Annotated in this window: 86 protein-coding genes, 1 pseudogene and 1 riboswitch; of the genes and pseudogenes, 48 read left to right on the forward strand and 39 right to left on the reverse strand. The window is 74.7% G+C overall.

The features are described 5' to 3' along the window. The 3 genes from IF06_RS0121580 to IF06_RS0121590 all read left to right on the forward strand — a co-directional run. Positions 1 to 858 (forward strand): pentapeptide repeat-containing protein (locus IF06_RS0121580; protein WP_036311283.1); only part of this gene is annotated, 858 nt, incomplete at its 5' end. Positions 859 to 1,086: 228 nt separating this feature from the next. Then, positions 1,087 to 1,341, forward strand: a complete 255-nt coding sequence (locus IF06_RS0121585) for a hypothetical protein (RefSeq protein WP_030273161.1) — start codon at positions 1,087 to 1,089, stop codon at positions 1,339 to 1,341. A gap of 36 nt (positions 1,342 to 1,377) precedes the next feature. Next, positions 1,378 to 1,638 carry a hypothetical protein gene (locus tag IF06_RS0121590; protein WP_013286433.1) on the forward strand — a complete coding sequence of 87 codons (261 nt, stop codon included), beginning with the start codon at positions 1,378 to 1,380 and terminating at the stop codon, positions 1,636 to 1,638. Here IF06_RS0121590 and rnhA read toward each other — a convergent pair. Next, a complete protein-coding gene (rnhA, locus tag IF06_RS0121595; RefSeq protein ID WP_013286434.1) occupies positions 1,557 to 2,120 on the reverse strand; it encodes a ribonuclease HI in 564 nt (187 codons plus the stop codon). The genes IF06_RS0121590 and rnhA overlap by 82 nt on opposite strands. 70 nt (positions 2,121 to 2,190) lie before the next feature. Between rnhA and IF06_RS0121600 the strand changes: the two genes are divergently transcribed. Together IF06_RS0121600 and IF06_RS0121605 are read left to right on the forward strand one after the other, a co-directional pair. After that, positions 2,191 to 2,979, forward strand: a complete 789-nt coding sequence (locus IF06_RS0121600) for a tyrosine-protein phosphatase (protein WP_030273164.1) — start codon at positions 2,191 to 2,193, stop codon at positions 2,977 to 2,979. A 75-nt stretch (positions 2,980 to 3,054) separates the two neighbouring features. After that, positions 3,055 to 4,173 (forward strand): serine hydrolase domain-containing protein, encoded by a 1,119-nt coding sequence (locus IF06_RS0121605; protein WP_030273166.1) that lies wholly within the window; start codon positions 3,055 to 3,057, stop codon positions 4,171 to 4,173. On the opposite strand, the gene IF06_RS0121610 is transcribed toward IF06_RS0121605, so the two are convergent. The 5 genes and pseudogenes from IF06_RS0121610 to IF06_RS0121630 all read right to left on the reverse strand — a co-directional run bounded on the left by IF06_RS0121610 (position 4,170) and on the right by IF06_RS0121630 (position 8,870). Then, a complete protein-coding gene (locus IF06_RS0121610) occupies positions 4,170 to 5,354 on the reverse strand; it encodes a lycopene cyclase family protein (protein WP_030273168.1) in 1,185 nt (394 codons plus the stop codon). The genes IF06_RS0121605 and IF06_RS0121610 overlap by 4 nt on opposite strands. 48 nt (positions 5,355 to 5,402) lie before the next feature. Further along, positions 5,403 to 6,650, reverse strand: coding sequence for an MFS transporter (locus tag IF06_RS0121615; RefSeq protein WP_013286438.1), 1,248 nt, complete (start codon positions 6,648 to 6,650; stop codon positions 5,403 to 5,405). A 42-nt stretch (positions 6,651 to 6,692) separates the two neighbouring features. After that, positions 6,693 to 7,838 (reverse strand): annotated as a pseudogene (locus tag IF06_RS32270) (RNA polymerase sigma factor). Between the two features lie 8 nt (positions 7,839 to 7,846). Continuing rightward, positions 7,847 to 8,284, reverse strand: coding sequence for a YciI family protein (locus IF06_RS0121625; RefSeq protein ID WP_047893363.1), 438 nt, complete (start codon positions 8,282 to 8,284; stop codon positions 7,847 to 7,849). 169 nt (positions 8,285 to 8,453) lie between these two features. Then, a complete protein-coding gene (locus tag IF06_RS0121630) occupies positions 8,454 to 8,870 on the reverse strand; it encodes a DUF6069 family protein (RefSeq protein WP_013476710.1) in 417 nt (138 codons plus the stop codon). A 168-nt stretch (positions 8,871 to 9,038) separates the two neighbouring features. On the opposite strand from IF06_RS0121630, the gene IF06_RS0121635 reads away from it, so the two are divergent. The 4 genes from IF06_RS0121635 to IF06_RS0121650 all read left to right on the forward strand — a co-directional run bounded on the left by IF06_RS0121635 (position 9,039) and on the right by IF06_RS0121650 (position 12,253). Further along, positions 9,039 to 10,142: a sensor histidine kinase gene (locus IF06_RS0121635; RefSeq protein ID WP_030273170.1), complete on the forward strand. Its 1,104-nt coding sequence runs from the start codon at positions 9,039 to 9,041 to the stop codon at positions 10,140 to 10,142. Then, positions 10,139 to 10,807, forward strand: coding sequence for a response regulator (locus IF06_RS0121640; protein WP_013286443.1), 669 nt, complete (start codon positions 10,139 to 10,141; stop codon positions 10,805 to 10,807). Before IF06_RS0121635 ends, IF06_RS0121640 begins: the two co-directional genes overlap by 4 nt. 242 nt (positions 10,808 to 11,049) lie before the next feature. Further along, positions 11,050 to 11,532: a hypothetical protein gene (locus tag IF06_RS0121645; protein ID WP_013286444.1), complete on the forward strand. Its 483-nt coding sequence runs from the start codon at positions 11,050 to 11,052 to the stop codon at positions 11,530 to 11,532. Between the two features lie 73 nt (positions 11,533 to 11,605). Next, positions 11,606 to 12,253 carry a class F sortase gene (locus tag IF06_RS0121650; RefSeq protein ID WP_013286445.1) on the forward strand — a complete coding sequence of 216 codons (648 nt, stop codon included), beginning with the start codon at positions 11,606 to 11,608 and terminating at the stop codon, positions 12,251 to 12,253. 8 nt (positions 12,254 to 12,261) lie between these two features. Here IF06_RS0121650 and IF06_RS0121655 read toward each other — a convergent pair whose 3' ends face one another. Both IF06_RS0121655 and IF06_RS0121660 read right to left on the reverse strand, forming a co-directional pair. Beyond that, positions 12,262 to 13,263 carry a phosphotransferase family protein gene (locus IF06_RS0121655; protein ID WP_030273173.1) on the reverse strand — a complete coding sequence of 334 codons (1,002 nt, stop codon included), beginning with the start codon at positions 13,261 to 13,263 and terminating at the stop codon, positions 12,262 to 12,264. 84 nt (positions 13,264 to 13,347) lie between these two features. Beyond that, positions 13,348 to 14,028: a tyrosine-protein phosphatase gene (locus tag IF06_RS0121660; RefSeq protein ID WP_030273174.1), complete on the reverse strand. Its 681-nt coding sequence runs from the start codon at positions 14,026 to 14,028 to the stop codon at positions 13,348 to 13,350. Between the two features lie 175 nt (positions 14,029 to 14,203). Here IF06_RS0121660 and IF06_RS0121665 point away from each other — a divergent pair, with 175 nt between their 5' ends. Beyond that, a complete protein-coding gene (locus IF06_RS0121665; RefSeq protein WP_030273177.1) occupies positions 14,204 to 14,620 on the forward strand; it encodes a YchJ family protein in 417 nt (138 codons plus the stop codon). Positions 14,621 to 14,718: 98 nt separating this feature from the next. Here IF06_RS0121665 and IF06_RS0121670 read toward each other — a convergent pair whose 3' ends face one another. The 9 genes from IF06_RS0121670 to IF06_RS0121725 all read right to left on the reverse strand — a co-directional run bounded on the left by IF06_RS0121670 (position 14,719) and on the right by IF06_RS0121725 (position 25,749). Further along, positions 14,719 to 15,108, reverse strand: a complete 390-nt coding sequence (locus IF06_RS0121670) for a DUF2267 domain-containing protein (RefSeq protein ID WP_030273179.1) — start codon at positions 15,106 to 15,108, stop codon at positions 14,719 to 14,721. Positions 15,109 to 15,195: 87 nt separating this feature from the next. Next, positions 15,196 to 17,058, reverse strand: coding sequence for a transketolase (locus tag IF06_RS0121675; protein ID WP_052166204.1), 1,863 nt, complete (start codon positions 17,056 to 17,058; stop codon positions 15,196 to 15,198). A gap of 80 nt (positions 17,059 to 17,138) precedes the next feature. After that, positions 17,139 to 18,335: an MFS transporter gene (locus tag IF06_RS0121680; RefSeq protein ID WP_036311294.1), complete on the reverse strand. Its 1,197-nt coding sequence runs from the start codon at positions 18,333 to 18,335 to the stop codon at positions 17,139 to 17,141. A gap of 205 nt (positions 18,336 to 18,540) precedes the next feature. After that, positions 18,541 to 19,566, reverse strand: coding sequence for a mechanosensitive ion channel family protein (locus IF06_RS0121685; RefSeq protein WP_030273185.1), 1,026 nt, complete (start codon positions 19,564 to 19,566; stop codon positions 18,541 to 18,543). Positions 19,567 to 19,639: 73 nt separating this feature from the next. Beyond that, complete coding sequence (locus IF06_RS0121690; RefSeq protein WP_030273187.1) at positions 19,640 to 20,914, reverse strand: hypothetical protein; 1,275 nt, start codon at positions 20,912 to 20,914, stop codon at positions 19,640 to 19,642. A gap of 54 nt (positions 20,915 to 20,968) precedes the next feature. Then, positions 20,969 to 22,603 (reverse strand): serine/threonine-protein kinase, encoded by a 1,635-nt coding sequence (locus IF06_RS0121695; RefSeq protein ID WP_030273191.1) that lies wholly within the window; start codon positions 22,601 to 22,603, stop codon positions 20,969 to 20,971. 314 nt (positions 22,604 to 22,917) lie between these two features. Continuing rightward, the gene (locus tag IF06_RS0121710; protein ID WP_030273193.1) at positions 22,918 to 24,705 is read right to left on the reverse strand and encodes a hypothetical protein; all 1,788 of its coding nucleotides are present in this window, start codon (positions 24,703 to 24,705) and stop codon (positions 22,918 to 22,920) included. A 41-nt stretch (positions 24,706 to 24,746) separates the two neighbouring features. Beyond that, complete coding sequence (locus IF06_RS0121715; protein ID WP_013476696.1) at positions 24,747 to 25,187, reverse strand: DUF4395 domain-containing protein; 441 nt, start codon at positions 25,185 to 25,187, stop codon at positions 24,747 to 24,749. 115 nt (positions 25,188 to 25,302) lie between these two features. After that, positions 25,303 to 25,749 (reverse strand): TlpA family protein disulfide reductase, encoded by a 447-nt coding sequence (locus IF06_RS0121725; RefSeq protein WP_232236745.1) that lies wholly within the window; start codon positions 25,747 to 25,749, stop codon positions 25,303 to 25,305. A 223-nt stretch (positions 25,750 to 25,972) separates the two neighbouring features. On the opposite strand from IF06_RS0121725, the gene IF06_RS0121730 reads away from it, so the two are divergent. The 6 genes from IF06_RS0121730 to IF06_RS0121755 all read left to right on the forward strand — a co-directional run bounded on the left by IF06_RS0121730 (position 25,973) and on the right by IF06_RS0121755 (position 34,828). Then, positions 25,973 to 27,106: an N-acetylmuramoyl-L-alanine amidase gene (locus IF06_RS0121730; protein ID WP_030273199.1), complete on the forward strand. Its 1,134-nt coding sequence runs from the start codon at positions 25,973 to 25,975 to the stop codon at positions 27,104 to 27,106. Between the two features lie 259 nt (positions 27,107 to 27,365). Next, a complete protein-coding gene (locus IF06_RS0121735) occupies positions 27,366 to 30,551 on the forward strand; it encodes a penicillin acylase family protein (RefSeq protein ID WP_030273201.1) in 3,186 nt (1,061 codons plus the stop codon). Between the two features lie 96 nt (positions 30,552 to 30,647). Continuing rightward, positions 30,648 to 31,835: a DNA polymerase IV gene (dinB, locus tag IF06_RS0121740; protein ID WP_013286460.1), complete on the forward strand. Its 1,188-nt coding sequence runs from the start codon at positions 30,648 to 30,650 to the stop codon at positions 31,833 to 31,835. A gap of 105 nt (positions 31,836 to 31,940) precedes the next feature. Next, a complete protein-coding gene (locus IF06_RS0121745; RefSeq protein WP_013286461.1) occupies positions 31,941 to 32,873 on the forward strand; it encodes a hypothetical protein in 933 nt (310 codons plus the stop codon). 114 nt (positions 32,874 to 32,987) lie between these two features. Next, the gene (locus IF06_RS0121750) at positions 32,988 to 34,205 is read left to right on the forward strand and encodes a sensor histidine kinase (RefSeq protein ID WP_013286462.1); all 1,218 of its coding nucleotides are present in this window, start codon (positions 32,988 to 32,990) and stop codon (positions 34,203 to 34,205) included. Then, positions 34,202 to 34,828, forward strand: a complete 627-nt coding sequence (locus tag IF06_RS0121755) for a response regulator (RefSeq protein WP_030273203.1) — start codon at positions 34,202 to 34,204, stop codon at positions 34,826 to 34,828. The genes IF06_RS0121750 and IF06_RS0121755 overlap by 4 nt, the downstream gene beginning before the upstream one ends. Positions 34,829 to 34,833: 5 nt before the next feature. On the opposite strand, the gene IF06_RS0121760 is transcribed toward IF06_RS0121755, so the two are convergent. The 3 genes from IF06_RS0121760 to IF06_RS0121770 form a co-directional block, all read right to left on the reverse strand. Continuing rightward, on the reverse strand, positions 34,834 to 35,547 hold the full coding sequence (locus tag IF06_RS0121760; RefSeq protein WP_030273205.1) for an RraA family protein: 714 nt from the start codon (positions 35,545 to 35,547) through the stop codon (positions 34,834 to 34,836). A 9-nt stretch (positions 35,548 to 35,556) separates the two neighbouring features. Further along, a complete protein-coding gene (locus IF06_RS0121765) occupies positions 35,557 to 36,855 on the reverse strand; it encodes an FUSC family protein (protein ID WP_013286465.1) in 1,299 nt (432 codons plus the stop codon). A gap of 67 nt (positions 36,856 to 36,922) precedes the next feature. Further along, entirely contained in the window at positions 36,923 to 37,675 is a 753-nt protein-coding gene (locus tag IF06_RS0121770) for a dienelactone hydrolase family protein (RefSeq protein WP_013286466.1), read from the reverse strand. 112 nt (positions 37,676 to 37,787) lie between these two features. Here IF06_RS0121770 and IF06_RS0121775 point away from each other — a divergent pair, with 112 nt between their 5' ends. Next, positions 37,788 to 38,186, forward strand: coding sequence for a DUF2267 domain-containing protein (locus IF06_RS0121775; protein ID WP_013286467.1), 399 nt, complete (start codon positions 37,788 to 37,790; stop codon positions 38,184 to 38,186). A 10-nt stretch (positions 38,187 to 38,196) separates the two neighbouring features. Next, positions 38,197 to 38,457, forward strand: a complete 261-nt coding sequence (locus IF06_RS0121780) for a hypothetical protein (RefSeq protein ID WP_030273208.1) — start codon at positions 38,197 to 38,199, stop codon at positions 38,455 to 38,457. Between the two features lie 3 nt (positions 38,458 to 38,460). Here IF06_RS0121780 and IF06_RS0121785 read toward each other — a convergent pair whose 3' ends face one another. After that, positions 38,461 to 39,390, reverse strand: coding sequence for a diacylglycerol/lipid kinase family protein (locus IF06_RS0121785; protein ID WP_030273210.1), 930 nt, complete (start codon positions 39,388 to 39,390; stop codon positions 38,461 to 38,463). A 107-nt stretch (positions 39,391 to 39,497) separates the two neighbouring features. Between IF06_RS0121785 and IF06_RS0121790 the strand changes: the two genes are divergently transcribed. The 5 genes from IF06_RS0121790 to IF06_RS0121810 are packed head-to-tail and all read left to right on the forward strand — an operon-like array spanning position 39,498 to position 46,580. Continuing rightward, a complete protein-coding gene (locus IF06_RS0121790) occupies positions 39,498 to 41,201 on the forward strand; it encodes a sugar ABC transporter permease (protein ID WP_030273212.1) in 1,704 nt (567 codons plus the stop codon). A gap of 47 nt (positions 41,202 to 41,248) precedes the next feature. Then, entirely contained in the window at positions 41,249 to 41,800 is a 552-nt protein-coding gene (locus tag IF06_RS0121795; RefSeq protein ID WP_013286471.1) for a hypothetical protein, read from the forward strand. Positions 41,801 to 41,811: 11 nt separating this feature from the next. Then, positions 41,812 to 42,354 (forward strand): hypothetical protein, encoded by a 543-nt coding sequence (locus IF06_RS0121800; RefSeq protein WP_030273215.1) that lies wholly within the window; start codon positions 41,812 to 41,814, stop codon positions 42,352 to 42,354. Between the two features lie 8 nt (positions 42,355 to 42,362). Then, complete coding sequence (locus IF06_RS0121805) at positions 42,363 to 43,790, forward strand: hypothetical protein (RefSeq protein WP_030273217.1); 1,428 nt, start codon at positions 42,363 to 42,365, stop codon at positions 43,788 to 43,790. Between the two features lie 48 nt (positions 43,791 to 43,838). Next, a complete protein-coding gene (locus IF06_RS0121810; protein ID WP_013286474.1) occupies positions 43,839 to 46,580 on the forward strand; it encodes an AAA family ATPase in 2,742 nt (913 codons plus the stop codon). A gap of 3 nt (positions 46,581 to 46,583) precedes the next feature. Here IF06_RS0121810 and IF06_RS0121815 read toward each other — a convergent pair whose 3' ends face one another. Beyond that, a complete protein-coding gene (locus IF06_RS0121815) occupies positions 46,584 to 47,162 on the reverse strand; it encodes a TetR/AcrR family transcriptional regulator (RefSeq protein WP_013286475.1) in 579 nt (192 codons plus the stop codon). 70 nt (positions 47,163 to 47,232) lie between these two features. Between IF06_RS0121815 and IF06_RS0121820 the strand changes: the two genes are divergently transcribed. Continuing rightward, positions 47,233 to 47,778: a hypothetical protein gene (locus IF06_RS0121820; protein WP_013286476.1), complete on the forward strand. Its 546-nt coding sequence runs from the start codon at positions 47,233 to 47,235 to the stop codon at positions 47,776 to 47,778. 29 nt (positions 47,779 to 47,807) lie between these two features. Here IF06_RS0121820 and IF06_RS0121825 read toward each other — a convergent pair whose 3' ends face one another. The 4 genes from IF06_RS0121825 to IF06_RS0121840 form a co-directional block, all read right to left on the reverse strand. Next, positions 47,808 to 49,034, reverse strand: a complete 1,227-nt coding sequence (locus tag IF06_RS0121825; RefSeq protein WP_013286477.1) for a low temperature requirement protein A — start codon at positions 49,032 to 49,034, stop codon at positions 47,808 to 47,810. 169 nt (positions 49,035 to 49,203) lie between these two features. Further along, positions 49,204 to 50,160, reverse strand: a complete 957-nt coding sequence (locus tag IF06_RS0121830) for an SIR2 family NAD-dependent protein deacylase (protein ID WP_030273219.1) — start codon at positions 50,158 to 50,160, stop codon at positions 49,204 to 49,206. Then, entirely contained in the window at positions 50,157 to 50,444 is a 288-nt protein-coding gene (locus IF06_RS0121835) for a DUF1905 domain-containing protein (RefSeq protein WP_013476678.1), read from the reverse strand. Before IF06_RS0121835 ends, IF06_RS0121830 begins: the two co-directional genes overlap by 4 nt. A gap of 4 nt (positions 50,445 to 50,448) precedes the next feature. Then, the gene (locus tag IF06_RS0121840) at positions 50,449 to 51,090 is read right to left on the reverse strand and encodes a DUF998 domain-containing protein (RefSeq protein ID WP_030273222.1); all 642 of its coding nucleotides are present in this window, start codon (positions 51,088 to 51,090) and stop codon (positions 50,449 to 50,451) included. Positions 51,091 to 51,222: 132 nt separating this feature from the next. Between IF06_RS0121840 and IF06_RS0121845 the strand changes: the two genes are divergently transcribed. Next, entirely contained in the window at positions 51,223 to 52,506 is a 1,284-nt protein-coding gene (locus IF06_RS0121845; protein ID WP_013286481.1) for a sensor histidine kinase, read from the forward strand. Further along, positions 52,494 to 53,153, forward strand: a complete 660-nt coding sequence (locus IF06_RS0121850) for a response regulator transcription factor (protein ID WP_013286482.1) — start codon at positions 52,494 to 52,496, stop codon at positions 53,151 to 53,153. Before IF06_RS0121845 ends, IF06_RS0121850 begins: the two co-directional genes overlap by 13 nt. 7 nt (positions 53,154 to 53,160) lie before the next feature. Here the strand turns inward: IF06_RS0121850 and IF06_RS0121855 are convergent, their stop codons facing one another. Continuing rightward, a complete protein-coding gene (locus tag IF06_RS0121855; RefSeq protein WP_013286483.1) occupies positions 53,161 to 53,583 on the reverse strand; it encodes an acyl-CoA thioesterase in 423 nt (140 codons plus the stop codon). Positions 53,584 to 53,655: 72 nt separating this feature from the next. On the opposite strand from IF06_RS0121855, the gene IF06_RS0121860 reads away from it, so the two are divergent. Next, positions 53,656 to 54,399: a hypothetical protein gene (locus IF06_RS0121860; protein WP_030273223.1), complete on the forward strand. Its 744-nt coding sequence runs from the start codon at positions 53,656 to 53,658 to the stop codon at positions 54,397 to 54,399. A gap of 13 nt (positions 54,400 to 54,412) precedes the next feature. Here the strand turns inward: IF06_RS0121860 and IF06_RS0121865 are convergent, their stop codons facing one another. Further along, entirely contained in the window at positions 54,413 to 54,718 is a 306-nt protein-coding gene (locus IF06_RS0121865) for a DUF1330 domain-containing protein (protein WP_013286485.1), read from the reverse strand. A 165-nt stretch (positions 54,719 to 54,883) separates the two neighbouring features. Between IF06_RS0121865 and IF06_RS0121870 the strand changes: the two genes are divergently transcribed. Continuing rightward, the gene (locus IF06_RS0121870; protein WP_013286486.1) at positions 54,884 to 55,846 is read left to right on the forward strand and encodes a hypothetical protein; all 963 of its coding nucleotides are present in this window, start codon (positions 54,884 to 54,886) and stop codon (positions 55,844 to 55,846) included. Between the two features lie 40 nt (positions 55,847 to 55,886). Continuing rightward, positions 55,887 to 56,219, forward strand: a complete 333-nt coding sequence (locus tag IF06_RS0121875) for a putative quinol monooxygenase (RefSeq protein ID WP_013286487.1) — start codon at positions 55,887 to 55,889, stop codon at positions 56,217 to 56,219. Between the two features lie 50 nt (positions 56,220 to 56,269). On the opposite strand, the gene IF06_RS0121880 is transcribed toward IF06_RS0121875, so the two are convergent. Continuing rightward, positions 56,270 to 57,115: a S1 family peptidase gene (locus tag IF06_RS0121880; RefSeq protein WP_013286488.1), complete on the reverse strand. Its 846-nt coding sequence runs from the start codon at positions 57,113 to 57,115 to the stop codon at positions 56,270 to 56,272. 382 nt (positions 57,116 to 57,497) lie between these two features. Here IF06_RS0121880 and IF06_RS0121885 point away from each other — a divergent pair, with 382 nt between their 5' ends. Together IF06_RS0121885 and IF06_RS0121890 are read left to right on the forward strand one after the other, a co-directional pair. Next, positions 57,498 to 58,943 carry an endo-1,4-beta-xylanase gene (locus tag IF06_RS0121885; protein ID WP_013286489.1) on the forward strand — a complete coding sequence of 482 codons (1,446 nt, stop codon included), beginning with the start codon at positions 57,498 to 57,500 and terminating at the stop codon, positions 58,941 to 58,943. Between the two features lie 115 nt (positions 58,944 to 59,058). Continuing rightward, positions 59,059 to 59,991, forward strand: coding sequence for a hypothetical protein (locus IF06_RS0121890; protein WP_030273224.1), 933 nt, complete (start codon positions 59,059 to 59,061; stop codon positions 59,989 to 59,991). Positions 59,992 to 60,035: 44 nt separating this feature from the next. Here IF06_RS0121890 and IF06_RS0121895 read toward each other — a convergent pair whose 3' ends face one another. Both IF06_RS0121895 and IF06_RS0121900 read right to left on the reverse strand, forming a co-directional pair. After that, positions 60,036 to 61,610, reverse strand: a complete 1,575-nt coding sequence (locus tag IF06_RS0121895; protein WP_030273226.1) for a Na+/H+ antiporter — start codon at positions 61,608 to 61,610, stop codon at positions 60,036 to 60,038. 76 nt (positions 61,611 to 61,686) lie between these two features. Further along, positions 61,687 to 62,307 carry an L-threonylcarbamoyladenylate synthase gene (locus IF06_RS0121900; protein WP_013286492.1) on the reverse strand — a complete coding sequence of 207 codons (621 nt, stop codon included), beginning with the start codon at positions 62,305 to 62,307 and terminating at the stop codon, positions 61,687 to 61,689. A gap of 96 nt (positions 62,308 to 62,403) precedes the next feature. Here IF06_RS0121900 and IF06_RS0121905 point away from each other — a divergent pair, with 96 nt between their 5' ends. Further along, positions 62,404 to 62,781 (forward strand): hypothetical protein, encoded by a 378-nt coding sequence (locus IF06_RS0121905; RefSeq protein WP_030273228.1) that lies wholly within the window; start codon positions 62,404 to 62,406, stop codon positions 62,779 to 62,781. 261 nt (positions 62,782 to 63,042) lie between these two features. After that, a complete protein-coding gene (locus IF06_RS0121910; RefSeq protein ID WP_030273230.1) occupies positions 63,043 to 66,057 on the forward strand; it encodes a glycosyl hydrolase in 3,015 nt (1,004 codons plus the stop codon). A gap of 57 nt (positions 66,058 to 66,114) precedes the next feature. Here IF06_RS0121910 and IF06_RS0121915 read toward each other — a convergent pair whose 3' ends face one another. The 5 genes from IF06_RS0121915 to IF06_RS0121935 form a co-directional block, all read right to left on the reverse strand. Beyond that, positions 66,115 to 66,495, reverse strand: a complete 381-nt coding sequence (locus IF06_RS0121915; RefSeq protein WP_013476665.1) for a VOC family protein — start codon at positions 66,493 to 66,495, stop codon at positions 66,115 to 66,117. Positions 66,496 to 66,540: 45 nt separating this feature from the next. Next, positions 66,541 to 67,404, reverse strand: coding sequence for an SDR family NAD(P)-dependent oxidoreductase (locus tag IF06_RS0121920; protein WP_013286496.1), 864 nt, complete (start codon positions 67,402 to 67,404; stop codon positions 66,541 to 66,543). Between the two features lie 524 nt (positions 67,405 to 67,928). Further along, entirely contained in the window at positions 67,929 to 70,724 is a 2,796-nt protein-coding gene (locus IF06_RS0121925) for an FAD-binding and (Fe-S)-binding domain-containing protein (RefSeq protein ID WP_030273232.1), read from the reverse strand. A gap of 46 nt (positions 70,725 to 70,770) precedes the next feature. Next, positions 70,771 to 71,541: a hypothetical protein gene (locus IF06_RS0121930; protein WP_030273236.1), complete on the reverse strand. Its 771-nt coding sequence runs from the start codon at positions 71,539 to 71,541 to the stop codon at positions 70,771 to 70,773. A gap of 29 nt (positions 71,542 to 71,570) precedes the next feature. After that, complete coding sequence (locus tag IF06_RS0121935) at positions 71,571 to 72,512, reverse strand: diacylglycerol/lipid kinase family protein (protein WP_030273238.1); 942 nt, start codon at positions 72,510 to 72,512, stop codon at positions 71,571 to 71,573. A 153-nt stretch (positions 72,513 to 72,665) separates the two neighbouring features. On the opposite strand from IF06_RS0121935, the gene IF06_RS32275 reads away from it, so the two are divergent. The 4 genes from IF06_RS32275 (at position 72,666) to IF06_RS0121955 (ending at position 79,612) form a co-directional block, all read left to right on the forward strand. Further along, on the forward strand, positions 72,666 to 73,874 hold the full coding sequence (locus IF06_RS32275; protein WP_232236746.1) for a hypothetical protein: 1,209 nt from the start codon (positions 72,666 to 72,668) through the stop codon (positions 73,872 to 73,874). Between the two features lie 137 nt (positions 73,875 to 74,011). Next, positions 74,012 to 74,674, forward strand: coding sequence for a hypothetical protein (locus IF06_RS0121945; RefSeq protein WP_013476660.1), 663 nt, complete (start codon positions 74,012 to 74,014; stop codon positions 74,672 to 74,674). 146 nt (positions 74,675 to 74,820) lie between these two features. Continuing rightward, positions 74,821 to 77,136 carry a transglycosylase domain-containing protein gene (locus IF06_RS0121950; protein ID WP_030273240.1) on the forward strand — a complete coding sequence of 772 codons (2,316 nt, stop codon included), beginning with the start codon at positions 74,821 to 74,823 and terminating at the stop codon, positions 77,134 to 77,136. Positions 77,137 to 77,548: 412 nt separating this feature from the next. Then, positions 77,549 to 79,612, forward strand: a complete 2,064-nt coding sequence (locus IF06_RS0121955) for a M4 family metallopeptidase (RefSeq protein WP_030273242.1) — start codon at positions 77,549 to 77,551, stop codon at positions 79,610 to 79,612. Positions 79,613 to 79,709: 97 nt separating this feature from the next. Here IF06_RS0121955 and IF06_RS0121960 read toward each other — a convergent pair whose 3' ends face one another. Next, positions 79,710 to 80,159 carry a YbaB/EbfC family nucleoid-associated protein gene (locus tag IF06_RS0121960; protein WP_030273244.1) on the reverse strand — a complete coding sequence of 150 codons (450 nt, stop codon included), beginning with the start codon at positions 80,157 to 80,159 and terminating at the stop codon, positions 79,710 to 79,712. 188 nt (positions 80,160 to 80,347) lie between these two features. Then, a complete protein-coding gene (locus tag IF06_RS0121965) occupies positions 80,348 to 81,007 on the reverse strand; it encodes a transglycosylase family protein (RefSeq protein ID WP_030273245.1) in 660 nt (219 codons plus the stop codon). After that, positions 81,006 to 81,177, reverse strand: a riboswitch (cyclic di-AMP (ydaO/yuaA leader). (Overlaps the previous gene by 2 nt.) Positions 81,178 to 81,322: 145 nt before the next feature. Between IF06_RS0121965 and IF06_RS0121970 the strand changes: the two genes are divergently transcribed. From IF06_RS0121970 to IF06_RS0121980, 3 genes are read left to right on the forward strand one after another with little or no spacing between them, the layout of a single operon-like run. After that, positions 81,323 to 82,885 (forward strand): LLM class flavin-dependent oxidoreductase, encoded by a 1,563-nt coding sequence (locus tag IF06_RS0121970; RefSeq protein ID WP_030273248.1) that lies wholly within the window; start codon positions 81,323 to 81,325, stop codon positions 82,883 to 82,885. Positions 82,886 to 82,931: 46 nt separating this feature from the next. Beyond that, entirely contained in the window at positions 82,932 to 83,408 is a 477-nt protein-coding gene (locus tag IF06_RS0121975; protein ID WP_013286507.1) for a winged helix-turn-helix transcriptional regulator, read from the forward strand. A gap of 31 nt (positions 83,409 to 83,439) precedes the next feature. Next, positions 83,440 to 84,138: an SDR family oxidoreductase gene (locus tag IF06_RS0121980; protein WP_030273250.1), complete on the forward strand. Its 699-nt coding sequence runs from the start codon at positions 83,440 to 83,442 to the stop codon at positions 84,136 to 84,138. A gap of 575 nt (positions 84,139 to 84,713) precedes the next feature. Here IF06_RS0121980 and htpG read toward each other — a convergent pair. After that, complete coding sequence (gene htpG / locus IF06_RS0121985; protein WP_030273252.1) at positions 84,714 to 86,606, reverse strand: molecular chaperone HtpG; 1,893 nt, start codon at positions 86,604 to 86,606, stop codon at positions 84,714 to 84,716. 137 nt (positions 86,607 to 86,743) lie between these two features. Here htpG and IF06_RS0121990 point away from each other — a divergent pair, with 137 nt between their 5' ends. The 8 genes from IF06_RS0121990 (at position 86,744) to IF06_RS0122025 (ending at position 93,269) form a co-directional block, all read left to right on the forward strand. After that, on the forward strand, positions 86,744 to 87,472 hold the full coding sequence (locus tag IF06_RS0121990; RefSeq protein ID WP_013286510.1) for a FadR/GntR family transcriptional regulator: 729 nt from the start codon (positions 86,744 to 86,746) through the stop codon (positions 87,470 to 87,472). After that, on the forward strand, positions 87,469 to 88,296 hold the full coding sequence (locus tag IF06_RS0121995) for a sterol desaturase family protein (RefSeq protein WP_030273254.1): 828 nt from the start codon (positions 87,469 to 87,471) through the stop codon (positions 88,294 to 88,296). The genes IF06_RS0121990 and IF06_RS0121995 overlap by 4 nt, the downstream gene beginning before the upstream one ends. Continuing rightward, complete coding sequence (locus tag IF06_RS0122000) at positions 88,293 to 88,964, forward strand: lysoplasmalogenase (protein ID WP_030273256.1); 672 nt, start codon at positions 88,293 to 88,295, stop codon at positions 88,962 to 88,964. Before IF06_RS0121995 ends, IF06_RS0122000 begins: the two co-directional genes overlap by 4 nt. Continuing rightward, positions 88,937 to 89,428, forward strand: coding sequence for an SsrA-binding protein SmpB (smpB, locus tag IF06_RS0122005; RefSeq protein ID WP_013286513.1), 492 nt, complete (start codon positions 88,937 to 88,939; stop codon positions 89,426 to 89,428). The genes IF06_RS0122000 and smpB overlap by 28 nt, the downstream gene beginning before the upstream one ends. A 42-nt stretch (positions 89,429 to 89,470) precedes the next feature. Continuing rightward, positions 89,471 to 90,019 (forward strand): DinB family protein, encoded by a 549-nt coding sequence (locus IF06_RS0122010; RefSeq protein WP_013286514.1) that lies wholly within the window; start codon positions 89,471 to 89,473, stop codon positions 90,017 to 90,019. A 47-nt stretch (positions 90,020 to 90,066) separates the two neighbouring features. Beyond that, positions 90,067 to 90,642: a helix-turn-helix domain-containing protein gene (locus tag IF06_RS0122015; protein WP_013286515.1), complete on the forward strand. Its 576-nt coding sequence runs from the start codon at positions 90,067 to 90,069 to the stop codon at positions 90,640 to 90,642. Next, a complete protein-coding gene (locus IF06_RS0122020; protein ID WP_013476650.1) occupies positions 90,639 to 91,919 on the forward strand; it encodes an MFS transporter in 1,281 nt (426 codons plus the stop codon). The genes IF06_RS0122015 and IF06_RS0122020 overlap by 4 nt, the downstream gene beginning before the upstream one ends. A gap of 114 nt (positions 91,920 to 92,033) precedes the next feature. Then, entirely contained in the window at positions 92,034 to 93,269 is a 1,236-nt protein-coding gene (locus tag IF06_RS0122025) for a glycoside hydrolase family 16 protein (RefSeq protein WP_013286517.1), read from the forward strand. Positions 93,270 to 93,334: the final 65 nt, after the last annotated feature.

The following is a 93,334-nucleotide window of genomic DNA, read 5'->3' on the forward strand; positions in this document are numbered from 1 at the left end:
GGCGGGGGCGGCGGGCGGGAGTTGCGGGCGGACTGCTCGCGCTGCGCCGGGGTGTGCTGCGTCGCTCCCGCGTTCACCGCGTCGGCCGACTTCGCCATCGACAAGCCCGCCGGGCGGCCCTGCCCGAACCTGGGCGCCGACTTCCGCTGCGGCATCCACACCGAGCTGCGGCAACGCGGCTTCCCCGGCTGCACCGTGTTCGACTGCTTCGGCGCCGGTCAGCACCTCACCCAGCACACGTTTGCCGGCCGCGACTGGCGGGCCGACCCGGCCACCGCCCAGCGGATGTTCGACAGCTTCGCCGTACTTCGGCCGCTGCACGAGCTGCTGTGGTACCTGACCGAGGCGGTACGCCTGACCCCGCCCGGCCCGCTGCGCGACGACCTGACCGCCGCGCTCGACGAGACCGGCCGGCTCACCGACGGCACCCCCGACGACCTGCTCGCCCTCGACGTCGACGCGCACCGGGACCGCGCCAACCGGCTGCTGTCCCGCGCCGCCGAACAGGCCCGCGCCGGGCGGGCCGGCCCGGACCGCCGGGGCGCGATGCTGATCGGGGTGGACCTGCGCCGTACCCCGCTGACCGGGGCGAACCTGCGCGGCGCCTGCCTGATCGGGGCCGACCTGCGGGGCGTACGCCTCGGCGCCGCCGACCTGACCGGCGCGGACCTGCGCGGGGCCGACCTGCGCGGCGCGGACCTGGGCGAGTGCCTGTTCACGCACCAGTCTCAGCTCGACGCCGCACGCGGCGACCACCGCACGGTGCTGCCGCCGGGCCTACGCCGCCCATCCCACTGGTCCCTGACGCTGACCCCGACTCGCCCCCAGCCGCGCCAGCGCCGCCCCCGACCCCGCTGACGCCTCCCCGCTCACGCCGTCGACCCCGCTCACGCTGAACCCGGCCCGCCCACGCATCAGCGCCCGCGCCCGCACCCGCACCGCGGTGATCAAGGAGTTTGTGTCCGGTTCGGGGCCGGATCGGGACACGAACTCCTTGATCACCGCGAGACGGGCCGGGGCCGCGTTTGGTGGGGGTGGGGTGGGGTAGGCGGCGCGGACGACTGTTGACCGACGGGAGGGCCACCGGTGGGGTGTCGGGCACGCGACGGTGAGGAGCCGGTCGACCCGGCGCACGCCGAGGACGAGGCCGGGCAGGTGCCGCTGGTGCAGACGGCCGCGGACACCGACGTGCCGGCCCCCGCTCCCGGTGCGCCGAAACCGGACGAGGTGACCGAGGACGACGGATCCGGCATGGCGGGCGGCGCCTCCGGCAGCAGCTCGGGCGGCTCCTCGATGCCGACCCACCCGGACGCGGCCCGCGGACGGGACGCCGCCCGCTGAACGTTTGCCGTCACCCGCTGCGGGCAGGAGTGCGACATGACCAGTGAAGAGTCCTTCGGCCGCGCGGCCGGCGACGAACCCGACGGCGCGACCGCGTACGAGGCGTCCCTGCGCCCGCCGGGCGAATCCCTGCACACCACCGACGACACCGGTGACGACTTCGCCGACCTGCCCGCCGAGGACCGGCGCTCGGCACGGGAGGTCAGCCGCGCCGGTTACGACGTCGATGCGGTCTCCGGCACCGGCGACCCGTCCGAGGAGCCGGAGGAGATCGAGGAGGGCCGGCCGCTGCGCTGAGCCGTACGCGGGGCGGCCGCCGCGCCGCTCCGCGCCTCGGTCATGCCCCGGTTCGCCAGCGCGTCGGCGCGCTCGTTCTCCGGGTGCCCGTTGTGGCCCTTCACCCACAGCCACGTCACGTCGTGCCTGGCGCACGCCGCCTCCAGCGCCTGCCACAGGTCGGCGTTCTTGACCGGCTGCTTCGCCGCGGTCAGCCAGCCGTTGCGCTTCCACGCGTTCAGCCAGCCGGTGATGCCGTTGCGCACGTACGTGCTGTCGGTGTGCAGCCGTACCGTCACCGGTCGGGTGAGGCTCTCCAGCGCCCGGATCGCGGCGGTCAGCTCCATCCGGTTGTTGGTGGTCGGGGTGGCCTCGCCGCCGCACAGCTCCCGCTCGTGCCCGCCCCAGCGCAGCACCGCACCCCACCCGCCGGGCCCGGGATTGCCGCTGCACGCGCCGTCGGTCCAGATCTCCACGACCCGGCCGGTCTCCGCCTCCGCCATGCCCGGCAACCTACCGGGTACGCGAGCACGCGGGACCACCCGACCCGCCGCGCCCGGCTAGCGTGCCGGTGTGACCACTCCCCCGGACTTCGCCACGCTCTGCAACTTCCGTGACCTCGGTGGCTGGCGGACCGGCGACGGCCGCACCGTCGCCCGGGGCCGCCTCTACCGCTCCGACTCGCTGGCCAAGCTCGCCGGTGAGGATCTGGAACGGTTCGCGGCGCTCGGCGTCCGCACCGTGATCGACCTGCGGTACCCGTGGGAGATCGCCGACCGCGGCCGGGCCCCGGAGAGCCTCGGCGTCACCTGGCACAACCTGAGCATCGAACACCGGCCGTACGTGCAGGCCGACATCGACCCCGACGTGGACCCGTGGCGCTACCTGGCCGACCGGTACGCCGAGGTGGCCGAGGACGGCGTGGCCGAGCTGCGCCAGGCGATCGAGGTGATCGCGGACGGCGAGCACCCGCTGGTGTTCCACTGCGCGTCCGGCAAGGACCGCACCGGACTGCTCGCCGCGCTGGTGCTGTCCCTGCTCGGCGTCGACGAGGACCAGATCGCAGCGGACTTCGCGCTCACCGAGCAGGCCACCGACCGCCTGGTCGCCGAGTGGCGGGACCGCAACGGCGGCGCCACGCCGGGCTGGCCCGCGTACGGGCGGGCGCCGGCCGAGATCATCCGGCTGGTGCTGGCCGAGCTGCGGGCCGCCCACGGTTCGGTGCACGGGTACGTGACCGGCCGGCTCGGCGTCGGCCAGGAGACGATCGACGCGCTACGCGCCCGGCTGCTGACCGGCGACTCCATCCCGCTGCCCACCCAGGGCACCACCGGCAGTACGCCGACGCCGGCCGGCCGGTAGAGCACCGCCGGCCGCCGTCGCCGTCCCCCGAAATGCGGACGACGTCGATGCCATGGTCTGGCACGCTGCGGGATCGTGGACACGCGGTGGGATGGCCTGCGGGCCGAGGTACGGGCGACGATCGGCGAGCTGGTCTCCTCCGGGCGGGAGGCCGGTGTGCAGGTGGCCGCCTACCTGGACGGGGTCGCGATCGTCGCCGAACAGGCCGGGCTCGCCGACACCACCACCGGCCGGCCGATGACGGCCGACACGCCCGTGCACGCGGTCTCCACCGGCAAGGGCCTCACCGCCACAGTGGTGCACGTGCTGGCCGAGCGGGGACGGCTCGACTACGACCTGCCGCTGGCGCGGGTGTGGCCGGAGTTCGCCCGGCACGGCAAGGACGGCATCACGCTGCGGCACGTGCTCACCCACACCGCCGGTCTGCCCGCGCTGCCGGCCGACGTCACGCCGGAGGACTTCACCGACTGGACGCGCATGTGCGAGCTGCTCGCCGACGCGCGGCCGCTGTGGGCACCGGGCGAGCGGCTCGCGTACCACGCCTGGACGTGGGGCTGGCTGCTCGGCGAGGTGATCAGGCGGGTCACCGGCGCCCCGGTGTCGCAGGTGCTCGCCGAGGAGGTGGCCGGGCCGCTCGGCGTGGACCGGGAACTGTTCCTCGGCGTACCGGAGGCGGACCTGCCCCGCCTGGCCCGGCTGGAGGACGCCGGCCTGTCCGCGCTGATGACCTGGGCCGGGGTCAACCTGCCGCACTTCGACGCGGTCGCCCCGCCCGCGGTGCGCCCGGACACCGTCATCGGCTCCCGCCCCGACGTGCTGCGCGCCGACGTGCCGTCGGTCGGCACGATGAGCGCCCGCGCGGTGGCCCGGATGTACGCGGCGCTGCTCGGTCCGGTCGACGGGGTACGGCTGATCTCCGCCGAGCGGATGCGGGAGGTGTCCGCCCCGGCGGTACGCGCGCAGGAGTGGGTGTTCGGGCAGGAGAGCACGTTCGGGCTCGGGTACGCGGTCGACGACGACGGATCGTTCGGCACCGCCGGTAGCGGCGGCAGCCTCGCGTTCGCGTACCCGGAACTGGGGTTGACGGTGGCGGCGGTGCGCAACCGGCTCGGCGCGGGCGACGGCGACCCGATGGAGCAACTGCGGACGCTGGTGCGCGACCGCGTCGCCGCGGCGACCGGCCACCGAGGCTAGCGCCGCAGGCGGGCCCGCAGCCGGCCGGCCGCGTCGCCGAGCACCGCGCCGGTCATCGGCAGCAGCGGGCTGGACCGCATCACCGCCAGATCCTCGGCCGGGCTGGTCACGCCGTCGAGGAACCGCAGCACCCGTTCCGGCGGGTTGCGGTCGAACAGCCGCTCGAAGAACTCCACGCCGCCGACGTGTCCCCGGTCCAGCGCGCGCAGCGCCACCGCGTCCATCCACAGGTGCCGGCCCGGGTACGCGGGCGCCGGCACCGGCGGGCGGCCGGCGGCGAGCGCCCGGGCCACCTGGTCGGCCTGGCGCAGCATCGCCGAGAACGTGAATCCGGTGGACGGGCGCGTCGCCCCACCGGCGGTGCCCAGCCGCACCACGCGCGGGCTCGGGCGGGACTCGAACGGCCCGTCGGTCATCGGGATCACGCCGTCCTCGACCTCCCGCACCCGCAGTGCGGTCAGGTCCAGGCCGAGCAGGTCCGCGTACCCGCGCAGCGCCGCGTCGTAGCCCGCGTCGTCGAGCAGGGCCGGCCCGAACTCGGTGTACTCGACGAGCGCGAACCGGTCGTCGACCGGCAGCACGTACCCGAAGGACACCCCGCGCGCCGGCTGCGGAGTGCGGAAGTCCATCAGCACCGCCCGCTCCGGGTCGAACGTCGGCCGGTCGGCGGCCAGCCACCACCCACGGAAGTGCTGCAACCAGCTGGTCCGCCCCGGCCGCTTCGGCCGCCGGGGCCGCGAGTCCAGCACCCACCCGGCCTGCACCAGGTCCCGCCCGTCCGGGTCGCGGACCGTGACCCGCTCACCGTCGTCGTGCAGCTCCCCCGCCGGGACGCTGATCCGGACCGCGTCCAGCCGCCGCTCGGCCTCGGCAGCCCGGTCGTAGACCGGGGCGGAGCGGAGCATGGCGTACCGCAGGGGGTCGAGCGACAGGACACGGCGGCCGGCCGGCGTGACCACGTCGACCTGCGACCAGCTCGCGCTCAGTATCGGGTCGAGGTCGTCGCCGGGCAGGCCCCAGAACGCCCAGGTGCGGTCCTGGCCGCGTTTGTGCACCGGGTCGACCACCGCGACCCGCAGCCCGGTCACGTCGTGGCGGTCCAGCGCGGCCAGGACCAGGGACGCGGCGCCGCCGCCGCCGACCAGCGCGAGGTCGACGTCGACCGGGAAGGATGCGTGCATCCGGCCACGCTGCCACATCGGCGGAGGCGGCCACCGGCCGACCCGCGCTCAGGCCACCGGCGCGGGCTTCTGCGGGGCCGGCTCGGCGTAGGCGGCGGCCACCGTCGCCCGGTCGAAGACCCGCCACGTCGCGGCGATCACCGCGACCGCCACCACGAAACCCACCCAGTACGGCGCGGTGATGCCGAACCGGGCCGCCACCACGCCGCCGAGCAGCGCGCCGACGCAGTTGCCGCCCGCCGCGACGAACAACGTGGTGCTGCCGACCCGGCCCATCAACGCGGGCGGGGTGAGGCGCTGCCGCAGCGAGTTCGCCACGATGTTCCACAGCGCGCTGTGCGCCCCGAACGCGAACAGCGCGAACCCGACCACGGCCGCGCTGCGGGACGCGGCGAGCGCCAGGTGCAGTCCCGCCTCGACCAGCAGCCCGGTCCGCACCGTCCAGGTGGGTGTGATGGCGGCGATCAGCCGGTCCCCCACCAGCGAGCCGAGCACCCCGCCGACCGCCATGCAGGTGAACAACGCGCCGTAGCCGACCGAGCCGAGACCGAGCCGCTCGGTGGCGAGCAGAACCAGCACCGCCACGGCCGCGGTGAGCGTGACGTTCAGCAGGCCGATCAGCACGGTCATGGTGCGCAGCAGCCGCTGCCCCCACAGCCAGCGGAACCCCTCCGCGACCTCCGCCCGCACCGAGCGCCGCTCCTCCGGCGCCGGCCCGCCCCGGTACGTCCCGGCGAGCAACCCCACCAGGACGGCGCTGAGCGCGTACGTGCCGGCGTTGAGGGCGAACGGCAGCGACGCCGCCAGCACGAACAGGAACCCGCCGAGCGGGCCGGCGATCATGTTCTGCATCACCTGGGTGCCGCCGCCCAGCCAGCCGTTGGCGCGTTCCAGCAGGGAGCGCGGCACCACCGCCGGCAGCACCGCCTGCGCGGCGGTCCGGAACACCACCTCGCCGGTGTTCACCACGAACAGCACCGCGTAGAGCAGCGCGATCCCGGCCCGGTCGGCCAGCATCGCCGCGGCGAGTACCGCGAGCGCGCCGACGCGTACCCAGTCGATGAGCACCATCAGCCGCCGCCGGTCCACCCGGTCCGCCAGGACGCCGCCGGGCAGCGCGAACAGCAGCCACGGCAGCCACGACACCGCCGCCCCGGCCGACACCACCAGCGGATCGTCGGTGATCGACGCCACGTACAGCGGCGCGGCCACCGTCGCCGTCCCGCTACCCAGCGCGGACAGCGTGCTCGCCGTCCACAGTCGGGCGAAGCGCCCGCCGAGCCGTTCCCCCGTCACGGCGAGGCAACCTACCAGCGGCGACGCGCGCCGCCGACCGGTTTATCCGGGGCGGCGGGTGTTGAGGCGGGCCGCCTGCCGGTTCAGGTGGTCGCGTTCGGCCAGGCTGGACGCGCGGCGGGCCGCCTCCGCGTACAGCCGGGCCGCCCGGTCCGGGTCGCCGTCGCGTTCGTGCAGTTACGCGGCCACCGCCGTGTACCGGGGCAGCGAGTCGTCGAGCGCCGCGAGCGCCGCCAGCCCGGCGCGCGGGCCGTCCGCCTCGCCGACCGCCACCGCCCGGTTGAGCCGGGCGATCGGGCTGCCGGTCAGGCGGACGAGTTCGTCGTACCACTCGACGATCTGCACCCAGTCGGTCTCGGCCGCCGTACGCGCGTCGGCGTGCAGCGCCGCGACGGCGGCCTGGGCCTGGAACTCGCCCAGCCGGTCGCGGGACAGGGCGGTCTGGAGGATGCTCACGCCCTCGGCTATCAGCGTGGTGTCCCACCGGCCGCGGTCCTGCTCAGCCAGCGGCACCAGGCTGCCGTCCGGCGCGGTCCGCCCGGCCCGGCGGGCGTGGTGCAGCAGCATGAGCGCGAGCAGCCCGGCCACCTCGGGGTGGTCGATCGCGGCGGCGAGCTGCCGGGTGAGCCGGATCGCCTCGGCGGCCAGGTCCACGTCGCCGGAGTAGCCCTCGTTGAACACCAGGTACAGCACGCGCAGCACGGTGGCGACGTCACCGGGCTGATCGAACCGCACCCCGGACACGGTGCGCTTGGCCCGGCTGATCCGCTGCGCCATGGTGGCCTCCGGCACCAGGTACGCCTGCGCGATCTGCCGGGTGGTGAGCCCGCCGACGGCGCGCAGCGTCAACGCGACGGCCGACGACGGGCTCAGCGACGGATGCGCGCAGAGGAAGTAGAGCCGCAGCGTGTCGTCGACCGCCGGCACCGGGCCGGGCGGCGGTTCCTCGTCCACGAGGTCCTCGCGCCGGCGCCGGGCGGCGTCGGCACGGACCACGTCCAGGAACCGCCGCCAGGCCACGGTCACCAGCCAGCCCCGCGGATCGCGGGGCTGGTCGGCCGGCCAGACGCGCAGCGCCTCGATGAGCGCGTCCTGCACGGCGTCCTCGGCCGCCGCGAAGTCGGCTCCGCGGCGGACGAGGACACCGAGCACGCCCGGGATGAGGCTGCGGAGTGCGACCTCGTCCATCGGACGGATCACTCCGTGATGGTGGGCGGCGCGGTCAGGAACGGGCGCAGCTCCAGCCACTCGTGGATCGGCTTGCCGCCCTGCCCCGGCGCGGCCGACAGCTCGGCGGCCAGTTCGAGCGCGCGCTCGTAGCTGTCCACGTCGATCACCATCCAGCCGGCGATGAGGTCCTTCGTCTCGGCGAACGGGCCGTCGGTGACCGGCGGGCGTCCCTCGCCGTCGTAGCGGACGAACGTGCCCTCCGGGGCGAGCGCCTGGCCGTCGACGTACTCGCCGCTCTCCTGCAGCTTCGCCGCGAATTCCTGCATGTAGTGCACGTGCGCGGAGATCTCCTCCGGCGTCCACTTGTCGATCATCGGCATGTCGGACACCGGGGTCGGGCCGCCGCGGTAGTGCTTCAGGAGCAGGTACTTCATGAGTGTCTCCTCGTGGAGGGTGCGACCCATTCTGGCCGCGTTCACTCCGGGGACGAAGCCGGCGTTGCGTTCTCGACATCGGTGGCGGAGGAATTTCGGCGTCCACATCGCGTAGGGCATCCTAGGAGGCTAGTTCTGATGGTCCGGGCCGCCTGCCCCCGTCGCGGCGGTCCGGACCCGTCAGCGGATCGCCCGGCCGTCAGCGGGCGGCGGTCCGGCGCAGGCCGGTGATCAGCACCGCGCCTGCGACCAGGTGCAACGCCACCAGCGTCAGCGTCGCCGCACTCCCCACTCCCCCGCCCAGCGGCCCGAGCAGGGACACCAGCAGCACGAGGCCCGCGACCACCGTCCAGACGGTGCGGGCACGGGCGGTGAGCCGTTCCAGCAGGGCCAGCAGCGCCCAGCCGGCCAGCCCGGCGAGCAGCGTGCTCACCACCACGGCCACCGGCGTCACCCGCTGGTCCGTAGAGCCGCTGCGCGCGATCAGCTCCACCCCCGCGACCGGTACCGCGACCACCCAGCCCAGCAGCGCGGCGGCGGTCGCCGCGAACACCGTGAGCAGGCGGTCCCGGCGGCGGTTCGGGCGGGCGGTGACTGTCGGGATCGTGGTCTCCATCGGTGACTCCTCCACATCGGGACGACTGCCGGAAACGCTAGGTCCGGCGGCCGCCGCGCGGATCGGGCTGCGGAGCGGTTCCCGGCTCCGTCGCCCGAACGACCACCGGCCCGGATCTCCGTCTGGCGACCGATGAGAAGCGGTGGACCGGCGGCCTAGCATCCGGACATGAGGTGCGCGTCCCGGTCCCGGTTCCTGCTGCTGCTCGACGGCGGCATCGCCACCGTGAGCATCGCCGTGTGCCTGCTCGCGCTGCTGGCCTCCGACGCCGGCCCGGACACGCCCGGCGCGACCGCCGTCGCGGTCGGCCTCGCTGTGGCGCAGGCGAGCTGTCTGCTGTGGATCCGGCGCCACCCGGGGTACGCCCTCACCGTCGCCGCGCTGGCAGGCGTCGGCCTGGAGGCGCTCTGCCCGCAGCTCGGCTGGCTCGGCCTGGTCGCGGTGCCGATGGCGTACGTGGCCCGGCTGCGCCCGCCCCGGTACTCGCTCGTCGCGCTCGGGCTGCTGCTGGCGCCCACGCCGTGGAAGCTGGTCACCGGCGGCTGGCGGGACCTGCTGCTGGCGGTGACCGCGCTGGCCCTGAGCTGGACGCTCGGCGAGCTGCAACGGGGCCAGGCGCAACGGCGCTGCGCGTGGGAACGGCAGGTGCTGGCGGCCGAGCGGGAACGCATCTCCCGAGAACTGCACGACGTGGTGGCGCACCACGTCGCGGTCATCGCCGTCCAGGCCGCCGCCGCCGAGGACGTGTTCGACGAGCACCCGGCGCAGGCCCGCGCCGCGCTCGCCGCGATCGACACGGCAGCCCGGTCGGCGCTGACCGAACTACGGTCCATGCTGCACGCGCTCGCCGTCGACGACGGGTCCGAGCAGGGCGGGCCACAGCCGGGGCTGGCGCAGCTCGACGCGCTCGCCGACGCGGTCCGGGCGGTCGGCCTTCCGGTGACGCTGCACCGGGAGGGCGACGGCGAGGCGCTACCCGGCGGGGTACAGCTGTCGGCGTACCGGATCGTGCAGGAGTCACTGACGAACGCGCTGCGCCACGGGCACGCCACCCGCGCCGACGTGGACGTCCACTATCGCGACGGCGTACTGCGGCTGGAGGTCGTGAACGACGGCCCGGCGCCCGCCCGCCGGCCCGGTACGCCCACCGGGCGCGGCATCGTCGGCATGCGGGAGCGGGCCCGGCTGCTCGGCGGCACGCTCGACGCCGGCCCGCTGTCGGCCGGCGGGTTCCGGGTCCACGCGCGACTGCCGGTCGGGGCGGGCCGGTGACCGTGCGGGTGGTGGTCGCCGACGACCAGGAGCTGATCCGCGCCGGGCTGCGTACCGTCCTCGACGCGCGGCCCGACCTGAGCGTCGTCGGGGAGGCGGCCGACGGTGTCGAGGCGGTCGCGGTGGCGACGCGGACCCGACCGGACGTGGTGCTCATGGACGTGCGGATGCCCCGGCGCGACGGCATCGCCGCCACCCGGGACCTGGTGGCCGCCGGCAACCCGGCCCGGGTGGTCATGCTGACCACGTTCGACCTGGACGAACACGTCTACGCCGCGCTGCGCGCCGGGGCGAGTGCGTTCCTGCTCAAGGACACCCGTCCGGCCGACCTCGCCGAGGCGGTACGCGTGGTGGCCCGGGGCGAGGCCCTGCTCGCGCCCACAGTGACCCGGCGGCTGCTGGACCGGTACGCCGACCGGCTGCCCGCGCCCGCGCCCGCCGGCGACGTGCTCGCCGTGCTGACCGCCCGCGAGCGGGAGGTGCTGACGCTCACCGCGCGGGCACTGTCCAATGCGGAGATCGCCGCCCGGCTGCACCTGAGCACCGCCACCGTGAAGACCCACGTCTCGGCGATCCTCACCAAGCTGGGCCTGCGCGACCGCATCCAGGCGGTGGTGCTCGCGTACGACACCGGGCTGGTCCGGCCGGAGCCGCCGGTCCGGTAGTCGCGAACGGGACACCAGACCCCAGACGCGGCGAACCGGGACGGTTCGCCGTCCGGGCTGGCCCGGCATGTCCGCCGTGTCGTGGCGGCAGGGAGCACACCGGACGGCAACGAAGATTTCTCAATTACCCCCAGTGACCGCCGCAACCCTCCTAGTGTTGGCCACACCGGTGCTCGTCACGGAGTTGGCCACCCGAACGACGTCCCACGCCTACAGCGGACGAAAAGTGAGGGAAGACGCGGATGAAGGCACAGTCATTTCTCGGATCGGCGGCGTTCGGCGTGGGCCTCGGCGCACTGCTGCTCCCGGCCGCCGCGCTGGCGGACACCAGAGTCTCACCCGCCACCACCCCGGTCGGCGGCACCGTCGTGCTGACCACGACGTGCAACCCGAACGCCGGTGACGCGATCTTCCGGGTCACCGGCCCGGACCGGGACCAGAACGTCCGGTCCACCACGGCCGCCGCGGGCGGTGGCCTGAGCGCCGAACTGTTCACCGCCGGGTTCACGCTCGGCACGTACACGGTCGCCACCACGTGCGGCGACGGCAGCGACGGCGGCAGCGCCACGTTCACCGTCACCCCGATCGGCGGCGCGCAGGCCGGTGGCGGCGGACGCGACGGCGACACCGGAGTGCTGATCGCCGGTGGCGTGCTGGCCGCCGGGGCGCTCGCCGGAGGCGCGTACGCGGTCATCCGCCGGCGCCGCGCGGACGCCGCCGCCTGACCGGCTCGCCGAGCGGTCCGCCCGCGCCGGAGCATCCGGCGCGGGCGCCGCGTCCCTGTCGGACGGAGGTGGGATGCTGGCCTCGTCGCCGCACGGCGGCCGGTCGCGACTGCGCACCGCCGCCGTGGTCACCGCTCTCACGGTCGCCGCCGCCGCGGGCGCCGGCCTGGTCTCGGCCGGGCTCGGCACCACGTCGGCGGCACCACCGCAGCCCGGCGTCTCCGCCGCGCCCGCCACCGAACGACCGGGTACGGCCGGCCCGGCACTCCCCCGGTCCACGCCGGTCCGGGTCACCATCCCCCGCATCGGCGTCGACGCCGAGATCGTCCCGGTCGCCACCGACGCGGACGGCGCGCTGGAGGTGCCGCCGCTGGAACGCCCGGAGGTCACCGGCTGGTACCACCCCGGTCCCGCACCCGGCCAGGCCGGCAACGCGGTGCTCGTCGGGCACGTCGACTCGCAGCACGGCCCGGCGGTCTTCTTCGACCTCGGGCGGCTGCGCAGCGGCGACACCATTCGCGTGCTGCGCGCCGACGGCCGGACCGCGACGTTCACTGTGGACGGCGTCGGGGCGTACCCGAAGGAGCGCTTCCCCACCGCGCGCGTCTACGGCGGCGACGCGGCGGCGCGGCTGCGGTTGATCACGTGCGGCGGGCGGTTCGACCCGCGGACCGGCAGCTACCCGGACAACATCGTCGTCTTCGCCACCGCGACCCGGTGAGCCTGCGCTCAGTCCGCCAGGTCGGCCAGTTCCGCGCCGAGGAGTTCCGCCAGCAGCTCCACCCGGCCCGGGTCGTTGTCGGCGGTGATGTTCCGGCTGGGCATCTCGACAGTCATCAGCAGGTAGAGGTACAGCCGGTAGAGCCCCAGCCGCCGCCGCGCCCCGGCGTCGAACGGGAACGGCGCCGCCGCCCGGTAGGCACGTACCAGCGGGTCGTCCGGCTCGTCCTCGGCGCGGCGGAACAGCAGCGGCGACACGAGGTCCATCAGCGGGTCGCCCCACAGGTACCGCTCGCCGTCGACCAGGCCGGTGAGCCGGGGCGTGCCGTCCGGCCCGTCCACTGCCAGCACGTTTCCGGCCCAGCCGTCGAAGTGCAGCAGCGCCGGGCGGCGTACCGCGTCGAGCACTTCCGCGTGCCGCGCCACCAGCTCCCGGATCCGGGCGGCGGGCGCCGGCAGCGGCACCGCCCAGTCCGCGGCGTCGGCGAGCATGTCGTCCACCATGGCCGTGTAGGCGTCCCGCCACGTCGCCCCGGAGGCCCGGTCGCCGTCGTAGCCGTACCGCTCGCCGGTGACGCCGTGCAGCGCGGCGAGCGCGCGGCCGAACTCCGCGCGCAGCGGCCCGACGTCCGCGCCGGCCCGGCTCAGGTCCCAGAGGGTACGACCTGGTAGCCGCGCCATGAGCAGCCAGTCGCCGAGGTCGGGGTCGGTGCCGTGGTGCAGCAGCGCCGGGGTGGGCACTGCTGGTGCGCGGTCGGCCACCAGGCGCAGGTAGTGCGCCTCCGCGCCGATCATGTCCCGCTCGTAGCGCAGCAGCGGCACGTGCGGCGCCGGACCGACCTTGAGCACCACCTCGCGGCCGTCGGTGAGGCGTACCCACCAGACGGCGGCGAAGCCGCCACCGGTCAGCGGCCCGCAGCCGGCCACCTCGGCGCCGGATCCGAACGAGGCGGTGAGGTGGCGGCGGACCTGATCCGGGTCGAGGACACGCTGAGTCGGGCTCACGCTCATGGTCCGGGGAGCGTAGCGCCTGCGGCTGCCTCGCGGGCGCAGCGAATGCGAAGACGTGCGGTACCAGCCGGTGGCACGACCGTGTCAGGCAAGCACCCCCCGCAGGGCCTCCAGTTCGGCCTCGGTGGCGCCGGCAGCCTGGAGATAGGCGGAGACCGAGCCGTGATGGCTGCGGATCCACACCATGGCATGAAGCAGGTGCGCTGCGGTCACCGGGCGGGTGCCGTGGCCGATCGCCGCGCCGGCCGGCGATCCGGTGAGGTCCAGAGCGGCGTTCGAACGCAGGAAGTCCTGGGTGACCTCCGCATCGGAAGCATTCAGGAGAGTCTGGATGACGGCGACGACGACTCCGGTGCGGTCCTTGCCGGAGGCGCAGTGGACCAGGGCAGGTAGTGCACCAGGGGTGATGAGCTGCCGGATGATCGCGACGGTGGCACGACCCGCCTGCTCAGCCATGTACGGGTACAGCGCCACCTGGTCGTCCGGCCAGCTCTGCTCGGTGAACACCGGAAAGTGGCAGTGCTCGACGCCGAGACCCGCACACCGGTCCGGCCGGTCGGCCACCTCTCGGATGCTGCGGAGGTCGATGACCGTGCGTAGCCCGAGCTCCTCCAGCTCCCGGGCACCCTCGGGCGTCAGGAGATGCAGGGCGCCAGAGCGATACAGGACCCCACGGCGCAACGACCCGACGCCGCCTGCGTCGCGGAGGTTCCGGACGCCGGAACCGCCGGTGGTGGCGTCGACCGTGGCCCCACGAGTGATCATGGAGGCGACTATACGAGGTCGGTCAGCCGACGCTGGTGGCCTCAGCCGCCTCGCCGGCGACTGCCCCTCTCGACCCTCCTCGCCATCGAACAGTGCGCCCTCTCATCCTGTCCCGTCCGGGATTCCCCGGCCTACCGGCGGCGAGGGCGGTCGTGGTGTGGGAGAGAATCGCCGGGTGGCGAGACGGAAGGCGCGCGAGGGCACGGGTGAACGTCCGGCGGCCTGCCCGTGCGGCACCGGCCGGCCGTACGCGGACTGCTGCGCCCCGGTGCACCGGGGCGAGGCGACGGCGGCGACAGCGGAGGCGCTGATGCGGTCCCGGTTCAGCGCGTTCGCGCTCGGAGACGCGGCCTACCTGCGGCACAGCTGGCACTCCACCACCCGCCCTGAGCGGCTGGAGCTGGACCCGGGCACCCGCTGGACCCGGCTGGAGATCGTGGAGACCGGTCAGGGCGGCCTGTTCGACAGCGCCGGGACGGTGCGGTTCCGGGCGCACTACCGCGAGGGCGGGCAGGCGGGCGTCCTGGCCGAGCACAGCCGCTTCGCCCGCGAGGACGGCCGCTGGGTCTACCTGGACGCGCTGCCCGAGTGACGCCTCCCCCGGCGCCGACGCTGGCGGCCCGTGGCGGCGGGTGTTAACAAGGGGCCCTTCCTCTACCGGAGGCGTTAATAAGGGGCCCTTCCTTTTGCCTAGGCGGGGCGTGGGGCGGGCTGGGCCAGCTCGGCGATCTCCCGGGGCAGCTGGGACAGCGCCCGGTTGAACTGGGCCGGCCCGATCACCCGGTGCAGCGCCTGCAACACCGCCCGGGCGCCGCGCTCGGCGTCGGACGGTGTGGCGCCGGAGCGCTCGGCGACCCGGCGCAGGAATTCGTCGTACCCGAAGACCTCGGGGTCTTCGACGCGGGCGCGTGCCAGCAGCGGACGCAGCTCGTGCGCGACGTGCGCGGACAGGTCGTCGGCCTCGCCGCCGCTGATCCGTTCGGCGAGCGTGCGCAGTGTCGCCTCGGTCAGCGCGCGGGCCGTCTCCACCGGCACGCCGGCACGGGCGGAGACCCGCGCGTAGAACTCCGGTTCGGCCATCGTCTGTCCTCCCGTCGCAACGGCAGCGTGGCTACCCGCCGCCGGTCCCGGCAAACACCGCCGTGCCGCGGGCCGCGGCGGTACGGCTCAGGCCAGGGCCCGCGCCGCCGAGACGATCGCGCCGACGCCGATGCCGGCCCGGTCGAGCTGCTGGGCGGGGGTGCCGGAGCCGGGCAGCCCGCGTACCGCCAGGTGGTTGACCCGGGCCGGTTCGCCCAGGTCGGCGAGCGCCTCCAGCACCGCGGAGCCCAGCCCGCCCTCCGGGTAGTGGTCCTCGACCACCACCAGCCGCCCGCCGGTCTCCACGACGGTCTCGGCCAGGCGCTGCCGGTCCACCGGTTTGATCGAGTACAGGTCGATCACCCGGGCGTCGATGCCCTCGCGGGTCAGTTCGTCGGCGGCGGCGAGGCAGAGGTGCACCGTGACGCCGGTGCCGAGCAGCGCCACGTCCCCGCCGTCGCGCAGCATCCGGCTGCCGCCGATCGGGAACGGCGCGGCGTCGTCGTAGAGCACCGGGTACGCGCCGCGCGTCGTCCGCAGGTAGCTGACGCCCGGCTGGTCGGGCATCTGGGCGACGAGGGCCGCGCAGGAGACCGCGTCGGCCGGGCACAGCACCGTGGAGCCGGGCACCGCCCGCAGCGCGGCGATGTCCTCCAGCCCCATCTGGGACGGGCCGTCCGGGCCGATCTCCACCCCGGCGTGCGAGCCGACGAGCGCGATGTCGGCCCGGGAGACGCCCGCCATCCGGATGAAGTCGTACGCCCGGGACCAGAACGCGGCGAACGTAGCCGCGAACGGCCGGTAGCCGCGCACCGCCAGGCCCACCGCCGCGGCGGCGAGCTGCTGCTCGGCGATGAACATCTGGAAGAACCGGTCCGGGTACGCGGTGGCGAAGCGCTCCGCCCGGGTGGAGTCGCTGACCTCGCCGTCGAGCGCGACCACGTCGGGCCGGGCCGCGCCGAGGGCGCGCAGCGCGTCGCCGTACGCGTCCCGGGTGGCGACCTTCGCGCCGCGCTCGTACGTCGGCAGTTCCGGTTGCCGGATCTCCGGCGCGGCGGCCCGGGGCGCGGGCGGTGGCTTCGGTCCGGCGACCCGGATGCGCCGGGGGCCGCCGAGCGCCCGCACGGCGCGCTCGGCCAGCTCCGGGTCGAACGGCTTGCCGTGCCAGGTCGGGTTGTTCTCCACCTCGGGCACGCCCTTGCCCTTGACCGTGCGGGCCAGCACCACTGTCGGCCCGGTGGCGTCGCGTGCCTGCCCGTACGCCTCGTCGATCGCGCCCGGGTCGTGGCCGTCGACCACGATCGCCCGGCAGCCGAACGCCTCGACGCGCCGCCGGTAGGTGTCCAGGTCCCACTCCAGTTCGGTGGGGCCGCGCTGGCCGAACCGGTTGACGTCCACGATGGTGGTGAGGTTGCGCAGCCCGTAGTGGCCGGCCTTGTCCAGCGCCTCCCACACCGAGCCCTCGGCGGTCTCGCTGTCGCCGCAGAGCACCCAGACGTGGGCGGGCGACCGGTCCAGGTACTGGGCGGCGAGCGCCACCCCGACGCCGACCGGCAGGCCCTGCCCGAGCGAGCCGGTGGCGACGTCCACCCAGGGCAGCACCGGCGTGGGGTGGCCCTGCAGGCGCGACCCGGATCGCCGGTACGTCTCCAGCAGCTCCTGCTCGCTGATCGCGCCGGTGGCCCGGAACACCGCGTACAGCAGCGGGGAGGCGTGCCCCTTGGAGAAGATCAGGTGGTCGTTGCCGGGGTTGCCCGGGTAGGACCAGTCGTAGCGCAGGTGCCGGGCGACGAGCACGGCGAGCAGGTCGGCGGCGGAGAGGCTGGACGTGGGGTGCCCGGAGCCGGCCATCGTGCTGCACCTGATCGCGTCCACCCGCAGCTGGGCGGCCAGGTCCGCCAGCCCGGTCAGGTCCTCGTCGCGCAGTGTGCGCTCTGCTTCCAACGTCACCGCGATCGTCCCCCGGGGTCGCCGAATTTCCGGACCAACGCTAGGCCGCGAACGCGACCATTGGTCCCTTTTCTGGCGATTCATGCTCGACCGGTGAGCAGCCAGAGCGCCACCAGCAGGTACGGCAGCACCGCGACCGCGAAGGCAGCCGGGTTGCCCATCGCACCGGCGAGCAGCCCGTACCCGGCGTAGAAGGCGACGATGGTCAGGTCGGTGGCCATTCCGGCGAGCGAGGTGACGGTGGCCCGCGCCGACCCGGTGATCCGGGCCTGGAGCCGCACGTCGGCGAGCACGGTGGCCAGCTGGAACGCGGCGAACGCCGCAGCCAGCAGCACGAACCCCGCCGGGTGCCGCAGCAGCGCCCCGGCCGCCGTCGCCGCGGCCGCGAACACGAGCAGTCCGGCGTACCCGCTGTGGGACAGCCGCTCGCCCAGCGGCGCGAGCAGCCCGCCCACAGTCATCCCGGCCCACACCAGCAGGAGCAGCAGCGGTACGCCGACCTCGGCCATGCCGGTGTCGGCGGCCAGCAGCCCGGTGTACTCGTCCAGCCCACCCCAGATCGCTGTGACCGCCGCGACCAGCAGCACGGCGGCGCGGACGCGGCGGTCGGCCCGCACCTCGCGCAGGCCCAGGCGCAGGCTGTCCAGCCAGCCGGGCTCGTCGTCACCCGCGCTCGGGACAGGCGCGGCCGGCGGCTGGCGGTGCTCCGGGAAGCGGGCCGCGACGGCAGCCGCCAGCAGGCACGTGACCACGCTCGCCGCGCCGACAGCGAGGTAGCCGCCGAGCGCGAACACCGGCCCGGCGAGCACCCCTGATCCGACCGCGCCGAGCACCTCGGCGGTGCGGGTCCGGCCGATCAGCCGGGCGTACCGGTCGGCCGCGCCGAGGCGTTCCAACTCGGTGAAGACGAGCGCCTCCAGCGCGCCGGAGCGCAGTGCGCCGCCGGCACCCCAGAGCAGGAAGCCCACGGCGAACGCCGGATACGACGGCAGCAGCACCCAGAGCGCGAACCCGGCGGCGGCCAGCAGCGGCGCGAGGCAGAGCAGCAGGCGGCGCGACACCGCGTCGGCCCACACGCCGGAGGGCACCTCCAGCACGATGCCGGCGGCCGCCCAGAGCACGAACAGCGAGGAGATCTGCCCGACCGACAACCCGGTGTCGGCGAACAGCAGCACGTAGAGCGGGTAGAGCAGGACGAGGTCGGTGAGGAACGCGTACCCGTAGAGCGTCGCCGCCAGGCGGCGGGTCGCTGGTACGCGGGCAGGAGCGACGAGCATGGAACCTTCCCACGGGACGTGACGGACACCGGTCGGAATGCACGGCGTCCGCGGCGGCCCGCGGCCTCGTCGCTCAGGAAGGCATCAACATCGCCAGGTCATGCCGGGATCCTATCCGCCGCGAGGCGCCCGGGTGGTCCCCCGGCGGGCACGAATTCGGGGCGGGACCGTGTGGTCCCGCCCCGGTTCGTCTCCGCTGTTCGGGTCAGCGGCGGAACTTCTCCACGTCGGCCTGCGGAATGACCATGGTGGCCTCGTTGTCCGCGGCCTGCTCGGCGGTCGGCTGGCGCGGCGTGGTCGGCTGGGTGCGCTCGGAGTCGGCGTACGCCGGAATGTGCTGCGTGGCCTCCGCGCCCGCCTGCGACGGCACCGGCTCGGTGGGGTCCTCACTTGCGGCGGCCGTGGTCGACGGGGTGGCCGGGTACGCCGGCACCGGCTGCGTGCGGTCCGCCTCGGCGTCGCGGCTCACCGGCTGGGTCAGCTCGGACTCCGCGTACGGGCCGGTCGCGGCGAGCCGGGCCTCGACGTCGCGCCGGCCGGCCTGGTACGCGCGGGCGTGCGTGGCGATGGTGCGCGACTCCTCCTCGGCCCGGGTCAGCCAGTTCTCCCAGCGGCTCTGCATCGGCCGGACCAGCCCGCCGCCGACGCCGACGACCAGGATGCCGCCCACGGTGGCGAGCACCGCGATCAGCACCGGGGTGGTGACGGTGGTGGCGACGCCGATCTGGTTGAGCGCGGCGATGACGCCGAGGCCCAGGATGAACACCGAGGCGAGGTTCGCCAGCACCCGGCCGTACGAGAGGCCACCGAGCGCGCTGGAGATGATGTCCTTCACCGCGCGGGCGATGGCCGCGGCGACCACCACGATGACGATGGCGACGAACGCCCGGGGCAGCCAGGCGATCACGCCGGCGATCAGGTCGGAGATGGGGTTCGGGCCCCAGATGCCGAACGCGAGCTGCAGCGTCACCAGCAGCACCCCGTAGTAGGCCAGCTTCGCGACGATGTCGCTGGCGTCGTACTTCGAGCGGGCCAGCGCGGTCTTGATCCCGCCGCGCTCGACGGCCCGGTCGAAGTGGACCCGCTCCAGCACCTTGTCCACGAGCTTCAGCACGGCCTTGGCGATCAGCCAGCCGACGACCAGGATCGCGACGAACGCGACCGCCTTGGGCAGGAACAGCATCACCGAACGGAACGCGTCGCCCACCGCGTCCCCGAAGTTGTCTCTCATCGAAGGGCCTCCACGTGCGTGGTCCAGGTTTGTTCGGGTGGGGCTACCCGGACGGGCGCGCGCGGAAACGCGGTCAGCCTCCGGGGCAGCGGTAGACGACGCGGGTGCTGGCCTGCGCCGTCGTCGGTTCGACGATGTTGACGGTGGCGATGCCGGTGGTCGTACCGACGCCGGTGAACGTCCACTTGAGGGTGAGCGCGGCGGTCTGCTGCCCGCTGCCGACCCGTTCGGTGAGCACGGCGCCGGGCGGCGCGTCGGAGCGGAACCACTGGTACCGGATCGTTCCGCCGCGCCCGTTGGTGCGCACGGTGGCCACCACGTCGACAGTCACGTCGCAGGCGACACCGGCCGGCCGGGGCACCGCGACGGTGACCCCCTCGACCTCCAGCGGGCGCAGCCGCTGCCACAGGTAGAGGCCGACAGCCAGCAGCAGCACCACGGTGAGCAGCGTGGACAGCACCGAGACGACGCGACGCCAGGCCGGACGCGGCCGGATCGGCGGCGCGGTGGGCCAGGGCGGCGCGGGCGGCGGCGTCGTCGGCACGCCCGGCCCGAAGCGCAGCTCACCGCCCGGGGCCGGCACGCCACTCACCGCCCGCGCGTGGCCGGTCCGATCCGGGTACGCCCCGGCGCCGGTCGCCGCCGTCCCGGTGGTGTGACCTCGATGCGGTACGCCGGTGGGCTGCCAGGAGGCGGTGGGCTGCCACGATGCGGTCGGTTCCGCGCCGGGGCGCTGGGGCGGTTCCGCCGGCGGACGCGGGTGGACGGTGGCCTGTCCGGTCGCGTTTCCCGGTGCTGGGCGCATCTGGACCGTCGCCTCGCCCGCCGAGCCGTCGAGGGCCGGACTCAGACTCACTGTCCGCTCCCCCGCCCTGCTGTCCGGAGCCGCCACGAAGTGAACGGTCGCCTCACCTGTGTCGTCTGCCCGGCCTGGGCGCATGGGCACGGTCGGCTCGGCATCGGGCGGTGTCGCCGTGGCCGAGGCGGCGAGGTCTGCGGTGCGGTCGTCCCCGCCGGGGATCGCCGTCAGGTGGACTGTGGGTTCGGCGGTGGGTGGCTGGGCAGCCCTCGCCCCGGGTAGGTGGACGGTGGGCTCCGACCTGCCGGTCACCGCCGGGGTGTCGACGGCGAGCCGGACGGTCGGCTCCGCGCTCTCGATGACCAGTGCCGTCGTCGGCTCCCCACCCTCGGCAGCCGGCTCCGCCTGCATGACGGCGAGCGGCACCGTCGAGTCGGCGTCGGCTCGGGGCCGGGTGAGATGAACGGTGGGCTCGGCGGCGTCCGCGTCGCCGGTGAGCGGCAGGGCGCGGGTGGGCAGCGCCTCGGTGGGCTCGTCGGGGCGGGTCACGCCGACCGTCCCCGGGACGGGCTGCGGTGCGGGGCAGCGGGCACTGTCGTACTCCTAGCCGGGGGTGCAGTCGTGGTAGAGCGTCACGTACACCGGTGACGTCGAGGTGGTCGTGTTGCCGGCGGCGTCGGCGGCGGTGACCCGGATGGGGATGCGGGCGCTGCGCTTGGGCGTGGACAGCGGGCCGAGCGTGCCGGTGAACACGCCGCGCCCGGCGGCGGCCATCCGGATCGTGCCGGTGGCGCCGTCGACGGTGTAGCCGAAGGTGACCGTGAGCGCGGCCGGGGCGCTGCGGTCGTCGGTGACGGTGGCGGTGACGGTGCTGCTCTTGGCGCCGTAGGGGCAGCCCTTCGGGTCCAGCTCGCCCGGGTCGGCGCTCACGCCGTCCACGACCGGCGCTGTCACGTCCGGTGGCGGCGGGCTGGTGGTGCGCGACGCGCTGGGGGTGGGTGTGCCGGTTCGGGTCGGCGTCCCCGTCGGATCGGGGGTGGCCGACGGCGCGGGAGGTGGCGGCGCGGCGGACACGGTGGACGGGCCGGGTGTCGGTGACGGGCTGGGTGTCTCGGCGCCGGTCGGGTCCGGTACGGGTGCGCCGGTGGTGGCGGGCGCGGCGCTCGCCGGGCCGGTCGGGCCCGCGGCGGACGTGTCGTCGTGGGCGGCGTAGCTGTAGCCTGCGCCGCCGGCCAGGACGGCGGCGGCCAGGGCACCGGCGGCGAGGACGGTACGGGTGCGGCCCTTACGGAACCGTCCGCCCCGGCCGGTGGTGGTCGTGCCGAGTTCGGTGTGCGCGACGGCGGTGGCGCCCTCGGCCCGGTCCGGGAACGGCCACAGCGCGGCCAGCAGCAATGCCCGCCGAGCCAGCTCGCGCAGCCCGCGTTCCTCCCATTCCGGGCCGTAGCCGGTGCCGGCGACCCGTTCCAGCAGCTCCAGGAACGCCTCGGCGGACGGCGGGCGCTCGTCGGGGCGTTTGGCCATGCCGTGGCGCAGCAGTTCGTGCACCGGCGGGGGTGCCGCCTCGGCGGGGATCGGTGCGCTGGCGTGCTGGTCGCGCAGGGAGAGCAGGTCCGGTCCCTGGTACGGGGGGCGGCCGGTGAGGCACTCGAAGAACGTGGCGGTGGCGGCGTAGACGTCGCACGCGGGGCCGGCCGGGGCGCCGGTCCACTGCTCGGGGGCCATGTAGCGGGGCGTGCCGGACACTGTGGTGTCGGAGCCCTGGCCGATCGGCATGGCGATGCCGAAGTCGGCGAGTTTGCTCAGCCCGGTGCCGGTGACCAGCACGTTCTCCGGTTTGTAGTCGCGGTGCACGACGCCGTGGGTGTGTGCGGCGGCCAGGCCGGCGAGTGATCCCTTGAGGACGCAGAGCGCGGCCTCGGGTGTGGTCGGGCCGTGTTCGCGCAGCATCTGGCGCAGTGAGACGCCGTCGACCAGTTCCATCACGATGGCGGCGCCGTGCGGGCTCTCCACGTACTCGTAGAGGCGGCTGACGTGCGGGTCGTCGATCTCGCCGAGGAGCCGGGCCTCGGTGCGGAACGCGGTCCGGAACGCCGAGTCCTCGCCCAGGTCGCGGATCAGGTACTTGATCGCGACGGGGGTGCCGGTCGCGTCGTGGGTGGCGAGCACGACGCTGCCCGACGCGCCGGCGCCTAGCCGGCGGACCGGGGTGTATCCGGACAGTTCCCAGCCGCTCATGCGACAGACTCCACGGCGTCCCACGGGCGGATGTCGGACGCCGCCTCGCTCGTCATTCTCACCGTGGCGCAGCCGACGGCCATCGCCGCAACGGCTGTTTCCGGACGCCGGTCGGCGCCCGGTTCCCCGCGCGGCGCTGCGCCGCGCGGCAGGTGGTCGGTATCGGACACACCGTCACGATTACCAGACCCCGGCAACAGCCGTCACCTCGTCGATCATGAAGTTGACAGGGACAAAGAGGACGGATCCCGCCGTCAACTTCATGATCGACGGAGAGGGGGCACGGCGGGAGCGGGCGGGAGAGGGGGCGCGGGTCAGAAGCGGCGGGGCGCGGGGATGCCTGCGGGCGGCGGGGTGCGGAGCAGCCAGAGGGGGTTGCTCGCGCCCACTATCTCGCCGTCGCGGTCGCGGACCTGGGTGCGGACGTACGTGCCGGCGCCGACGCGCACCGGCAGGTCGTACCAGCCCTGCCGCAGCTGCCGCCACGGGACCTGCCCGACCCGGACCGCCGGTGTCGGGTCCGCGACACCGGCCCGGTCGACGTCGCCGGTGACCGTCTCCAGCGTGGCCCCGGCCGGCAGGTCGGTGGCGCGCAGCCGCACCGTGACGGTGTCCTCGGCGAGCACGGCGAGCGCGCCCATCGCGCTGCGGCCGCCCAGTTCCAGGTCCAGCGCGCCCCGGTAGCCGGTCAGGTCGGCGAACCACGCCTGCCCGGCGCGCAGCGCCGCGACCAGGTCGTCCCGGCCGGTCGAGGCAGCCCACACGGAGGTGATGTTGCGGTCCCGGCCAGCCCGCCAGTCGGTGCCGTCGTGGTCGTCGGTGACCCCGACGGCGGTGAGCGGGATCGCGTTGCGGGCCGCCACGTCGTACGCCCAGAGGTGGTCCTCGACCGGCCGGCGTCCGATCTCGATCAGGTCGACGCCGAGCGCGTCGCGGCTGACCAGCAGGCGGGCCAGTGATTCGCGGCGTTCGGTGTCCAGCGGGTGGTTCCAGCACACCACCCCGCCGTGCGCGTGCAGGAACTCCACCATCCGTTCGGTGGCGTCGACGTCGTTGTCCCGGTACGGCGGGGACGGGAAGCGCGGCAGTGTGCCGTCGCCGCCGAACCAGTTGAGGTGCCGCACCATCGACACCTCGTACGCCCGGTGGTGGGTGACGCCGGGGTACGCGCCGTCGTAGCCGCGCAGCACCTCGGCGCGCATCTCCTCGCCCGCCTGGCCGGCGCGGCGGGCGCGGTCGAAGACGAGCCGGTCCACCAGGTACGCGCCGCGCCCACCGCCGGCCGCAGTCACGCCGAGGCGCAGCCCGCGCAGCGAGTTGTCCCCGGCGACCAGGTCGGGCCAGAGCCGCCGCACGTCGGCGAGCAGATCGAACGTGTGCCGCCGCCAGGCGCCGGGCGGGGCGGGCAGCTCGACGGTGCCGTGCCGGCCGTCCACCGTGTGCCGGACCGTGTCCACGCCGCCGAGGCGGTAGCGCAGCACGAGCTGCCCGGCGGGCCGGCCGGGTCCGGCCGGGTGATGCGACAGCGCGAGCTCCACGGTGAGCGTGGCGTCCCGCCCCGCCGCTTCGGGGCGTACGTCGAGGTGCAGTGTGGTGTCGGAGATGTTGGCGGTGTGCGTCCAGTTCCACGCCTTGCCCGCGTACCAGAGGGTGCCGGAACCGGCGGCGGTGAGGCGCAGCGCGCGGCCCGGGCCGTCGGGGGCGTCCGGCGCGTCCACGAAGTCGGCGGCCGAGGCGGTCAGCCGTCCCTCGGTGGCGGGCTGCCAGGTCCAGGCGAGGCCGCCCTCACGTTCCTCCGGGCCGTCGAAGTGGACGACCCGGCGGTGGTCGTGGGCGGCCACCCGGAAGTCGTGGTCGGTCCACCACAGCACGTCGACGCCGTTGCGGCGGGCCTGGTCGAGGTGGGCAGCGTAGCTGGCCACGCCCTCGCTGAACGAGGCGTGCAGGTGCATCGCCATGCTGACCGGCCGCCGGCCGCGCGGCGGGGGCGGCGGCCCGTCGTTCGTGGCGGCCAGCCCGATCGGCACGCCGAGCCCGGCGACCGCCAGCCCGCCCGCGGCGACGAGCACGCTGCGCCGGTCCAGCCGCCCCCGACCCGCCATGCCACTCCCCCGTCCGCCCGGGCCAGCGTACGGGCGGAACCTCAGCGCGGGGGCACCGCCACCCGGGCGGCGAGCGGGCGTCCGGCCAGCCGCCGGATCGTCAGGTACGCCTCGCAGCCGAGGCAGAGCCCGAACGCGGCGTTGAGGAAGGCGGCGGCCAGCGCCGCGCCGGTGGCGGCCAGGCCGAGCGCGGGCAGCCCGGCGAACCAGCCGGCCGCGCCGACGACGCTGAAGACCAGGCCGACGACCTGGGCGAAGCGCACCGGCGCGACCGGCTCCAGCTCCGCCGGCGGGTCCAGCCGGGGCGCCACCAGGGCGCGGAACAGCAGGCCGTACGGGCCGACGCGCGGGTTCAGGGCGGTGAGCGCGAACACGACGGCCTGGGCGAGCAGGAGCAGCCCGGAGCCGGTGACGAGGACGATCGCGAGGACGACTGTGGTGAGGACGGCGGCGAAGCGCGGTCCCCGGGGGTCGAGCAGCATGGGGTGGGTCCGTTCGTGCGGGGGGCGGTCGGTCAGGCGGGACGCGCCGCCGCACAGAGGCTCGTGGCGAGCCGGCCGTGGTCCACCACCCGGCGGCGGGTCAGCCGTACGCCGGTCATCGCGCCGCCCCGGCCGTGAGCGCGGCGATCAGGTCGTCGCGGTCGGGCACGCCGGCGGCCCGGCGCACCACGCGGCCTGCGGCGTCCACCACCAGCACCGTCGGGGTACGCCACACGTCCAGTTCCCGGGCCGCGTCGAGGTGTTCGTCCACGCCCACCTCCAGCACCGCGATCCCGTCGAGGCGGGCGGCGACGTCGGCGAGCACCCGGCGGGCGGCCCGGCAGGGCGCGCAGACCGGGGCGGAGAACTGCACCAGCGTGACCTCGCCGGGGCGTACCCCGAGGGCGGTGAGGGTGGCCCGGTGCGGCGCGTCGGCGCCCGGTGGGCGCTTCCGGACGGCGCGCAGCCGCCCGTCGTGGCGGCGGCGCCACCAGCCGAACGCGGTGGCGGCCGCGAGCACCGCGACGAGCACGACGATCCCGGTCGGGCTGGGCGACTGCACGGGCCCAGGCTGCCACGGCGGGTCGCGGAAGGCCATGGTCCGTCCCGGTCAGCGGACGTGAGATCGCCTACTCCGGTGGTAGGAGCAACCGGCTCACCGGCCGGTGAACGTCGCTTTTGTCCTCTGGCGCACCGCGCGAGCTTGGCAATATTCTCCACCACGCGCGCAGTCGTTGCAGTTCCTTTACATCGCCCGGCGCCGGCCGGGCCATCGAGGAGGCGAGATGCACTTCGACCACCCCGAGCTGGACCGCCGTACGCTGCTGCGGGCCGGTCTCGGCGCCGCAGCGGTCGCGGTCGTCGGCAGTGAGCTCGCCCTGCCGGGCACCGCGCAGGCCGCGCCGGGCGCGGACCTCGACTGGATCATCAGCTGCGACGAGTGGGCCGCCCGTCCGCCGGCCGACCCGCTGTCGGTGAGCGCGATCCCGACCAACAAGATCATCGTGCACCACATGGCGTTCCCGAACGTCACGGACTACTCCGAGGAGCACGCCAAGCAGCTCGCCCGTGACTGCCAGGACCTGCACATGGACGGCAACGGCTGGTCCGACACCGGGCAGCACTTCACTGTGAGCCGCGGCGGTCACGTCCTGGAGGGACGCCACGGCAGCCTGGACCGGCTGCGCGCCGGCGACCGGCAGATGATCGCCGCGCACTGCCCGGGCGAGAACGGGCGGGCCATCGGCATCGAGAACGAGGGCACCTACGTCACCGAGACGCCGCCGGAGGAGCTGCTCGACTCCCTCGCCCGGCTGTGCACAGCGATCTGCCGGCAGTACGGGCTGCACGCCCACGACATCTTCGGTCACTGGGACTTCCGCGCCACGCTCTGCCCGGGCGCGATGTTCTACCGGGAGTTCCCGACGCTGCGCCGCGCGGTGTTCAAGAAGCTCGGCACGAAGCTGGGCGACGTGCCGGCCCGCCGCTGGCCGGACATCTGGCGCTTCGTCGGCGGCCCGGTGGTCCGGGTCGCGCAGTACCTGCTCACGTTCCGCGGCTACACCGTGCCGGTGACGGGCGTGTTCGACGCGGCCACGGTCGCGGCCGTGCAGGACTGGCAGGCGCGCAACGGCATCCCGGTCGACGTCGACGCCACGCTCACGGCGCCGACGTGGGAGACCCTGGCCCCGGAGCTGGACCAGAAGTCGTCGGGCGTCCCGGTGGTGGCCGCGCAGTTCATGCTCGCCTCCAAGGGCTACGCCGAGGTCACCCCGACCGGCGAGTACGACCACGCCACCCGCACTGCGGTGAAGGACCTCCAGCGCCTGCACGGACTACCGCCCAACGGCAAGATCAGCACCACTACCTGGTGCGCGCTCGTGGGGGGTGTGGTGCGCCAGTCGTTCCACAAGCACTGACGGCGCACCGGCGGGGAGAGCGGTGGGGGTGGCAACGGCGCCACCCCCACCGCGTCGTTGCGGGATGGAACGCGACGAAACGTCGGCATTGACGACTGGTGAACGACGGCTATCCCGGACGGCGGTGGTACGCCGATCATTGCCCGCAGATAGATATGAGTCATTCTCACCTCCGGGCAGAACGCCCGGGCGCGGAGGCCGAGACGCCGTCAGCCGGGCGTACCGAACGGCCCTACTCCGCGTCCCCCGGAGGATCGCCATGCCATTACCCGCCATCCGTGCCCGCCTCGCGGCGCTCACCGCCGCCGCCCTCACCGCGAGCGTCCTGACGGTCATCGCGCCGGCACCGGCGCTCGCCGCCACCACGTTCACCCCCGACGACTACTGCCTCGGCCAGTGCGCCGACATCCTGCCCCCCGGGCAGAACGGCAACGCCACACTCGCCGGCATCCTGGCCCACCAGGCGCTCGGCACCCGTCCCGCGCACTCCAGCGACCAGCTCGACGAGTACGCCAACCTGGTCTACAACTACGCCGGGCTGACCGACGAGCAGATCGCCCACTTCTACAACGACGCTTCCTTCGGCGTCCCCGACGCCCAGGTCGAGAGCAGGATCTCGCCACGCTCGGACGTCACCATCGTGCGGGACAAGGCCACCGGCGTCCCGCACGTCACCGGCACCACCCGCGCCGGCACCATGTTCGGCGCCGGGTACGCCGGCGCCCAGGACCGGCTCTGGGTGATGGACCTGCTGCGGCACGTCGGCCGCGGCAACGTCAGCTCGTTCGCCGGCGGCGCCCCCGGCAACCGGGAGCTGGAGCAGAGCGTCTGGGCCAACTCGCCCTACACCGAGGCGGACCTCCAGGCCCAGGTCGACGCGCTGCGCCTCAAGGGCACCCGGGGCCAGCAGCTCTACACCGACGTCGTCGACTACATCGCCGGCATCAACGCCTACATCGACAAGTCGATCGCCGACGACAACTACCCCGGCGAGTACGTGCTCACCGGCGCCGGGAAGCCGAAGCACTTCACCATGACCGACCTGATCGCCACCGCCGGTGTCATCGGCGGGCTGTTCGGCGGGGGCGGCGGCAGCGAGATGCAGTCCGCGCTGGTCCGGGTGGCCGCCCGGGCCAAGTACGGCCCGACCGAGGGCGACCGGGTCTGGACGGCGTTCCGCTCGCAGAACGACCCGGAGACCGTGCTGACGCTGCACGACGGGCAGAGCTTCCCGTACGGCGCGACGCCGCCCGGCGCCACCAGCGCGGTGCTGCCGGACGCCGGGACGGTGGTCGCCGAGCCGCTCGCGTACGACGCCACCGGCGGAGCCGCCGCCCGCACCGGCAGCAGCGCCGCCACCAAGGACCTGGTCGGTGGCCTGTCCAACCTGCGGGCGCACGGCATGTCCAACGCGGTAGTGGTCTCCGGCCGGCACACCACCACCGGCAACCCGGTGGCCGTGTTCGGCCCGCAGACCGGCTACTTCGCGCCGCAACTGCTCATGCTCCAGGAACTCCAGGGGCCGGGCATCAGCGCACGCGGCGCGGCGTTCGCCGGGCTGAACCTCTACGTGCTGCTCGGCCGCGGCCAGGACTACGCGTGGAGCGCCACCTCCGCCTCCCAGGACCTGACCGACACGTACGCCGTGCCGCTGTGCACCACCGACGGCAGCGCGCCGACACTGCGCTCCAACAGCTACCTCTACCGCGGCCAGTGCCTCGCCATGGAGGTGCTGGAGAAGCGCAACTCCTGGTCGCCGACGCTCGCCGACTCCACCCCGGCCGGCGCGTACACGCTGCGCTCGCTGCGCACCAAGTACGGGCTGGTGGCCTACCGGGGGCTGGTGAACGGGCAGCCCACCGCGTTCACCAAGCTGCGCTCCACCTACCGGCACGAGGCCGACTCGGCGATCGGCTTCCAGGCGTACAACGACCCGGCGGCGATGGGCAGCGCGGCGGCGTTCCAGGCGTCCGCGGCCAGCGTCGGGTACGCGTTCAACTGGTTCTACGTCAACTCGACCGAGGCAGCGTACTACAACTCCGGCTCCAACCCGGTCCGCCCGTCCGGGCTCGACCCGAACCTGCCCGCGAAGGCGGAGCCGGCGTACGAGTGGGCCGGCTGGAACCCGGACACCAACGACGCCACGTACGCCCCGGCGTCGGCCCACCCGCAGTCGGTCAACCAGGACTACTACGTCAGCTGGAACAACAAGCAGGCGCGTGACTTCGGCGCGGCCGACGGCAACTTCAGCTACGGCGCGGTGCACCGGGGTCAGCTGCTCGACGGTCCGGTGAAGGCGGCCATCGCCCAGCGCAAGGTCGGCCGCGCCGACATCGTGCGGATCACCGCCGAGGCGGCGGTGACCGACCTGCGCGGTCAGCAGGTCCTCGGCGAACTGCTGCGGGTGCTCGACAGCACGCCGGTCGCCGACCCGGCGCTGGCCGCCGCGGTGACCAAGCTGCGGGCCTGGCAGCAGGCCGGGTCGCGGCGGGTGGAGACGTCACCCGGCTCGAAGGTCTACCAGCACGCCGAGGCCATCCGGATCTTCGACGCCTGGTGGCCGCTGCTCGCCTCGGCGCAGTTCCGTCCCGGGCTCGGCGCCGACCTGTACGGCGCGCTCGTCGGTGCCCTCCAGGTCAACGAGGCGCCCTCGGGCGGCCAGAACGGTGCCCGCGACGGCACCGTGAACTGGGCGGCGCAGGGCCAGGCCCACAAGGGCTCGGCGTTCCAGTACGGCTGGTGGGGCTACGTCGACAAGGACCTGCGGGCCGTGCTCGGCGACCCGGTGGCCGGCGGCCTCGGGCGCACGTACTGCGGCAACGGCAACCTGGGCGCGTGCCGGCAGTCGCTGCTGGACACGCTCGGTCAGGCCGCGGCGGCGCCGGCGACCACCGTCTACCCGGGCGACTCGTCCTGCGGGGCGGGCGACCAGTGGTGCGCGGACTCGATCGCCCAGTCCGGGCTCGGCGGCATCACCCACCCGCTGATCGCCTGGCAGAACCGGCCCACGTACCAGCAGGTCGTCTCGTTCCCGGCGCGCCGGGGCGACGCGGTGACCAACCTGGCGCAGGGCCGTAGCGCCACCGCGTCCAGCACGCAGTTCCTGACCAGCAACACCCCGGCGAAGGCGGTGGACGGCAGTCTCGGCACCCGGTGGGCCAGCAGCTACAACGACAACCAGTGGCTGCGGGTGGATCTCGGATCGGCCCGGACGATCAGCCGGGCGGTGCTGCGGTGGGAGGCCGCGTACGCCACCGGCTACCGGATCGAGGTCTCCGGTGACGGCAACTCCTGGCAGCCGGTGTTCAGCACCACCGCCGGCAACGGCGGCGTCGACAACGTGACGTTCGCCCCGGTCAGCGCACGCTACGTGCGGATGTACGGCGTCACGCGGGCCACCTCGTACGGCTTCTCGCTCTACGAGTTCGAGGTCTACGGACGGTGACCGCACGCGACCGGCCGGCGGGTGCTCCCGCCGGCCGGTCGTCGTGTCCGGGCAGGTCAACACCGTAGATTCGAACACGTGTGCGAAGATGGCGGGGTGTCGAGCGAGGCCACCATCCTGCACGCCGACCTGGACGCGTTCTACGCCTCGGTCGAGCAGCGCGACGACCCCCGGCTGCGCGGCCGGCCGGTGATCGTCGGCGGCGGCGTGGTGCTCGCGTGCAGCTACGAGGCCAAGGCCCGGGGCGTGCGCAGCGCGATGGGCGGCCGGCAGGCGCGGCGGCTCTGCCCGGACGCGATCGTGGTGCCGCCCCGGATGGCCGCGTACACGGCCGCCAGCCGGGCGGTGTTCGAGATCTTCCGGCACACCACCCCGCTCGTCGAAGGGCTCAGCATCGACGAGGCGTTCCTCGACGTGGGTGGGCTGCGGCGGCTTGCCGGAACGCCGGCCGCCGTCGCGGCCACGCTGCGGGAGCGGGTACGCCGCGAGGTCGGCCTGCCGATCACCGTCGGCGTGGCCCGGACGAAGTTCCTGGCGAAGGTGGCCAGCGGCGTGGCGAAGCCGGACGGGCTGCTGGTGGTGGAGCCGGACCGGGAACTGGCGTTCCTGCACCCGCTGCCTGTCGAACGACTGTGGGGCGTCGGCCCGGTCACCGCCGCGCGGCTGCGCGACCGCGGCATCCGTACCGTCGGGCAGGTGGCCCGGCTGGACGAGCCGGCGCTGGTGTCGCTGCTCGGCGCGGGCGCCGGGCGGCACCTGCACGCTCTGGCGCACAACCGCGACCCCCGGGCGGTGCAGGTGGGCCGCCGCCGCTCCTCGATGGGCGCGCAGCACGCGCTGGGACGCGGCCCGCACTCCCCCGCCGACCTGGACGCGGTGCTGGCCGGGCTGGTCGACCGGGTCACCGGGCGGATGCGCGCGGCCCGGCGCACCGGCCGCACGGTGACGTTGCGGCTGCGCTTCGCCGACTACACGCGGGCCACCCGGTCGCACACGCTCGACGAGCCGACCGCGCAGACCGGGCCGTTGCGGGCCGCCGCCCGTGACCTGCTGCGCGCCGCGCTGCCGCAGATCGCGGAACGGGGCGTCACGCTTCTCGGCGTGTCGGTGGGCAACCTGGGCAGCGGGCACACCCAGCTCACCCTGCCGTTCACCGCCGAACCCGGCCCGGCGCTGGACGCCGCCGTCGACGCGGTGCGGGACCGCTTCGGCTCGCGGGCGCTGACCCGCGGCGTGCTGCTCGGCCGCGACCCGGGCGTCGAGATGCCCCGGCTGCCGGACTGACCGCCCGGCCTCCTCCCGGAGTAGGAGACGGGCTCCGACCCGTGGCCGCGGGTGCGGCCTCCGGGCGGGCGCGACCGGCCCGGCCCGTCACGAGCATCTACAGGCATGACTAACCTGCGGAACCGGGCGGCCGGATGGCACCGCCCCCTGATGCTCCTCGTGTCCGCGATGGCGGTGCTCACCGTCGTCGCCGCGGTCGGCGTCGTGGCCGACCCGCGCGTGCTCACCGGCGCGCCCATCTGGCTCAAGCCGCTGAAGTTCGCGATCTCGTTCGTGCTCTACGGCGTCACGCTCGCCTGGATGCTGTCCCTGCTGCCCCGCCGCAGCCGGGCGGCCGAGCGGGCCGCCACCGTGATCGTGGCCATGTCCGTGCTGGAGATGGTCGTCATCGTGGGTCAGGTGCTCCGGGGCACCACCAGTCACTTCAACGGGACCACGACGCTGAACGCGGTGCTGTTCGACGTCATGGGCGTGGCGATCACCGTGTTGTTCGCGGCCCAGTTCGTGCTGGCGGTCGTGCTGGCCCGCCGGTCCCTTCCGGACCGGGCCGGTGGGTACGCGGTCCGGCTCGGTCTCGCCGTGTCCCTGCTCGGCATGCTCGTCGCGTTCCCGATGGTGGTGCAGCGCCCGGCCGGCGCGGCCGCCGGGATCAGCGGCGCGCACAGCGTCGGTGTGCCCGACGGCGGCCCGGGGCTGCCGCTGCTCGGATGGAGCACCACCGGCGGTGACCTGCGCGTCGGGCACTTCGTCGGGATGCACGCGTTGCAGGCGCTGCCGCTGCTGGCGATCCTGCTCGACCGGTTCCTCGGCGCGCGGCTGGACGAGCTGACCCGGGCCCGGCTGGTGCTCGTCGGCGGCACCGCGTACGCCGGGCTCACCCTGCTGGTGACCGGGCAGGCGTTGCGCGGGCAGCCGCTGGTGGCCCCGGACGCGCTCACGCTCGCCGCGGCGGGGGTGCTGGTGGCGGCCACGGCGACGGCCACCACGCTGGTGCTGGCGCGCCGGAGCCGGCGTACCGGTGTGGTGCTGGTCGGATGAGCACCACGGTCTCCGGCCCGCTCGGCCCGGCGGTCCACCTCGGACCGCCGGGCGGGTGGCGGCGGCCGGTGAACGCGGTGGCCTCCGGCCGCACCGGTTGCCTAGGCTGACGCCGTGGCCTGGGTCGGTCGGCTGTTCGACGCGCGCGACACGCTCGCGCGGATTCTGCTGCTGGACCTCAGCGGCATCGGCTACCTGGTCTTCGGCGCGCACGGCGGCCCGGCCGCCACCGGTACGCAGTGGGCGCTGGCGGTCCCGGCGTTCGTGCTGGCGCTGCTGTGCCACCGCCGTCCGCTGCTGAACCTGCTGATCCAGGCGGTCCTGCTGGTCGCCGCGCTCGTCCTGGTCGACGACGTGATGATCAACCAGGTCGGTGCGAGCTGGGCGCTGCTGGAGCTGACGATGCGGGCCACCCGGCCCCGCACCGTCTGGCTGGGCGCCGGGCTGCTCGCCGTCGTCGACCTGACCAGCCTGATCGGCGAACCGGTCCGCGCGGCGCTCACCGGCCTGTTCGGGCTGGCCGTCACCGTCGGCCTGCCGCTGCTGCTCGGGCTGGTCGTGCGGACCACCCGGGAACTCGGGCGGCAGGCCGAGGAGCGGGCCGAGGCGGAACGGCGACGGCGCGAGTCGGAGAGCCGGGCGGCCCGTGCCGACGAGCGCGGCGCCATCGCCCGGGAACTGCACGACGTGCTCGCGCACCACGTCGCGTCGATGGTGCTACGGGTCGGCGTGGCCCGGCACGTGCTGCCGGACCTGGACCCCCGGGTCGGCGAGGTGTTCGACGACGTGCACGCCACCGGCACGGCCGCCCTGACCGACCTGCGGCGGCTGGTGGCGGTGCTGCGCGACCCGGACGGCCTCCGCGGCGACGCCGCCCTGACCGCGATCGAGCCGACGGCGCTGCCGGCCGCGCTCGGCGCGGCGGTCGACCGGGCCCGGCAGGCAGGCGTCGTGGTGGAGGCCGACATCGACCCCGCGGTCGGCACGCTCGACGCGGTACGCGGCCAGGCGGTGCTGCGACTGACCCAGGAGGCGTTGACGAACGTGGCGAAACACGCCGGCGCGGCGGCCCGCGCACACCTGACCGTGTCGGTCGAGGACGGCGCGGTGCACTGGACGGTGACCGACGACGGGCGGGGCGCCGCGCCGGCCGGGGTGCCCACCGGCGGCGGCCACGGCATCGTCGGGATGCGGGAGCGGGTCGAGGTGCTCGGCGGGCGGCTGGAGGCCGGGCCCACCGGGTCCGGCTGGCGGGTCCGGACCGTGCTGCCCCCGGCCGAGTCCGCCCACCGGGCGCCCCGGCCCCGGGCGGGCACGCCGGAGCCGGCGTGATCCGGGTGCTGCTGGTCGACGACCAGCACCTCATCCGGGCCGGCCTGCGGATGCTCTGCGACGCCCAGCCCGACCTCGAGGTCGTCGGCGAGGCCGACAACGGCCGGGACGCGGTCGCCCTCGCCGCGCGGCTGCGACCCGACGTGGTGGTGATGGACCTGCGGATGCCCGGCGTCGACGGGATCACCGCGACCAGCCGGATCCTCGCCGACCGGCCCGCCACCCGGATCATGGTGCTCACCACGTTCGGCGACGACGACCACCTCTACCCCGCGCTCACCGCCGGTGCCTGCGGGTTCCTGCTCAAGGACGCGCCCCCGGCCGACCTGCTCGACGGCGTCCGCCGCGCCGCCACCGGGGACAGCCCGTTCAGCCCGGACGTCCTGCGCCGGCTGGTCGAACGCGCGGTGCACGCCCGCGCCGGCGCGCCCCGGCGGACGGCCGACCTGACCGCGCGCGAACAGGACGTGCTGGACCTGGTCGCCGACGGCCTGTCGAACACCGAGATCGCCGACCGGCTGCACATCGGGGTGACCACAGTGAAGACGCACATCACCAGCCTGATGACCAAGACCGGCAGCGCCAACCGGGTACGCCTGGCGCTGTGGGCGCGCGGCGGCTGACCCGGTCACTCCTCGATCGCGCCGCCCACCGCCCGCAGGTGCGCCCGGAACGTCAGCGCCGGGTCCGCCTCCCGGGCCGCCAGGTACGCGCCGAACCCGACCTGCGCGCGCAGCGACTCCCCGGCCCGGATCCGGTCGGCCTGCCGCCGCTCGGTGTCCCGGATGGACTCGGCCAGGTCGAACAGTTCCCCGGCCCGATCGGCGGGTACGAACAGCACACCGTCGTCGTCGGCCAGCGCCAGATCCTGCGGGCCGACGGTGAACGGCCCGACCATGGCGTGCGCCAGCGCCCCGTCCGGACGCGGGTCCAGCTCCAGGGGCCCGCTCGGGGTGGCGCCGAGGCTGAACACCGGCAGCCCGACCGCGACCAGGTCCGCGGTGTCCCGGTGCGCGCCCCACACCACCAGCCCGGCCAGGCCGGCCGCCCGCGCCTCCAGCACCACCAGGTCGCCGACGCAGGCACGGTCGGTGCGCCCGCCGTCGTCGACGACGAGCACGTCCCCCTCGGCGGCCTGCTCGATCGCCTCCAGGAAGACGTCCACGCTGCCGGCGTGCCGGGCCGGGCGGACCCGGCCGGCCAGGCGCCGCCCGGGCAGCACCGGGACGACGGCGGCCGGGGCGCAGCGGACGGGGACACCGGCGCGCAGGCAGGCGTCGGCGACGTGCGCGGTGGTGAGCGCGGCGAAGCGGGCGGCCGGCGCGTCCTGACGGATGTCCATGCGCCGACGCTAACCAGCCGGACCGGCTCGGGCAGGTGCCAGTTCACGCCCGGTGGCCTTCGGCTGGTGCCGTCCGGCGGGCCGGCGCGGGACCGGCCGGCTCATCCGGGCCCGGACCGGCGGGCGCGCCTCCGCCTCCCCCGCCCCGGCGGCCCGGCGCACTGTGCCGTTGGCGTCCTCGGGCCGGCAGCCGGTGGCCCGCAGCAGCTCGCTCTGCCCGGTCCGCAGGTCGCTGATCATCGCCTCGCCGTAGGTGCGCACGCCCTGCGACCAGGCGCGCCCGGCCAGCTCGGCGCCCTGCCGGACCAGCTCCCGGGTGCGTTCCAGATCCTCTCCGGACTTGCAGGCCCGCTTCAGCTCCCGCACCGCCTCGCCGAGGCGGGCCACCGCGTCGGGCAGCGCGGGCGGGATCGGCTCGTCGTACTGCAACGCGGTGGCGGAGCGGCGGGCGATCGAGCGGGCGTACAGGAGCAGCCGTTCGAGGTGCTGGGTCGCGTCGGCGTACCTGTGGAACTGGGCGCGGCGGTGCCAGCGGGCCGGCGCGATGGTGACCACCTCCTCGGCCCCGCTGAGCGCGTCGTTGAGCCGCCCGATGTCCGGTTCGAGCCCGCGCAGGTCCTCCAGGGCGCGCTGGGCCGCGTCGGCGTCCCGCCGGGTCAGCGCGTGGGCGACGGCGTCGAGCTGCTCGGTGAGCCGGGCGACCACCGGTTCCACCGCCCGGTCCAGCACGCGGATCGGGTTGACCGGCAGCAGCAGCGCCACCACGAACAGACCGACCAGGCCGCCGACCAGCGCGTCGAAGATGCGGGGCAGCTCCAGGCCGGGCTGCACCGGCGCGAGCGTGGCGATCAGCACCGCCGTGCCGCCGGCCTGGCCGACGAGCGCGCCGCCGCGCCCGGCCACCAGCAGGGCGGTGGCGATGGCGAGCGTGACCACCAGGCCGGTCTGCCAGGAGCCGCTGCCGAGCAGCGCGCGCAGCAGGTCACCGACCACGATGCCGAGGCCGACGCCGACGAGCAGCTCGAACGTGCGACGGGCGCGCTGGCCGATGGCGGTGGCGATGGTGCCGACCGCGGCGGCGGGAGCGAAGACGTGCGCGCCGGAGCCGAGCAGCTCCTGGGCGAGCAGCGCGGCGAGCGCCGCGGCCAGCCCGGCCTGCGCGGAGATCACCACGGTGATCTCCAGCTGGCGCAGCCGGTTCCGGCCGGCCGCGCCGCCCTGGGCGCGGGCCCGGGAGAGCGCGAGACCGCCCCGCTCGACCGCCCGGTCCAGGGGCGAGCGGACGGTGTCGGCGCGGCGGTCGGTCATGACGGCGGTTACCCGGCTCCGGGCCGGTGAATCGTCTCCCGGCCGTGCCCCGCGCGCCGTGGGCGGGTCAGCGGCGGTACGTGCGGTCGAGCAGGTCGAACAGCGCCGTCCAGTGCCGCTGCGTGGCCTGCTCGTCGTACATCGGGGTGTCCGACTGGGTGTAGCCGTGGCGGGCGCCGGCGTACACCTCGGAGCGGTAGGTCACCCCGGACGCGTCCAGCGTCTTCTCCAGCGTGGCGATCTGCTCGGCGGTCATCGACGGGTCGGCGTCGGCGTGCCCGAAGTAGAGTTCGCCGGTCACCGCGCCGACGGCCAGGTGCGGGCTGTCCGGGGCGTCGGTGACCACCCGGCCGGCGTGGAACGCGGCCACCGCGGCGATCCGGTCCGGGAGCGCCTCGACGGCGCGCAGCGCGTTCGTGCCGCCCATGCAGTAGCCGGTGATCGCCGCCGGACCCGGCGCGACGTCCGGACGGGCGGCGAGGAAGTCCAGGTAGGCGGCCGTGTCGCGGGCCACCGCGTCCGGCGTCAACGCGGCCATCATCGGCCCGATGCTCTCGAACAGGGCGCCCCGGCGGCTGTCGTCGGCGAGCGCGCCGAGGTCGATCAGCGGGGCGCGCCCGGCGCGGTGGAACAGGTTGGGGGCGAGCACCACGTACCCGCGCTCGGCGATCGTGGCGGCCATCTCCGCGACCCGGGGCCGCAGCCCGAACGCGTCCATGAACAGCAGCACGGCCGGAAAGGGCCCGCCGGTCCCCGGCGTGGCCAGGTAGGCGTCGGCAGTCCCGTCGGGGGTGGGTACGTCCACGATCGTCGGCTGCACTGCCGGGCCTCCTCGCTGCGGGTTCCGCGCTGCACGCTACCCCCCGGCCCGGCGGCCGTTTGCGGAGGTCCAGCGTGGGAATCCGGCGATCCCGGCGGAGGAAGGCGGCGAGATGGACCAGGACCAGTTCATCGGCGCGGTGGCCCAGCGGTGCGGCGCGTCCGCGGAGCAGGCCACCGCGATCACCCGGGCGACGTTGACCACGCTGGCCGAGCGCATCGACGGCGGGGAGGCCCGCGACCTCGCCGACCGGCTGCCGGAGGCGCTGCGGGCGTACGCGTTCGGCCCGGCCGAGGACGCCGAGCCGTTCGGGCTCGACGTGTTCGTGGAGCGGGTGAGCGGACGCGCCGACGTGGACGTGGACGCCGCCCGGGACGGGGTCACGGCGGTCTTCGACGTACTGCGCGACGCCGTCGACCCGGCCGTCTACGCCCAGGTCGTCGGACAGCTCCCGGCCGAGTACGGCGACGTGGCCGACCAGAGCGCCCCGTACGTACGGCGCTCGGCGTGACGGGGACGCGATGAGCGAGGACGCGCTGCGCCGCCCGCCCGAGGCCGACGCGCAGGAGCAGCGGCAGGACGAGACGCTCGTCGGGCCGCCCGACACGGTCGACGCGGCGGTGCCCGAGGCGAGCGAGGCGGACCTGGCCGAGCAGGGCGTGCTGCGCCCGCCGAGCGACCGGGCGGGCCTGGGCGAGTCGGTGCGCGACGACCCCACCGCCGCCGACGCGGTGGAGCAGAACACGGAGATCCCGCTGCCCGACGAGGAGCACTGGGCCTGACGGTCAGTGATCCGGGCTGTCCGCCCGGGCCATCAGCCGCAACGCGTTCGGGTCCAGGCCGATGCGGACCGGCGTCTGCCCGTACGGCTCGCCGTCGACCTCGATGCGGGCCGGCCGGTCGGTGTCCAGCCACAGCTGGCGTACCGCCAGGAACGGCTCGTCGCCGAGGGTGCGGCGGTGGCCGGCTGCCACGTTGCGCGCCGTCTCGCGCAGCAGCCCGCGCCGGGTCGGCCCACCCACCGGGTACGCGACCAGCAGCCGGTCGTCGGCGGTGGCGTCGGCGGTGATGGGCCGGCCGGCGTGGAAGCCGCCGTTGGCCACGTACACCTGGTGGGTGGTGAACGTGTGCTCGCGGCCCTCGGCGCGGACCGTCACGGCCAGCGGCCGGTGCCGGGCGAGCAGCCCCAGCCCGGTCAGCGGGTACGCGAGCCGCCCGACGACCCGCTTCAGCCCCGGCGGCGCGGCCTGCATGATGTCGGCGGACAGCCCGATCCCGACGTGGTTGGTGAACCGGGTGTCACCGATCAGGCCCAGGTCGACGTCGATCACCTTGCCGTCGGTGAGCACCGCGATCGCCGCGTCCAGGTCGAGCGGGACGCCGACGGTGCGGGCGAAGTTGTTAGTGGTGCCCAGCGGCAGCAGGCCCATCGCGACGTCCCGGTGGGCGAGCAGCCGGGCCGCCGCGCCGACGGTGCCGTCGCCGCCGCCGGTGACCAGCAGGTCCGGCCCGAGGTCGGCGGCCTCGGCGAGTACCCGGTCCAGCTCGCCGGGCCGGTCCACCGGGTACGCGCCGAGCAGCGTGAAACCGGCCGCCCGCAGGCGTGCGTGGACGGTGTCGTACAGCCGGCGGCCGCGGCGGGAGTGGGCGTTGACCACGAGCGCCGCCCGCCGTCGTTCCCGGATCGCCGTCGACAGCTCCTGCTTGGTCCGCACGGTTGCGACCCTATCCGCCGCGGCGGCGACGGATCGGCGCACGGGTGGACGACATCGGTTATCGTCGCGACGGCCATGATCGTCGATCTTCGAGGGTGGATGTCCAGATGAGTCAGCCGGCAGCGCCGCAGGCGACAGCACCAGTGCCCCCGCCCACGCCGCCGTACCGGCCGTCGCGAGTCCTGATCGGGCTGGCGCTGACCGTTCCGGCGGTGATCGCCTGGGTCTGGTCGTACGTCCTGCCCACGCTGTCCACTGCGGCCCGCAGCTTCCAGGCGGACGGGCCGCGCCGCTCGGGCGAGTCGGTCGGCACGGCGAACTACGAGGCCGCCTTCACCGACGGGGTGGTCGGGCAGATCGGCTTCGCGTTGCTGCTCGGCCTGGTCCCGCTTGCGGTGGCGCTGATCGCCGCGCCGCTGCTCGCGGTCCTCGCCGACCGGGCCGGCCGGGCCGCCCGCCTGGTGACACGGGGCGTGCTGGCGCTGCCGCTCGCCGCGTACGCGCCGGTCGCCGTCCTCCTCGGCCTGCGCGCCGAGGGCATCGAGGACGGCACCCTCGCCCGGGACCTGCAGTCCCCCCGGCTGTTCCTCACCTCGGCGCTGGCGCAGGTGACGTTCGGGCTGGTCGTCGCGGTGGCCGCGACGCTGTACCTGAGCGCGCTGCGCCGCCGCGGGCCCGACGACCGGCCCGCGCCCGCCGTGCTCGCCGTCGGCGGGCTGCTCACCCTGGGCGTTCTCGCCACCGCCCTGCAGACGTACGCCGCCCCGGCGCTGCTGACCGCCGGCGGGCCGCGCGGGGACTCGGCCACCCCGGTGTTCGCCACCGTGCAGGGTGCCTTCCGGACGATGCGCTTCGGTCTCGGATCCGCCACGTCGACGCTGCTGCTGGTGCTGCTCGGGCTGCTCGGGCTGGCCGCGGCAGGGCTCGTCCTGGCCACCCGGCTGCGGATCGAGTTCGACGGCTGGCGGGACCGGCCGGCCGTCGGGGCGGCGGAGTCCTCCCCCGGCCGCCGGCCGCTGTTCGCCGCGCTGGTCGCGGTCGCGCTCCTGGTCGTCGTCGGCGTGACCGTCTGGGCGTCGCTGCCGTGGCTGCGGAACTCCTCCTCCGGCACCGGGCGTCTACCGGCCGCGGTCGAGACCTCGACGGTGCTCGTCAACACCTGGCTGCCGCCGCTGCTGTCCACGCTCGTCGCGGTGGGCGTCGCGGCGCTCGCCGGGTTCGGCATCGGCGCGCTGCGCCCGCTGGGGCGCTTCAGCGAGCTGCTGCTGGTGCCGTTCGCGCCGTGGCTGTTCGTCGGCGTCGGCCCGCTGGCGATCGCCGGCTACGAGCGCACCCAGGAGTCCGGGCAGCTGGGCTCGTTCCTCGGCCTGGTCCCGCCGGTCTGGCTGTCGGTGCCCGCGCTGTTCGCGTTCACGCTGCTCTTCCGGGGCCAGCACGCCCGGTGGCGCTCCGGCGGCGGCGTCGGCCGGACGCTGCTCCTGCCGGCGCTGCCGATGCTGGCCGTGACCGCGCTGCCGACCTGGCTGGCGCACGCCCAGGCGCCACTGTGGGCGATGCTCGTGAGCCGGGGTCCGGACAGCATGACCGCGCCGGTGCTGGTGCAGATGCTCGCCGACCGCCGTTTCGGCGCCGACGGCGGGCCTCCGCTGGGCCTGGTCATGCCGCTTCCCCTGCTGGTGCTGTTCGTGCTGCTGTTCGCCGCGCTCATGGTCGGCTACCTGGAGCGGCTCGCGATCCGCGTCGGGCGGCCGACCGACGTGCAGCCGACGCCCGCCGGAGCGGATCCGTCCGTCCGCAAGGTCACCGCGTAGGGAAACCCCCGATTACGGCCGGTGACGACGCGCCTAGCGTCGGAGCCATGGCATCTGACGCGCTCACACCGGCCCGGACCGCCCGTACCCACCGCGCCCGCCTGGCGCTGCCCCTGCTGCTGCTCGCCCTGCTCGCGCCGGCCGGGTGCGACTCCGGCGACGGGATCGTCGACGGCGGGTCGGCCGACACGGCGGCGGGCGAGGACGGCGGCGGCGTGGACGCGGGCGCGGTCGACGGCGTCCGGCCGCCGTGCCCGTTCACCGCCGCCCAGGTCTCCGAGCTGGTCGACCGGAAGCTGCGCGACGAGGGCAACTGCTCGTTCGGCGACGGCATCGCCCAGCTGGCGGTCACCACCGCCTCCGCCACCGCCGGCAAGGCCACCTACGACTACCAGCACGACCAGGCCGGCCAGCAGTACGAGAAGGTCGTCGACCTGGACCGGGGCGAGCGGGGCTACCTCGCGGTCAAGGACGTCCGCGGCGAGGCGGTGCTGATCGACGGCAAGGGCACGTACACGGTGACCATCAGCAGCTTCGGCGGCGGCACCGCGGGCAACGAACAGATCCTGCGCCGTACGCTCGACGCGATCCCGGCCTGAGCGGGGCAGGCATGCGAGCCCGCCGACTGATCGCGCTCGCGCTGGCCGCGATCCTGTTCACCGCGTCCGCCGGCTGCGGCGGCGACGAGCCGCCGGCCGCCGGTGGCGTCGCACCCGGTGCGGGCACGCCGGTAGCGGATCCGACCGGGGAGGCGCCGACCGAGCCGAGCGCCGAACCGGTGGACGGCGCCGCCCCGGAGCCGTGCGCGCTGGTGTCGAAGGACGACGCGGAACGCCTCGCCGGCACGCCACTGGACGAACCGGTGGTGGCCGGGCAGTCGTGCACCTACACCGGACCGGTGAGCGGGCCGACCGCCCAGGTCGAGGTGTTCGTGGGCGAGGGCGCCAAGAAGTACCTCGACATCGAGCGGCAGCTCGGGCACGAGATCCGTGAGCTGGCCGGGACGGCCGACGAGGCGCTGCTCACCGCCGAGGCGTTCTTCCTGCGCAGGGGCGAGCTGTGGGTCGCGGTGCGGCTGGTGCGGCTCAACGACCCGCAGGAGAACCGGGCGCCGCTGGAACGGCTCGCCCGTACCGTCGCCGGCCGGATGTGAGGCGGCCCGTGCGCGGCCGGCGGCTGCTCGCGGCCGGCCTGGTGGTGCTGCTCGCGCTGACCGGCTGCGGCGCGTTCGGGCCGGAGCCGGGCCCGGCCGGCGCGGGCGACGGCGAGCAGCCCCGGTACGGGCAGGCCCCGGCGCCGGGGAAGGACGTCACGCTGCAACCGGACGTGGTGCTGGTCGGCGGCGGCAGCCGCACCGTGCGGTCGGTGAGCCCGGACGGCCTGACCTGGCGGCTCGACCCGGGCGCCCGCGACGCCGACCGGCTCGCGCCCGGCCGGGTCATGTTCCTCACCGGACGCGGCGTGGGTCGGGTGCTCGACCTGACCGAGGACGGCGGCGACCTGGTCGTCACGATCGGCCCGGTCACGCTCACCGAGGTGATCCGGGACGGCACGTTCGGCGGGGACGGCGTCATCCTCGACCGCCCTACCGTCTACGTGGCGGGTGAACCGTCGTGGACCCGGGAGGCCGCGGCGGCCGGCGGCACGCTGGGCCGGTCGCGTCCGCTCGCCGTCGCGCCCGCGCAGCCCCCACCCGCGCCGGGCGGGCAGGCGGGCGCCACCGCCCACGGCTACCGGGTGCAGACGTTCTGCTGCGCCGGTGGCGTCGGCACACACTTCACGTACGACGACGGCGGGCTCCGGCTGGCCGGCACCGTGACGCTCACCGTCGGCCGCCCGGCCGCGTCGTTCCACCTGGCCGTCGGCGCCGGCCGGGTGAACCGGGCCGAGCTGGAGATCGGCGGCGGCTTCGGCATCAAGGTGGACTTCACGGCCGGCATCGACGGCGGCCAGAACCACCGCCGCACGTTCCCGGTCCCGGTGGACATCGCGTTCCCGATCGGGCTGGTCGCCGGCCTGCCGCTGTCGTTCACGGTGAGCCAGACGCTGGAGGTGGCCACCGCGTTCGGCGCGCGCCGGGGCACGTTCCGCGGCGCCGGCGAGTACGCGCTGGCCGGCAAGCTCGGGTTCGGCTACGCCGACGGCCGGGTGGGCTCGCGCGTGACCGAGGGCTTCGCGCGCCGGGCCAGCCTGCTCGACTCGCTCACCGGCGTGCCGGTCGGCGTGATGGGCCTGGTCGTCCGGCACGGCGTGCGGTTCACCATGGGGATCAGCGCGTTCCTGTTCACCGCCGGGATCTGGTTCGAGCTGATCACCTCGTACGGCGCCACCATCGGTTCCGCGCTCGGCGCGCCGTACGCGCTGTGCCGGGGCGTCGGGCTCGGCGTGCGGGCGCGGTTCGGGATCGGCTACCGGATCCTGGAACCCGTCGTCCAGGTGATCAACAAGTTCCTCAGCCTGCTCAGCCCGTCCCGGGCGCCCCGGATCCCGCCGATCGTGGCGTCGGGCGGGCCGAGCTGGAGCGCCGACGTCTACCGCAACCAGGAGGTGATCCCGCCCGTCTCGATATGCGGACAGCTTCCGGGCTAGGCCGCGCCGACGCTGGGTTAGCGGGCGTCGCTGTGCCACCATCCCGCCATGGACGCCGCACTGGTCGGCCGCGACGCGGTCGTCGAGCGGGTGTGGCGTGCCCTGACCTCCGGTACGCCGGTGCTGCTCGACGGCCCGAGCGGCATCGGCAAGACCGCCCTGTGGCGGGCAGTGGTCGCCCACGCCGGGCGGACCGGCTGGCGGGTACTGTCCGCCGCGCCCACCGAGGCCGAGACCGCGCTGCCGTACGCGGCACTCGCCGACGTGCTCCGCCCGCTCGCGGACGCGCTGCCGGGGCTGCCCGCGCCGCAACGGGTCGCCGCCGACATGGTGCTGCTGACCGGCGAGTACGACGGCGCGGTGGACGAGCGGGCGGTGGGCGCGGCCACCCGTACGCTGCTCGACGCGGCGGTCACCGACGCGCCCCGGGTGCTGCTCGCCGTCGACGATCCGCAGTGGCTGGACCCGCCGAGCGCCCGGGCGCTGCGGTTCGCGCTGCGCCGGCTGACCCGGTGGCCCGCCGTCCTGGCCACCCACCGCGCCGGGGACAGCCCGCCGGTGCCGGTGCCGCTCGGGCTGGACGACGACCCGACCGGACGGCATCCGCTGCTGCGTGCCGACGTACCCCCGCTCTCCCCGCCCGACCTGCACCGCGTCCTCGCCGCCCGGCTCGGCGGCACGCTCAGCCGTCCGCTCACCGACCGGCTGGCCCGCGACGCCGACGGCAACCCGTTGCTGGCGATCGAACTCGCGCGGGCGGTGCTGCGGCTGCCCCGCCCGCCCGCGCACGACGAGGATCTACCCGTACCGTCGTCGCTGCGCCTGCTGCTCGCCGGGACGCTGCGGGCGCTGCCCGGTCCGAGCCGCGACGCGGTGCGGCTGGCCGCGCTGCTGACCGTGCCGACGCTGCGGGACCTGGCGGCGGCGGGAGTGCCGGCCGGGGCGCTGGACGCGGCCGAGGACGCCGGGCTGGTCGTGGTCACGGCGAGCCGGATCGACTTCGCGCACCCCCGGTACGCGGCGGCGGTGCGCGAGAGCATCCCGCCGGGCGCCCGGCGGCGGCTGCACGCGCTGCTCGCCGCCGCTGTCGCCGACCCGGACGAGCGGGCCCGGCACCTGTCCCGGTGCACCATCGCGCCGGACGCCGCCGTGGCCGCCGACCTGGCCGCCGCGGCGGCCCGGCAGCGGATGCGCGGCGCGTCAGCGCTCGCCGCCGACTGGTACGCCCGGGCGGCCGAGCTGACCCCGCCGTCCGTGACCGCCGACCGGAACCGGCGTCGCCTCGACGCGGTGCAGTGCCGCATCGACAGCGGCGACTACGCGGCGGCCGGGCGGGCCGCCGAGGCGGCGGCCGGCGAGCTGACCGGCACCGAGCGGGGCGAGGCGCTGCTGTTGCGCGCGCTCGTCGCGTGGTGCGCCGACGACCTGGTCACCGCCGTCCGGGTCGCCGAGCAGGCGCTCGCCGCCGCCGGGCCGGACGGCGACCTGGCCGGGCGGATCCACACCCACCTGACCATGTTCCACGACCAGCCGGAGCCGGCCCGCCGGCATGCGCGGGCCGCGATCGCCCGGCTGTCCGACCGCGACGAGCACCGCCCGCTGCTCACCGCCGCGCTGCTGCTGCTGTTCTTCCACGAGGTACGCGCCGGCGGCCCGGCGCCCACCGAGCTGCTGGACCGGGCACTGTCGCTGGAGGGCGGTGAGCCGTCCTTCCTGGCCGGTTCGGTGCCGGCGATCTGGTGGAAGTCGGTCGACGACCACGACCGGGCGCGGGCCCGGCTGCACGTGATGCTGGACCTGGCGGTGGCACGCGGCGACGACCCGCTGCGGCACGAGGTGCTGACCCACCTCGGCGAGACGGAACTGCTGGCGGGGCGCTTCGCCGAGGCCGGTACGCACATCGCCGCCGCCCGCGACCTGGGTGAGCAGCTGGGCACCGGGCTGGTGGGCGAGAGCTGGCTGGCCGGTGTGCTCGACGCGCACCGGGGACGGCTGGCGCAGGCGGGCACCGCCGCCGCCGGGCTGCGCCGCGACGACGACCTCGGCGACGCCTGGAGCCGGCGGCTGCACCACCAGCTCACCGGGCTGGTGGCGCTGGCCTCCGGGGAGTGGGCCACCGCGGCGACGGCGTACGGCGCGCTCGCCGCCGACCTGGACGGGTCGGGCATCGCCGAACCGCTGGGTCAGCGCTTCGAGCCGGACTGGATCGAGGCGTGCGTGGGCGCCGGTGACCTGGACACCGCGCACGCCGCGCTGGACCGGCTGGCGCGGCGCCACAGCCGGCTGCCGCGCCCGTGGACGACGCTCGGGCTGGCCCGCAGCCGGGTGCTGCTGGCCGGGGCGACCGGGGCGGATCCGGGCGCGGCGCTGGACGCGCTGACGCAGGCCAGGGCGGCGGTGCCGGAGGCGGTGCTGCCGCTGGACCGGGCCCGCTGCCTGCTCGCCGCCGGCCGCACGTACCGGCGGGTGCGGCGGCGGCGGGAGGCGCGGGCGGCGCTCGACGCGGCGGTGGCCGAGTTCGACGCGCTCGGCGCGTCCGGGTTCGCCGACCGGGCGCGGGCGGAGCTGGGCCGCATCGGCGCCCGCACCCCGGCCCCGACGACGCTCACCGCGACCGAGGAGCGGGTCGCCCGGCTCGCCGCCCGAGGCCAGACCAACCGGCTCATCGCCGACGCGCTCTACATCAGCCCGAAGACTGTGGAGGCCAACCTGGCCCGGGTCTACCGCAAGCTGGGCATCGCCAGCCGCGCCGAGCTGGGCGCGGCGATGGGACGTCCGCCGGGCGACTGACCGTCAGGGCGCGGCGAGCGCGTCCAGGTGCGCGCCGAGCAGTTCCCGGGCGCGCCGGGGCGGCATCCGCTCGGGGTGCAGCAGCGCGTGCAGCGCGAGCCCGTCGAGCAGGGCGTGCAGCCCGGCGACCGCCTCGGGGTCGGCGGCCGGTTCCCCGGTGAGCAGGACGACCGCGAACTCGACGGCGCGGCGGATGCCCTCGTCGGCCTCGGTCATCCGGGCGCGCGCGGCCGGGTCGGTCCGGGTACGCGCGGCGAGCAGCAGCCACACCTCGGCCTCGCGGACGCGCTGACGGTCCAGCGGCAGAAGTTGTTCCAGGATCCGCTGGGCGACCTCGCGCGGGCTGCCGGTGCGGTCCCCGGTGGTGATCCGCTCGGCCGCCTCGGCCTGCACGTGCTCCATGGCGAACACCAGCAGCTCGGTCTGGGTGGCGAAGTAGTGCCGCAGCGCGCTCGGTGACCAGCCCGCCTCGGCCGCGATGCTGCGGACGGTGGCGGCGCCGACGCCGTCGCGGTAGACGACCCGCCACATCGCCCGTGCCAGTTCGGCACGGCGCGCGTCGTGGTCGACGATCTTGGGCACGGGCCCCTCCGGAACCTGGTCGACGAGCACTGTTACGGTTATCGCACAGCGTACTAAAAAAGGAGGGCACATGCTCGTGGCAGTGATCGTCGGATGCGAGGTGGCGTTCTGGGTGGTGCTGCTCGCCGGCCTGATCGCCCGGTACCCGCTGCGACGGCCCCGCCTCGGCGCCGCCCTGCTGATCGCCGTGCCGGTGGTCGACCTCGTACTGCTGGCCGCCACGATGATCGACCTGCGCCGGGGCGCGACCGCCACGTTCGCCCACGGCCTCGCCGCCGCGTACCTCGGGTTCTCGGTGGCGTTCGGGCACAGCATGGTGCGCTGGGCCGACCAGCGGTTCGCACACCGGTTCGCCGGCGGCCCTCCCCCGAGCCGGCCACCCCGGTACGGGATGGCGCGGGCCCGGCACGAGTGGCGGGAGTGGGGCAAGGGCATGATCGGCTGGGCGGTCGCCTGCGCCGTGCTGCTGGCCGGCATCGCCGTGGTGGGCGACAGCGAGCGCACCGCCGAGCTGTGGGCGTGGACCGGCCGGCTCAGCGTGGTGATGGCGGGCTGGCTGGTGTTCTGGCCGGTCGCGTACACCGTCTTCCCGAAGCGGGCGCCGCGCGACGCGTGAGGATCACCGACCGCGCCGGCGATCCGGCCTCAGAGCGGTCGATGCGCGTCGGTGACCCCCGGCCGTCCGGCGGCGGCCGGCTCACCGAGCCGATCGACGGCGATCGCGGCCAGCAAGAGCCCGGCCAGCGCCGCCAGCGCCAGCGGTGGCGGCAGCACCGTCCCGAGCGCGGCCAGCGGCAGTGCCGCCCCGGCGACGGCGAGCCGGGCCGGTCCGACCGGCTGCCCGGTCAGCCGGCGGAACAGCAGCCGCCCGGCCAGGTAGACGGCCGCGCCGCCGAACAGCGCCACCGCGGCGGAGCGGTCCAGCCGGGGCCCGGCCTCCGGGTCCGCGACGTGCTCCAGCACCTGTTCGATACCCAGCGCCAGGTAGATGACGCCGGCGACCAGCAGCAGATGGGTCTGGCTGTAGGCGTCCGCGGCGATCCGGTCCCGCTGCGCCGGCGACGCGGCGGCGAGCGCCCGGGCCGCCGCCGGGGACGTGCGGTGGAAGTACAGCCACCAGAGGCAGGCGGTCACCACGAAACCGACGAGCGCCACGGCGAGGACCGGCGGCTCGGTCACCGCCGAGGCCGCGCCCACCCCCGCGGCCACCACCGACTCCCCCAGCGAGATGATCAGTACCAGGCCGTACCGCTCGGCGAAGTGCGTCGGGCTGCGCAGCGGCCAGGCTCCCCGGCGGGCGTACGACAGCCGTTGACCGGCCACCTCGACGGCGAAGCCCAGCACCCACAGCACCGCGTGTGCGGCCCCGTCCAGCAGCGCGCCGAGCAGCAACGGCACCCAGCCCACGGCGCTGACGAGCGCGAAGAACCGGATCCGGGCGCGCAGCTCCGGGTCGTCCGCGGCGGTCCAGTGGAACAGCGTCAGGTGCACCACGCGCAGCACCACGTACGCCAGCACGACGATCAGCGGCCCGTCCAGCCCCGGACCCGGCGTCCACGCTTCCGGCATGGCGAGCGCGGCCAGGAACAACGCGGCCATCGCGATCAGGAACCCGCCGCGCACCACCCCGACGTCGGCGGGCGTGTGGTTGCCCAACCAGGCGTACGACAGCCACGCCACCCAGAGCAGCACGAGCAGGAGCATGCCCTGGGCCATCGTGGTCAGGGTCGGGTGCGGCTCGATCAGCGCCATGATCCGGGTGAGCGCGAAGACGAAGACCAGGTCGAAGAAGATCTCGAAGGGGGTGACCCGGCGCTGGTCCGGCCCCGGCCGGGGCGGGCGCAGCCGCCCTCGCACCCGTTCGCGTGCCACGTCCGCCGCCCTCCGCCGGTCCACCTCCTGCGCCGACGGTAGGCGGCCCCGGACGGGCGGTCGGGTGTTTCCCGCGATCACGCCCGGCGCGGTCTGCCGGACCGGTGCCCGCTGAGCGGCACGACGAGGCGGCGCGGCCGGGCTGTCAGGCAGGGCGGCGGCGGGCGGCTCAGCCGGCGTCGGCGTCCGGCCAGGCGGCGTCGGCGTCCGGCCAGGCGGCGTCGGCGTCCGGCCAGGCGGCGCGGACAAGCGCGGGCAGCACCTCGCCGGCCGGGCCGCGCAGGTTCACCGCGCAGATCGCGTCCAGCGGCGTCGGCACCGGGTTCACCTGCACCACGGGCGCGCCGAGACGGGCCGCCACGAGCGGGATCTCGGCGGCCGGGTGCACGAGCGCCGAGGTGCCCACGGTCAGCAGCAGGTCGCAGCCGGACGCCGCCTCGACCGCCGCGTCGAGCGCGGCCGACGGCAGCGCCTCGCCGAACCACACCACCCCGGGCCGCACGGGCGCGCCGCATCCGGCGCACGCGGGCGGGGTCAGCGGCCCGGCGTGCGGTTCCGGCGCATGCGACACGGGCCCGCCGGGCGGTTCCGGCCCGCCGGGCGGTTCCGGCCCGCCGGGCGGTTCCGGCCCGTCGTGCGGTTCCGCCTCGTCGTGCGCCTCCGGACTGCCGAACGACACCGGCGCGTCGGAGGGCGGCGGCAGGTCGGACGGCAGCGGCGCGGGCCGGGCGCAGGCCGAACAGCGGGGCGCGAACAGGCTGCCGTGCAGGCGTACCGGGGCCGGCACACCGCCGCGCTCGTGCAGGTCGTCGACGTTCTGCGTGATCACCACGGTCTCCGGGCACCGGGCCCGGATCGCGGCCACCGCCCGGTGCCCCGGGTTCGGCCGGGCCCGGCGCACCCCGTGCCGGCGTGCCTCGTACCAGCCCCAGACCAGCGCCGGGTCGGCCCGGAACGCGGCAGGGGTCGCCAGCTCCTGCGGGTCGTACCGCTGCCAGAGCCCGGTCTGGGCGTCCCGGAACGTCGGCACGCCGCTCTCGGCCGACATGCCGGCCCCGGTGAACACCACCGGCCGCCGGGCGGCGGCGAGCAGCCGGCCCGCCTCGGCCAGCTCCGGCCCGGTCACACGTCCACCGTCAGCCGCACGTCGACCCGGTCGCCCAGCTCGATGCCCTCGGCCCGGCGCGCCGCGACCCGCAGCGGCACCACGTACCGGCCGTCCTTGGGCCACAGCGACGTCCGCCAGCCGGTGTCACCGATGCGGACCGTCACCGGGATCATGCCCCAGCCGTAGGTGACCGACGCCGAGGCGGCCTCGATGGCCGCGCTCTGCTCGTCGGGCACTGTGACGAAGTGGTACGGCGCCGGGCCGCGCCAGAACCACACCTCGCCGCTGAACGCCAGCTCCATCCGGTCAGGATAGGGGCCGGGACCGACGCGACCGCAGCAGCCGCAGCCCGGTCACCGTCACCCAGGCGAACAGCGGGAACACGGCGACGCGTTCCATGCCGCCCACGCCGATGCCGGCGTCCACCCGGGACAGGAACAGCACGGTGCCGGCCAGGCCGAGCAGGCCCAGGAACGCGCTGACGGTCCGCAGCTCGCGCAGCAGCGGCGACCGGCCGAGCGCGGCGGCGAGCAGCGCCGCGTTGCCGAGCGCGAAGACCAGCAGCGCGCCGAGCACGTGCAGGTTCTCGTCCACGTCGGCCGGGTGGAGGCCGGCCAGCACGTACCCGGATCCGGCGGCCACTGCCGACGCGACGGTGACGGTCGCGGCGCGGCCCGGGCGCAGCGCCCGGTGTGCGAGCAGCGCGCCGAGCGCGAGCAGCAGCCCGGCGCCGACGAACACGGCGTTCATGGCCGGGTGCCACGGCGAGCAGACCGGACGCGGGCGGCTGCTGTCCCACACGCCGCAGGTCACGTTGCCGAGGTCGCTGATGTTGTGCTCGGCCCAGCTGAACCGGGGCTGCTCCCAGGCCAGGCCGACGACCACGTTGGCGACGAGGAACGACACGGCGGCGAGCAGCCAGCAGGCGCCCGCGAGGCGGTTTCTCATCCGCTGAGTGCACCGTCTCCGGGCATCCGGCACACGGGGCGTGGCGGGCCGGTTCGAGGTAGGGCCAGGCCTACCCGGAGAGCGGGGTCCAGCCGGCTGGGAAGCACGGCGTGGCCTGGCTAGCGTCACCGCATGACCGTTGATCACGGGCTGGCCGGCGCGTTGCGCCGCCGCCGCTACCTGCTGTCCGCGTGGCCGTGGCGGGCACTGGCGTACGCCGTCACGACGCTGCCCCTGGCCGGCGCGGCGGCGCTCGGCGCGGCGGTGGTCGCCGCGCCACTGCTGCTGGTGGCCGGCGCGCTGCGGCGGGGCCGCCCGGTCGACGCCCCGGCGCTGGCGGTGCTGGCCGTGCTGGCGCTCGCGGTGGTGGCGCTCGCCCCGCTGGCCGGCGCGCCGGTGGCTGCCGTCGAGCGGTGGCGCCTCGGCCTGGTCGACGACCGCCCGGTGACAGCACCGCGGTGGCGTGGGCTCGCCGCCCGCCTCACCACCGCCGCCGGGTGGCGGGAGGCCGCGTACCTGGCCGTGCTGGGTGTGGCGGTGCCGCCGGCGTACGGAACGGTCGGTCTGCTCGCGCTGCTGGACGCGGTGCTGATCGCCGGTCCGTGGCTGGCCGGCGGCGAGGACCGGATCGTGCTGGTCTGGGCCACAGTCGACTCCCCGGCCGAGGCGGTGCCGTACGCGCTCGCCGGTCTGCTGGCGGTTCCGGCGCTGGTCTACCTGGCCGGCCTGCTCGTAGCGGTCCAGGCGACGGTGGCCCGCCTGCTGCTCGACGACGCGCCCGCCGGTACGGCGCTGCGCGAGGTGACCCGGTCCCGGGCCCGCCTGGTGAGCGCCTACGAGGCCGAGCGCCGCCGCATCGAGCGGGACGTGCACGACGGCGTGCAGCCGCGCCTGACCAGCCTCACCCTCCAGCTCGGGCTGGCCCGCCTCGACGTGCCGGACGACTCCCCGGCGGCGGGGCCGCTCGCGGCGGCGCACGAGCAGGCCAAGGAGCTGATGGTGACGTTGCGCGGGATCGTCCACGGCATCCGTCCGGCGCAGCTCAGCGAACTCGGCCTGGCCGCCGCCGTCGGTGACCTGGCCGCCCGGTCGGTCGTCCCGGTCGCCGTGCACGCCGACCTGACCCGCCCGGTGCCGGAGCTGGTGGAGACCACCGCCTGGTACGTGGTCTCGGAGACGCTCGGCAACGTGGCCCGGCACGCCGGGGCCACCCGGGCGCAGGTGCGGCTGATCCGCGACGAACGGCTGCTGGTGGTGGAGGTGTGCGACGACGGCCGGGGCGGCGCCGACCCGGCGCGCGGCACCGGCCTGACCGGGCTCGCGGACCGGGTGGCCGCGGTGGACGGGCGGCTGCTGCTGTCCAGCCCGCCCGGTGGGCCTACCCTCGTGCGGGTGGAGCTGCCGTGCCGTCCGTGATCCGGGTCGTCCTGGCCGAGGACGAGGTCCTGCTGCGGGAGGGCCTGGTGGGCCTGCTGACCCGGTTCGGCTTCGCGGTGGACGCCGCCGTGGGTTCCGCCCCGGAGCTGCTCGACGCGGTCCGCACGCACCGGCCCGATCTGCTGGTGACCGACATCCGGATGCCGCCGCAGCACCGCGACGACGGCCTGCGCGCGGCGGTCACGCTACGCGCCGAGCGCCCGGACCTGGCCGTGGTGGTGCTCAGCCAGCACGTGCAGAGCGGGTACGCCGCCGCGCTGCTCGACAGCGGCGACGGCAACCGGGTCGGCTACCTGCTCAAGGACCGGGTGGCAGACGTCGCCGAGTTCGCCGCGACGCTGCGCCGGGTGGCGGCCGGCGGCACCGCCGTCGACCCGGACGTGGTGCGGCACCTGCTGCGCCGCCCCCGCGACCCGCTCGGCCCGCTGTCCCCCCGGGAGCGGGAGGTGCTGGGGCTGGTCGCCGAGGGCCACTCCAACGCCGCGATCGCGGCCCGCCTGCACGTCACCGAGGCGGCGGTGGGCAAGCACGTGGGCAACATCCTGGCCAAGCTCGGCCTGCCGCCGGACGAGGACACCAACCGGCGGGTGCTCGCAGTGCTGGCCTGGCTGCGCGCGGCGCGCTGACCGGGCGTTACAGGCTCATCGGTCCGGGGTCGGTGGCCAGCGCCCGGAACCGCTCGCGCGGGTCGGACACGAGCCGCCGTGCGGTGAGGTCGAGCAGCCCGCCGACGCCGGACACCGAGGCGACGGGGGTGCCGTCGGCCCGGGTGAACTCCTGGCCGATCCGGAACGTCTTGCCCTCGCCCCAGTGGAACTCGCAGGTCACGTCGACCTCGTCGCCGCCGCGCAGCTCCCGCAGGTAGCGCACCGTCACCTCCAGCGCGACCGGCCCGACGCCGCCGGCGAGCAGCCGGTCCTGGCCGATGCCGGATGCGCGCAGGCACTCCCAGCGGGCGTGCTCGGCGTACTGGAGGTAGACCGCCTGGTTGAGGTGCCCCTGCGTGTCGAGTTCGTAGCCGCGCACGGTGACGCGTACCCGGAACGGATCTGCCATGCCGGCAGCCTAACCAGGGGCGCAGCGGTAATCCGCGTGCGGTCCGGGCCGCGCGGCCCTAGCCTGCCCGGCGTGACCCTGGAGATCGTGACACTGGCGCAGCGGCCCGACCTGGCGCCGCTGCTGGACAACGACTTCGACGGCGCCTGGCCGCCGTTCATGCTCTGGGATCCGATGGGGGCGCTCTACTACGGCGTCGCGCACGAGCTGCACCCCGAGTTCGTCTTCGCCGCCGTCGACCCGGCCGAGCCGGGCCGGGCCGTGGCCCGCGGGTACGCGGTGCCGCTGCGCTGGACCGAGGACGAGCTGCCCGACGGCGGCTGGGACCGGGTGATCCAGCGGGCCACGCTCGGCCGGCTCACCGGGTCGACGCCGAACCTGGTGTCCGCGCTGGAGATCTGCGTGCGACCGGACCGGCGCGGCGGCGGGGTGTCCGGGCTGATGCTCGCGGCCATGCGCGCGGCGGTGGCCCGCGCCGGCTTCGACACGCTGGTGGCGCCGGTGCGCCCGAGCGGCAAGGCCGCCGTCCCGGACGTGCCGATGACCGAGTACGTGGCCCGGCACCGCCCGGACGGGCTGCCGGCCGACCCGTGGCTGCGGGTGCACGTCCGCGCGGGCGGGGTGATCGAGCGGATCGCGCCCCGCTCGATGACGGTGACCGGCACGCTCGCCGACTGGCGGCGCTGGACCGGGCTGCCGTTCGACACCTCCGGCCCGGTACGCGTGCCCGGAGCGCTGACGCCGGTGCTCGTCGACGCCGACCACGACCACGCCGCGTACGTCGAGCCGAACGTGTGGGTGCGGCACCGGCTCTGAGCGGGCCCGCGGGTCAGGCCGGCCAGGCGTGCCCGATCCCGTCGAGCAGCAGCACGACGCCCTCGGTGGCCGCCTCCCGGTCCCGGGAGATCTCCCGGTACTCCGGCGAGGTGGACCAGCGCTCGAAGTCCTCGCGGCTGTCGAAGGACAGGAGCACCGCCTTCTGGTGCGGCCATTCCCCCTCCACCACGCGGGGGGCGGTGTCGGCGGCGAGCAGCTTCCCGCCGTATCGGGCCAGCACCGGCGGGAAGGCCGCGGCATACCTGTCGTAGCGCGCCCGGTCGTGGATGGTGAGCTGTGCGAGGGCGTAGACGGTCACCGGCTCAGGCTACCGACCGCCCGACGGCTGCGGCCTCGTCCGTCGGGCCGGATCCCGCACCTCGCGAGCCGGGTCGACTGTCCGGTGTGCTCTAGCCATTATGGCCCTGACCTGCGAATACTGATAGCAGGTCCGCGCGGCGTGGGGGGAAAGAGGTGGGGCACGATGATCGAGCAGGAGACCCAGCCGGAGGCCATACCCGAGCCCCGGAACGCGCCGGAGGGCGGGCCGTCCCGGCCCGCCGCGTCGGTTCCCGGTGCGGTGTGGCAGGTCCGCGTACGGACCAAGCTCGACGACCTGTACCAGCAGCTCGCGGTGCTGTCCCCGCGCGACCCCGAGCGGGCCGAGGCGCTGCGCGCGCAGCTGTCCCGGGTGGAGGTGGTGCTCGGACGCAGCGGCGTGGTCGAGTGGTTGCGCGGCGGCAACCTGGAGTACGCGTGGCAGACGATCCACTCGGTGGAGCGGGCCATGGTGGCGCTGCGCTCCGCGGACGAGCTGACCGGGCTGCTGCCCGCGTACCGCAGCGCGGCGGCGCAGGTGCTGCCCGCCGACGACAAGGTGCTCACCGACCTCGACCCGTCGGCCGGCGCCCCGTCCGAGGCGCTGCTGCGCGCCCGGGTGCAGGCGCTGCTGCTGCGCTACCACTCGGCGTCCGACGAGTTCCACGAGTCGGCGCGCCGGCTGCGCAACCGGATGCTGGGCCTGTCGGTGTTCGCGCTGCTGGCGGAGGTCCTGGTGGTGCTGGTGCAGTGGCTCAGCCACGACGTCCGGCTGCTGGAGGCGCCGACCGACGCCGGTGGCGTACCGGCCTGGCGGCTGTTGTTCTTCGTGCTGATCGCCGGGGCCCTCGGGGCGTTCCTCAGCGCGCTGCCGTCGATGATCACCTCCCGGTCCGGCGGGCTGCCCTACAAGCTGCCGTTCCAGCAGGGGCTGCTCAAGCTCGCCGTCGGCCCGCTGGTCGCGGTGGTCGGCATCATGCTGGTCATCGGCGGCCTGGTGGAGACCAGCGTGAGCAGCACCGCCGCGCTGCTGGGCCTGGCGATCGTGTTCGGTGCCGGGCAGCAGGCGGTCACCGCGTTCGCCGACCGGCGGGCGGCCGAGCTGCTCGGCCCGGCGGCCAAGAGCTGATGCCGCGCGGGTGGCCGCCGGCCCTGGGTAGCCTGATCCCATGATCTTCATTACCGCCAAGTTCCGGGTCCGCCCGGAGGACGCCGACCGCTGGCCGCAGATCGCCGCCGACTTCACCGCCGCGACCCGGGCCGAGCCCGGCTGCCTGTGGTTCGACTGGTCCCGCAGCCTGGACGACCCGACCGAGTACGTGCTGGTCGAGGCGTTCCGGGACGACGAGGCGGGCGCCGCGCACGTGCAGTCGGAGCACTTCCGGACCGCCCAGCGCACGTTGCCGCCGCACCTGGCCGAGACGCCCCGGATCGTCAACATGACGGTGCCGCAGCAGGACTGGTCGCGCCTGGGCGAGATGGCGGTGCCGGGCGACGCCTGACCGGGTGACCGGTCCGGCGCGGGCGGCGGTCGTGCCGCCCGCGCGGCCGGTCAGGGGATGGTCAGGCCGTACGCGGCGAGGATCTCCAGGATCGGCTGGTAGTAGCTGGTGCCGCCGCTCGCGCAGTTGCCGCTGCCGCCGGACAGGACGCCGATGACGGTGCCGGTCGCCGCCACGTAGAGCGGGCCGCCGCTGTCGCCCGGTTCGGCGCAGATGTTCGTGCGGATGAGCCCGGTGACGCTGCCCTCGGCGTAGTTGACAGTCGCGTTCAGCCCGGTGACGGTGCCGCACCGCACGCCCGTGGTGGCCCCGCTGCGGCAGACCGCCTGCCCGACGTACGCGCTGCCCGCGGCGGTGACGGTGACCTGCCCCGGGTAGGTGTGGATCGCGCTCGGGTGGGCGACGGTGCCGGTGTAGCGGACCACGCCGTAGTCGTTGCCGGGGAAGCTGCTGCCGGTCCGGCTGCCCAGCACCGTGGTGCGGGCGCTGTCGGCGTACCAGGTGGCGGCGAGGCGGGTGCAGTGCCCGGCGGTCACGAAGTACCAGGTGGCGCCGCTGCGCACGTTCGCGCCCAGTGAGCAGCGCCCGCCGCCGCCGTGGATCGCCTGACCGCCGGCGATGAGCGTGCGCAGCCGCCCGGGTTCGTGGCGCAGCACCGCGCCGGCCCGGTCGGCGGTCCGGCGCAACGCGGCCAGCTCGCGCCCGCGTACCGTGTCGTCGGCGGTGACTGTCAGCCGGCCGGTGGCCGGGTCGTGCCCCCAGGCGGTGCCGGGCGTGCGGATCGCGGCGAGCGCGGCGGGCTCGGGCGGCGGTGCGGCGGCGCCGGCCCGGGCGACCGCCGGGGTGCCGGCGAGCAGGGCGGCGAGGACGAGTACGACGAGCGCGGGTCGGCGCATCCTCCAGGACCTCCTCCATCGTCTACGGTCGATTCGTCAAGCATCGGCCCGGCGACGCGATCGACTCAACCGGCAGAACCGGCGCTCCCCGAAACTTCCGGAGCCGCGCCGGGCGGTACGCGCATGCCCGCCTACCGCCCCCGCCCGGGATTCCGCCCGTTCGTCCGGTGCCGCGTGCCCCGATGTCGACGTATCGAGGTGATTAAGTTTTCGGAACGCTTCCGGTAGGCTCCGGGCAGAGATTCGCTTCGATCCACTCACGATGTGCCGGGGATTCACTCCCCCACCTGGCGCGGCCACCGGGCGGCCGCGCGGAGCCGACATCGTGGCGGGCGGTGGCCGAGGCGAGCCGATCCCATTGACAGGCTAGAGAGGCGTTCAGATGGACAAGGTGCTCGCCCGCGGCAGCGGGAGCGCGGCAGCCCGGTCACGCCCGCGGACCGCTGTGGTCGCGATGGTGGCGGGGGCCGCGGTGGTCGCCGCCACGATAGCGGCGGCGACCAGCGCCAGCGCCGGTACGACGCTCGGCGCGTCGGCGGCGGAGCAGGGCCGGTACTTCGGCACGGCGGTGGCGGTGAACAAGTTGTCCGACAGCACGTATGTCGGCATCCTGAACCGCGAGTTCAACATGGTCACCGCCGAGAACGAGATGAAGTGGGACGCCACCGAGCCGTCCCAGAACCAGTTCAACTTCAGCAGCGGCGACCGGCTCGTCGCGCACGCCCAGGCCAACGGCATGCGGGTACGCGGACACGCGCTGGCCTGGCACTCGCAGCAGCCCGGCTGGGCGCAGAACATGTCCGGCAGCGCGCTGCGCCAGGCGATGCTCAACCACGTCACCCAGGTCGCCACCCACTACCGGGGCAAGATCCACTCCTGGGACGTGGTGAACGAGGCGTTCGACGACGGCAACAGCGGCGCCCGCCGCAACTCCAACCTGGAGCGCACCGGAAGCGACTGGATCGAGGCCGCGTTCCGTGCCGCCCGCGCCGCCGATCCGGGCGCCAAGCTCTGCTACAACGACTACAACACCGACAACTGGTCGTGGGCCAAGACCCAGGCGGTCTACAACATGGTGCGGGACTTCAAGTCCCGGGGCGTGCCGATCGACTGCGTCGGTCTCCAGTCGCACTTCAACAGCGGGTCGCCGTACCCGAGCAACTACCGCACCACGCTGCAGAACTTCGCCGCGCTCGGCGTCGACGTGCAGATCACCGAGCTGGACATCGAGGGCTCGGGCAGCAGCCAGGCCACCACGTACGGCAACGTGACCCGGGACTGCCTGGCCGTGCCGCGCTGCAACGGCATCACGGTCTGGGGCATCCGGGACACCGACTCCTGGCGGGCCAGCGGCACCCCGCTGCTGTTCGACGGCAGCGGCAACAAGAAGCAGGCGTACACCGCCGTGCTGAACGCGCTCAACGAGGGCGGCACCCCGCCGCCCACCACCGCGCCGCCGACCAGCACGCCGCCCACCTCGGCGCCGCCCACCAGCACGCCGCCGACCAGCGCGCCGCCCACGACTCCCCCGCCGACCGGCGCCTGCACCGCCACGTTCACCGTCAACCAGTGGCCGGGCGGCTTCGTCACCAACGTCCGCATCACCGCGGGCTCCTCCGGACTCAACGGCTGGGCCGTGTCGCTGACAGTGCCCTCGGGCTCGGCGATCACGAACACCTGGAGCGCCCAGGCCAGCGGCACCAGCGGTGCGGTGACCTTCCGCAACGTGGACTACAACCGCCAGGTCGGTGCCGGTGGCACCACCGAGTTCGGCTTCCAGGGCACGGGTACCGCGCCCTCCGGCACGCCGGCCTGCGCGGCCGGCTGACAGTCGACGTGACCCGGCACGGGGCCACCGTGCCGGGTCGCGTCCCGGGCGGGCAGCGGCCCGCGACCGTACAGTGGGGTAGGTCCTGTTCCACCGTTTCGCCGGAAGGACCACAGTGAACCGACGCATCAGGACCGCCCTCGGCGTCGCCCTGACCGCCGCCCTCGTCACCACCGCCGCCCCGGCCCCCGCCACCGCCCACGACCGCCGCCCGAGCGTCATCGCGCTGCCCGACGGCTTCCAGCCGGAGGGCGTCGCCGCCGCCGGCCGGTACGCCTGGTTCGGGTCGCGGGCCACCGGCGAGATCTACCGCGCCGACCTCATCACCGGAGCGGGCCGGCAGGTCAGCCCCGCCACCGGCACCCCCTCGCTCGGCCTGAAGGTCGACCCGCGGGGCCGGCTCTTCGTCGCCGGCGGCACCGCCGGTGACGCCCGGGTGATCGACACGCGCACCGGCGCCGTGCTCGCGAGCTACCGGTTCGCCGACGCGCCGACGTTCGTCAACGACGTGGCGCTCACCCGCGACGCAGCCTGGTTCACCGACTCGAACCGGCCGGTGCTGTACCGCCTGCCGCTGGGGGGCGGTGGCACGCTGCCGCCCGCCGGCGGCTTCACCACGCTGCCGCTGACCGGCGACTTCCAGCAGACCGGCACCGGCATCAACCTCAACGGCATCGCGCCCACGCCGGACGGGCGGGCGCTGATCGTCGTGCAGTCGAACACCGGCACGCTGTTCCGGGTGGACCCGGCCACCGGCGTCACCACCACCGTCGACGTGCCGGGGAGCACGTTCGTCAACGGCGACGGCCTGCTGCTGCTCGGCCGCACGCTGTACGTGGTGCAGAACCGGCTCAACCAGGTCGCCGTGGTCGAGCTGAACCGCGCCGGCACCACCGGTGTGCTGCGCCGGGTGCTCACCGATCCGGACTTCGACGTGCCGACCACCGTCGCCAGCGCCCTCGGGCGGCTCTACCTGCCCAACGCCCGGTTCTCCACCCCGCCGACGCCGGCCACCCCGTACACGGCTGTCGCCGTCGACGCACGCTGAGCGGGCCGCCGCCCGCGCCGGACGTCCGGCGCGGGCGGCGTCGCTCACTCCTCCATCTCCGGGCCGAGCAGCCGGATCTCCTCGATGTCGATGGCCGCCTGGAGCTGCCGCAGCACCGCGTCGTCGATCTGCCTGGTGTTGCGCAGCCGGGTGATCTCCTGCCGCTTGTGGTCGAGCACCCGAAGCCGCAGCCGGCGGGCCATCTCCCGCTCCGCCTCCGCGTCCTCGCCACCCGGGTCGCGGGCGTCGGCCAGGTGGTCCTCGTAGTCGGCGCGCAGCCGGTCCACGGTGTCCTGGGTGGCGCCCACGTCGCTGGCGGCCCGGGGCAGCGCCTCCAGTGCCGCCTCGGTGGCCCGGATCCGGGCCCAGCGCACCTCCTCGTCGCGTTCCCGGTCGCCGGTCAGGCCGGCCCAGCTCACGACCGCGGGCAACGTGGTGCCCTGCACCAGCATGATCAGCACGATCACCACGACGGTGACGAAGATGATCAGGTCACGTTCGCGTACCGGGCTCCCGTCGTGCATGGTGACCGGCACGGCGAGCGCCGCGGCGAGCGAGACGGCGCCCCGGAAGCCGGCCCAGCCCACGGCGGTACGCATCCGGCCGTCGAAGTGCCGCGCCCGGCTCGACTCCCGCCGGTCCACCCGCTGCAGCGCCGACACCGACAGGTGCACCCAGAGCAGGCGGATCGCCACCACGACCGCTGCGACGAGCACCGCGATGCCGAGCGACGCGGTCGGCGAGTGGCTGGTGATGCTGCGCAGCGAGCGCGGCACCTGCGTGCCGAGCAGCACGAACAGCCCACCGTTGATCATGAAGGTGGAGAGGTCCCAGAACGCGAACGCGGTGACCCGGGAACGGGCCCGGATGACCCGGGGCGCGGCGTACGACAGCAGCAGCCCGGACACGACCACCGCGAGCACCCCGCTGGCGTGCACCGCGTCGGCGAGCAGGAACGCGACGAACGGGGTGAGGATGCTCAGCCCGCCCTCGCGCATCGGGTCGTCCACGTGCTTGCGGATCAGCACCACGACCGCGCCGACGAGCAGGCCCGCGGCCACCCCGCCGGCCGACTTGCCGACGAACTCGCCGCTGAGCGTCAGCGCACCGGGCACCGTACCGCCCGCGACCACGCCCGCCGCCACCGCGAACAGCACGAGCGCCGTACCGTCGTTGACCAGGCTCTCCGCGCGCAGCGTGGTGAGGATGCCGCGCGGCATCCGTTTGGCCAGGCCGGCCACGGCGGCGGCGTCGGTCGGCGCCAGGACGGCCCCGAGCACCCACGCGGCGGCCGGCTGCACGCCGAGGGCCTGCGCGGTGTACGCGACGGCGACCATCGTGACGATCACCAGCACGACGGCGAGCCCGACGATCACCGTGAGGTTGGCCCGGATCTCGCGGAGGCTGATGACCAGACTCTCCCGGTAGAGGATCGCCGGAAGGAACAGCACCAGCACGACCTCGGGTTCGAGGATCAGGTTCTCGAACGGCGGCAGCAGGCCGATCAGCGCGCCCATCGCGATCAGCAGGACCGGCGGCGCGACGCTGTAGCGACCGCCGATGGTGGTGCCGACGAGCACGGTGGCACCCAGCACCGTGATCAGCACGAGTGCTTCCACGCCGTACCCCCGTCACCGTCCGCCGGGGATCACGGTGCCCTACGGCGGCGGCCCGGCGGGGCGGAACGGGTGATCGTTACTCGAAGCGGGCCGGGTCGCCGGCGCCGCGGCGCAGGATCTCCGGCTCGGGGCCGGACAGGTCGACCACTGTGGTCGGCTCCAGCCCGCAGTCCCCGGCGTCGACCACGGCGTCGACGAGGTGGTCGAGCCGTTCCTTGATCTCCCAGCCCTGGGTCATCGGCTCGTCCTCGCCGGGCAGCAGCAGCGTGCTGGTCAGCAGCGGCTCGCCGAGTTCGGCGAGCAGCGCCTGGGTCACGGTGTGCCGGGGTACGCGCGCCCCGACCACCCGGCGCCGCGGGTCCTGCAACCGGCGGGGCACCTCGGCGGTGGCCGGCAGCAGGAAGGTGTAGCTGCCCGGGATGACGGACTTGACCTGCCGGAAGACCGCGTTGCTGAGCTTGACGAACTGGCCGAGCTGGGCGAAGTCGGCGCACATCAGGGTGAACGGGTGCCGGTCGTCGAGCCGCCGGATCTCCCGGATCCGCTCCACGCCGTCGCGGTTGCCGATCCGGCAGCCGAGCGCGTAGCAGGAGTCGGTCGGGTAGGCGATCACCCCGTCGGCGCGCAGCAGGTCCACCACCTGCCGGATCACGCGGGGCTGGGGGTTGTCCGGATGCAGGTCGTAGTACCTCGCCACGCCGGCCAGCCTATGTCCACGCCCCGGCGGGCGCAGGTTTGGCCGGGGCGGTTTCCGGAAACAGGTGGGGGCCGTTCACGACAGGGGGACCGAATCATGTCCGAAGCCAGCACAGACCGCGTCGCCGACCGCCCCGCGGAGGTGACCGATCCGCTGCTGTGGGACCTGGCCGCCGCGGTGGCCGACGCGCACCAGCCGGACGCCGAGCGCGCCTGCACCAGCCCGAGCTGCGTCGGGGCGGCGTGGCCGTGCGCGGCCTGGAACAACGCGCAGGCGGGGCTGAGCGCCGCCCGGACGCCGCGGCAGTCCGCCGCGCCCCGGCAGTCCGCCGGCTCGTCGCAGTCCGCGTCGCGGCCGGTCGCCGGACAGCCGGGCGCCGGGCAGCCGGGCGCCGGTCGAGCCGGTGCCGCCGGTGAGCCGGGCACGGCTGCGGCACGCACCGACGTGCGGAGTCTCGCCGCCACCGCCGCCTGACTCAGCGTAGGCGTACGCGTCCTCGCGCCGCCCCCGGCCGCCTCGGTCGGGGGCGGCGCTTCGTGCGGGCCGTCGAAGCTGGTCAGGGCGCTTCGCGAGGTGACCGGAGGGCCTTCCGTGCGCACGGGAGAGCGCTCTCTTTGGTAACAAGACATTGACGGAGCCGTAACCCGAACCTTACTGTCCCTTCTCAAGAGAGCGCTCTCACGACTGCCGGAACACCATTTCGTACCCCGCCTTCTCCTCGTGAAGGGGACCTCCATGAACCTCCTGCGGGACTTCTCCCCCGACCCCGTACCCCCGACCGCGCCCGTCCCGTCCCCGGCCCGCCGTCGCGGTCTGCGGGCGACCGCCCTCGTCGCCGCGTCCGTGCTCGCCGCCGGCCTGCTGGGCGCCGTGGCCGGCGGCGGCGGCACGGCCACCGCCGGCGCCGTCGGCGCGGGCAGCTACACCGAGACGCTGCCGCCCGGCGCCCAGCTGCCCAAGGGCTGCGGCGCGATCAGCACCAACCCGCGCATCTTCACCACCCCCGACGCGCCCGCCGGCGCCATCCCCACCAACGACTGGTGGTCGTCGCTGATCTGGAAGCGCAACAACTGCGCCGGCAGCGAGAACCTGCACGCCCACCCGCTGGCGTTCAAGGCCGAGAACAACGGGCTCGGCCTGTCGTACACCACCACCCCGGCCATCAGCGGCACCGCGACCGGCGTCGGCGAGTTCCACTACCCGTACGGCGAGGACGTCCGCGTCGGGATGCCCGGACTGTCCGCGCCGGTCGTCAAGGCCGCCGACTGGAGCGACTGGACGGTCACCGCCGACTGGAGCGACGGCAGCCGCACCATGCGCGCCACCATCGGCCACGGGCTGCCGTTCAGCTACTACACGGTCAGCGGCGGCACCGCGCAGCTCACCGCCACCGCGACGCCCACCGTGTGGCGCAACTCCGGCGCCACCATCGGCTTCACTGTCAACGGCCACGACTACGTCGCGTACGCACCGACCGGCGCGACCTGGACCGTCAACGGCGCCGGCATCAGCTCGACGCTGGCCGGCAAGGGGTACTTCTCGGTCGCGGTGCTGCCCGGCGGCGGCGACCGGGCCGCCCTGGCCGACACCTACGGCCGGTACGCCCACGCCCACGTCACCGGCACCCGGATGAGCTACACGTACGACCCGTCGGCGGGAACGGTGCGCACCACGTACGCGTTCACCACCACGCCCCGCGAGGGCAGCGAGACGAAGACAGTGGTGGCGCTCTACCCGCACCAGTGGCGCAGCCTCACCGGCGCCACCCCGATCACCCCGACGTACGTCTCGGCGCGCGGCGCCATGCGGGTGCTCACCGGCGTGCCGTCGTTCACCACCACGATGCGTTTCACCGGTGTGCTGCCCGAGGTGCCCGCCGTCGGCGACTCCAGCGGCGCGGACCTGGCCACCGTCACCGGCTACCTCAACGCCGAGCAGGGCAACCCGGAGGGCGTCAGCGGCCGGGACACCTACTGGGCGGGCAAGGGACTCGGCCGGGCCGCCCGGATCGCCGAGATCGCCGACCAGCTCGGGCAGACCCCGGTCCGCGACGCGGCGGTGACCGCGATGAAGAACCGGCTGACCAACTGGCTCACCGCCGGCTCGGGCGAGACCAGCCAGCTGTTCTACTACGACCGCAACTGGGGCACGCTGATCGGCTACCCGGCCTCGTACGGCTCCGACGAGGACCTGAACGACCACCACTTCCACTACGGCTACTTCATCGCCGCCGCCGCCACTGTCGCCAAGTTCGACCCGGGCTGGGCCGACGACAGCCGCTACGGCGGCATGATCGACCTGCTCATCCGCGACGCCAACAACTACGACCGCGCCGACAGCCGCTTCCCCTACCTGCGGGACTTCGACATCTACGCCGGGCACGACTGGGCCTCCGGGCTGGCGCCGTTCTTCGCCGGCAACAACCAGGAGTCCTCCTCGGAGGGGATGAACTTCGCCAACGCGCTGATCCAGTGGGGTCAGGCCACCGGCGACACCGCCGTCCGCGACGCCGGGGTCTACCTGTGGACCACGCAGTCGGCGGCCATCTCCGAGTACTGGTTCGACGTGAACGACCAGAACTTCCCGGCCGCGTTCGGGCACAAGACGGTCGGCATGGTGTGGGGCGACGGCGGGGCGTACGCGACCTGGTTCTCCTCCGCGCCGGAGATGATCCAGGGCATCAACATGCTGCCGATCACCGGCGGTCACCTCTACCTGGGCGACCACCCCGAGTACGTCAAGGCCAACTACGCCGAGCTGGTCACCAACAAGGGCGGCCCGCCGACCGTGTGGCAGGACATCATCTGGGAGTTCCTGGCCCTCGGCGACGGCGAGCAGGCGCTGCGCAACTTCCGGGCGAACAGCGGGTTCACCAGCGAGGAAGGTGAGAGCAAGGCGCACACGTTCCACTGGATCCGCAACCTCGCCGCGCTCGGCACCGTGGACACCACGGTCACCGCGAACCACCCGCTGGCGAAGGTGTTCGTCAAGAACGGCGCCCGCACCTACGTGGCGTCGAACATCACCGCCCGGCCGCTCACAGTCACGTTCTCCAACGGCACCACGCTCACCGTGCCGGCCGGGAGGACGGCCACCTCCGGGGCGTACGCGTGGAGCGGCGGCGACGCCACCGGCGGCGTGACCGTACCGACCGGTCCGCCGCCGACCTCGACGCCGACGCCGACCCCGACGACCGCCAGTCCGACGCCGACCACGGCCAGCCCGACGCCGACGCCGACGCCGACCACCGCCAGCCCCACTCCGAGTACCGGCACCCCGCTGACACCGGTCCGCTACCTGCGTACGGGCGGCGGGCTGGACGGCAGCGCCGGCACCGCCGGCACGGTGAACGTGGCGGCGGCGAACGGCAACTCCGACGGCACACCGGCCAACCCGCAGGTGTTCACCGCCACCGGGCTGACCGGCACGTACACCGGCGGGGCGACCGCGTTCGACCTGGCCGTCGACGCGGGGACCGCGATCGGCAACGGCGTCCAGATCCGGGTCTCCTACGACCTGACCGGCAACGGCAGCGTCGAGCGGGTGGAGACCTACCGGTACTTCGCCACCGATCCGATCCCGGGTGCGGAGCGCTACCGGCAGACCCAGGGCCTGCTCTCGGCCACCGGCACGCTGGGCAACCTGTCCGGCGGCACGGTACGCGTCGAGGTGTGGAACGCCATCGGTGGCGCGCCCACGATCCTCGGCGTCGGCAACGCCTCGACGGTCACGCTGCCGTACGGCTCCTGACCCACGGTTCCGGCGCCCCGGCCCGCGCGGCCGGGGCGCCGGCTCGTGCCTACCGGTTCACGGCCAGCGGGTCGCGGTGGCCTCGAACACCTCGCTGTCGCCGGCCACCGGGATGACGCAGAGCAGGTGCCCGCCCGGCGCGCGCAGCACGTGGCAGTCGAGCCAGCGGGACACCGGCGTGGCGCCCAGCCCGCACAGCCGCTCCACCTCGGCGGCCACGTCGTCGGTCTCGATGTCGAGATGGTGACGGGGCGCGTCGTCGACCGACTGCACGGCGGTGACCAGCCCCGGCACGACGTCGGCCAGGCCGGTGAACTCCGGTTCGGCCGGATCGGTGCGCAGGCTCGCGCCGAGCGCGGCGGACCAGAACGCGGCCGTCTCCCCCGCCTCGTCCTGCGGCGCGTCGATGATCAGGGCGTACAACCTCGATCGATGCATCGCCCGAGCCTAGCCACGACCGCCGGCAGCGGCAGCCCGGCGAGGTCAGGCGGTCACGTGGGCGCTGTCGCCGGCCGTCGCGGCGAACGACGTGCCGCTGACCATCCGCGCGGCGTCGGAGGCGAGGAACACCACCAGCGGCGCCACGTCCTCCGGCTCCACCCACGGCACGCCGAGCGGCGTCTTCGACCGCAGCGCCTGAATCGCGGCGTCCTCCACCTGAGCCAGGTCACCGGAGGCCGGCTTGCCCGCCTCGACGAGCGCCTGGACGTACCGGTCCCGGTGCCGGGTCAGGGCGGTGTCGACCAGGCCCGGGATCACCGCGTTCACCGTCACGCCGTGCGGCCCGAGTTCCAGCGCGGCGGACTTGACCAGCCCGATCAGTCCCCACTTGGACGCCGAGTACGCGGACCCGTTCGTCGTGCCGTGCTGCCCCTGGGTGGACGAGGTGACCACGATCCGGCCGCCGCCGCGACGTACCAGCAGCGGCGCGAAGGCCCGCAGCACGTTCGCGGCGCCGGTGAGGTTCACGTCGATCTGGTCGTGCCAGTGCCGGTCGGTCATCTCCAGCAGCGGCGCGAACGCCTGGATGCCGGCGTTGGCGAACAGCACGTCCACGCCGCCGTGCTCGCGTTCCACCGCCTCGGCGACAGCGCGTACCGCGCCGATGTCGCGCTGATCGGCCACGTGCGCCGACCAGCGGGCGCCCGCCGCCGTCACCCGCCGGCCGGTCTCGGCCAGGTCCTCCGGGGTAGCGGGCGGCAGGTCCAGGATCGGGCTGACCGGCCCGGCGACGTCCATCCCGGCCACGTCCGCGCCCGCCTCGGCCAGCGCCACCGCCGCGGCCCGGCCGATCCCCCGCGCGGCGCCGGTGACCACAGCGACCCGCCCCGACAGCACCCCCGCCACCGCGTCACCCCTCCCGTGGACTCCCCTCTCGCACCGTAAGCCCTGCCGCCATCGCCCCGCCTGCAATCGAGATCCCCGTACGCCCGCCCAGCTCACCGCACCCCGGCCCGCTCATCACCGATGCCTCCCTCAACCGGCGACCGCCTCGCCCAAGTGGAGGCGCACCTCTGGACAGAACCAGCCACCTCCCGGAGTTGGCGTCAAGCACGCACCCCACGTGCACCCGCCGATCCAAGGTCAACGCCAGCACGGGGAGGTGGTCACATCCAACCCACCCGGACCCCACCACTTCCCCGAACTGGTGTCGATCACGTATGACCTGCCCACGCCCGGCACCCCACGCCACCAAAGGCCGACACCACCTCGCCGAAGCGGCGGTATCCCCTGCATGAGAAGCGAGCCACCCGGCCAAAGCCCAGGCCAAGGAACCCAAGATCAACACCACCATCGGGAAGTGGCGCCTTCAGACCCGGCCCGACCCCACCACTTCCCCGAACTGGTGTCGATCTTGGAGGACCGGACCGCTACGGCGCGGTCACCTCGGCCAGCAGCTCCAGCAGGTGCCGGTACGGCTGCCCGGTGGCCCGCGCCAGCCCGATCTCGCAGGTGCGGTTCACCGAGGCGTACCCGTCGAAGGGCCGTGCCGCGACGGCGGCGGCCTCGGCCCGGGTGGCCGACGCGGTCAGCTCCGGATGCAGCAGACCCCGGTCGCCGGCGAAGCCGCAGCACTGCCAGCCCTCCGGGACCACCACCTCGTCGGCGACCGCGCGGGCCACGGTGAGCAGCGCGTCGTCCAGGCCGAGCCGGACCGACGAGCAGGTCGGGTGCAGCGCGAGCGAACCGATCCGGCGGCGCACCGTCAGCCGGGGCAGCAGCGTGCCGGCGGTGTACGCGACCGCGTCCACGACCCGCACGTCCCCGGCGCCGTCGAGCAGCCGTTCGAAGCCCTCGGTGCAGGACGCGGCGTCGCTGACCACCGGCAGCGCGCCGTCGCGGCTCGCGGCGCGCAGCACCGGGGGCACGCGGTCGCGGACCGCCCGGTAGCCGTCGGCAAGACCCTTGGACGACCAGGGAGTGCCGCAGCACAGGTCACCGATGCCGTCCGGCACGAGCAGGCGTACGCCGGCCCGCTCGGCGAGCGTGAGCAGCGCTGCGGCCACGCCGGTGCCACCCTGCGCCGGGGCGAACAGCGTGCCCAGGCAGGACGGCACGAACACCGCGTCCGGGTCGTCGGCCGGGTGGGGGCGGCGCGGGGTGCCGCCCCGCGGCAGGTCCCGCTGCCACCGCGGCACCCGGTCCGCGCCGAGCACCGCGCGGGCGGCCCGGGTGGCGGCCTCGGGCAGCGCGGGCGGCAGCGTCCCGGCCAGGTCGAGTCCCCGGGCCATGCCCCGGGTGGTGGCGCCCCAGCGGCGGGCCGCGCCGCGCCAGGCGGTCCCCGCCGTCCGGCCGTGCTCCTGCGCGCGCAGCCGCTTGACCAGGTCACCGGTGTTGATCAGCACCGGGCAGGCGGTGGCGCACATGCCGTCGACCGCGCAGGTCTGCACCGCGTCGTAGTCGTAGTCGTCGGTCAGCTCCCGGACCAGCGCGGTGTCTCCGGCGGCCTGCGCGGCGACGATCTCCCGGCGCAGCACGATGCGCTGCCGGGGCGTGGTGGTGAGATCACGGCTGGGGCAGACCGGCTCGCAGTAGCCGCACTCGACGCAGCGGTCCACCTCCTCCTCCACCGCCGGCACGGTCTTGAGGTGCCGCATGTGGATCTCCGGGTCGTCGCTGAGCAGCACTCCCGGGTTGAGCACGCCGTCGGGGTCGCACAGCGTCTTCAGCTCGCGCATCACCTCGTACAGCTCGTCGCCGAACTGGCGCCGCACGTACGGGGCCATCACCCGGCCGGTGCCGTGCTCGGCCTTGAGCGTGCCGCCGTGGCCGAGCACCAGGTCGACCATCTCCTCGGTGAAGTCGGCGTAGCGCGCCGGGGCCGCACCGCCGTCGAACCGCTCGTTGAGCATGAAGTGCAGGTTGCCGTCCTTGGCGTGGCCGAAGATGACGCTGTCGGCGTACCGGTGCCGGTCGAACAGGTCGGCGAGCGCCGCGCACGTGCCGGCCAGCGCCTCGACCGGCACGGCGATGTCCTCCAGCAGCGCCGTGGTGCCGGACGGGCGGGCGCCCGCGACCGCCGCGTACAGGCCCTTGCGGATGTGCCACAGCGCGGCCCGGGCGGCCGGTTCGCCGCTGAGCCGGGCCGGTGCGCTCAGCGGCAGGCCGGCCAGCACCGGCCCGGCGGCGGCGACCCGGTCGGCGAGCGCCTCCGGGTCGGACTCCTGCCACTCGGCGAGCAGCGCGGCGTGCCCGCGCACGGCCAGGCCGCGCAGCGTCGCGTCCGCCTTCGGATCGCGCTGGGCGACCCGCAGGGCGGCGGCGTCGAGCAGCTCGATCGCCGCCGGCCCGGCGGCCACCAGCGCCGGCATGGCGGCCATCGCCGCGCCCAGGGTGTCGAAGACCAGCAGGCCGGTCGCGGCGTGCCGGTGCACGGGTACGGTGCGGAACGTCGCCGAGGCGACGAACGCGAGCGTGCCCTCGCTGCCCACCACGAGCCGGGTGAGCAGGTCGGCCGGGTCGTCGTGGTCGAGGAACGCGTTCACGCCGTACCCCATGGTGTTCTTCATGGCGTACTGGGCGCGGATGCGGCGCACCGAGTCGGGATTGCCGCGTACCCGGTCGCGCAGCCGCAGCAGCCCGGCGTGCAGGTCCGGTTCGGCGGCGCGCAGCCGGGCGTCGGCGTCCGGGGCGCCGGTGTCCAGCACGGTGCCGCCGGGCAGGGCGAGGACCAGCGACTCCAGCGTCCGGTACGTGTTGAACTCGGTTCCGCAGGTCATGCCGCTGGAGTTGTTGGCGACCACGCCGCCGACCGTGCAGGCGGACTCGCTGGCCGGGTCGGGGCCGAGTTTGCGGCCGTACGGCGCGAGGCGCGCGTTCACCTGCCGCAGCACCACCCCGGGCTGCACCCGTACCCGCCGCCCGTCGTCGAGCACCGTCAGGTCGCGGAAGTGCCGCCGCACGTCGACGAGCAGCCGGTCGGTGACCGCCTGGCCGCTGAGGCTGGTGCCGCCGGAGCGGAACGTCAGCGCGGTGCCGGTGCGGCGCCCGTACGCGAGCAGCGCGGCCACCTGACCGGCGTCGGCCGGCGTGATCACCGCGCCGGGGTGCAGCAGGTAGTGCGAGGCGTCGTGGGCCATCCGCAGCCGGTCCGCGGCCCGGGTCGTCACGCCGCCGGGCACCACCGACTCCAGCCCGGCCCGCGTGGACGCGCTCAGCTCCGTCATGATCACCGCACCTCCCCCGGCTCACAGTAGTCACGCACGGCGGGGGTCACCGCGCGGTGATCCGGTCCAGCACCCGCCGCTGGAACGCGCGGGCAGCCGGGCCGGACGGCGGCGTGCCGCCCCGGCGGGCCGCGATCGAGGCGCGGATCAGCGCGGCGTCCGGGTCGTCGGCGGCCACCCGCAGCCCGGCGTCGACCTTGCCCAGCCAGACGCCGTCGCGGATGCGCACCAGCGCCCGGCAGGCGCCGAGCACCGCGTCCTCCGCGCCGGGGGCCGGTTCGTCGCCGGGTGGCGTGGGCAGCGCCAGCCACCAGCGCAGCGCGTCCGCAAGCAGCGCCCGCAGCGCCTCCAGGGACGGGTCGGCGAACACGTCGGCGGCGGGCGGGCCGAGTAGCGTCCGGCCGGACTGGCGCAGGATGCTGCGGTCCAGCGCGTACCAGAACCGCCCGTCGGCGGCGGGCCGGTCGGCCGGGTCGTAGGTGGCGCGGAACGGCATGGTGGCGCCGGTGTTCAGCTCGACCTCGAAGCCCGGCTCCGGGGTGCCGGAGGCGGCCACGTCGCGGCGGTAGACGACCAGTTCCAGGCCGCGCGCCGGGCATGGCAGCGACTCGTGCCGCAGCCGGTTCACGAGCAGGCGCTTGTCCGGCTCCGGCATCGGCCCGGCGGCCACCAGCGCCACGTCCACGTCGCTGCGGCCCGGCTGGTACGCGCCCAGCCCGACCGACCCGGCGGCGTACGCGCCGACCAGGTCCTCACCGAGCACGTCCCGGGAGCGGCGGACCACTTCGGCCAGGTAGTCGCGGATGTCGTCGCGCATTCCGGCATCCTGCCCCGGCCCGGGCGCGGTCAGTCCGCCGGGTCGGGACAGCACACGGTCAGCGCGCCCGGCACCACCTTCACCTTGAGCCGTTTCGCCTTGCCCCGGGCGCCGCCGTCCAGCTCGTACGTCTTCGGCGCGTCGAACCGGACCTTGATCTTGCGACCCCGGGTGATCCGCACGAACGGCGACTCCTCGGAACGCCCGGCGGCCATCCGGCCCAGTGTGCGCGCCCAGTCCACCGCGCCGCTGGCGGTGGACACGCCGACCTCCAGCGCCCCGTCGTCCGGGCGGGCGTCGTCGAAGGCCGGGATGCCACCGGTGATGGTGCCGACGTTGCCGAACAGCACGCAGCTCGCCTCGTCGTCGAACCAGTCGGCGCCGTCGACCCGGATCCGGGTCCGTACGCACTCGCCGCGCACGTGCCGCAGCCCGGTCCAGACGTACGCGATCCGGCCGAACCGGCCCTTGAGCTGCCGGTCGGCGTCACGGATCAGGTCGCCGTCGAACCCGGCGCCGGCCATCACCGCGAAGTGCTCGCCGTTGATCCGGCCCAGGTCCAGCTCGCGCCGGCGGCCGTGCAGCGCGATGCGCACCGCCTCCGGCAGGTCGACCGGGATGCCCAGGTTCACCGCGAACAGGTTGGCCGTGCCGGCGGGCAGGATGCCCATCGGCACGCCGCTGCCCGCGAGCGCGTCGGCGCACCGCTGCACCATGCCGTCGCCGCCCCACACCAGCACCAGCTCGGCACCCTCGTCCAGGGCCGCGCGCACCCGCTTGGGCGCCTTGCGGCTCTTCGGCACCTCGTACCAGAGCAGCCGCCCGACCCCGGCGGCGACGAGCCGCGAGCGCAGCTCGTCGAGCCCACCCCCGAACGTCTTCTTCCGGTGGGCGACGACAGCGACCACACCGGCCGGGGGCGCGGCGGGGGCGGGGTCGGTGTCCGGGCGTTCGGCCGTGCGCGTGTCCATGGCCGGCTGGTACCCGGACGCCGCGGATCCCACGCCTGCGCCCGGCGCGACGCGCCCGACACGGATCGACGGCGTACTGTGCCCGGGCCGCCACGTTGGGTACAGTGCGGGGCGTCGATCGGTGCCGCCGGGCGTGGATCCGAAGGGTGCGGGATGTCGGAACGGACCGGGTGGATGGCGCGCTGCACGCTGCGCCTCGGCCTGCTGCTCGGTGCCGTGGCGGTCGTCTGGGGCGCCCACGAGGTCGCATCCGGCTCGGCCGCCCACGCCGCCGACCGCGAGCCGTCCGGCCCGCTCACCGCCACCGTCGGGGTGCTCACCCACACGCTCGGAACGGTGCTCGGCCTGCCCACGTCCGGAACGGGCGCCGCGCCCTCCACCGGATCCGGTGACGCCGCGGCGCAGCCGGCGACGCCCGCCGCGCCCGCGCCTGCTCCCGACCCCGCCGCACCCGGCCCCGCCGCACCCGCGCCCGCGTCCGACTCCGCCGCGCCGGTGCCCGCACCTGACGCGACCGCGCCGAAGCCCGGCACGCCCGCGTCCGGAACGCCGTTGCCCGGCACGGGCCGGCCGAAGGCCCAGCCGGCCCCCGCGGCGCCGGTCACCGGCCGGGTGGTCGACGCGGTGGTGACGCCGGTACACGACCACGTGCTCACGCCCGTCACCGACGGCCTGCGCCCGGTCACCGACCCGGTAAGCGACCACGTGCTCGCGCCGGTCGCGGAGGGCCTGCGCCCGGTCACCGACCCGCTGAGGGCAGGCGTGCTCGACCCGGTGGCGGACGTGCTGGCCCCGGTCGTGGAGCCGTTGCGCCCGATCCTCGGCCCGGTCTGGCGGGGCCTGGAACCGGTACTCGACCCGCTGGATCCGGTGCTCGATCCGCTCAGCCCGGTGACCGATCTGATCGACCCGCCGGCCGCGCCGGAACCCGGCTCGCCCCCGGCGCCCGGCGAGCCCGTGCCCGGCCCGGCCGCTCCCGGCGCCCCGATCGTCCCGGCCGACCCGGCCGCGACGCCGGCACCGGCTCCCGAGCGTACGCACGACACGCCGCCCCGCATCGGCGGGCCGGTCCTCGCCGCCCCGGCGGCGCGCAGCCTCACCGTCGTCGGCACGCGGTGGGTCGAGCCCGTACGCAGCCGGGCACCGGCGACCGTCGGTCCGGCCGCGCACGTCACGACCACACCCGCCCTGCCGCTGCCGCTCGACGGCGTCACCCACGGCGGCGGCGCGGTGCACAGCGAGGCCGCCGACGCGGACGCGAACCGCTGGCGACTGCCGACGCTGACCCACGGGTACGCGCGACCGTCGGCCGACCCGCTGCCGCCGTCGCGCACGTCGCGCCCCGGCACCAGACCTGCCTGAGCGGACTCCACAGGCACCACCTCCGATCCGGAGCACGGGCGTGTCCCGCCCGACTGCCGCATGCCGCGGCGGCGCCGTCGACAGTCGTCCGGCGCCCGCAACCGACCCGACCACGCCTGGAAAACAGGAGTTCGTTCATGAGCACAGCCCTGCCCGTCGTCCGCGCCCGATGGTGCGACATCGGCCGGATCGCCGATCTCGTCGCCGAGGCCCTCGCGCCCACCGCGCTGGCCGCCTGGCTCGTCCCCGACAAGTCCCGCCGCCTGCCGGTCCTCGCCGCCGTGGCGCGGATCTGGACCGAACACGCGTTGCTGTTCGGCGACGCGTTCCTGCTGCCCGACGGCAGCGCCGCCACCGTGTGGTTCCACCGCTACCGCCCGATCCCCGTCCCCCACCGGTACGCCGACCGGCTCGCCGGCGCCGCCGGGGCGGACGAGGACCGGTTCCGCCGCCTCGGTGAGGAACTGGCGGCACGCCGTCCTGCCGAGCCGCACAACCATCTGGCGCTGCTGGCCGCGCCCCGGGGCGGCGCGACGCAGGCGCTGTCCGCGGCGCAGCGCCGGATGGACACGTTGAGCCTGCCCACGTACGCGCACCCGTGCGCCGGTGAGCAGGAGGAGGAGCTGCTGCGGCGGCTCGGCTACGCCGAACGGGAGACGTTCGCCGCCCCGGACGGCACGCCGGTGCGGTCGTTGTGGCGGTCGGCGCCGTTCCACGCGGGCGGCAACGACAGGTGGCGGACCCGCCGGGCCGCCCGCCGGGAACGCGACGACCGGGCCGTCGGCTGGGCGGCACGCTGACCGGCTGAGCCCCGGGCCGGGGTGGACGACCGCCGCCCCGGCCCGGACCGGCGCCACACCGTCCGGCTTCTTCGGCCGGTGCCGTCGGCGCAGCTCGGTTAGCCTGCGAGCCGGGCACGACTCAGCCGAGCAGTCGGAGGTAACGCGTGCGGAACAGCGGATCCACCCCGGAACCGGGCGGCGCGACCCAGGTGCGCCCCAGGCGCAAGCGGCGGCGTCTGCTGGTCGTCCTCGCGGTCTGCACGCTGCTGGCCGGCTGCGGGCTGGTCGCCGGCGGCTACTACTTCGACAGCGTGCCGACGCCCAGCGACCTGAAGCTGCCCGAGTCCACCACCGTCTACTACGCAGACGGGCGCACGCCGATGGCGAAGCTGGGCGCGCAGAACCGCACCATCGTGCCGTACGACCAGATGAACGACTCGGCGAAGCAGGCGATCGTGGCGGCCGAGGACCGTACGTTCTGGACGAACCAGGGCATCGACTTCAAGGGTGTGCTGCGGGCGGCCTGGGCCAACGTGAGCGGCGGGCAGCGGCAGGGCGCGTCCACCCTCACCCAGCAGTACGCGCGCATCGCCGCGGACCTGCGCGGGGTCACCTACTCCCGCAAGCTGCGCGAGGCGGTGATCGCGTGGAAGCTCGACGACGCGTACTCCAAGGAGGAGATCCTCGGTTTCTACCTGAACACCGTGCCGTTCGGCCGGGGCGCGTACGGCATCGAGGCGGCCGCGCAGACGTACTTCGGCAAGACGGTGCGCCGGGACGCACCCGCCGCGCGGCAGCTCACGCCGGCCGAGGCGATGGTGCTCTGCGCGATGGTGAAGCAGCCGGAGGCGGACCCGGCCGACCCCGAGGGCTCGCCCGGCTACGACCCGCGCCGCAACGCGCTGGCCCGCCAGAACTCGATCGACAGGTGGAACTACATCCGCGACGGCATGGTCAAGCTCGGTTACCTGACGCCGCAGCAGGCGGCGGATCTCGCGTACCCGGACACGGTCCGGCCGATCGACAAGGACGCGGGCCGCTCCGACCTGGACCGGCCGACCGGCCTGGTGGTCAACCACGTGCTCGCCGAGCTGCGCGAGACCGACCCGTTCCGCGGCAAGCCCGACGAGGTGATCCGCGACGGCGGCTACCGGATCGTCACCACCATCGACAAGCGCGTGCAGGACGCGGCCGAGGCGGCGGCTGACATCCGCCGCGACACCGCGCCGCAGGCGGTACGCGGCCAGCCGCGCAACTGGCAGGCCGCGCTGGTGGCGGTGGAGCCGGGCACCGGCCGGGTGCTCGGCTACTACGGCGGCGACAAGGGCTCGGGCGCGGACTACGCCGGCTGGTACTACGACGAGAACGGCGAGACCCGCGGCTTCGGCCAGCATCCGCCGGGGTCGTCGTTCAAGGTGTACGACCTGGCCGCCGCCGTACGCGACGGGATCTCGGTGAAGCAGCGGTTCGACTCGCCGGACACCAAGGAGTTCCCCGCCTCGGGGCGGACGAAGGGCAGCGCGGCCGGGCCGATCCGCAACGCGGAGCGCGCGCCCTGCCAGCCGGACTGCGCGCTCTGGGAGGCCACTGTCGCGTCGCTGAACGTGACCTACTTCGAGCTGACCGAGAAGCTGGGCACCGCCAAGGTGATCGAGACCGCGCGGCAGGCCGGCGTGGAGTCGATGTGGGAGACGGTGCGGGGCAATCCCCGGCCGCAGCGCGTCGACCTGCGCAGCGACCCGGCCGACGAGGTGGCGAAGCGGTTCTCCACCGAGGTCGGGATCGGGCAGTACGGCATCACCGTGCAGGACCACGCGAACGGGATGGCGACGTTCGCGGCCGGCGGCAAGCGTGCCGACGCGCACTTCGTCCGGTCGGTGACCAAGGACGACGAGGAGGTGTGGACCGAGCAGCTGCGGACGACGGACCTGGGCCTGGACCGGGAGGCGATCGACCAGCTCGACTGGACGCTGCGCCGGGTGCGGGCCGCCGAGCTGGGCAACGGCTGGGACTCCGCCGGCAAGACCGGCACGTGGCAGGCGGGGCAGAGCACCACGCAGAACGTGCACACCTGGATGGTCGGCTGGACCGGCGCGCTCGCCTCGGCCGTCTGGCTGGGCACCACCGACGGCAAGCCGCTGCGGACGAAGGGCGGCAGCTACGAGGTGTACGGCTCGACCGGCGCCGCGCCGATCTGGCGGCAGTTCATGACCCGGGCCACCGCGGCCATGAAGCTCGACCCGGGCAAGTACCGCTTCGGTGAGCCGGCGTTCCCCGGCGAGACCCCGGAGCCGACCCGGTCGGCGCCACCGCCGCCGACCACCGCCGCGCCGACGCCCTCGGAGTCGCCGAGTCCGAGCCCTTCCTCGTCGAGCCCGAGCCCGGGCCCGACCGGTCGGCCGACGTCACGGCCGACGCTGACGCCGTCGCTTCCACCGCTGCCCACCGTGTCGCCGACGCGTACCCGCGGCCCGCGCTGACCCGTCCGGGCGGCGGATCGGCCGCCGCCCGGCCGCGCGCACGGCGGCCTCGCGTCTATGCGCGCCATTCGCACACAGCGGCAACGTCCGCAATTTGCACGCCCGCCCATCCACAGTCGGCGATATTCGCCCTGATCAGGGCCTATTGAAGATCATGGTTGCCTGAATCGACGCGCGCGGCGACACGCCCGACTGTCAGCCGTTGCCCAGGTCACCCATTGCTCCGGGCTCGGGCGGCGTGTGATTGTGCACCAGCGAGCCGCCGACCCCCGGCGACTCGCGACGGTCGATCTGTCGACCCGGAGCCACGCCGGCAGCTCCGGTGACCGGCCGTCACCCTGCCTCGCACCACCGCGCCGCCCGTCCCCACCGGGCTCCGTGCGGCGCGCCTGTAGAACAGGAGCAAACCCCCGTGAAACTCTCACCTCGCTTCGCCGCGCTCACCGGCGCGGCCGCGGCCGGCATCCTCGCTGCCGGCACCGCCGCGGCCGTGCAGGCCGCGCCACCCGGGCCCGCCGCCCCGGACCCGGCCCAGGCCCGCGCGACCGCCGCCGACTCGGCCCGTGCCCTGGTCGCGAACCGTCCCGCCTACCTGCAGGCCGGCTCCGACGACGCGTTCGTCCAGAAGCCGGTCATCTCCTCCGAGGGCACCCAGTACGTGCCCTACGAGCGCACCTACAAGGGCCTGCCGGTGGTCGGCGGCGACTTCGTGCTCGCCACGGACGCGGCCGGCAACCTGAAGTACGCCTCGGTCGCCCAGCAGCGGCCCATCGGCGCGCTGGCCACCACGCCCGCGCTGACCCGGGACGCCGCCGCGAAGACGGCGCGCGCCCAGCTCACGACCGTGAACGCGGTCGAGGGCACCACGCTCGTGGTCTACACGCTCGGCGCCGCACCGGCGCTGGCCTGGGAGACCACGGTACGCGGCACCGGCGCGGACGGCCCCAGCCGGCTCACCGTCGACGTCGACGCCCGCACCGGCGCGGTCCTGCGCAAGCAGGAGCACGTGGTGCGCGGCACCGGCACCGGCGCCTGGAACGGGCCCAGCCCGCTGACGCTCAACACCACCCAGTCGGGCTCGACGTACACCATGAAGGACCCGACCGTCACGAACCTGAGCTGCCAGGACGCGGCGAACAACACCACGTTCAGCGGCTCCGACGACGTCTGGGGCAACGGCACCGCCACCAACAAGGAGACCGGCTGCGTGGACGCGTTGTTCTCCGCGCAGACCGAGCACAAGATGCTCGCCCAGTGGCTGGGCCGCAACGGCGCCAACGGCAACGGCGGCTACTGGCCGATCCGGGTGGGCCTCAACGACCAGAACGCCTACTACGACGGCAGCCAGGTGCAGATCGGCAAGAACACCGCCGGTCAGTGGATCAGCTCGCTGGACGTGGTGGCGCACGAGATCGGCCACGGCATCGACGACAACACCCCCGGCGGCATCTCCGGCGGCGGCACGCAGGAGTTCGTGGCTGACACGTTCGGCGCGGCCACCGAGTGGTTCGCCAACGAGCCGTCCAGCTACGACGCGCCCGACTTCCTGGTCGGCGAGAAGATCAACCTGGTCGGCTCCGGCCCGATCCGCAACATGTACAACCCGTCGGCGCTCGGCGACCCGAACTGCTACTCCAGCAGCATCCCGTCGACCGAGGTGCACGCCGCGGCCGGCCCGGGCAACCACTGGTTCTACCTGCTCGCCAACGGCAGCAGCCCGACCAACGGGCAGCCGTCCAGCTCGACCTGCAACGGCAGCAGCGTGACCGGCCTGGGCATCCAGAAGGCCATGAAGATCATGTACAACGGCATGCTGCTGAAGACCTCGTCCTCGTCGTACCTGAAGTACCGCACCTGGACGCTGCAGGCGGCGAAGAACCTCTACCCGGGCAGCTGCGCGGAGTTCAACACGGTCAAGGCGGCCTGGGACGCGGTGAGCGTGCCGGCCCAGTCCGGTGACCCGACCTGCGCCGGCGGCACCCCGACGCCCACCCCGAGCACCACGACCACCCCGCCGTCGGGCGGCTGCTCCGGCAACAAGCTCGCCAACCCGGGCTTCGAGTCCGGCAACGTGAGCTGGAGCGCCTCGTCCGGCGTCATCACCACCGCCAGCGGCCAGGCCGCGCACGGCGGCTCGTACAAGGCGTGGCTGGACGGGTACGGCTCGTCGCACACCGACACGCTCAGCCAGTCGGTGACGATCCCGGCCGGCTGCCGGGCGACGTTGAGCTTCTGGCTGCACATCGACAGCGCGGAGTCGACCACCAGCACCGCGTACGACAAGCTCACCGTCAAGGCGGGCAGCACCACGCTGGCCACGTACTCCAACCTGAACAAGGCCACCGGCTACGTGCAGCGGTCCTTCGACATCTCGTCGCTCGCAGGCACCACGGCGACCATCTCGTTCAGCGGCGTGGAGGACAGCTCGTTGCAGACGTCCTTCGTCGTCGACGACACCGCGGTCACCCTGAGCTGACCGTGGCGTGCGCGGCCGGTCGTCGTCCTCCCGGCGGCCGGCCGCCTCGCCGTGTCCGGACCGGCGTCCCGCCGTGTCGGGCGGCCGTTTCGCCGTGTCAGGCCCGGCGCGCGCCCTGGGACGCGGTGCCGCGGTCGCGGTGGATCCGCGCGGCCGCCTCGTGCATCGCGCGGCCGAACAGCTCGGCCTGGTCGCCCATGCTGCCGAGCCGGGCGGCGAGCGCGTCGGCGTCGGCCCGCGCCGACGCGCTGACCCGGGCGTCCAGCTCGGACAGCGCGGCGTTGGCGGCGGTGACGAAGTGTCCGCAGAGGACGTCGAGGGGCTCGCCGGCCAGTTCCGGGTCGATCGTCACGGAATCCAGCCGGCCACCCTGGACGGCGACCGCGCGGACCCGGCCGCCGGCGGCCGTGCCCTCGGCGCGCAGCAGGTCGCCGGGCTCGCCGTCGGCGTGCGCCGAGGCCCGGGAGCGCATCGCGGTGAGCGCCTGCTGCGTGCGGGTCAGCAGCTCGTCGATGCTCGCGGCCGCCGAGAACGGGTCGTTGGTCATATCCGCGCTTTCTTCACGTCTTAGCCGAGCATCGTGACCCTAGCAACCGGCTCCGACGAATCGCGGTCACCACCGTTGCGGACCGTCTCCCGGACGCCGGGAGCAGGCCGGACACCGTCGACGCGGCGTGTCGCGGACGGGGCGAACGCCCGACCGGGTCGCCCCGGCCGGGCGTTCTCGGACCGCTGTCAGCGCAGCCGCAGCCGCTGACCGGGGAAGATCAGGCCGGGGTCGTCGCCGACCACTGCGCGGTTGCGCTCGTGCAGGGCGCGCCAGCCGCCGTCGACGCGCTGCGTCACGGCGATCTCCGACAGCGTGTCCCCACGCCGGACCAGGTACGTCCCGGCGCCGGACGACGGCTGCGGCGCCACCGTCGTCGTGGCGCGCTCGGGCGCGGCCCTGCGGGTGGCCGCCCGCTCCGGCGCGGCCTCGCGCGTGGCGGCCCGCTTCGGGGCCGCCTTTGTGGTGGCCCGCTCGGACCGGGTCGCCGCGCTCGCCGAGCCGCCCTTCTTGCCGCAGACCGGCCACGCGCCGATGCCCTGGCCGCGCCGCACCTTCTCCGCGACGGCGATCTGCTCGGACCGGCTGGCCAGGTCGGCGCGGGCGGCGTACTTCTTGCCGCCGTAGCCGTTCCAGGTGGCGCGGGAGAACTGGAGCCCGCCGTAGTAGCCGTTACCGGTGTTGATCTTCCAGTTGCCGCCCGACTCGCAGCGCGCGACCGCGTCCCAGTTGACGCCTGCGCTGGCCGGAGCGGCCGGGCCGAACAGGGTCGCGGCGCCGACGGCGGCGCCGGCCAGGACCGCTCCGAGGGCGGTACGGCGGCTTCGGGCTGAGTATTCAGTTGCCATGTGGATTCCTCCACGCCGACGAGGTGAGCTGTCGGGTTCGGGCCGAGGAGCCCGGCCGCCGGTGGCGGCTTCACCCCGAGGTGACGATGCACCGTGGAACGTGTGGTTCCCCCGCTCCCGCGCGAGGTCCGGTTACCGGGGACGGCGGCGGGATTTGGCGTTTCCGGCCCGTGGTGTCCGCGTCTGCGAACGAAACCGACGCTAGGAGCGATTTGCGACGATCGTCCACTTCTTGTGACGCTCTTCACCCGGCCGGGCTACCGGCGGCGGCGCTACGGTGGCAGGGCCAGGCAAGATCACGGGAGGGCTTGACGGATGACCGATCACGGACACGAGCTGACCTTCGGCGGCTTCATCACCCCCGCCGCCGGGCAGCCCGACCAGGTCGTGGCGCTGGCCCGGCTGTGCGAGCAGGTCGGGCTGGACCTGGTCACGTTCCAGGACCATCCCTACCAGCCGGGCTTCCTGGACACCTGGACGCTGATGTCCTACGTGGCCGCGGCGACCGAACGCATCCGCCTGGCCGGAAACGTCCTCAACCTGCCGTTGCGCCAGCCGGTGGTGCTGGCCCGCAGCGTCGCCAGCCTGGACCTGCTCACCGGCGGCCGGGTCGAGCTGGGACTCGGCGCGGGCGCGTTCTGGGACGCGATCGAGGCGGCGGGCGGGCGGCGCCTGTCCCCCGGCGCCGCCGTCGACGCCCTCGACGAGGCGATCCGGGTGATCCGCGAGGTCTGGGACACCGGCAGCCGCGGCATGATCCGTGTCGACGGCGAGCACTACCGGGTGGTCGGCGCCAAGCGCGGCCCGGCGCCCGCGCATCCGGTCGGCATCTGGGTCGGCGCGTACAAGCCGCGCATGCTGCGCCTGGTCGGCCGCGCCGCGGACGGCTGGCTGCCGTCCCTGTCGTACCTGCCGAAGGGCCCCGACGAGCTGCCCGCCCTGAACGCGCTCGTGGACGAGGGCGCCCGGGCCGCCGGGCGCGACCCGGGCGCGATCCGCCGCATGCTCAACGTGACCGGCACGTTCGCCCGCTCGTCGGCCGGCTTTCTGGCCGGGCCGCCGGAGCAGTGGGTGGAGGAGCTGGCCGGGCTCACCCTGGAGCACGGCATCACCACGTTCATCCTCGGCAGCGACGAGCCGCGCGCGATCCAGATCTTCGGCCAGGAGGTGGCGCCCGCGGTCCGGGAGCTGGTCGCCGCCGAGCGCGCCACGCCCGCCGGCGGCGCCCGGGAGGCCGCCGACGAGCCGACCACCGCCGGCGGCCCGAGCACGCTCGGCGTCACCCCCACCCCCGACCCGGGGGTACGCCTGAGCGCACGCCGCCCGTGGGACGAGTCCACCCGCCCGAGCGCCCCGCCGCCGCCGGCCGGACAGGTCTACCCGGCCCGGGGACAGGCCGCCGGGCAGCACCTGGTGGACGTGCACGACCATCTGCGCCAGGAACTGGCCCAGGTGCGCGACCTGCTGGAACAGGTCAAGCAGGGCTCGGTCTCGCCGGGCCGGGCGCGGGCGGCGCTCAACGAGATGACCATGCGGCAGAACAACTGGACGCTCGGGGCGTACTGCGCGGCCTACTGCACGATGGTCACCCAGCACCACGGGCTGGAGGACGCCTCGGTCTTCCCGCACCTGCGCCGCTCAGAGGCCGGGCTGGCCGCGGTGCTGGACCGCCTCGAGGAGGAGCACGTGGTGATCCACGGGGTGGTGGAGAGCGTCGACCGGGCGCTCGTGGAGCTGGTCCGGCGGCCCGGCGACTTCACGCAGCTCCAGGAGGCGGTGGACCTGCTCACCGACACGCTGCTGTCGCACCTGTCGTACGAGGAGCACCAGATCGTCGAGCCGCTGGCCCGGCACGGGTTCTTCCCCGGCCAGCTGTGAGGTAGCTGACTTCTGATTCCCTAAGTCAGGGGGTACCGTCGACGCCATGACGGACCTCCTTGCGCAGCGTGACTCCTGGTCCACCGCCAACTGCTCGATCGCCCGGGCGCTGGAGGTGGTCGGCAACCGCACCACGCTGCTCCTGCTGCGGGAGGCGTCGTTCGGCACCCGCCGCTTCGACGACTTCGCCCGGCGGGTCGGCGTCAGCGAGCCGGTGGCCGCCGCACGCCTCAAGCAGCTCGTCGCCGACGGGCTGCTCGACCGGCGTCCCTACCGGGAGCCCGGGCAGCGCACCCGCGACGAGTACGTGCTCACTGCGAAGGGAAGCGACCTGATCCCGGTGCTCGTCGCGCTGCGGCAGTGGGGCGACACGTACGCCGCCGACGAGGCGGGCCCGGCGGTGCGGGTGGCCCACGAGGAGTGCGGCGCCGCGGTGCACGCCCGGCTGCGCTGCGGCGCGGGGCACGACGTACCCCCCGGCGAGCTGGCCGTCCTGCCCGGTCCGGGCCTGCTGTCCGCCTGACCCCTCCCTTCTCCACACCTCGGAGCGAGACATGAAGATCGCTGGAAGCACCGCCCTGGTCACCGGCGCCAACCGCGGCTTCGGCCGGCACCTGGCCGCCGAACTCGTCGCACGCGGCGCCACCGTCTGGGCCGGCGCCCGCAACCCGGACACCGTGGACCTGCCCGGAGTCACCCCGGTACGCCTCGACATCACCGACCCCGAGTCGGTGGCCGCCGCCGCGCAGCGGGCCGGGGACGTGACGCTGCTGGTCAACAGCGCCGGCGTGAGCACCGGCACCGACCTGCTCGACGGCGACCTCGCGCAGATCCGGCTGGAGATGGAGACGCACTACCTCGGCACGCTGTCGGTGGTACGGGCGTTCGCGCCGCAGATCGTGGCCAACGGCGGCGGCACGATCCTGAACGTGCTGTCGGCGCTGTCCTGGTTCACGTTCCCCGGCGTCGGCGCGTACGGCGCGGCGAAGGCCGCCGAGTGGTCGATGACGAACGCCCTGCGCCTGGAGCTGGCCGGCCGGGGCGTCCGCGTCGCGGGCCTGCACGTGGGCTACATGGACACCGAGATGGCCGCCGCCGTACCCGGCCCGAAGGCCCACCCGGCCGACGTCGCCCGGCTCGCCGCCGACGGCATCGAGTCCGACAGCTACGAGATCCTCGCCGACGACGTGGCGCGCCGGGTCCAGGCCGGACTGTCCGGCGGTGTAGCCGCGCTCTACCCCGCGCTCCCCTGAGCCGACCCGCCTCGCCGAGGCGGCGGCGTCATCTCGGCGAGCCGTTGCCGACCAACCGGCTGCCACGACAACCGCCTGAGGTCCCTCCATCTGGCACCAGCCTCCCCCACCCTGGGACACCCAAGCTCCCACGACTATCGCCCGGGCACAGTCGATCAACAGCCGTCGACAAGAGCCTGACATTCAGCCGGTGCCCGCCGCGCGGCGCTCCGCCCCATCCACACCGACCCACACCTGTGCACCCGGGCAGCCCTGCCGACGCGGGCGGAAGCCCCTAGCGTCCCGGGCATCCCTCCAGATGGGATCGCTCGTCCCCAGTCTGGGAGACCCACCGTGATCAACACCAGTTCGGCGAAATGGCGGGGTCAGAGCCCGTCCGATACCACCACTTCGGCGAGCTGGAGTGGATCACGCAACTGACCCGACACCCGCCCGACCATCGACTTCCGAGCGGGGTCGACACCGGCTCGGCGAGGTGGCGGTATCGGTGGCATGCCGATACCGCCACTTCGGCGGCATGGAGTCGATCACGCCGGCCCGCCGGGGCGGGTCGGGCGAACCGGGTCGGGGTGGGGCTACAGGCCGCGGGCGAGACGGTCGGCGAGGATCCGGGTGAACCGGGCCGGGTCGGCCAGCTCGCCGCCCTCGGCCAGCAGCGCCATGCCGTACAGCAGCTCGGCGGTCTCGGTCAGCGCGGCCGTGTCGCCGCCCTCCCCGTGCGCCTTGCGCAGCCCGGTGACCAGCGGGTGGGCCGGGTTCAGCTCCAGGATCCGCTTGACCCGGGGCACCTCCTGGCCCATCGCCCGGTACATCTTCTCCAGCGTCGGCGTCATGTCGTGCGCGTCGCCCACCACGCAGGCCGGTGAGGTGGTCAGCCGGGTGGACAGGCGCACCTCCTTCACGCTGTCGGCGAGCGCGCCGCCGAGGAACGTGAGCAGGTCGGCGTACTCCTGGCGCTCCGCCTCGGCCTTCTCCTTCTCCTCCTCGGTCTCCAGGTCCACCTGCCCCTTGGCGACCGAGCGCAGCGTCTTCCCGTCGTACGCGCCGACGCGCTCGACCCACACCTCGTCCACCGGGTCGGTGAGGATCAGCACCTCGTAGCCCTTGGCGCGGAACGCCTCCAGGTGCGGCGAGTTCTCGATGGTGGCCCGGTTCTCGCCGGTGGCGTAGTAGATCTCGGTCTGGCCGTCCTTCATCCGCTCCACGTAGTCGCGCAGCGTGGTCGGCTCGGCCGGGTCGTGGGTGCTGGCGGTGCGAACCAGTTCCAGCAGCGTCTCGGTGTTGTCCGGGTCCTCCAGCAGACCCTCCTTGACCACCGCGCCGAACTCGGTCCAGAACGTGCGGTACGACTCGGCGGACATGTCCTTGAGCGTGGCGAGCACCTTCTTGACCAGCCGCCGGCGCACCGCGCGGATCTGCCGGTCCTGCTGGAGGATCTCCCGGGAGATGTTCAGCGACAGGTCGTGCGCGTCCACCACGCCCTTGACGAAGCGCAGGTAGTTGGGCATCAGCGCGTCGCAGTCGTCCATGATGAACACGCGCTTGACGTAGAGCTGCACACCCCGGCGGCCCTGCGGGGAGAACAGGTCGAGCGGGGCGTGCGACGGCAGGAACAGCAGCGCCTCGTACTCGAAGGTGCCCTCGCCGCGCATGTGGATCGTCTCGAGCGGGTCGGCCCAGTCGTGCGCGACGTGCCGGTAGAACTCCTTGTACTCGGCCTCGTCGACCTCGTCCCGCGAGCGCGCCCAGAGCGCCTTCATCGAGTTGAGCGTCTGCTCCTCGCGGGTGGTGGCGCCGTCCTCGCCGGGCTTGTCGACAGTCATCCGGATCGGCCACGAGATGAAGTCGGAGTAGCGCTTGACGATCTCGCGGATCGTCCACTCGGCGGTGTAGTCGTGCAGGTTGTCGTCGGTGTCGACCGGCTTGAGGTGCAGCGTGACCGAGGTGCCCTGGGGCGCGTCCTCGACCTCCTCGATCGAGTAGGTGCCCTCGCCCGCGGACTCCCAGCGGGTGCCGCCGGACTGCCCGGCGCGGCGGGTCAGCAGCGTCACCCTGTCGGCGACCATGAACGTGGCGTAGAAGCCGACGCCGAACTGGCCGATCAGCTCCTGGGACGCGGCGGCGTCGGCGGACTCGCGCAGCTTGCGCAGCAGCTCGGCGGTGCCGGACTTCGCGATCGTGCCGATCAGGCCGACCACCTCGTCGCGGTTCATGCCGATGCCGTTGTCCCGCACGGTGAGCGTACGGGCGTCCTTGTCGACCTCGATCTCGATGTGCAGGTCGGAGGTGTCCGCCGACAGTTCCTTGTCGACGAGCGACTCCAGCCGCAGCTTGTCCAGCGCGTCGGACGCGTTCGAGATCAGTTCGCGCAGGAAGACGTCCTTGTTCGAGTAGATCGAGTGCACCATCAGCTGCAACAGCTGACGAGCCTCGGCCTGGAACTCCAACGTCTCGACGCGGTTGCTCACACCGACTCCCTCTCCTCTGGCGGGCCTACGGCGGAAAGGATACGAGGGGTGACGGCTGCGGCACGCACCGGCCGCCCCCGAAATCCACTGGTACAACCAGTTGACGGGTTGATGTGTTCGGGGCCACACTTCTGCGCATGACCTTCGATCCCGCGCCTCGTGTCTCGGTCTCCGACCACGTCTTCGGGCGGCTGCGCGACGCGATCGTGTCCGGCCGGTACGCACCGGACGAGACGCTGCCCGGCGAGCGGGAGCTGGCCGGCGCGTTCGAGGTCAACCGGCACGCGGTCCGGGAGGCGCTGCGCCGCCTGCAACAGCTCGGCCTGGTCCGGGTCAGCCAGGGCGGCGCGACCCGGGTACTGGACTGGCGGGTCCACGCCGGGCTGGACCTGGCGCTGTCCCTGGCCCGCTCCACTGACGTACTCCCGGTCGAGACGCTGGTGCGCGACATGCTGGAGATGCGGGCCTGCGTCGGGATCGACGCGGCCCGGCTCTGCGCCGAGCGCGCGGACGCGGCGGTCGTCGCCGCCCTGGTCCGGGCCGCCGAGGAGTACGGCGACCTGGCCCCCGACCTGGACCTGATGAACGAGGCGAACATCGCCATCTGGCGGCTGGTCGTGCGCGGCAGCGGTAACACCGCCTACCAGCTCGCGTTCAACAGCCTGGTGGCCGGCACGTTCGCGGTCGGCGACGTCCCCCCGGACGCCCGCGCGGCCGAACTGCTGGACGTGGCCGGGCACCGCCGTCTCGCCGCGTCGGTCGCCTCCGGTCAGGGCGCGGCGGCGGCCCGGCACGCCCGGGCGCTGCTGACCGCGCCGGTCACCACCCCCACCACCCCCACACCCGGAAGGAAAGCGCGCGCATGATCCCCGCCGTGCTGTACGCCGTCCCGGCGTTCCTGCTCCTGATCGTCATCGAGGCGGTCTCCTACCGCTTCCTGCCCGACGACGACGAACGCGGCTACGAGCTGCGCGACACCACCACCAGCCTGTCGATGGGGCTGGGCAGCCAGATCATCGGCTTCCCGTGGAAGCTGCTCACAGTCGGCCTGTTCGCGGCGCTGTGGACCGTGGCGCCGGTGCACCTGTCGCCCGGCGACTGGTGGACCTGGGTGATCCTGTTCTTCGCCGACGACCTGGCCTACTACTGGTTCCACCGCTCGCACCACGAGGTACGCGTGCTCTGGGCCAGCCACGTCGTGCACCACTCCAGCGTCTACTACAACTTCTCCACCGCGTTGCGGCAGAGCTGGACGCCGATGACCTCGCTGCCGTTCTGGCTGCCGCTGGCGCTGCTCGGCATCCCGCCGTGGATGATCTTCCTCCAGCAGTCGGTCAGCCTGCTGTACCAGTTCTTCCTGCACACCGAGCGGATCAACGTGCTGCCCCGGCCGATCGAGTGGATCTTCAACACGCCGTCGCACCACCGGGTGCACCACGGCTCGAACACCGAGTACCTGGACCGCAACTACGGCGGCATCCTGATCGTCTGGGACCGGCTGTTCGGCAGCTTCGAGCCGGAGCGGGCCACCGCGCGCTACGGGCTCACCAAGAACATCGGCACCTACAACCCGCTGCGGGTGGCCACCCACGAGTTCGCCGCGATCTGGTCCGACGTACGCGGGGCCGACTCCTGGCGACACCGCCTCGGTTACCTGTTCGGCCGTCCCGGCTGGCAGCCGGCCCGATGAGGCGCTCCTGGCTGCTGCCCCTGTTCGGGCTGGTCGCGGCCGTCGAACTGGTCGGGGTCGCGCTCGACTCGACCGCGCTCCAGTGGCTGGCCAAGCCGCTGCTCGCGCCGGTGCTGCTGGCGTACCTCTGGGCGCACCGCCACCGCGTCGACGCGGTGGCGGTCGGCCTGGTCGCCGCCACCGCGGGCGACGTCGCCCTGCTCCTGCCGGGAGACACCGCGTTCCTGGCCGGCATGGGCTTCTTCCTGGTCACCCAGATCGCGTTCATCACCGCCTTCGTCCGGTACCGGCGCGCCCGGGGCGTGGCGTGGGCCGGTTACCTGCTCGCCTGGGCCGGCGCGAACGCGCTGCTCTGGGGCATGCTCGGGCCGCTGCGGCTGCCGGTGCTCGGCTACAGCCTGGCGCTGTGCCTGATGGCCGCCGCCGCGACCGGGGTGTCCGCGCGGGTCGCCGCGGGCGGGGCGCTCTTCCTCGTCTCCGACCTGCTCATCGGCGTGGGCGCGGCCGGTGTGGACCTGCCCGGGCGGGGCCTGCTGGTGATGACCACCTACTGCGCCGCGCTGCTGCTCATCACCACCGGCTGGGTGGCCGCGCGCCCGGCGACCGGCCCGCAGCCGCCCCCGGCGGGTACTCTGCTCGCGTGGCCAGGGAGAACGGGCGCAAGCTGATCGCCTCGAACAAGAAGGCGCGGCACGACTACGACATCCTCAAGACGTACGAGGCGGGCATCGTGCTGGCCGGCACCGAGGTCAAGTCGCTGCGCGAGGGGCGGGTGTCGCTGGTCGACGCGTTCGCCCAGGAGCGCGACGGCGAGATCATGCTGTACGGCCTGCACATCGCCGAGTACGGCTTCGGCACCTGGACCAACCACGCGCCCCGGCGCACCCGCAAGCTGCTGCTGCACCGGGTGGAGATCGCCCGGATCCTGGAGAAGCTGCGCGACGGCGGCATCACGCTGGTGCCGCTGTCGATGTACTTCGCCGACGGCTGGGCCAAGGTGGAGTTGGGCCTGGCCCGGGGCCGCCGGTCGTACGACAAGCGCCAGGCGCTGGCCGAGCGGGACGCCAAACGCGAGATCGCCCGGGAGATGGGCCGCCGGCTCAAGGGCCGGACGGCGGCGCGGCGGGGCTGAGCGGGCCGTTTTCTGTCCCAGGGCGGTGGCACGCTGAGGCGCATGACCGATCTGACCTGGAACCCGCTGCTCCGCGAGCAGCTCACCTGGCACTGGACCTACCAGTTGCGCGACCGCCTCGCCGGGCTCACCGACGCCGAATACCTCTGGGAGCCGGTCCCCGGCTGCTGGAGCGTGCGCCCGCGCGGCGACGACGGCATTCCGGCGATCGACTTCGCGATGCCGCAGCCGGACCCGCCGCCGTTCACCACCATCGCCTGGCGGCTCGCCCACGTCATCGTGGGCGTGCTGGCCATGCGCAACGCGTCGCACTTCGGCCGCGCGCCCACCGACTACGCCTCGTTCCCCTACTCCCCGACCGCGGCCGGCGCGCTTGCCCAGCTCGATGAGGAGTACGCCGCCTGGACGGCAGGGGTCGAGGCGCTCGGCGAGGACGGCCTGGCCCGCCCCTGCGGCCCGGCTGAGGGGCCGTTCGCCGACGTTCCGATGGCCACGCTCGTGCTGCACATCAACCGGGAGGTGATCCACCACCTGTCCGAGGTGTGCCTGCTGCGCGACCTGTACCGCCATACACCGGAAGCAGCGCGATGAATACAAGACTCCTTGTACATCATTCCTTGTCGGTCTAGCCTGGCGGCATGACTGACGGAACCGGCAACCGGCGGGTGAGCGACCCGCGAGCCATGCGGGCGCTGGCCCACCCCACCCGGCTGCGGCTGCTCGGCGAGCTGCGCCTGCGCGGCCCGCAGACGGTCGGCATGCTGAGCGAACGGACCGGCGAGGCGGTCGGGTCGGTCAGCTACCACGTCGGCAAGCTGGCCGAGCACGGCTTCGTGGCCGAGGCGCCCGAGCTGGCCCGGGACCGGCGCGAGCGGTGGTGGCGGGCCGCGCACGCCACCACCGACTGGGATCCGCTCGAACTGCTGGACGACCCGGAGCGCCGGCTCGCCGGCAACATGCTGCGCCAGGCCGCCATGCAGCGCTATGTGGACCGCTACCAGGCGTACCTGGAGTCGGAGGCGAGCCTCGACCCCGCGTGGGTCCGCGGCACCACCAGCAGCGACATGGTGCTGCGCCTGACACCTGACGAACTGGTCGAGCTGCGCGACGAGTTGTCCGCGCTGGGCCGGCGCTGGCAGGAGCGCGGCGCACCCGGCCGGCCCGGCGCCGAGATGGTCACGCTGATCTGGCAGGCGTATCGGGGGCCGCAGTGACCCGCGACCGCCGGCCCCTGGCCGGACTGCTGATCGGGCACGCCGTCTCGCTGACCGGCAACGTGCTCACGCTCATCGCGCTGCCGCTCTACGTGCTGGCCGAGACCGGCTCACCGGCCGCCACCGGGCTGGCCGGGGCGTTCGCCACCGCGCCCGTGGTGCTCGGCGGCGCGTTCGGCGGCGTGCTCGTCGACCGGATCGGCTACCGGCGCTCCAGCGTGCTCGCCGACGTGGTCTCCGGCGTGACGATCGCCGCCGTACCCCTGTTGCACGCCACAGTCGGCCTGCCGTTCCCGGCGCTGCTGGCCCTGGTCTTCGTCAGCGGCCTGCTCGACACGCCGGGGCAGACCGCGCGCACCGCGTTGCTGCCGGAGGCCGCGGCGGCGGCAGGGGTGCCGATCGAGCGGGCGGCCGGGTGGGAGGACGCGACCTCGCGCGGCGCCCGGATGATCGGCGCACCCGTGGCCGGCCTGCTGGTCGGTGTGTTCGGGGCGGTGCCGGTGCTGGCGCTGGACGCGGTGACGTTCGCCGTGTCGGCCCTCGTGGTGACGCTGCTGGTGCCGCGCGGCCTGCGGCCGTCCGACGACGGGAGCGAGCCGGAGACCGGCGGCTACTGGCGGCAGTTCGCCGCCGGGCTGCGCTTCCTGGTCCGCGAGCCGCTGCTGCGCGCCATGGTCCTGCTGGTGCTGGTGACGAACCTGTTCGACGCGGCGAAGAGCAACGTGCTGCTGCCGGTGGTCGCCGAACGGGAACTCGGCGGGCCGGCCGCGTTCGGCCTGCTGGTGGGCGTCATGGGCGGCGGCGCGCTGGTCGGCTCGCTGGTGTTCAGCGCGATCGGGCACCGGCTGCCCCGCCGGGCCACGTTCGTCACCGCGTACGTGCTGTGCGGCGCCCCACCACTGTGGGCGCTCGCCGCCGCGCCGCCGCTGCCGGTGGTGGCCGCCGTGGTGGCGATGGCCGGGCTGGCCGCCGGCGCGCTCAACCCGCTGATGGGCGCGGTCCAGTTGGAGCGGGTGCCGCCGGCCATGCGCGCCCGGGTGTACGGCGTGATCGGCGCCGGCGCGTGGGCGGCCATGCCGGCCGGCGCGGTCGGCGCGGGATTCGCCGCGGACCGGTTCGGCCCCACGTCCACGCTCGTCGTGATGGGCGCCTGCTACCTGCTGGTGGTGCTGACGCCGCTGCTGGGCGGCCCGTGGCGGGACATGCGCCGATCCACTGTGGTACGGCAGCGGGAGCCCGAGCCGACGTCGGAGCGCCAGCGGGAAGCGCTCTCTTGACATCGACCGACTTCATTCATACCTTCATCGAAGTCTATTTGTATGGTTTGTTAACCGTTGGGCGGGGCCGGCCGCCGTGACGGTAACGGCCACCACCCCCGCAGGAGGCGCCCCGTGCGCACCATCCGTACCCTCGCCGCCCTGGCGGTGACAGCGGTCGGCCTCACCGCCGCCCTCACCGCCGTCCCCAGCACCCCGGCGGCCGCCGCCCCCGGCGCGGTCACCTGGTCCGACGACTTCAACGGCCCGGCCGGGGCCGCCCCCGACGCGAGCAAGTGGCGCTACGACATCGGTGGCGGCGGCTGGGGCAATAACGAGCTCCAGTACTACACGAACAGCACCCGCAACGCCGCGCTCGACGGCAACGGCAACCTGGTCATCACCGCCCGCAAGGAGAACCCGGGCGGCTACTCCTGCTGGTACGGAAGCTGCCAGTACACCTCGGCCCGGCTGCTCACCAACGGCACGTTCGCCCAGGCGTACGGGCGGTTCGAGGCACGCATCAAGGTCCCGCGTGGACAAGGGCTGTGGCCGGCGTTCTGGATGCTCGGCAACGACATCGGCACGAACCCGTGGCCCGGCAGCGGCGAGATCGACATCATGGAGAACGTCGGCTACGCCCCCTCGACCGTCTGGGGCACGCTGCACGGCCCCGGCTACTCCGGCGGCGGCGGCGTCGGCGCGTCCACCTCGCTGCCAGGCGGCCAGGCGCTCGCCGACGCCTTCCACACGTTCACAGTGGACTGGGCGCCGGACTCGATCACCTGGTACCTCGACGGCGTCGCGTACTCCCGCAAGACGCCCGCCGACATCGGCGGCAACCGCTGGGTCTTCGACCACCCGTTCTTCATGATCATGAACGTGGCGGTCGGCGGCAACTGGCCCGGCTCGCCGGACGGCAGCACCACGTTCCCGCAGACCATGACCGTCGACTACGTCCGCGTCCAGGCCTGGGACAACGGCGGCGGGGGCACCGGCGGCCAGATCGTCGGGTACGGCAACAAGTGCGTGGACGTGGCGAGCGCCAGCACCGCCAACGGCACCCCGGTGCAGCTCTGGACGTGCAACGGCACCGCCGCCCAGCGCTGGACCTGGAACGCCGACGGCTCGGTCCGCGCACTCGGCAAGTGCCTCGACGTGGCCGCCGGATCGACCGCGAGCGGCGCCAAGGTGCAGCTCTACGACTGCAACGGCACCGGCGCGCAGAAGTGGGTGTTCAGCGCGGCCGGGGACATCGTGAACCCCCAGGCGAACAAGTGCCTGGACGCGACGGGTCCGAGCTCGGCCGACGGCACCCGGCTGCAGATCTGGGACTGCACCGGCGGCGCCAACCAGAAGTGGCGGCGCTGACCGGTCCCCGACCCGGGGCGGGCGGCACCCCGCCCGCCCCGGCGCCCCTCATCCCCGCCCCCGCC

Origin of the sequence: Micromonospora globosa, assembly GCF_000717585.1 — a bacterium.
GTDB classification, from domain to species: Bacteria; Actinomycetota; Actinomycetes; order Mycobacteriales; family Micromonosporaceae; genus Micromonospora; species Micromonospora aurantiaca.

Bases quoted from the DNA above. Each gene is read 5' to 3' on its own strand.
- IF06_RS0121930 (WP_030273236.1), bottom strand. From the start codon at position 71,541: ATGCGCGACGACATCCGCGACTACCTGGCCGAAGTGGTCCGCCGCTCC.
- IF06_RS0121760 (WP_030273205.1), bottom strand. From the start codon at position 35,547: ATGGACATCCGTCAGGACGCGCCGGCCGCCCGCTTCGCCGCGCTCACC.
- IF06_RS0121935 (WP_030273238.1), bottom strand. From the start codon at position 72,512: ATGGACACGCGCACGGCCGAACGCCCGGACACCGACCCCGCCCCCGCC.
- IF06_RS0121995 (WP_030273254.1), top strand. From the start codon at position 87,469: ATGATCCCCGCCGTGCTGTACGCCGTCCCGGCGTTCCTGCTCCTGATC.
- IF06_RS0121710 (WP_030273193.1), bottom strand. From the start codon at position 24,705: ATGGCGGGTCGGGGGCGGCTGGACCGGCGCAGCGTGCTCGTCGCCGCG.
- IF06_RS0121635 (WP_030273170.1), top strand. From the start codon at position 9,039: ATGAGGTGCGCGTCCCGGTCCCGGTTCCTGCTGCTGCTCGACGGCGGC.
- IF06_RS0121650 (WP_013286445.1), top strand. From the start codon at position 11,606: ATGCTGGCCTCGTCGCCGCACGGCGGCCGGTCGCGACTGCGCACCGCC.
- IF06_RS0121965 (WP_030273245.1), bottom strand. From the start codon at position 81,007: ATGGCAACTGAATACTCAGCCCGAAGCCGCCGTACCGCCCTCGGAGCG.
- IF06_RS0121975 (WP_013286507.1), top strand. From the start codon at position 82,932: ATGACGGACCTCCTTGCGCAGCGTGACTCCTGGTCCACCGCCAACTGC.
- IF06_RS0121685 (WP_030273185.1), bottom strand. From the start codon at position 19,566: ATGAGAGACAACTTCGGGGACGCGGTGGGCGACGCGTTCCGTTCGGTG.
- rnhA (WP_013286434.1), bottom strand. From the start codon at position 2,120: ATGGCGGAGGCGGAGACCGGCCGGGTCGTGGAGATCTGGACCGACGGC.
- IF06_RS0122015 (WP_013286515.1), top strand. From the start codon at position 90,067: ATGACTGACGGAACCGGCAACCGGCGGGTGAGCGACCCGCGAGCCATG.
- IF06_RS0121590 (WP_013286433.1), top strand. From the start codon at position 1,378: ATGACCAGTGAAGAGTCCTTCGGCCGCGCGGCCGGCGACGAACCCGAC.
- IF06_RS0121745 (WP_013286461.1), top strand. From the start codon at position 31,941: ATGACTAACCTGCGGAACCGGGCGGCCGGATGGCACCGCCCCCTGATG.
- IF06_RS0121960 (WP_030273244.1), bottom strand. From the start codon at position 80,159: ATGACCAACGACCCGTTCTCGGCGGCCGCGAGCATCGACGAGCTGCTG.
- IF06_RS0121735 (WP_030273201.1), top strand. From the start codon at position 27,366: ATGCCATTACCCGCCATCCGTGCCCGCCTCGCGGCGCTCACCGCCGCC.
- IF06_RS0121875 (WP_013286487.1), top strand. From the start codon at position 55,887: ATGATCTTCATTACCGCCAAGTTCCGGGTCCGCCCGGAGGACGCCGAC.
- IF06_RS0121980 (WP_030273250.1), top strand. From the start codon at position 83,440: ATGAAGATCGCTGGAAGCACCGCCCTGGTCACCGGCGCCAACCGCGGC.
- IF06_RS0121885 (WP_013286489.1), top strand. From the start codon at position 57,498: ATGGACAAGGTGCTCGCCCGCGGCAGCGGGAGCGCGGCAGCCCGGTCA.
- IF06_RS0121715 (WP_013476696.1), bottom strand. From the start codon at position 25,187: ATGCTGCTCGACCCCCGGGGACCGCGCTTCGCCGCCGTCCTCACCACA.
- IF06_RS0121910 (WP_030273230.1), top strand. From the start codon at position 63,043: ATGAACCTCCTGCGGGACTTCTCCCCCGACCCCGTACCCCCGACCGCG.
- IF06_RS0121990 (WP_013286510.1), top strand. From the start codon at position 86,744: ATGACCTTCGATCCCGCGCCTCGTGTCTCGGTCTCCGACCACGTCTTC.
- IF06_RS0121775 (WP_013286467.1), top strand. From the start codon at position 37,788: ATGGACCAGGACCAGTTCATCGGCGCGGTGGCCCAGCGGTGCGGCGCG.
- IF06_RS0121800 (WP_030273215.1), top strand. From the start codon at position 41,812: ATGCGAGCCCGCCGACTGATCGCGCTCGCGCTGGCCGCGATCCTGTTC.
- IF06_RS0121810 (WP_013286474.1), top strand. From the start codon at position 43,839: ATGGACGCCGCACTGGTCGGCCGCGACGCGGTCGTCGAGCGGGTGTGG.
- IF06_RS0121670 (WP_030273179.1), bottom strand. From the start codon at position 15,108: ATGGCCGAACCGGAGTTCTACGCGCGGGTCTCCGCCCGTGCCGGCGTG.
- IF06_RS0121645 (WP_013286444.1), top strand. From the start codon at position 11,050: ATGAAGGCACAGTCATTTCTCGGATCGGCGGCGTTCGGCGTGGGCCTC.
- IF06_RS0121970 (WP_030273248.1), top strand. From the start codon at position 81,323: ATGACCGATCACGGACACGAGCTGACCTTCGGCGGCTTCATCACCCCC.
- IF06_RS0121795 (WP_013286471.1), top strand. From the start codon at position 41,249: ATGGCATCTGACGCGCTCACACCGGCCCGGACCGCCCGTACCCACCGC.
- IF06_RS0121630 (WP_013476710.1), bottom strand. From the start codon at position 8,870: ATGGAGACCACGATCCCGACAGTCACCGCCCGCCCGAACCGCCGCCGG.
- IF06_RS0121855 (WP_013286483.1), bottom strand. From the start codon at position 53,583: ATGGCAGATCCGTTCCGGGTACGCGTCACCGTGCGCGGCTACGAACTC.
- IF06_RS0121655 (WP_030273173.1), bottom strand. From the start codon at position 13,263: ATGAGCGTGAGCCCGACTCAGCGTGTCCTCGACCCGGATCAGGTCCGC.
- IF06_RS0121905 (WP_030273228.1), top strand. From the start codon at position 62,404: ATGTCCGAAGCCAGCACAGACCGCGTCGCCGACCGCCCCGCGGAGGTG.
- IF06_RS0121780 (WP_030273208.1), top strand. From the start codon at position 38,197: ATGAGCGAGGACGCGCTGCGCCGCCCGCCCGAGGCCGACGCGCAGGAG.
- IF06_RS0121870 (WP_013286486.1), top strand. From the start codon at position 54,884: ATGATCGAGCAGGAGACCCAGCCGGAGGCCATACCCGAGCCCCGGAAC.
- IF06_RS0122010 (WP_013286514.1), top strand. From the start codon at position 89,471: ATGACCGATCTGACCTGGAACCCGCTGCTCCGCGAGCAGCTCACCTGG.
- IF06_RS0121945 (WP_013476660.1), top strand. From the start codon at position 74,012: ATGAGCACAGCCCTGCCCGTCGTCCGCGCCCGATGGTGCGACATCGGC.
- IF06_RS0121610 (WP_030273168.1), bottom strand. From the start codon at position 5,354: ATGCACGCATCCTTCCCGGTCGACGTCGACCTCGCGCTGGTCGGCGGC.
- IF06_RS0121695 (WP_030273191.1), bottom strand. From the start codon at position 22,603: ATGAGCGGCTGGGAACTGTCCGGATACACCCCGGTCCGCCGGCTAGGC.
- IF06_RS0121845 (WP_013286481.1), top strand. From the start codon at position 51,223: ATGACCGTTGATCACGGGCTGGCCGGCGCGTTGCGCCGCCGCCGCTAC.
- IF06_RS0121660 (WP_030273174.1), bottom strand. From the start codon at position 14,028: ATGATCACTCGTGGGGCCACGGTCGACGCCACCACCGGCGGTTCCGGC.
- IF06_RS0122000 (WP_030273256.1), top strand. From the start codon at position 88,293: ATGAGGCGCTCCTGGCTGCTGCCCCTGTTCGGGCTGGTCGCGGCCGTC.
- IF06_RS0121820 (WP_013286476.1), top strand. From the start codon at position 47,233: ATGCTCGTGGCAGTGATCGTCGGATGCGAGGTGGCGTTCTGGGTGGTG.
- IF06_RS0121765 (WP_013286465.1), bottom strand. From the start codon at position 36,855: ATGACCGACCGCCGCGCCGACACCGTCCGCTCGCCCCTGGACCGGGCG.
- IF06_RS0121915 (WP_013476665.1), bottom strand. From the start codon at position 66,495: ATGCATCGATCGAGGTTGTACGCCCTGATCATCGACGCGCCGCAGGAC.
- IF06_RS0121925 (WP_030273232.1), bottom strand. From the start codon at position 70,724: ATGACGGAGCTGAGCGCGTCCACGCGGGCCGGGCTGGAGTCGGTGGTG.
- IF06_RS32275 (WP_232236746.1), top strand. From the start codon at position 72,666: ATGTCGGAACGGACCGGGTGGATGGCGCGCTGCACGCTGCGCCTCGGC.
- IF06_RS0121835 (WP_013476678.1), bottom strand. From the start codon at position 50,444: ATGGAGCTGGCGTTCAGCGGCGAGGTGTGGTTCTGGCGCGGCCCGGCG.
- IF06_RS0121840 (WP_030273222.1), bottom strand. From the start codon at position 51,090: ATGAGAAACCGCCTCGCGGGCGCCTGCTGGCTGCTCGCCGCCGTGTCG.
- IF06_RS0121730 (WP_030273199.1), top strand. From the start codon at position 25,973: ATGCACTTCGACCACCCCGAGCTGGACCGCCGTACGCTGCTGCGGGCC.
- IF06_RS0121625 (WP_047893363.1), bottom strand. From the start codon at position 8,284: ATGGGTCGCACCCTCCACGAGGAGACACTCATGAAGTACCTGCTCCTG.
- IF06_RS0121680 (WP_036311294.1), bottom strand. From the start codon at position 18,335: ATGCTCGTCGCTCCTGCCCGCGTACCAGCGACCCGCCGCCTGGCGGCG.
- IF06_RS0121790 (WP_030273212.1), top strand. From the start codon at position 39,498: ATGAGTCAGCCGGCAGCGCCGCAGGCGACAGCACCAGTGCCCCCGCCC.
- IF06_RS0121880 (WP_013286488.1), bottom strand. From the start codon at position 57,115: ATGCGCCGACCCGCGCTCGTCGTACTCGTCCTCGCCGCCCTGCTCGCC.